Annotated in this window: 102 protein-coding genes and 2 pseudogenes (1 of these 104 cut by a window edge); 48 read left to right on the forward strand and 56 right to left on the reverse strand. The window is 70.9% G+C overall.

Annotated elements, in window-relative coordinates; translation table 11 throughout:
* Positions 1–105 precede the first annotated feature (105 nt).
* Positions 106–993 carry an AraC family transcriptional regulator gene (locus AB5J55_RS36050; RefSeq protein ID WP_369274637.1) on the forward strand — a complete coding sequence of 296 codons (888 nt, stop codon included), beginning with the start codon at positions 106–108 and terminating at the stop codon, positions 991–993.
* A 118-nt stretch (positions 994–1,111) separates the two neighbouring features.
* Here AB5J55_RS36050 and AB5J55_RS36055 read toward each other — a convergent pair whose 3' ends face one another.
* Positions 1,112–2,470 (reverse strand): rhodanese-like domain-containing protein, encoded by a 1,359-nt coding sequence (locus AB5J55_RS36055; protein WP_369274638.1) that lies wholly within the window; start codon positions 2,468–2,470, stop codon positions 1,112–1,114.
* Between the two features lie 235 nt (positions 2,471–2,705).
* Positions 2,706–4,100: a glycoside hydrolase family 16 protein gene (locus tag AB5J55_RS36060; protein WP_369274639.1), complete on the reverse strand. Its 1,395-nt coding sequence runs from the start codon at positions 4,098–4,100 to the stop codon at positions 2,706–2,708.
* Positions 4,101–4,314: 214 nt separating this feature from the next.
* On the opposite strand from AB5J55_RS36060, the gene AB5J55_RS36065 reads away from it, so the two are divergent.
* The 3 genes and pseudogenes from AB5J55_RS36065 to AB5J55_RS36075 form a co-directional block, all read left to right on the forward strand.
* Positions 4,315–4,602: a DUF1905 domain-containing protein gene (locus AB5J55_RS36065; protein ID WP_369274640.1), complete on the forward strand. Its 288-nt coding sequence runs from the start codon at positions 4,315–4,317 to the stop codon at positions 4,600–4,602.
* A gap of 40 nt (positions 4,603–4,642) precedes the next feature.
* On the forward strand, positions 4,643–4,906 hold the full coding sequence (locus AB5J55_RS36070) for a hypothetical protein (protein ID WP_369274641.1): 264 nt from the start codon (positions 4,643–4,645) through the stop codon (positions 4,904–4,906).
* Between the two features lie 28 nt (positions 4,907–4,934).
* A pseudogene (locus tag AB5J55_RS36075) lies at positions 4,935–5,056 on the forward strand (zinc ribbon domain-containing protein); the annotation flags it as partial.
* A gap of 210 nt (positions 5,057–5,266) precedes the next feature.
* On the opposite strand, the gene AB5J55_RS36080 reads toward AB5J55_RS36075, so the two are convergent.
* Both AB5J55_RS36080 and AB5J55_RS36085 read right to left on the reverse strand, forming a co-directional pair.
* The gene (locus tag AB5J55_RS36080) at positions 5,267–6,055 is read right to left on the reverse strand and encodes an IclR family transcriptional regulator (protein ID WP_369274642.1); all 789 of its coding nucleotides are present in this window, start codon (positions 6,053–6,055) and stop codon (positions 5,267–5,269) included.
* Positions 6,056–6,097: 42 nt separating this feature from the next.
* Positions 6,098–6,637, reverse strand: a complete 540-nt coding sequence (locus AB5J55_RS36085; protein ID WP_369274643.1) for a MarR family winged helix-turn-helix transcriptional regulator — start codon at positions 6,635–6,637, stop codon at positions 6,098–6,100.
* Positions 6,638–6,749: 112 nt separating this feature from the next.
* Here AB5J55_RS36085 and AB5J55_RS36090 point away from each other — a divergent pair, with 112 nt between their 5' ends.
* From AB5J55_RS36090 to AB5J55_RS36105, 4 genes are read left to right on the forward strand one after another with little or no spacing between them, the layout of a single operon-like run.
* Positions 6,750–7,667 (forward strand): SDR family NAD(P)-dependent oxidoreductase, encoded by a 918-nt coding sequence (locus tag AB5J55_RS36090; RefSeq protein ID WP_369274644.1) that lies wholly within the window; start codon positions 6,750–6,752, stop codon positions 7,665–7,667.
* Positions 7,668–7,678: 11 nt separating this feature from the next.
* Positions 7,679–8,554 carry an amidohydrolase family protein gene (locus AB5J55_RS36095; protein ID WP_369276384.1) on the forward strand — a complete coding sequence of 292 codons (876 nt, stop codon included), beginning with the start codon at positions 7,679–7,681 and terminating at the stop codon, positions 8,552–8,554.
* A 10-nt stretch (positions 8,555–8,564) separates the two neighbouring features.
* A complete protein-coding gene (locus tag AB5J55_RS36100; protein ID WP_369274645.1) occupies positions 8,565–10,079 on the forward strand; it encodes a long-chain fatty acid--CoA ligase in 1,515 nt (504 codons plus the stop codon).
* Complete coding sequence (locus AB5J55_RS36105; RefSeq protein WP_369274646.1) at positions 10,076–10,531, forward strand: MaoC family dehydratase; 456 nt, start codon at positions 10,076–10,078, stop codon at positions 10,529–10,531. The genes AB5J55_RS36100 and AB5J55_RS36105 overlap by 4 nt, the downstream gene beginning before the upstream one ends.
* 49 nt (positions 10,532–10,580) lie before the next feature.
* On the opposite strand, the gene AB5J55_RS36110 is transcribed toward AB5J55_RS36105, so the two are convergent.
* Positions 10,581–10,865 carry a hypothetical protein gene (locus AB5J55_RS36110; RefSeq protein WP_369274647.1) on the reverse strand — a complete coding sequence of 95 codons (285 nt, stop codon included), beginning with the start codon at positions 10,863–10,865 and terminating at the stop codon, positions 10,581–10,583.
* A 53-nt stretch (positions 10,866–10,918) separates the two neighbouring features.
* Between AB5J55_RS36110 and AB5J55_RS36115 the strand changes: the two genes are divergently transcribed.
* Entirely contained in the window at positions 10,919–11,365 is a 447-nt protein-coding gene (locus tag AB5J55_RS36115) for a tetratricopeptide repeat protein (RefSeq protein ID WP_369274648.1), read from the forward strand.
* A 79-nt stretch (positions 11,366–11,444) separates the two neighbouring features.
* On the opposite strand, the gene AB5J55_RS36120 is transcribed toward AB5J55_RS36115, so the two are convergent.
* From AB5J55_RS36120 to AB5J55_RS36155, 8 genes are all read right to left on the reverse strand, one after another.
* On the reverse strand, positions 11,445–12,281 hold the full coding sequence (locus tag AB5J55_RS36120; protein WP_369274649.1) for a hypothetical protein: 837 nt from the start codon (positions 12,279–12,281) through the stop codon (positions 11,445–11,447).
* 7 nt (positions 12,282–12,288) lie between these two features.
* Positions 12,289–13,956 carry a PHP domain-containing protein gene (locus AB5J55_RS36125; protein WP_369274650.1) on the reverse strand — a complete coding sequence of 556 codons (1,668 nt, stop codon included), beginning with the start codon at positions 13,954–13,956 and terminating at the stop codon, positions 12,289–12,291.
* Positions 13,957–13,974: 18 nt separating this feature from the next.
* Positions 13,975–15,804: a LamG-like jellyroll fold domain-containing protein gene (locus AB5J55_RS36130; protein WP_369274651.1), complete on the reverse strand. Its 1,830-nt coding sequence runs from the start codon at positions 15,802–15,804 to the stop codon at positions 13,975–13,977.
* A 72-nt stretch (positions 15,805–15,876) separates the two neighbouring features.
* A complete protein-coding gene (locus AB5J55_RS36135; RefSeq protein ID WP_369274652.1) occupies positions 15,877–18,825 on the reverse strand; it encodes a glycoside hydrolase family 2 TIM barrel-domain containing protein in 2,949 nt (982 codons plus the stop codon).
* Positions 18,822–19,661 carry a carbohydrate ABC transporter permease gene (locus AB5J55_RS36140; protein ID WP_363032918.1) on the reverse strand — a complete coding sequence of 280 codons (840 nt, stop codon included), beginning with the start codon at positions 19,659–19,661 and terminating at the stop codon, positions 18,822–18,824. Before AB5J55_RS36140 ends, AB5J55_RS36135 begins: the two co-directional genes overlap by 4 nt.
* A 12-nt stretch (positions 19,662–19,673) precedes the next feature.
* Positions 19,674–20,633, reverse strand: coding sequence for a carbohydrate ABC transporter permease (locus AB5J55_RS36145; protein ID WP_369274653.1), 960 nt, complete (start codon positions 20,631–20,633; stop codon positions 19,674–19,676).
* Positions 20,633–21,919, reverse strand: a complete 1,287-nt coding sequence (locus tag AB5J55_RS36150) for an extracellular solute-binding protein (protein ID WP_369274654.1) — start codon at positions 21,917–21,919, stop codon at positions 20,633–20,635. The genes AB5J55_RS36145 and AB5J55_RS36150 overlap by 1 nt, the downstream gene beginning before the upstream one ends.
* A gap of 90 nt (positions 21,920–22,009) precedes the next feature.
* Positions 22,010–23,029 carry a carbohydrate kinase family protein gene (locus AB5J55_RS36155; RefSeq protein ID WP_369276385.1) on the reverse strand — a complete coding sequence of 340 codons (1,020 nt, stop codon included), beginning with the start codon at positions 23,027–23,029 and terminating at the stop codon, positions 22,010–22,012.
* Positions 23,030–23,196: 167 nt separating this feature from the next.
* Between AB5J55_RS36155 and AB5J55_RS36160 the strand changes: the two genes are divergently transcribed.
* The 4 genes from AB5J55_RS36160 to AB5J55_RS36175 all read left to right on the forward strand — a co-directional run bounded on the left by AB5J55_RS36160 (position 23,197) and on the right by AB5J55_RS36175 (position 29,704).
* Positions 23,197–23,961: a DeoR/GlpR family DNA-binding transcription regulator gene (locus tag AB5J55_RS36160; RefSeq protein WP_369274655.1), complete on the forward strand. Its 765-nt coding sequence runs from the start codon at positions 23,197–23,199 to the stop codon at positions 23,959–23,961.
* On the forward strand, positions 23,958–25,298 hold the full coding sequence (locus AB5J55_RS36165; RefSeq protein ID WP_369274656.1) for a 6-phospho-beta-glucosidase: 1,341 nt from the start codon (positions 23,958–23,960) through the stop codon (positions 25,296–25,298). The genes AB5J55_RS36160 and AB5J55_RS36165 overlap by 4 nt, the downstream gene beginning before the upstream one ends.
* Positions 25,299–25,395: 97 nt before the next feature.
* A complete protein-coding gene (locus AB5J55_RS36170; protein ID WP_369274657.1) occupies positions 25,396–28,449 on the forward strand; it encodes an alpha-mannosidase in 3,054 nt (1,017 codons plus the stop codon).
* A 4-nt stretch (positions 28,450–28,453) separates the two neighbouring features.
* Complete coding sequence (locus AB5J55_RS36175) at positions 28,454–29,704, forward strand: alpha-L-fucosidase (protein WP_369274658.1); 1,251 nt, start codon at positions 28,454–28,456, stop codon at positions 29,702–29,704.
* A gap of 333 nt (positions 29,705–30,037) precedes the next feature.
* On the opposite strand, the pseudogene AB5J55_RS36180 reads toward AB5J55_RS36175, so the two are convergent.
* The 4 genes and pseudogenes from AB5J55_RS36180 to AB5J55_RS36195 form a co-directional block, all read right to left on the reverse strand.
* Positions 30,038–30,352 (reverse strand): annotated as a pseudogene (locus tag AB5J55_RS36180) (carbohydrate binding domain-containing protein); the annotation flags it as partial.
* A gap of 131 nt (positions 30,353–30,483) precedes the next feature.
* Positions 30,484–30,915, reverse strand: a complete 432-nt coding sequence (locus AB5J55_RS36185; protein ID WP_369274659.1) for a hypothetical protein — start codon at positions 30,913–30,915, stop codon at positions 30,484–30,486.
* 18 nt (positions 30,916–30,933) lie between these two features.
* Positions 30,934–32,754 carry a hypothetical protein gene (locus AB5J55_RS36190; protein WP_369274660.1) on the reverse strand — a complete coding sequence of 607 codons (1,821 nt, stop codon included), beginning with the start codon at positions 32,752–32,754 and terminating at the stop codon, positions 30,934–30,936.
* Between the two features lie 214 nt (positions 32,755–32,968).
* Positions 32,969–34,105 carry an ATP-grasp domain-containing protein gene (locus AB5J55_RS36195; RefSeq protein WP_369274661.1) on the reverse strand — a complete coding sequence of 379 codons (1,137 nt, stop codon included), beginning with the start codon at positions 34,103–34,105 and terminating at the stop codon, positions 32,969–32,971.
* A gap of 316 nt (positions 34,106–34,421) precedes the next feature.
* Here AB5J55_RS36195 and AB5J55_RS36200 point away from each other — a divergent pair, with 316 nt between their 5' ends.
* A complete protein-coding gene (locus AB5J55_RS36200) occupies positions 34,422–35,282 on the forward strand; it encodes a metallophosphoesterase (RefSeq protein WP_369274662.1) in 861 nt (286 codons plus the stop codon).
* A complete protein-coding gene (locus tag AB5J55_RS36205; RefSeq protein ID WP_369274663.1) occupies positions 35,279–35,959 on the forward strand; it encodes a 4'-phosphopantetheinyl transferase in 681 nt (226 codons plus the stop codon). The genes AB5J55_RS36200 and AB5J55_RS36205 overlap by 4 nt, the downstream gene beginning before the upstream one ends.
* 27 nt (positions 35,960–35,986) lie before the next feature.
* Here AB5J55_RS36205 and AB5J55_RS36210 read toward each other — a convergent pair whose 3' ends face one another.
* From AB5J55_RS36210 to AB5J55_RS36220, 3 genes are all read right to left on the reverse strand, one after another.
* On the reverse strand, positions 35,987–36,217 hold the full coding sequence (locus AB5J55_RS36210; protein WP_369274664.1) for a hypothetical protein: 231 nt from the start codon (positions 36,215–36,217) through the stop codon (positions 35,987–35,989).
* A 127-nt stretch (positions 36,218–36,344) separates the two neighbouring features.
* Positions 36,345–36,869 (reverse strand): toxin-antitoxin system, toxin component, encoded by a 525-nt coding sequence (locus AB5J55_RS36215; protein ID WP_328430364.1) that lies wholly within the window; start codon positions 36,867–36,869, stop codon positions 36,345–36,347.
* Positions 36,870–36,923: 54 nt separating this feature from the next.
* Positions 36,924–37,574, reverse strand: coding sequence for a helix-turn-helix domain-containing protein (locus AB5J55_RS36220; RefSeq protein ID WP_369274665.1), 651 nt, complete (start codon positions 37,572–37,574; stop codon positions 36,924–36,926).
* A gap of 223 nt (positions 37,575–37,797) precedes the next feature.
* On the opposite strand from AB5J55_RS36220, the gene AB5J55_RS36225 reads away from it, so the two are divergent.
* The 13 genes from AB5J55_RS36225 to AB5J55_RS36285 all read left to right on the forward strand — a co-directional run bounded on the left by AB5J55_RS36225 (position 37,798) and on the right by AB5J55_RS36285 (position 52,272).
* Positions 37,798–38,463, forward strand: coding sequence for a hypothetical protein (locus tag AB5J55_RS36225; protein ID WP_369274666.1), 666 nt, complete (start codon positions 37,798–37,800; stop codon positions 38,461–38,463).
* A 110-nt stretch (positions 38,464–38,573) separates the two neighbouring features.
* The gene (locus AB5J55_RS36230; protein WP_369274667.1) at positions 38,574–39,725 is read left to right on the forward strand and encodes an NAD(P)/FAD-dependent oxidoreductase; all 1,152 of its coding nucleotides are present in this window, start codon (positions 38,574–38,576) and stop codon (positions 39,723–39,725) included.
* Complete coding sequence (locus AB5J55_RS36235; RefSeq protein ID WP_369274668.1) at positions 39,722–40,024, forward strand: (2Fe-2S)-binding protein; 303 nt, start codon at positions 39,722–39,724, stop codon at positions 40,022–40,024. The genes AB5J55_RS36230 and AB5J55_RS36235 overlap by 4 nt, the downstream gene beginning before the upstream one ends.
* Positions 40,017–41,396, forward strand: a complete 1,380-nt coding sequence (locus AB5J55_RS36240; RefSeq protein WP_369274669.1) for an NAD(P)/FAD-dependent oxidoreductase — start codon at positions 40,017–40,019, stop codon at positions 41,394–41,396. The genes AB5J55_RS36235 and AB5J55_RS36240 overlap by 8 nt, the downstream gene beginning before the upstream one ends.
* Positions 41,393–42,283 carry a dihydrodipicolinate synthase family protein gene (locus tag AB5J55_RS36245; RefSeq protein WP_369274670.1) on the forward strand — a complete coding sequence of 297 codons (891 nt, stop codon included), beginning with the start codon at positions 41,393–41,395 and terminating at the stop codon, positions 42,281–42,283. The genes AB5J55_RS36240 and AB5J55_RS36245 overlap by 4 nt, the downstream gene beginning before the upstream one ends.
* Positions 42,284–42,304: 21 nt before the next feature.
* Entirely contained in the window at positions 42,305–43,306 is a 1,002-nt protein-coding gene (locus AB5J55_RS36250; RefSeq protein WP_369274671.1) for a proline racemase family protein, read from the forward strand.
* A gap of 53 nt (positions 43,307–43,359) precedes the next feature.
* Positions 43,360–44,058 (forward strand): GntR family transcriptional regulator, encoded by a 699-nt coding sequence (locus tag AB5J55_RS36255; RefSeq protein ID WP_369274672.1) that lies wholly within the window; start codon positions 43,360–43,362, stop codon positions 44,056–44,058.
* A 61-nt stretch (positions 44,059–44,119) separates the two neighbouring features.
* The gene (locus AB5J55_RS36260; RefSeq protein WP_369274673.1) at positions 44,120–45,118 is read left to right on the forward strand and encodes a LacI family DNA-binding transcriptional regulator; all 999 of its coding nucleotides are present in this window, start codon (positions 44,120–44,122) and stop codon (positions 45,116–45,118) included.
* 131 nt (positions 45,119–45,249) lie between these two features.
* The gene (locus AB5J55_RS36265; RefSeq protein WP_369274674.1) at positions 45,250–46,596 is read left to right on the forward strand and encodes an ABC transporter substrate-binding protein; all 1,347 of its coding nucleotides are present in this window, start codon (positions 45,250–45,252) and stop codon (positions 46,594–46,596) included.
* A gap of 6 nt (positions 46,597–46,602) precedes the next feature.
* The gene (locus AB5J55_RS36270) at positions 46,603–47,559 is read left to right on the forward strand and encodes a carbohydrate ABC transporter permease (protein WP_369274675.1); all 957 of its coding nucleotides are present in this window, start codon (positions 46,603–46,605) and stop codon (positions 47,557–47,559) included.
* Positions 47,556–48,416, forward strand: a complete 861-nt coding sequence (locus tag AB5J55_RS36275) for a carbohydrate ABC transporter permease (RefSeq protein ID WP_369274676.1) — start codon at positions 47,556–47,558, stop codon at positions 48,414–48,416. The genes AB5J55_RS36270 and AB5J55_RS36275 overlap by 4 nt, the downstream gene beginning before the upstream one ends.
* 44 nt (positions 48,417–48,460) lie before the next feature.
* Positions 48,461–50,044, forward strand: a complete 1,584-nt coding sequence (locus AB5J55_RS36280) for an alpha-amylase family glycosyl hydrolase (protein ID WP_369274677.1) — start codon at positions 48,461–48,463, stop codon at positions 50,042–50,044.
* 80 nt (positions 50,045–50,124) lie between these two features.
* Positions 50,125–52,272 (forward strand): discoidin domain-containing protein, encoded by a 2,148-nt coding sequence (locus tag AB5J55_RS36285; RefSeq protein ID WP_369274678.1) that lies wholly within the window; start codon positions 50,125–50,127, stop codon positions 52,270–52,272.
* On the opposite strand, the gene AB5J55_RS36290 is transcribed toward AB5J55_RS36285, so the two are convergent.
* From AB5J55_RS36290 to AB5J55_RS36305, 4 genes are read right to left on the reverse strand one after another with little or no spacing between them, the layout of a single operon-like run.
* Positions 52,244–53,074 carry an ABC transporter ATP-binding protein gene (locus AB5J55_RS36290; protein ID WP_369274679.1) on the reverse strand — a complete coding sequence of 277 codons (831 nt, stop codon included), beginning with the start codon at positions 53,072–53,074 and terminating at the stop codon, positions 52,244–52,246. The two genes, AB5J55_RS36285 and AB5J55_RS36290, sit on opposite strands and share 29 nt — an antisense overlap.
* 20 nt (positions 53,075–53,094) lie before the next feature.
* A complete protein-coding gene (locus AB5J55_RS36295) occupies positions 53,095–53,874 on the reverse strand; it encodes an ABC transporter permease (protein ID WP_369274680.1) in 780 nt (259 codons plus the stop codon).
* On the reverse strand, positions 53,871–54,644 hold the full coding sequence (locus AB5J55_RS36300; protein WP_369274681.1) for an ABC transporter permease: 774 nt from the start codon (positions 54,642–54,644) through the stop codon (positions 53,871–53,873). Before AB5J55_RS36300 ends, AB5J55_RS36295 begins: the two co-directional genes overlap by 4 nt.
* Positions 54,641–55,609 carry an ABC transporter substrate-binding protein gene (locus AB5J55_RS36305; RefSeq protein ID WP_369274682.1) on the reverse strand — a complete coding sequence of 323 codons (969 nt, stop codon included), beginning with the start codon at positions 55,607–55,609 and terminating at the stop codon, positions 54,641–54,643. Before AB5J55_RS36305 ends, AB5J55_RS36300 begins: the two co-directional genes overlap by 4 nt.
* Positions 55,610–55,793: 184 nt before the next feature.
* On the opposite strand from AB5J55_RS36305, the gene AB5J55_RS36310 reads away from it, so the two are divergent.
* Complete coding sequence (locus AB5J55_RS36310) at positions 55,794–56,645, forward strand: IclR family transcriptional regulator C-terminal domain-containing protein (RefSeq protein WP_369276386.1); 852 nt, start codon at positions 55,794–55,796, stop codon at positions 56,643–56,645.
* Here the strand turns inward: AB5J55_RS36310 and AB5J55_RS36315 are convergent.
* The 7 genes from AB5J55_RS36315 to AB5J55_RS36345 all read right to left on the reverse strand — a co-directional run bounded on the left by AB5J55_RS36315 (position 56,560) and on the right by AB5J55_RS36345 (position 63,440).
* On the reverse strand, positions 56,560–57,522 hold the full coding sequence (locus tag AB5J55_RS36315) for a 2Fe-2S iron-sulfur cluster-binding protein (RefSeq protein ID WP_369274683.1): 963 nt from the start codon (positions 57,520–57,522) through the stop codon (positions 56,560–56,562). The genes AB5J55_RS36310 and AB5J55_RS36315 overlap by 86 nt on opposite strands.
* Entirely contained in the window at positions 57,519–57,704 is a 186-nt protein-coding gene (locus tag AB5J55_RS36320) for a hypothetical protein (protein ID WP_369274684.1), read from the reverse strand. The genes AB5J55_RS36315 and AB5J55_RS36320 overlap by 4 nt, the downstream gene beginning before the upstream one ends.
* Positions 57,701–58,777: a Rieske 2Fe-2S domain-containing protein gene (locus tag AB5J55_RS36325; RefSeq protein WP_369274685.1), complete on the reverse strand. Its 1,077-nt coding sequence runs from the start codon at positions 58,775–58,777 to the stop codon at positions 57,701–57,703. Before AB5J55_RS36325 ends, AB5J55_RS36320 begins: the two co-directional genes overlap by 4 nt.
* Positions 58,778–58,924: 147 nt before the next feature.
* Positions 58,925–60,661 (reverse strand): ubiquinone-dependent pyruvate dehydrogenase, encoded by a 1,737-nt coding sequence (poxB, locus tag AB5J55_RS36330; protein WP_369274686.1) that lies wholly within the window; start codon positions 60,659–60,661, stop codon positions 58,925–58,927.
* Positions 60,642–61,169, reverse strand: a complete 528-nt coding sequence (locus AB5J55_RS36335; RefSeq protein WP_369274687.1) for a hypothetical protein — start codon at positions 61,167–61,169, stop codon at positions 60,642–60,644. Before AB5J55_RS36335 ends, poxB begins: the two co-directional genes overlap by 20 nt.
* Before the next feature lie 146 nt (positions 61,170–61,315).
* Positions 61,316–62,038 (reverse strand): hotdog fold domain-containing protein, encoded by a 723-nt coding sequence (locus tag AB5J55_RS36340; protein WP_369274688.1) that lies wholly within the window; start codon positions 62,036–62,038, stop codon positions 61,316–61,318.
* 103 nt (positions 62,039–62,141) lie between these two features.
* On the reverse strand, positions 62,142–63,440 hold the full coding sequence (locus AB5J55_RS36345) for an MFS transporter (protein ID WP_369274689.1): 1,299 nt from the start codon (positions 63,438–63,440) through the stop codon (positions 62,142–62,144).
* A gap of 162 nt (positions 63,441–63,602) precedes the next feature.
* Between AB5J55_RS36345 and AB5J55_RS36350 the strand changes: the two genes are divergently transcribed.
* Entirely contained in the window at positions 63,603–65,654 is a 2,052-nt protein-coding gene (locus AB5J55_RS36350; protein WP_369274690.1) for a phosphocholine-specific phospholipase C, read from the forward strand.
* Positions 65,655–65,672: 18 nt separating this feature from the next.
* Here AB5J55_RS36350 and AB5J55_RS36355 read toward each other — a convergent pair whose 3' ends face one another.
* Together AB5J55_RS36355 and AB5J55_RS36360 are read right to left on the reverse strand one after the other, a co-directional pair.
* Positions 65,673–66,677: a DMT family transporter gene (locus AB5J55_RS36355; RefSeq protein WP_369274691.1), complete on the reverse strand. Its 1,005-nt coding sequence runs from the start codon at positions 66,675–66,677 to the stop codon at positions 65,673–65,675.
* Positions 66,674–67,495, reverse strand: a complete 822-nt coding sequence (locus AB5J55_RS36360) for a phosphatase PAP2 family protein (protein ID WP_369274692.1) — start codon at positions 67,493–67,495, stop codon at positions 66,674–66,676. The genes AB5J55_RS36355 and AB5J55_RS36360 overlap by 4 nt, the downstream gene beginning before the upstream one ends.
* A gap of 246 nt (positions 67,496–67,741) precedes the next feature.
* On the opposite strand from AB5J55_RS36360, the gene AB5J55_RS36365 reads away from it, so the two are divergent.
* Positions 67,742–68,356 carry a TetR/AcrR family transcriptional regulator gene (locus tag AB5J55_RS36365; protein ID WP_362381875.1) on the forward strand — a complete coding sequence of 205 codons (615 nt, stop codon included), beginning with the start codon at positions 67,742–67,744 and terminating at the stop codon, positions 68,354–68,356.
* A 166-nt stretch (positions 68,357–68,522) separates the two neighbouring features.
* Here AB5J55_RS36365 and AB5J55_RS36370 read toward each other — a convergent pair whose 3' ends face one another.
* The 3 genes from AB5J55_RS36370 to AB5J55_RS36380 all read right to left on the reverse strand — a co-directional run bounded on the left by AB5J55_RS36370 (position 68,523) and on the right by AB5J55_RS36380 (position 72,096).
* Positions 68,523–69,548, reverse strand: a complete 1,026-nt coding sequence (locus tag AB5J55_RS36370) for a DUF2510 domain-containing protein (protein ID WP_369274693.1) — start codon at positions 69,546–69,548, stop codon at positions 68,523–68,525.
* 75 nt (positions 69,549–69,623) lie between these two features.
* Complete coding sequence (locus AB5J55_RS36375) at positions 69,624–70,778, reverse strand: anhydro-N-acetylmuramic acid kinase (RefSeq protein ID WP_369274694.1); 1,155 nt, start codon at positions 70,776–70,778, stop codon at positions 69,624–69,626.
* Positions 70,779–70,797: 19 nt separating this feature from the next.
* Complete coding sequence (locus AB5J55_RS36380; RefSeq protein WP_369274695.1) at positions 70,798–72,096, reverse strand: MFS transporter; 1,299 nt, start codon at positions 72,094–72,096, stop codon at positions 70,798–70,800.
* A gap of 206 nt (positions 72,097–72,302) precedes the next feature.
* Here AB5J55_RS36380 and AB5J55_RS36385 point away from each other — a divergent pair, with 206 nt between their 5' ends.
* On the forward strand, positions 72,303–74,978 hold the full coding sequence (locus tag AB5J55_RS36385) for an AAA family ATPase (protein ID WP_369274696.1): 2,676 nt from the start codon (positions 72,303–72,305) through the stop codon (positions 74,976–74,978).
* A 4-nt stretch (positions 74,979–74,982) separates the two neighbouring features.
* Here the strand turns inward: AB5J55_RS36385 and AB5J55_RS36390 are convergent, their stop codons facing one another.
* The 8 genes from AB5J55_RS36390 to AB5J55_RS36425 form a co-directional block, all read right to left on the reverse strand.
* Positions 74,983–75,774, reverse strand: coding sequence for an SDR family NAD(P)-dependent oxidoreductase (locus AB5J55_RS36390; protein ID WP_369274697.1), 792 nt, complete (start codon positions 75,772–75,774; stop codon positions 74,983–74,985).
* Positions 75,775–75,849: 75 nt separating this feature from the next.
* Entirely contained in the window at positions 75,850–76,989 is a 1,140-nt protein-coding gene (gene pcaD / locus AB5J55_RS36395; RefSeq protein ID WP_369274698.1) for a 3-oxoadipate enol-lactonase, read from the reverse strand.
* Entirely contained in the window at positions 76,986–78,281 is a 1,296-nt protein-coding gene (gene pcaB, locus AB5J55_RS36400; protein WP_369274699.1) for a 3-carboxy-cis,cis-muconate cycloisomerase, read from the reverse strand. The genes pcaD and pcaB overlap by 4 nt, the downstream gene beginning before the upstream one ends.
* Positions 78,278–78,883: a protocatechuate 3,4-dioxygenase subunit alpha gene (gene pcaG, locus AB5J55_RS36405; RefSeq protein WP_369274700.1), complete on the reverse strand. Its 606-nt coding sequence runs from the start codon at positions 78,881–78,883 to the stop codon at positions 78,278–78,280. Before pcaG ends, pcaB begins: the two co-directional genes overlap by 4 nt.
* Before the next feature lie 6 nt (positions 78,884–78,889).
* Complete coding sequence (gene pcaH / locus AB5J55_RS36410) at positions 78,890–79,663, reverse strand: protocatechuate 3,4-dioxygenase subunit beta (protein WP_369274701.1); 774 nt, start codon at positions 79,661–79,663, stop codon at positions 78,890–78,892.
* A gap of 17 nt (positions 79,664–79,680) precedes the next feature.
* Positions 79,681–80,883 carry an acetyl-CoA C-acyltransferase gene (locus AB5J55_RS36415; protein WP_369274702.1) on the reverse strand — a complete coding sequence of 401 codons (1,203 nt, stop codon included), beginning with the start codon at positions 80,881–80,883 and terminating at the stop codon, positions 79,681–79,683.
* A complete protein-coding gene (locus tag AB5J55_RS36420; protein WP_369274703.1) occupies positions 80,880–81,524 on the reverse strand; it encodes a CoA transferase subunit B in 645 nt (214 codons plus the stop codon). Before AB5J55_RS36420 ends, AB5J55_RS36415 begins: the two co-directional genes overlap by 4 nt.
* A gap of 2 nt (positions 81,525–81,526) precedes the next feature.
* Positions 81,527–82,306, reverse strand: coding sequence for a CoA transferase subunit A (locus AB5J55_RS36425; protein WP_369274704.1), 780 nt, complete (start codon positions 82,304–82,306; stop codon positions 81,527–81,529).
* Between the two features lie 210 nt (positions 82,307–82,516).
* Between AB5J55_RS36425 and AB5J55_RS36430 the strand changes: the two genes are divergently transcribed.
* Complete coding sequence (locus AB5J55_RS36430) at positions 82,517–82,981, forward strand: MarR family winged helix-turn-helix transcriptional regulator (RefSeq protein WP_369274705.1); 465 nt, start codon at positions 82,517–82,519, stop codon at positions 82,979–82,981.
* A 26-nt stretch (positions 82,982–83,007) separates the two neighbouring features.
* On the opposite strand, the gene AB5J55_RS36435 is transcribed toward AB5J55_RS36430, so the two are convergent.
* The gene (locus tag AB5J55_RS36435; RefSeq protein WP_369276387.1) at positions 83,008–83,955 is read right to left on the reverse strand and encodes a DUF3048 domain-containing protein; all 948 of its coding nucleotides are present in this window, start codon (positions 83,953–83,955) and stop codon (positions 83,008–83,010) included.
* A gap of 303 nt (positions 83,956–84,258) precedes the next feature.
* Here AB5J55_RS36435 and AB5J55_RS36440 point away from each other — a divergent pair, with 303 nt between their 5' ends.
* Positions 84,259–85,449: a zinc-dependent alcohol dehydrogenase gene (locus AB5J55_RS36440; RefSeq protein ID WP_369274706.1), complete on the forward strand. Its 1,191-nt coding sequence runs from the start codon at positions 84,259–84,261 to the stop codon at positions 85,447–85,449.
* 19 nt (positions 85,450–85,468) lie between these two features.
* Here AB5J55_RS36440 and AB5J55_RS36445 read toward each other — a convergent pair whose 3' ends face one another.
* Positions 85,469–86,539, reverse strand: a complete 1,071-nt coding sequence (locus AB5J55_RS36445) for an ATP-dependent DNA ligase (protein WP_369274707.1) — start codon at positions 86,537–86,539, stop codon at positions 85,469–85,471.
* A 75-nt stretch (positions 86,540–86,614) separates the two neighbouring features.
* Between AB5J55_RS36445 and ligD the strand changes: the two genes are divergently transcribed.
* Positions 86,615–87,667, forward strand: coding sequence for a non-homologous end-joining DNA ligase (gene ligD, locus AB5J55_RS36450; RefSeq protein ID WP_369274708.1), 1,053 nt, complete (start codon positions 86,615–86,617; stop codon positions 87,665–87,667).
* Between the two features lie 16 nt (positions 87,668–87,683).
* On the opposite strand, the gene AB5J55_RS36455 is transcribed toward ligD, so the two are convergent.
* Positions 87,684–89,906, reverse strand: a complete 2,223-nt coding sequence (locus AB5J55_RS36455) for a family 16 glycoside hydrolase (RefSeq protein ID WP_369274709.1) — start codon at positions 89,904–89,906, stop codon at positions 87,684–87,686.
* Positions 89,906–92,383 carry a ThuA domain-containing protein gene (locus AB5J55_RS36460; RefSeq protein ID WP_369274710.1) on the reverse strand — a complete coding sequence of 826 codons (2,478 nt, stop codon included), beginning with the start codon at positions 92,381–92,383 and terminating at the stop codon, positions 89,906–89,908. The genes AB5J55_RS36455 and AB5J55_RS36460 overlap by 1 nt, the downstream gene beginning before the upstream one ends.
* A 178-nt stretch (positions 92,384–92,561) precedes the next feature.
* Between AB5J55_RS36460 and AB5J55_RS36465 the strand changes: the two genes are divergently transcribed.
* The 3 genes from AB5J55_RS36465 (at position 92,562) to AB5J55_RS36475 (ending at position 95,665) form a co-directional block, all read left to right on the forward strand.
* Complete coding sequence (locus AB5J55_RS36465; protein ID WP_369274711.1) at positions 92,562–93,578, forward strand: multicopper oxidase domain-containing protein; 1,017 nt, start codon at positions 92,562–92,564, stop codon at positions 93,576–93,578.
* Between the two features lie 14 nt (positions 93,579–93,592).
* Positions 93,593–94,516 carry an ornithine cyclodeaminase family protein gene (locus AB5J55_RS36470; RefSeq protein ID WP_369274712.1) on the forward strand — a complete coding sequence of 308 codons (924 nt, stop codon included), beginning with the start codon at positions 93,593–93,595 and terminating at the stop codon, positions 94,514–94,516.
* A gap of 114 nt (positions 94,517–94,630) precedes the next feature.
* Complete coding sequence (locus AB5J55_RS36475) at positions 94,631–95,665, forward strand: LacI family DNA-binding transcriptional regulator (protein WP_369274713.1); 1,035 nt, start codon at positions 94,631–94,633, stop codon at positions 95,663–95,665.
* 235 nt (positions 95,666–95,900) lie between these two features.
* On the opposite strand, the gene AB5J55_RS36480 is transcribed toward AB5J55_RS36475, so the two are convergent.
* Positions 95,901–96,692, reverse strand: coding sequence for a VOC family protein (locus AB5J55_RS36480; RefSeq protein WP_369276388.1), 792 nt, complete (start codon positions 96,690–96,692; stop codon positions 95,901–95,903).
* A gap of 270 nt (positions 96,693–96,962) precedes the next feature.
* Between AB5J55_RS36480 and AB5J55_RS36485 the strand changes: the two genes are divergently transcribed.
* Positions 96,963–97,217 carry a WhiB family transcriptional regulator gene (locus AB5J55_RS36485; RefSeq protein WP_369274714.1) on the forward strand — a complete coding sequence of 85 codons (255 nt, stop codon included), beginning with the start codon at positions 96,963–96,965 and terminating at the stop codon, positions 97,215–97,217.
* Positions 97,218–97,542: 325 nt separating this feature from the next.
* Here the strand turns inward: AB5J55_RS36485 and AB5J55_RS36490 are convergent, their stop codons facing one another.
* From AB5J55_RS36490 to AB5J55_RS36510, 5 genes are all read right to left on the reverse strand, one after another.
* Entirely contained in the window at positions 97,543–98,517 is a 975-nt protein-coding gene (locus AB5J55_RS36490) for an acyl-ACP desaturase (protein WP_369274715.1), read from the reverse strand.
* A 217-nt stretch (positions 98,518–98,734) separates the two neighbouring features.
* Positions 98,735–99,511 carry a dimethylargininase gene (gene ddaH, locus AB5J55_RS36495; protein WP_369274716.1) on the reverse strand — a complete coding sequence of 259 codons (777 nt, stop codon included), beginning with the start codon at positions 99,509–99,511 and terminating at the stop codon, positions 98,735–98,737.
* 100 nt (positions 99,512–99,611) lie between these two features.
* Positions 99,612–101,897, reverse strand: coding sequence for an ATP-binding cassette domain-containing protein (locus AB5J55_RS36500; RefSeq protein ID WP_369276389.1), 2,286 nt, complete (start codon positions 101,895–101,897; stop codon positions 99,612–99,614).
* Between the two features lie 22 nt (positions 101,898–101,919).
* The gene (locus AB5J55_RS36505; protein ID WP_369274717.1) at positions 101,920–103,545 is read right to left on the reverse strand and encodes an ABC-F family ATP-binding cassette domain-containing protein; all 1,626 of its coding nucleotides are present in this window, start codon (positions 103,543–103,545) and stop codon (positions 101,920–101,922) included.
* A gap of 317 nt (positions 103,546–103,862) precedes the next feature.
* A complete protein-coding gene (locus AB5J55_RS36510) occupies positions 103,863–104,279 on the reverse strand; it encodes an SsgA family sporulation/cell division regulator (protein ID WP_369274718.1) in 417 nt (138 codons plus the stop codon).
* A gap of 231 nt (positions 104,280–104,510) precedes the next feature.
* Between AB5J55_RS36510 and AB5J55_RS36515 the strand changes: the two genes are divergently transcribed.
* A complete protein-coding gene (locus tag AB5J55_RS36515; protein ID WP_369274719.1) occupies positions 104,511–105,614 on the forward strand; it encodes a WD40/YVTN/BNR-like repeat-containing protein in 1,104 nt (367 codons plus the stop codon).
* A 49-nt stretch (positions 105,615–105,663) separates the two neighbouring features.
* A complete protein-coding gene (locus AB5J55_RS36520) occupies positions 105,664–105,990 on the forward strand; it encodes a plasmid stabilization protein (RefSeq protein ID WP_369274720.1) in 327 nt (108 codons plus the stop codon).
* A 3-nt stretch (positions 105,991–105,993) separates the two neighbouring features.
* Here the strand turns inward: AB5J55_RS36520 and AB5J55_RS36525 are convergent, their stop codons facing one another.
* The gene (locus AB5J55_RS36525) at positions 105,994–106,290 is read right to left on the reverse strand and encodes a YciI family protein (RefSeq protein WP_369274721.1); all 297 of its coding nucleotides are present in this window, start codon (positions 106,288–106,290) and stop codon (positions 105,994–105,996) included.
* A gap of 62 nt (positions 106,291–106,352) precedes the next feature.
* On the opposite strand from AB5J55_RS36525, the gene AB5J55_RS36530 reads away from it, so the two are divergent.
* Both AB5J55_RS36530 and mmpA read left to right on the forward strand, forming a co-directional pair.
* On the forward strand, positions 106,353–107,051 hold the full coding sequence (locus tag AB5J55_RS36530) for an endonuclease V (protein WP_369274722.1): 699 nt from the start codon (positions 106,353–106,355) through the stop codon (positions 107,049–107,051).
* Between the two features lie 306 nt (positions 107,052–107,357).
* Positions 107,358–107,504 (forward strand): morphogenic membrane protein MmpA, encoded by a 147-nt coding sequence (mmpA, locus tag AB5J55_RS36535; RefSeq protein WP_164905106.1) that lies wholly within the window; start codon positions 107,358–107,360, stop codon positions 107,502–107,504.
* A gap of 27 nt (positions 107,505–107,531) precedes the next feature.
* On the opposite strand, the gene AB5J55_RS36540 is transcribed toward mmpA, so the two are convergent.
* Positions 107,532–108,713, reverse strand: a complete 1,182-nt coding sequence (locus AB5J55_RS36540; RefSeq protein ID WP_369274723.1) for a trans-acting enoyl reductase family protein — start codon at positions 108,711–108,713, stop codon at positions 107,532–107,534.
* A gap of 91 nt (positions 108,714–108,804) precedes the next feature.
* Between AB5J55_RS36540 and AB5J55_RS36545 the strand changes: the two genes are divergently transcribed.
* The 5 genes from AB5J55_RS36545 to AB5J55_RS36565 all read left to right on the forward strand — a co-directional run.
* The gene (locus AB5J55_RS36545) at positions 108,805–109,188 is read left to right on the forward strand and encodes an MmcQ/YjbR family DNA-binding protein (RefSeq protein WP_369274724.1); all 384 of its coding nucleotides are present in this window, start codon (positions 108,805–108,807) and stop codon (positions 109,186–109,188) included.
* A 136-nt stretch (positions 109,189–109,324) separates the two neighbouring features.
* Positions 109,325–110,491 (forward strand): CaiB/BaiF CoA transferase family protein, encoded by a 1,167-nt coding sequence (locus AB5J55_RS36550; protein WP_369274725.1) that lies wholly within the window; start codon positions 109,325–109,327, stop codon positions 110,489–110,491.
* Positions 110,488–111,630 (forward strand): acyl-CoA dehydrogenase family protein, encoded by a 1,143-nt coding sequence (locus tag AB5J55_RS36555; RefSeq protein WP_369274726.1) that lies wholly within the window; start codon positions 110,488–110,490, stop codon positions 111,628–111,630. Before AB5J55_RS36550 ends, AB5J55_RS36555 begins: the two co-directional genes overlap by 4 nt.
* A 45-nt stretch (positions 111,631–111,675) precedes the next feature.
* Positions 111,676–112,890, forward strand: a complete 1,215-nt coding sequence (locus AB5J55_RS36560) for an acetyl-CoA C-acetyltransferase (protein WP_328420945.1) — start codon at positions 111,676–111,678, stop codon at positions 112,888–112,890.
* Positions 112,891–112,924: 34 nt separating this feature from the next.
* Positions 112,925–113,916, forward strand: partial view of a 3-hydroxyacyl-CoA dehydrogenase NAD-binding domain-containing protein gene (locus AB5J55_RS36565; protein ID WP_369274727.1) — the 5' portion only. It continues 1,186 nt past the right edge of the window; only the first 992 of its 2,178 coding nucleotides appear in the window; its start codon is at positions 112,925–112,927; the stop codon falls past the right edge of the window.

Here is a 113,916-nt window from a genome sequence, read left to right on the forward strand (position 1 = left end):
GGGAAGGTCGGGGTGTGTCAGGCTGTGGTGAAAGTGGGACACCGCGACGAGCGCCGCGCACGGCTGAGCGCGCCCCTCGCACGACTGAGACGGCACGAGACGGACATGGCGGACACAAGGGTCCAAGGCGGCCAGGCGATACGGACGTTTCCGTTCCCGGTCGATCTGAGCGTCCTCGGCGTCGGCATGCAGGTAGGCCCGATGGGCGCCGGCCGCACCTGGCACGCCGCAGACGCGCCGCTGGAGCGGGTGCATCGCATCGACTTCCACGTCGTGATGCTCTTCGACGAGGGCCCCGTACGTCACATGATCGACTTCGCCGAGTACGAGGCGCAGGCCGGCGATCTGCTGTGGATCCGCCCCGGGCAGGTCCACCGTTTCTCCGGGACCGGCGACTACCGGGGGACCGTCCTGACCATGCAGCCGGGCTTCCTGCCCCGCGCCACCGTCGAGGCGACCGGCCTCTACCGCTACGACCTCCCGCCCCTGCTCCACCCCGACGACGCGCAGCTCACCGCCCTCCGCTCGTCCCTCGCCCAACTCCGGCGCGAGTACGAGGACACGACGACTCTCCCCCTGAGCCTGCACACGTCAGTCCTGCGGCACTCCCTCACGGCATTCCTCCTGCGCCTGGCCCACCTCGCCGCGAGCTCGGCGGAGGCCGCGCGCCGACAGGCCGACACGACGTTCACGCTGTTCCGGGACGCCGTGGAGCGGGGTTTCGCCACCAACCACAGCGTCAGCGCCTACGCCGACCAGCTCGGCTACTCGCGCCGCACCCTCGTCCGCGCGGTCCGCGCCGCCACCGGGGAGACGCCCAAGGGCTACATCGACAAGCGCGTGATCCTGGAGGCGAAGCGGCTGCTGGCCCATACGGAGATGCCGATCGGGCGGGTCGGTGCGGCGGTCGGCTTTCCGGACGCCGCGAACTTCTCCAAGTTCTTCCATCAGCACACGGAGATGACACCGGCGGCGTTCCGGGCGGAGCTGTGACGCTCCGCTGAGGTCGGCAGGGGGGTGGTGCCGCGTTGGGCTGGCGGGTGTCTGCGGGTGTGTCGTGGCTGGTCGCGCAGTTCCCCGCGCCCCTAGGGGGTGGTGGTGACGGGTGTTGTCATGTGCTGGTCCTCAAGGGGCGGTCTGTGGCCTTCGACCAGTCCGTTGGGTCGCCCTTGAGGACCGCTACGTCCGGGTGGCCCTTGCGTTGGAGGATGCTGGCGGCGGTCATCGCGCGTTCGCCGCGGGTGCAGTGGACCACCGGGCTCGGTGGTGCCTCGTCCGTACGGGTGGTCAGGGCGCCGAGTTCGATGCCGACGGCGTCGGGAATGCGGCCGGCGTCCCGCTCGGACTGCTGGCGGACGTCGAGGACCGGACGGTCGCCCACGCCGTCGGCCGCCACGAACTCCACGCTCTCCCGTTCGCCTCCGTCGGCCGTCCAGGCGTCCATGGTCAGGTGCCCGTACAGCCGGTCGTACCCGATCTTCAGGGCCTGCCAGGTCAGTTCGGCGAGATCCTGGCCGGGCGCGGTGACGAAGACGAGGGGAGCGTCCTCGGGCAGCAGCCAGCCGAGCCAGACGGCGAACTGCTCGCGCAGATGGACGGAGAGGGCGCCGGGGATGTGGCCGGCGGCGAAATCCTCGACCGGACGTACGTCGACGATCTGCGCTCCCAGGCCGAGCAGGTGACGTACGTCTGACGCGGAGAGCCCGGGCAGCGAGGGCGTCGCGGCAAGTACCTCCGGACCCCGCCGGTTGATCTCGGCCAGCCGGTCGAAGTAGGCGGGATAGGACCCGAGGCCGCCGAGCAACTGCCGTACGAAGCTGTCCTCGTCCGGCGCGGCGAGCAGGTCGTTGGACCGCTTCTCGGCGCCGATGGTGCTGGTGCGCTCGGCGCCTTGCGGGGCGGAGCAGAACGAACCGGCGCCGTGCGTGGGCCACACCCCCGTCGCGTCGGGCAGCCGGGCCAGGCGATGCAGGGAGCGGTACTGGGCGCGGGCGAGTTCCTCGGCGCGGTCGGCCCCGAGCAGGTCGGTGCGGGCGACCGAGCCGACGATCAGCGAACCGCCGCTGAAGACCCCCAACTCCCGTGCGCCGTCCAGGAGCAGGAAGGACAGGTGCTCGTCCGTGTGCCCCGGAGTGGCCAGTGCACGCAGGGTCAGCCCGCCCAGGTCCACCTCGTCGCCGTCGGCCAGGCCCCGGTGCCCGAAGGCACGCCGCCCGGCAGTGGACGCCAGCACCGTCGCCCCGTCGTCGGCCGCCAGCTGAAGCGCGCCGGTGAGGAAGTCCGCGTGCAGGTGGGTGTCGGCGGCGAAGGCGATCGCCAGCCCCCGCCGCTCCGCCTCGGCGCGCACGGCCCGCAGGTCCCGGCTCACGTCCACGGCCAGCGCACGCCCGTCGCCCAGGTCGACGAGATAGGCACTGTTGCCGAGCCCGTCGTCGATCAACGGAACCAGATGATCTTCGGCGAATCCCATGGGGCCCTCCATCTGCCACGGTACGCGTCGAGTGCCCCGTACACGCACTCCGACCCGGATCCAGCGAGTTCCCCTCACTGCCGCGGCGTGACCGACCGCCGACGGCGGCACCGTCGTCACGCGACGATGCCCCGCGAGGACCGGCCGGGACCGGCGACTCCGCACGGGGCATCGTCCACACGACTCGGCGCGACGGGTCGACGCACGACTCGGCCGGCCTCGTCAAGGTCGCGCCTCAGCGGCCGAAGTTGAACCAGTTCACGTTCACGAAGTCCGCCGGCTGACCGCTGGTGAAGGTGAGATGGACGTCGTGCGTGCCGGTCACCCCGGCGATGTTCGCCGGGATCGTCCGCCACGACTGCCATCCGCCCGTGTTGCCCACCGCGAAACTCCCGACCGGCGCGTTGCCGCGGCTGTCCAGGCGTACCTCGACCAGACCGCTGACGCCGTTCGCCGCCCCGCTCGCCACCCGGGCGACGAACTGAGTGGCCGTCGTGGAGCCGAAGTTGACGCCGCGGTACAGCGCCCAGTCTCCGTTGGCGAGGGAGCCGATGTTCTGACCGCCGCCCGAGTCGGCGGTGGTCTCGGCGCTGACGCCGCCCTGGCTGTCGTACGACTCGGCCTGGATGGCGCTGTAGGCGTCACGGTTGCCCGTCGGCGGGGGAGTGGTACCGCTCCCACTGGAGAGCACCTGGACGTAGTCGACGACCATGGCGTGGCCGGGCACGGTCGCGCCGTCCGGGCCACCGCCGAACGCGTCGACGAAACCGCCGCCCATCGCCACGTTCAGGATGATGTAGAAGCCGTGGTTGGTGGCGTTGCTCCAGGTCGTCGCATCCACCTGATCGGCCCGTACGGTGTGGTAGTTGATGTCGTCGACGTAGAAGCGGATCTGCTCCGGGCTGGTCGACCGGTCCCATTCCACTGCGTACGTGTGGAAGCCCGCCTGGCAGGTGGTTCCCGGGCAGGCCCGGGAACCGCCGATGCCCGTCGTCTCGTTGCACGGCCCGCCGGGGCTCGTACCGCAGTGCATCGTCGACCACACGGTGTTGAGGCCCTGGACGTTCTCCATGATGTCCAGCTCGCCGACGCTCGGCCAGTTCCAGTGGTTGCCGCGGTAGGGCGCGCCCAGCATCCAGAACGCCGGCCAGTAGCCGCGAGCGGCCGCGCCCGTGACGTTCGGCATCTGGATTCGGGACTGCACGCGCAGCTTGCCGCCCGACGGCGGCTGGAAGTCGGTGCGGTTGGTCTCGATCCGGCCGGACGTCCAGTTGCCGGAGGCGTCGCGGCGCGGGGTGATGCGCAGGTTGCCGCTGCCGTCCAGGGCCACGTTGTTCGTACTGGACGTCATGGTCTCGATCTCGCCGGTCCCCCAGTTGGCGGGGCCGCCCGGGTAGCCGGTGCCGGTCGCGTACTGCCAGTTCGCGGTGTTGACGCCGGTGCCCGCGGAGCCGGTGAAGTCGTCCACGAAGACCTGCGTCCAGCCCGAGGGAGGCGTGGGAGCGGTGGCGTTCGCGGACGGGGTGGCGACCGTTGCGGCGGCCGCCGCCAGGCCCAGGGTGCTCAGGACCGCGACGAGGCGCCGCGGCGGACGCCGTCGTCTGTGTGGTGTGCCGGAGGTTTCACTCATGGGAGGTGCTGCCTCTCGGGTACGGGGTGTGGGGTGCGAGGTGCTCCCGAGAGCGGTCTGAGAGCGCTCTCAAAGTGCCGTCAATGTGCTCCCCGGCACTGCGGTCGTCAAGAGGTGAAGCAGAGAAATCCCTTGCGGCACAGGTAAGTTCACCCTGCGAATGCGTGAATGTGCCGGAGCGCTTCGTCCTGTGGAGAGAAGAGGGGCTGAACGCATGGAACTCGCCTTCACCGGCCCGGTGATCGAATGGCGCGGGCCGGCGCCGTACTACTTCCTCAGGGTGCCGGACGAGGAATCCGCCGACATCCGCGAGGTGGCCGCGATGGCCACGTACGGCTGGGGCGTCATCCCGGTCGAGGCGCGGATCGGAGAGGTCGCCTTCGAGACCTCCCTCTTCCCCAAGGACGGCGGCTATCTGCTGACGCTCAGGAACGCGGTACGCAAGCCGCAGGGGATCGGGGCCGGTGACGAGGTGAGCGTGGAGATGACCGTCCGCCTCTAGGGCCGGTCCGGCCGATCATGCTGCTCGTCAGGGTGCTCGCGTGGCGAAGCCGGGCGTGAGCAACGAGACGGACAGAATGCTCTGCCTGTGGGTGGAGCCGTGGGGAACTGATCACTGGATGCGTCCGGGCGAGGAGTTCACCGCCAGGACGCAGACAGAACCCGAGGAGTCTCCGTTCAACGTTGTCGTTCACAGTCAGGGCATCACGGTGTGGGTGAACTCTGCGAACGATTCCAAGGTCTTCGACAAGGCCGGCAACCCTGCGCCCTGTGGGCACCAGCATCCTGCCGACGCCGGGTTCTGAAGATCCACTCCGGCTCAGGTACGGAGCCTGCGCCGGCTGCGGGCACATCGGCAAGGCGAACCGGGTCTGCGGGCCTGGTTCGCGTGCCGGTCCTGCGGAGTCGTTGATCACGCAGACCGGAACGGCTCTCGCAACATCCGCGCCAGAGCGTGACAGTTGTGGCGACCCGGGGCGCAGTCAACCGCCCAGACCCACCTTCCGAACCGGGGCCGTGGGACAGGAGGCAAACGCAGCACCACGGCCAGTGGCGTCCGTTGTGTAAGCCCGGGACTTCAGCCCCGGGGCGTTGACTGTCGCGAGCGACCTCACGCCTCGTCCTCACCGGCGAGAGGGACATCCGCCGCCTCGCCGCGCGACCCCCTACGCCCCCGTCTCGGGCTGCCAGCCCAACGCCCGCGAGATCCCCCGCGCCGCCAGCCGTACCGCCGGCACCAGTACCGGAACCTGTGCGTCGGCCTGCGGTACGACCACGGACACGGCGGCGGCGATCGGGCCCCCCGGGCTGCGGACCGGTGCGGCGACCGACAGGGCGTCGTCGGTGACCTGGCGGCTGCTCACGGCCACCCCGGTGCGGCGCACGTCGGCCAGCATGCGGCGCAGACGGGCGGGGTCGGTGATGGTGTACGGCGTGAAGGAGGCGAGCGGCGCGGCGAGGTACCGGTCCTGGAACTCCGGGTCGCTGTGCGCGAGCAGTGCGAGGCCGACCCCGGTGGCGTGCAGCGGCCAGCGGGCCCCGACGCGGATGTGGACGCCGACCGCGGAGCGTCCCGACAGCCATTCGATGTAGACGACCTCGGGCCCGTCCTGGACCGCCAACTGCACGTTCTCGTGCGTCGCTTCGTACAGGTCCTCCAGGTACGGCAGCGCGATCTGCCGCAGCGCCGGCCCGCGCGGCGCGAGGGCCGCGAGTTCCCACAGCCGCAGGCCGACGTGGTAGAGGCCGGACCCGTCCCGCTCCAGGGCGCCCCACTCGCTGAGCGCGGTCACGAGCCGGTGCGCGGTGGTCAGGCTCAGCCCGGCCCGCCGGCTGATGTCCGTCAGGCACAGGGCCGGATGCTCGAGGTCGAAGGCCCCGAGCACGGACAGCAGGCGGTCGGGCGCGGAACGAGTCCCTCTGGCCGACGCGGTCGGCTCGGCGTCGGCGGTCATCGGCACCGCACCCCCATCAACCCATCCATCCCGTCAAACCCGTCACCCCAGGCCGGACTCGGTGACCCTCTGCAACAACGCGTGCAGCTGCTCGCGCTCGGCGGGGTCGAGGGGCTGGAGCAACTCATTGGTGACACGCTGCCCGGCCTCGTCGGTGTCGCGCAGGAACGCCCGGCCGCCCTCGGTCAGCACGATGATCCGGCTGCGGCGGTCGTCGGGGGAAGGGCGCCGCTCGGCGAAGCCCAGCTTCTCCAGGTCGTCGACCAGGCCGACGATCGCGCTCGGGTCGTAACCGAGCGACGCGCTCAGCTCGCGCTGGAGCGCCCCCGGCGTGGTGGCGAGGAACCGCAGGACCGCGTAGTGGCGCAGGCGCAGGCCCGACTCCTGGAGGGAGGCGTTGAAGAGCTGGCCGGAGCGCAGGCCGAGGCGGTACAGCAGATAGCCCGTGTCGGCGTGCAGTCCGCGCATCCACGGCTCGTCGGCGTCGATCGGGGCGGGGTTCGTGGTCGGCCGGCTGGCGATGGCGGGCTCCCTGTTCGAGGCCCCGGGGGAGGGGCGTGCGTACGTGCTGCCCCTCAGCATGACGGAAGGACGGGTCACCAACAACTATTGACGTCAACAACTATTGTTCTTACCTTCGATCTCGCACCACCTTCGACATCGAAGTCGCACCCCCACCCGAAGGGACTCACCCGTGCCCAGCATCGATCTCACCGGCAAGGCCGCCGTCGTCACCGGAAGCGGCCGGGGCCTGGGCCTGGCCTACGCCCACGCCCTGGCCGCCCACGGCGCATCCGTGGTCGTCAACGACGTGGACGAGGCCGTTGCCGAGGCGGCCGTGAAGTCCATCACCGAAGCGGGTGGCACCGCCGTCGCCGAGGTCGTCCCGGTCGGCACGACCGAGGCCGCGGACCGGCTGGTCGGCCGCGCGGTCGAGGAGTTCGGGCGACTCGACGTCCTGGTGACCAACGCCGGCATCCTGCGCGACAAGGTCCTGTGGAAGATGACCGACGACGACTTCGACGCGGTGCTCACCACCCACCTCAAGGGCACCTTCACCTGCGCCCGCGCCGCCGCCGTCCGCATGCGCGAGCAGGGCGAGGGCGGCACCCTGATCCTGGTCGGCTCCCCGGCCGGGCAGCGCGGCAACTTCGGGCAGACGAACTACGCCGCCGCCAAGGCCGGCATCGCCGCCATGGCCCGCACCTGGTCGATGGAGCTGGGGCGCGCGCACATCACCGTCAACGCGATCGTGCCGGTCGCCGCGACCGCCATGACCGAGACGATCCCCGCGTTCGCCCCGTATGTGGAGGCGATGAAGAGCGGCGAGCCGCTGCCCGACTTCCTGCGCAAGGGCGAGGGCTTCGGCACCCCCGAGGACTGCGCCGCCCTCGTCCCGTTCCTCGCCTCCGAAGCCGCCCGCGGCATCACGGGGCAGGCCATCGGCATCGGCGGGGACAAGGTGGCACTCTGGTCGCATCCGCAGGAGATCGCGGCGGCGTTCGCGGACGGCGGCTGGACCCCCGACACCCTGGCCGACGTCTGGTCCTCCTCGGTCGGCGCCGAGCTCCAGTCGGTCGGCATTCCGGCGCCCGAGTTCCCGGAGGCGTGATGACCCTCTCCATGAAGCTCGACGAGTTGGTCGCGATCGACGTCCACACCCACGCCGAGGTCTCCTCCAAGGGCCACTCCTCCCTGGACGACGACCTGCACGACGCCTCCTCGGCCTACTTCAAGGTCGAGGGCAAGCGGAAGCCGACTCTTGAGGAGACCGCCGCCTACTACCGCGAGCGGAAGATGGCCGCCGTGATCTTCACGGTCGACGCCGAGTCCGCGACGGGCACGCCACCCGTCCCGAACGAGGAGGTCGCCGAGGCGGCCGCCGCCAACGCCGACGTCCTCATCCCCTTCGCCTCCATCGACCCCTTCCGCGGCCGGGCGGGCGTCAAGCAGGCCCGCCGCCTGGTCGAGGAGTACGGGGTGAAGGGCTTCAAGTTCCACCCCAGCATCCAGGGTTTCTTCCCCAACGACCGCTCGGTGGCGTACGACCTGTACGAGGTGATCGAGGAGACCGGCACGACAGCCCTGTTCCACACGGGCCAGACGGGCATCGGCGCGGGAGTCCCGGGAGGCGGCGGCATCCGTCTCAAATACTCCAACCCCCTCCACGTGGACGACGTGGCGGCCGACTTCCCCCACCTGAAGATCATCCTCGCCCACCCGTCCTTCCCCTGGCAGGACGAGGCCCTGGCCGTCGCCACGCACAAGCCGGGCGTGCACATCGACCTGTCCGGCTGGTCGCCGAAGTACTTCCCGCCGCAGCTGGTGCAGTACGCGAACACGCTGCTCAAGGACAAGGTGCTCTTCGGCTCCGACTTCCCCGTCCTCACCCCCGACCGCTGGCTCGCCGACTTCGCGAAGCTGTCGATCAAGGACGAGGTCAAGCCGAGGATCCTCAAGGAGAACGCCGCCCGGCTGCTCGGGCTGACGAAACCGTAAGGGGCGTGACATGCGCAACGAGGGACTGGGGTCATGGCCCGCACGCCGGGCCCGCAAGACCCCGCACCGCACCGCCCTGATCCACGGCGGGACGTCCACGGACTACCGCACCCTGCACACGCGCACGACCCGCCTCGCCCACGCGCTGCGCGACCGCGGCATCCGCCGCGGCGACCGCATCGCCTACCTCGGCCCGAACCACCCCTCCTACCTGGAGACCCTGTTCGCGGCGGGCACGCTGGGCGCGGTCTTCGTCCCCCTCAACACCCGCCTGGCAGGCCCCGAGATCGCATACCAACTCGCCGACTCCGGCGCCAAGGCCCTGGTCTACGGCCCGTCACACACCCCTCTGGTCGCGGGACTCCCGGGCAGCAGCGACGTCCGCACCTACGTCGAGCTGGGCCCCGAATACGAGGCGGCGCTGGCGTCGGCGTCCGAGGAACCCATCGACGCCCCCGTCACCCCCGACGACACCTGCATCATCATGTACACCTCGGGGACCACAGGCCGCCCCAAGGGGGCGATGCTCACCCACGGCAACATCACCTGGAACGCCCTCAACGTCCTCGTCGACACCGACCTGATTGCCGACGAACGCGCCCTGGTCTGCGCCCCGTTGTTCCACACGGCGGGCCTGAACATGCTGACCCTGCCCGTACTCCTCAAGGGCGGCACCTGCGTCCTGGTCGAGGCCTTCGACCCGGACACCACCTTCGACCTGATCGAACGGCACCGGATCACCTTCATGTTCGGCGTGCCGACCATGTTCGACCGGGTGGCCAGGCACCCCCGCTGGCCGGACGCGGACCTGTCGTCCCTGCGCATCCTGACCTGCGGCGGCTCCCCGGTACCGACGCCGCTCATCGCCGCGTACCAGGAACGCGGCCTGACCTTCCTCCAGGGCTACGGCATGACGGAGGCCGCGCCCGGAACCCTGTTCCTGGACGCCGCACACGCGGTCACCAAGTCCGGTTCGGCGGGCGTGCCGCACTTCTTCAGCGACGTACGCGTCGTACGGCCGGACCTCGCGCCCGTCGACGTCGGCGAAACCGGCGAGGTCGTGGTCCGCGGCCCCCATGTCATGCCCGGCTACTGGGGGTTGCCCGAGGAGACGGCCGCCTCCTTCGCGGACGGCTGGTTCCGCAGCGGGGACGCCGCCCGCGTGGACGAGGACGGCTATGTCTTCATCGTCGACCGCATCAAGGACATGATCATCTCCGGCGGAGAGAACATCTACCCCGCCGAGATCGAGGACCTCCTCCTCACCCACCCCGACATCGTCGAGTGCGCGGTGATCGGGGTGCCGGACGACAAGTGGGGCGAGGTACCGCGTGCGGTCGTCGTACCCCGCGAGGGCGCCACCGTCGACCCCGACGAGGTGCTGGCCTCCCTGTCCGGCCGGCTCGCCAAGTACAAGATCCCGAAGTCGGTGGTCCTCGCCCCCGAACTCCCGCGCACCGCCTCCGGAAAGCTCCTCAAGTCCCGTGTCCGTACCCGGTACGGCAAGAGTGAAGGAACCGCATGACCATCACCGTGAACGGCCTCGACGAACTGAAGAAGCTGGCCGGCACCGACCTCGGCACCAGCGAGTGGATCGAGATCACCCAGGACCGCATCAACACCTTCGCCGACGCCACGGGCGACCATCAGTGGATCCACGTCGACCCGGAGAGGGCGGCGGAGGGGCCCTTCGGCGCGCCCATCGCGCACGGATATCTGACGCTCTCCCTCTTCATCCCTTTGTTCACGGAGCTGTTGGACGTCCAGGGGGTGACGACGAAGGTCAACTATGGGCTGAACAAGGTGCGTTTTCCGTCGCCGGTGAAGGCCGGCTCCCGCATACGGCTGGTCGGGAAGCTGGCTGGGGTCGAGGAGGTACCGGGCGGGGTGCAGATCACCGTCGACGGCACCGTGGAGATCGAGGGTGGCGGGAAGCCCGCGGCCGTTCTGCAGAGCCTGTCGCGGTTCTACGCCTGAACCGGAAGGGGAAGTTCATGCCTTCCCGCACCTTGGACGCTGTCTTGGTCTACGCAGGCAACAGCGGTTCGAGGTCTCGGTCGATGCGCTGCCAGTTCCGTGCTGCCTTCGTCCAGGGGTGGCCGGCCCCGAGCCTGTGGGCGAACTGGGACGCCGCCGCGTCTCGCAGCTGAGTTGCCTCCGGGATGCGGCCGAGCGAGCGTAGCGTGACCGCCGGACCGACGCCGGCGATCAGGCTGTCGGGGTGACTGCTCCCCAGGCAGCCGTGCAGGTCCGCGGCACAGGAGCGTGATACCTCCTCGGCCTTGTCCAACTGATCGAGGTCCCCGGGCACGTTGGCGAGGGTGAGTCGGGCACAGAGGGTGTAGGGGTGAGTGCCGCCGAGGCATGTGCCGAGAGACTGCACCGTCCGGATGGCTGTCGTCAGCGCCTCGTTGGCCTCGCCGGTCGAGCGTAGGCAGACCGCGAGGTTGTGATCGCAGACGGCGGCGTCCGGATGCGCTCGGCGAACGTCACCCCTACACGCGCGCCTGTGCCGTCAACCTTGCCAACGTGCTGGCGGAGCTGAACGAGCTGCGCCAAGCGGAGGACCTGGAGCGGATGGCGGTCGCCGGCTTCCAGCCCACCCTCGGCCACGAGCACCCGGACACCATCGTCTCGCGCGCCAAGCTGGGCGTGACCCTGCGCGCGCTGGGCCGCATCCCCGAGTCCGACCAGCTCCAGGAGAGCACCCACGCCCAGTTCGTACGGCTGCTCGGCGAGAACCATCCGCACACGGTGAGCGTCCGCGAGGGCAAGCGCATCCCCCGCGACCCGGAGCCGACGGCCGTGTGACGGCGTGGTGCGGGACAGGGCCGCAGTGACTCACCACCGGTCGCGCGGTCCCGCCCCCGCTCAACGATCAGCGCGTGCCCTACTTGTACGCGTAGACGGCCGTGGCCACCGCACACACCCCGGGCGGAATCATCTGAGCCCGCAAGGTGCCGCTGTTCACGTCGTAGTCGACCCCCTCCGTCTCGAACGTGCCCGTGCACACGCTGCGCTGCGGCAGTGCGAACAGGCTCTTCACCGTGCCCGTCATCGGCTGGCCGTCCACCTTGCGGGGCAGGTCGACCTGGAGGAGGGGGCGGATCTCCGGGAAGAGGGTGCCGGAGGCGTCGTTGGAGGCGCAGATCAGGCGGGTGTCCGTCACGAAGTCGCAGCCCTGGATGTCGCGTACGGGCTTGTCCAGGCTGATCTGCCAGGCCTCCTTCAGGTCTCCGCCGGTCGGTGGTGTGGCGGGGTTGAGCAGGGGAGCGGGGAAGACCTGGAGTCTTCGCTGGTCGCCCCACTCGCCCGACACCAGCCACTGCCCGTCGGGCGAGACCGTGGCGAAGGAGTTGTTGAGCTTCTCGCCCGGGTTGAGCCGGTGGACGTACTCGTAGCGCTTCCCGGCCGGGGTAGTCACCGCGAACATCTTGGACGTGGCCGTGTCCGGGCCCTGGTAGGCGTCGAAGACGTGGCCCTGGGCGATGTCCGGGTCGCCGACGTGGTTCCAGCCCTTGATCCGCAGGTCCAGCGGGATGTCGGTCATGCCCCGGTAGAGGAGCGAGCCGTCCGCCCGGGCGGCGAGACCCTGCCCGCCGCCCAGCGTGTCGGTGTACGCCGTGCCCGACTCGGCCCATTGCGGTTCACCGGCCGCGGATGCGGTGCCCGTGCCGAGCCCCAGGGCGGCCAATAAGCAGACGGGAGTGAGGAAGTGACGTTTCATCAGATTGTCAGGCTCCTGCCACGTCGACGAATACGGGATTCGAATAGAACCACGTATCCGCCCACGGGTCACCGTCTCCGGGCGCGTGCGGGATCGGGCCGTGCGGGTCGACCGAGGCGCCCAGGTAGCCCGTGCCGTGGCGGTTGCCGTCGCTGCCGCGCAGCCGGACGTAGAAGGACTCGTGTCCGGCGGTGAGCGGGATGCGCAGGGTGTACGTCCCCTTGCGGCCGCTCACGTCCTTCGTCGTCACGACCTTGGTGTCCGGCGCCTTCCAGGCGTCCCGGTCGGCCACCGGGCCGCGCACCGCGCCACGGATGACGTCCACATGCGCCAACTCCGGCAGGATCCCCTGCGGGTTGGGCCGGGAGGCCGTCGTGACCGTGACATGCAGCGTGAGCTTCTCGCCCTTGCGCACCCGCAGCCGGCCGCCCAGTGTGACGCCGCGGCCGTGGTCGCAGTCCCGCTTGAGGCGGACGTCGAGGCCGTCGAGCAGATGCCCGTGGTCGAGCCAGACACGGCCCGCCCGCAGGCCCGCCATCACGGCGCGGTAGCCGTAGCGGGTCACGCCGACGTGGGTGCGGCTGAACTGACCCGGCCAGAAGTCACTGCCCGGCTGTGGCGTGTCGGTGTTCACCGGGTCCGGGAGCTTGCCGGTGTTGTCGAAGTTCCGGCCCGCGGGCCAGTCGCCGTTGCGCCAGGTGTCGAAGACGATGCGGTGGGCGTCGGAGTTCGTGGTGATCGAGAACAGGCGGCCCTCCGCCAGCATCGAGTCCCACAGTCCGCCGACCGTCGCGGTCGCCCAGTCGAAGCCGCCGTAGGTCAGATATGCCTCCGCCGGGTAGCCCGGCCAGGACTGCGCCGAGGGCTTGTTCTCGTACTCGCCGCGCATGGACGTACTTCCGCGCCAGCCGGGGATTGCCGCGCCCTGGGCGCCCGGTGCGCCCTCCATGCCGATCATGATCTCGGGGGCGGCGTCCCGCCAGCCCCGCATCTCGTGCGGGGAGTCGATCCCCAGGCGCAGCGGGTGGTTGGCGAGCACGAGGACGTCGTCGACGTAGCCCTTGCGGCGCTGCTGCGCCAGCCACTCGATGGCCTTGACGGCGTGGGCCTCGTTGCGGGCGGTGTCCGCGTCGGCGGGGCCGCCCTTGTCGTAGCCGAGCAGCTTGCCGTCGTAGGCGCTCTCGAACTGTGTGAGCAGGTCGACCTCGTGCCGGCCGGGCGCCGCGAAGACCGTGCAGTGCTCGGCGGCCGGGATGTACCACTCCAGGCCCTGGAAGATGAGCTGGCGCGGGTTCTCGGCGCGCGCCTTGAGGATCTCCTCGTGCTCCAGCGCGGCCCCGTACTTGGCGTGCCCGAAGTTGGAGTGCTCGGTGAACACCATCCAGTCCAGGCCGTACTTGGCGCCCGCGGCGGCCAGTTGGGAGAACGTGTACTTGGCGTCGTGGCTGTAGACCGTGTGGATGTGGTGGTCGCCGACGAGGTAGGCGAGGCGCGGGTCGTCGCCACCCCACCCCCGTGCGGACGCCGCCGCGGGCACGGCGGCGGAGCCGAGCGCGAACGCGGCGCCGAACAGGCCCGCGCGGCGCAGCAGTCCGCGCCGGGAGACGCCCTGCGGGTCGAGGTCGGCGGGGGCGACGGACGGGTCCGCCCAGGTGGGCAGCTGTTGATCGGTCATGTTCATCCTCGGCGGGCGTCAGTGGTTCATGAAGGACGTGACGGGCAGCGCCCGCGCGACGATACGGACGTCGCCGAGGCGGCCGTACAGGATCTGGTCGATCTTGCCGCCGTACTCGTAGCCGCCGAGCAGCCACGGCAGCCCGACCGAGGTGAGGCCGATCGCGGTGGCGTGCGGGTTGCGGGCCACCGGGCAGCCCTGGACGTACAGCGTGGTGTGCCTGCCGTCGCTGACGACGGCGACGTGCCACCAGGTCTCGCGCGCGGTCTCGTCGCCCCAGTTGGTGGCGATGCCCTGCTGGTTGAGCGGGCGGACCGCCCACTGCGGGCCGGGCCCGTCGGAGAGGGAGAGCGTGGCGAGCGGCTCGTCGGGGTCGCCCTCCGTCTTGCCGGCGGCGCCACCCGTGCCGGTACGGCTGACCAGGCCCGCCCAGGCGTTGTGCGAGGCGTCCCAGTCGGCGGGGAGCCGGTAGAAGGCCTCGACGGTGTAGCCGTTCCTGAAGGTGGCCGAGTTGAGCGGGGCGCCGTCGACCGTGCGGAGATAGGCGCCCCTCAGCGGGGACTTGTAGCCCTGGAACTCCAGGCTGCCGTGGCCGGGCTGGTCGGGGTGGTGGTCGGGCGACCAGCCGAGCTTGCCGCCGCCCACGGAGACCACGGTGAGGTCGTTGCCGTGGCCGGACAAGTCGCGGACGGTGCCGGCGACGGGCGACTCGAAGCGCCAGTACGCGGCCGTGTCCCGGATCAGCATCTTCGACGCGGGGCGCGCCGGGCGGGCGGGCACCGGGGCGAAGCCGGAGAAGCGGTCCTCGAAGTCGATGTCGACGGAGAAGCGGTCGGCGTCGCCGCTGAGTTCGATCTCCTGTCGCTCCAGCTCGTTGAGCCCCTTCGCGGCCCGGCCCAGGATCCACGGGGAGACCGTCTCGACGTCGATGACGTTGCGGTCGAGGTCGAAGCGGTAGAGGCGGATCATCGCCGCGCCGCCGAAGTATCGGTTCTGATAGTTCGTCAGGTGCAGATGGACGTCGTTGCCCGCCGCGTTCCTGCGGGTGACCCGGCCCGCGGGCCAGTAGTGCCCGTTGAGGGTCAGGAAGATCTGGTCGTGGTCCTTGACCAGCTGGTCCCACAGCTGTTGGCCGTACGACGACAACGCGTCGTCCTGGACGACCAGTTCGTGGGTGGTGAGGATGACGGGTGTCTTCGGGTGCCGGGCGAGCACGTCCTTCGCCCAGGCGTAGCCCTTCGCCGACAGCCGCCAGTCCAGGGCGAGCACCATCCACTCCCGGCCGGCCGCCCGGAACAGGTGGTAGGTGTTGTAGCCGTCCGAAGAGGCGCCCCCAAAGGTGGGCTTGCCCGTGAAGCGCCGCGGTCCGAACGTGTCCAGGTACGGCGTCGAGCCGCGCTGGTCGTCCGTGGAGGACTTCACGTCGTGGTTGCCGGCGAGGACGCTGTAGCCGACGCCCCGCCGGTCGAGCAGCTCGAACGCCTCGCCGATCGCGGCGCATTCGTCCTTCGCGCCGTTCTCGGTGAGGTCGCCGAGGTGGGACAGGAAGACGATGTTCTCCTCCCGCCCGTGTTCCAGGAGGTAGCGCAGGGACGCCTCGACGGGCGCCGCGTTGATGCTCGGCCCGTCGAAGAGGTACTGGGTGTCGGGCATCACGGCCAGCGTGAAGCGGCGGCTGTCGGCGTTCGGACGCCAGCCGGCCGTGGCCGGGGACGCCTCGGCCACGGCCGGCAGTGCGACCCCCGCCGTGGCGGCGGCGCCGAGCAGTGCGGTCGCGCGCAGGAAACCGCGTCTTCCGGCACCGGCCTGCTCGGCCTCGCCCTGGGCATGGTCATGCGAAGTACACACGTGTGCTCCGTTGGAAGATCCGTGAGATCCGTGGGATCCATGAGGGGTGACAGCAAAGGGCGTGGGGGGAGTTCAGAGAACGCGCAGGGTCCAGCTCCAGCGATGGACGCCCGGTGCGACGAGATACGACGGTGAGGTGTCGGGCCCGCAGGAGGCGGTGCCCAGGCCCCGGTGCGCGGCGTCGATGTGCACCACGCAGCCCGGCCGCGGGACCAGCTCGTCGTGGTGCCGGGCGGAGGTGAGGTCCTCGGCGCGATAGCGGGTCACCGAGACCTGGCGGGGTTCGTCCAGCGCGACGGAGAGTCCGGTGGCGTCCGGCGCGGACAGCGTGAACCGCCGTACACCGTGCCGGCCGCCGCTCTCCTGCGGACGCAGATAGGGGGTGAACAACTCGTCGACCGGTACGCGGTGATGGCCGACGGGCGCTCCCGCGCTGCGGTCGGGATACGACTCCCACGGGCCCTGCCCGAACCACTCCAGCAGGTCGAGCCCCGCGGCCGTCTCGAAGACCGTGCCGACCCGAGCCACGTCGCTGAACGTCTCCGGCAGCTCGGCCTCCTCGTCGACGCGGACCCCGCCCTCGACGGGCGTGAGCACCTGCCGGTGCCGTACGACACCCATGGTGCCCGCGTACTCGGCCTCCACCGTCAGGCGCGCCGCGTCCTGCCGGACGGACACGACCTTGCGCACCAGCGCGTCCAGCCCCCAGGTGCGCCAGCGCCCGGCCATGCCGCCCAGCTCGTCGTTGTCGGTGGGCGCCCGCCACAGTGAGAGCGTGGGGGCCGCCGTCAGCAGCGGATGGACGAGGAGTCCCTCGCCGTCGACCTCGACCTGCCGGTCCACCGGCACGTCCGGGGCCACGGCGGGCCCGCGCAGCCGGATCTGCGGCACGCACACCTCGCTGCCGCGCGGTGCCCACGGCTGGTCCTCGGCCACCGTCACGCGCAGCGTCAGCCAGGCCTCGCCGCCGTCGTGCGGCACCTCGAAGGGCAGCGGCACGGCAACCGTCTCGCCGGGGCACAGGTTCGGCAGCTCGGCCGGCCCGGTCAGCGTCGTGCCGTCGGCCAGGTCCAGCCGCCACTCGCCGGCCAGCCAGTCCAGGCCCCGGAAGTGCTGGTGGTTGCCGAGCACGATGCCCTCGTGCTTGAAGCACTCGATGCGCACCGGCGCCGCGATCTCCCGGTGCTCGTACATCGCGGGCTTGGGCGTGCGGTCGGGAAACACCACGCCGTCCGCGATGAACGCGCCGTCGTGGAGGGACTCGCCGAAGTCACCGCCGTACGCCCAGCGGTACCCGGGCGCGGCGACACCGTTGTCATAGAGCCCGGCGCCCGCGCGCCCGGCAGGTCTGCCATCGCTCACGCGTTGCAGAATTCCGTGGTCCCAGAACTCCCAGATGAACCCGCCCTGAAGACCTGGGGTGGCCTCGATGGCAGCCCAGTGGTCGGCCAGCGTGCCGTTGCTGTTGCCCATCGCGTGCGAGTACTCGCACTGGATGAGCGGCCGGGTCTGGCGGCCGGACAGGGCGTGGGCGACGCAGTCCTCCAGTGGCGCGTACATGGGGCAGGCGATGTCGGAGGCGTCGTCCGTGGCCGCCCAGTCGAGCTTGGCCGCCCCCTCGTACTGGAGCGGCCGCGCCGGATCGTGCCGGCGCACCCAGCCCGCCGCCGCGTCGTGGTTCGCGCCGTAGTCCGACTCGTTGCCCAGCGACCAGACGATGACCGACGGGTGGTTCTTGTCGCGCAGCACCATGCGCGAGACGCGGTCCACGAAGGCGTTCAGATAGCGCGGGTCGTCGGCGATCTCGTGGGCGTGGTCGTGGGACTCGATGTCCGCCTCGTCGACGACGTAGAAGCCGAGCTCGTCGGCGAGGTCGTACAGCGCCGGGTCGTTCGGGTAGTGGGCGGTGCGGATCGCGTTGAATCCGAACCGCTTGAGCAGGACGAGGTCGGCGCGCATGTCGTCGTACGACACCGTCCGCCCCGTCAGTGGATGGAAGTCGTGGCGGTTCACGCCCCGGATGAACACCCGTTCTCCGTTGACCAGCAGATCCCGGCCGACGATCTCGACGTCGCGGAAGCCGACGCGGTGGTGCGAGGTGTCGGCGACCGTGCCGTCGGCGCGGTGCAGGCGGACGGTCAGGTCGTACAGCTCGGGCGTCTCCGCGTTCCAGGTGCGCACCTCGGGCACGGTGGCCAGCAGCCGTGCCTCGCCGAGGAAGTCGGAGACCCGTTCGTCCTCGGCATTGAGGCGGTCGAACTCGCCGTCCTGCACGAGGAGTTGGCCGTCCAGCTCGCCGGTGAGATGCCATCCCGCGGGCAGCGCGCCGCCCGCGCGCCGCACCTGGCAGTCGACGCGCAACTCGCCGCTGTAGTGCGCCCGCACGGTCACGTCCGCGAGGTACAGCGGGTCCGTCGCGTACAGCAGCACCGAGCGGGTGATCCCGCCGTGCCACCACTGGTCCTGGTCCTCGATGTGCGAGGCGTCGGACCACTTGACGACCGTGAGCCGCACGGTCGCGGGGGAGCCGGGGCGCACCAGACCCGTCAGATCGAACTCGGCCGCCAGATGCGAGTCCTTGGAGATGCCGACGGGCCGCCCGTCCACATGCACCAGCAGCACGCTCTCGGCGGCCCCGACCCGGAGCACGATCCGGCGTCCGGCCCACTCGGCGGGGACGTCCACCTCGCGCTCGTACACGCCGGTCGGGTTGGCGGCCGGTGAGTGGGGCGGGAAGTCGGCGAACGGCATGCGGACGTTGGTGTACTGCGGCAGGTCGTCCGTGCCCTGCAGGGTCCACACGCCGGGGACGGATGACGTCGACCAGGCACCGCCGACCGGCGCGTCCGGAGTCGGCAGCAACTGGAAGCGCCAGTCGCCGTCCAAGGGGAGTCCTCCGGGGCGCCGGTCGACGGCGTTCATGGGCAGTCGCCCCCAGGAGGTCACCTCGGGTGCCTCCCAGGGGCGCAGGGCGATCAGGGGATCGACGGCGCCGGGACCGAGGATCGACGGATCGTTCATCCGCGGACGGCCCCCTTCGCGAGGTCGCCGATGATCTGCCGGGCGCCGATCGCGAAGACGATCAGCAGCGGGATGAGGGCGAGGACCGCGCCGGTCATCACCATGCCGTAGTCGGTGGTGCCGTGGGTGCCGTTGAGCTGGGACAGCGCGACCTGGAGGGTGACGTTGTCCGGGTTGGTCAGGGCGATCAGCGGCCAGGCGTAGTCGTTCCACTGGCCCATGAAGGTGAAGATGCCGAGGAAGGCGAGCCCGGGGCGGACCACCGGGAGCGCGACGTGCCAGTACTGGCGCAGGAAGTTCGCGCCGTCCAGCTTCGAGGCGTCGAGCAGTTCGTCGTGGATGGCGCTCCTCATGTACTGGCGCATCCAGAAGATGCCGAACGCGTTGGCCGCGGCCGGCACGATCAGCGCGGTCATCGAGCCGATCCAGCCGATCTTCGCCATGATCACGAACTGCGGGATCGCCGACATCTGGGCCGGGACCATGAAGATCAGCATCAGCAGCGCGAACAGCACGTTCTTGCCCGGGAAGTCGAACTTGGCGAAGACGAAGGCCGCGAGCGAGTCGAAGAACAGGACCAGGAAGGTCACCACCGTCGCTACCAGCAGCGAGTTCCACATCGACCCGAAGAAGTCGATCGTGTCGAACAGGCTGCGGACGTTCTCCAGGAAGTGCGAACCCGGCAACAGCTTCGGCGGGTACGAGAAGATCTCCGACGAGGTGTGCGTCGACATGATGACGGCCCAGTAGAACGGGAAGGCCGACAGCAGCACACCGATGATCAGGGACGCGTGCAGGGCGATGCCCCGGCGTCCGGAGCCCTTGATGGATGCCATGTCGCGGCCTTCCTACTGTTCGCCCCGGCGCTGCACCAGGCGCCAGTTGATGATCGAGAAGAGGACGACGACCAGGAAGATGCCCCACGCCACGGCGGCGCCGTACCCGAAGTCGTTGTTGTCGAAGGTCTGCTGGAAGAAGTAGAGGACCATCGTCCGGCCGGCGTGGTCCGGGCCGCCCGAGAACGTCGACTCGTTGGCCGTGGTCTGGAGCAGCACCTGCGGTTCGGAGAAGCTCTGCAGTCCGGTGACCGTGGAGACGACGAGCACGAACAGCAGCGTCGGCCGCAGCAGCGGCAGGGTGACCCGGAAGAAGGTCTGCACGGGACCGGCACCGTCGATGCGGGCGGCCTCGTACAGGTCGCTCGGGATGGTCTGGAGCCCGGCGAGGAAGATGATCGCGTTGTAGCCGGTCCACTGCCAGGTCATCAGCGTGGCGATGGCGACCTTGATGCCCCATGGGGTGTTCAGCCAGGCCACCTGGTCGAGACCCACGGCCTGCAGCAGCGCGTTCACCAGACCGAAGTTGGTGGAGAAGATCGACCCGAAGACGATCGCGATCGCCACGACCGAGGTGACGTTCGGCAGGAAGTACGCGAACCGGTAGGCGTTCTTGAAGCGGACCGCCGAGTTGAGCATCACGGCCGTCACCATCGCCAGGAAGATCATGGGGAAGGTGGCCAGCGCCCAGATGACGATCGTGTTCCCGATCGACTGCCAGAAGTCGCTGTCGCTCAGCAGGTACTCGTACTGCGAAAGCCCCGCCCACTCCATCGAGCCGAGGCCGTCCCAGCGGTGGAAGGAGAGGTAGAGCGAGAAGCCGACGGGGATCAGGCCGAAGGCGAGGAAGAGGAGGTAGAACGGGGAGATCGCGGCGTAGAGGTGCCAGTGCTTGCGAAGGCCCTTCTTCGGCGCGGCCGTGGCGGGCTGCGGCCGGTTCACTGCGGGCGGGGTCTGTTCGATGACGGCCATCAGATGCTCACCCCCAGGTGCTGCGCGATACGCCGGCATTTGCTCATGGCGTCCTCCCAGGCCTTCTTCGGGTCCTTGCCGAGGACGCCGACGTTCTTGATCTCGTCCCTGATCGGCTGCCCGAGCGCGATGTCGTACGGGCTGTTGAAGGCGACCGGGATCTTCTCCGCGGCCGGTCCGAAGACGTCCATGGTGATCTGGTCGCCGAAGAACGGGTCCGGCTCGCGCAGCTTCTTCATCTCGTACGACGCCGGGGTCGACGGGAACAGGCCTGCCTCGACGAAGCCCTGGGCCTGGTTGTCCGCGCCGAGCATCCAGGTGACGATCTCGAAGGCCCGCTCGGGCTCCCGGCATGCCTTCGTGATCGCGAGGAAGGAGCCGCCGACGTTCGAGGGGCCGCCCGGACAGCCCGCCACCCGCCAGTTGCCCTTGGTCTTCGGGTAGGCGAGCTTGAGGTCGCCGGCGGCCCAGGAGGCGTTGAGCTGACTGGGCAGCTTCCCCTTCTCGGTGGCCGAGATCGAGTCGGGCGTGCCCGTCACGATGTTCGACACGATCCCGCGCCGCTTGGCTTCCACCGCCCGCTCCCAGCAGGTGCGGACGTTGGCGCCGTCACCGACGAAGTTGCGGTCCTTGTCGACGAACCGGGTGGTGCTCTGGCCGATCGACATCTCGAAGACGCTGCCGACGTCGGTCAGGATGTACGTCCCGGGTATCCGCTTCTTCAGCTGCTCGCCGGCCGCGAAGAACTTCTCCCAGGTGTCCAGTTCCCGGGACACGTCGTCGGGTTCGTGGGCCAGCCCGGCCTTCTCGAAGACGGCGGGCTGGTAGTAGTGCACGACCGGGCCGACGTCGATCGGGAACCCGACGAGGCTGCCGTCCGGGGCCACGCCCTGCTGCCACTTCCAGTCCAGGTACTGGCTCTTGAGCCTGTCGGCGCCGAGCGTCCTGAGGTCCACGAACTGGTCGGAGTTCGGCAGGTAGGACGCCATGTCCTCGCCCTTGAGGCCTGCGATGTCGGGGATGTGGGCGTTGCCCGCCATCGTGGTGATCAGCTTCGACCGGTAGTAGCCGCCGATCTGGATGGCGTCGAGGTCCACGGAGCTGCCGTAACGCGCCTTGGCGTTCTTGACGACCGTGTCGCTCAGGCCGCCGCTCCAATACCACAGGACCATGTTCCGGCCGGTCGAGCCGGTCGGAACGGCACAGCCGGACGCCAGGCCGCCCAGCGCCGTGGCGGCCGTGCCGGCCAGGCCCGCGCGGAGCAGGCCTCTTCGTGAGAGCCGCACAGCTCCCACCGCCTTTCGGATCTTTTCGGGACTTCGCATGAGAGGGGCACGTGGGGGAGAGAGCACGTGGGGGGAGCTCGCTTGGGGAAGTCAGTTCTGCCGTGCGGGAGGTGTCACGGGGGCGTACGCGACGGGCGGTCCCGGATCGTCCGGGAGCCGGTCCGTCAGGAAGCCGTACGCCCGCTTCAGCTCGGGATCGGTCAGGGAGCGCCACCAGCGGTCGACGCCGTACCAGCCGGGGGCGGCCAGCGCCCCACCGGGCCGCCGGACCGACAGACCGGCGGCCAGGACGGCGAACTTCAGCCGTTCCGCCAGCGGCCAGCCGCCCAGCGAGGCCGCGACGAAGCTCGCCCCGAACACGTCGCCCGCGCCCGTCGCGTCGAGGACATCGATGTCCAGGGCGGGCACGTCCGCGTACTCGCCGGTCGTCTGGTCGACGGCGACGGCGCCGTCCCCGCCACGCGTCACCACGGCCACCGGCACCAGCTCGCTGAGGGTGCCCAGGGCCGCGACGGCGGTGTCGGTGCGGGTGTAGGCCATCGCCTCGGTCTCGTTGGGGAGGAAGGCGTGGCACAGGGAGAGCTGGTCGAGGAGGGCGGTGGACCACTGCTGGGTGGGGTCCCAGCCGACGTCGGCGTAGATCCGGGTGCCGTTCGCGGCTGCCTTGGCCAGCCACTCGCGGGGTTCGGCCTCGATGTGCACGAGGGCGGTGCGTGCCTCGGGCGGGTCGCCCATCAGCGCGTCCTGCGAGTACGGGGGTTCCTGGCCGTGGGTGACCAGGGCACGGTCTTGGCCGTAGGCCAGGGAGACGGTGACGGGGGTGGGCCAGCCGTCCGCCGTGCGGGAGAGCGAGAGGTCGATGTCCTCCTGGTCGCACAGGACGTCCCGGCAGTACTCGCCGTAGAGGTCGTCGCCGAACACCGTGGCCAGCGAGGTGCGCAGGCCGAAGCGGGCGGCGGCCACCGCCAGGTTGGCGATGCCGCCGGGGCCGCAGCCCATGCCGCCCGTCCAGATCTCCTCGCCCGGTGTCGGCGGCTTCCCGAGCCCCGTGAGGACGAGGTCGTAGAAGAGCAGCCCGGTCAGCAGCACATCGGGCCGGTCGTCGTCCACGCAGAAGTCCTCTCGCTCGGGCTCTCGTCCGGGGACCCCCGTCGGGGAGAGCTCGTCAAAACTCTTCATTTCAGTGAGCGGAATCGTGCGCCGCTCCGCGGGATTGGTCAATACCCGAGCAGAAATGAGCATGGCGATGATTGAAGATGACGAGTAGTGTTCACGTCGTGCTGGCAGAACGACGACACCAACTCATCCTGCGGGCCCTGCGCTCCGGTGGCCCCGCGGCCGTGACCGATCTCTCCGAGCGGCTGGGTGTGAGCCCCGCCACGATCCGGCGTGACCTGGTCAAACTCGAGGAGGACGGCCTGCTCACGCGGGTGCACGGCGGCGCGGTCGTGGAGGAGGGCGACCAGCCCTTCGCCGAGGTCGCCGAGATGCGCGTGCCCGAGAAGGACGCCATAGCCGCGCACGCCGCCGCGATGATCGAAGATGGTCAGTCGGTGCTGCTCGACATCGGCACCACCGCCTTCCGGCTGGCCCGCCAGCTGCACGGCCGCCGCCTCACCGTGATCACCAGCAACCTGGTGGTCTACGAGGAGCTCGCCGACGACGAGGGCATCGAGCTGGTGCTGCTCGGCGGCATGGTCCGCCGCGAGTACCGCTCCCTGGTCGGTTTCCTCACCGAGGACAACCTGCGCCAGCTGCACGCCGACTGGCTGTTCCTCGGCACCAGCGGGGTGCGGCCCGGCGGGCAGGTCATGGACACCACGGTCGTCGAGGTGCCGGTCAAGCGGGCCATGATCAGGGCCGGCGACAAGGTCGTCCTGCTCGCCGACGCGGCGAAGTTCCCGGGGACGGGCATGGCGAAGGTATGCGGTCCCGAGGACCTGGACATGGTGGTGACGAACGCTCCCGTGAACACGGCGACCCGGTCCGCCCTGGAGGAGGCCGGCGTCAAGGTGCTCGTGGCAGGAAAGGTGCAGGCGTGAAGCTGACGATTCTGGGCGGCGGCGGATTCCGCGTGCCGCTCGTGTACGGGGCGCTCCTGGCGGACCGCGCGGAGGGCCGGGTCACCCGGGTCGTGCTGCACGACCTGGACGCCGGCCGTCTGGACGCCGTGACCCGCGTGCTGGCCGAGCAGGCCGCCGGGGTGCCCGACGCGCCCGAGGTGAGCGCCACCACCGACCTCGACGAGGCCCTGCGTGGCGCCGACTTCGTCTTCTCGGCGATCCGCGTCGGCGGCCTCGAAGGCCGGGCGAACGACGAGCGGGTCGCCCTCGCCGAGGGCGTCCTCGGCCAGGAGACGGTCGGCGCGGGCGGCATCGCCTACGGCCTGCGGACCGTCCCGGTCGCCGTGGACATCGCCCAGCGGGTGGCCCGCCTCGCGCCGGACGCCTGGGTCATCAACTTCACCAACCCCGCCGGACTGGTCACCGAGGCCATGTCCCGCCACCTCGGCGACCGAGTCATCGGCATCTGCGACTCGCCGGTCGGCCTCGGCCGCCGTATCGCCCGCGTGCTCGGCGTGAAGAGCCCGGGCGAGGCGTGGATCGACTACGTCGGCCTCAACCACCTCGGCTGGGTGCGCGGCCTGCGCGTCGCGGGCCGCGACGAACTGCCGCGCCTGCTCGCCGACCCCGACCTGCTCGGCTCCTTCGAGGAGGGCAAGCTCTTCGGCGTCGACTGGCTCCGCTCGCTCGGCGCGATCCCGAACGAATACCTTCACTACTACTACTTCAACCGCGAGGCCGTCCGCGCCTACCAACAGGCCGACAGGACCCGCGGCGCCTTCCTGCGCGACCAGCAGGCCGGTTTCTACGAGCAGATGCGCAACCCGGACGTCTCCGCGCTTCAGGCCTGGGACCGCACCCGCGCCGAGCGCGAGGCCACCTACATGTCCGAGAACCGGGAGACGGCCGGCGCCGGCGAGCGCGACGCCGACGACCTCTCCGGCGGCTACGAGAAGGTGGCGCTCGCGCTGATGCGGGCCATCGCCCGCGACGAGCGCACGACCCTGATCCTCAATGTCCGCAACCGGGACACCCTCTCGGTGCTCGACTCCGACGCCGTCATCGAGGTGCCCTGCCTCGTCGACGCCAACGGCGCCCACCCGGTCGCCGTCGCCCCGCTGCCCGACCATGCCACCGGCCTCGTCTGCTCGGTCAAGGCGGTCGAGCGGGAGGTGCTCGCCGCCGCCGAGTCCGGCTCCCGCTCGACGGCGGTGAAGGCCTTCGCGCTGCACCCACTGGTCGACTCGGTGGGCGTCGCCCGCAGACTGGTCGAGGGCTACGCCGGGGTGCATCCCGGCCTCGCGTACCTTAAGTAGCGCCCGCCTCAGAAAGCGCTTCCCTCCCTCGCCCCGCCGGCCTCCACCCGGTTCCCCTCGCTTCCCACCTCCGTTCTCTCCCTCCCTGGAGACCCTGATGCACGACGAACGCCGCCGGATCGAGGAACGCGTCGAGCGCGTCCACAACCAGCGCATCAAGCCCGCGATCTACTCGGCCACCGTCCCCTTCGAGGTCGAGGCCTGGCAGGCGCCGGGGGAGCCGGTCTCCTTCGAGGAGGCCGCGGCCGCCCGCTACACGCCCTTCGCGATGGACACCCCGTGGGGCCCGCCCTGGGGCACGACCTGGTTCCGGATGCGCGGGCGGGTGCCCGCCGAGTGGGCCGGGCGGCGCGTCGAGGCGGTCATCGACCTCGGCTTCGTGGGGGACTGGCCCGGCAACCAGGCCGAGGCGCTGGTCCACCTGCCCGACGGCAGGCCCCTGAAGGCGGTCAACCCGCTCAACCAGTACGTGCCGATCGGCAACCCCGTCTCGGGCGGCGAGGAGATCGACTACCTGGTCGAGGCCGCCTCCAACCCGGACATCCTCGCCAACGACTTCGCCGCGCCCACCCCGCTCGGTGACGTCCTCACGGCGGGCGACAAGCCCCTCTACACCTTCCAGCGCGCCGACATCGCCGTCCTGGACGAGGAGGTCTGGCACCTGGACCTCGACCTCCAGGTGCTGCGCGAACTCATGGTCCACCTCGGCGAGCACGAGCCCCGCCGCCACGAGATCATGCACGCCCTCGACCGGGCCATGGACGTCCTTGACCTGGACGACATCTCCGGGAGCGCCTCGGCCGTCCGCGAGGTGCTCGCGCCCGTCCTGGCCCGCCCGGCCCACGCCAGCGCGCACACCGTCTCCGGCGTCGGCCACGCGCACATCGACTCCGCGTGGCTGTGGCCCATCCGCGAGACCAAACGCAAGACGTCCCGCACCTTCTCCAACGTCACGTCCCTCGCGGACGAGTACGACGACTTCATCTTCGCCTGCTCGCAGGCCCAGCAGTACGAGTGGGTGCGCGACAACTACCCGCACGTGTGGGCCCGTATCCAGGAGTCCGTGAAGAAGGGCCAGTGGGCGCCGGTCGGCGGCATGTGGGTCGAGGCCGACGGCAACCTGCCCGGCGGCGAGGCGATCGCCCGCCAGCTTGTCCACGGCAAGCGGTTCTTCATCGAGCACTTCGGCGTCGAGACCAAGGGCGTCTGGCTGCCGGACTCCTTCGGCTACACGGCCGCCTACCCGCAGCTCGCCAAGCTCGCCGGCAACGACTGGTTCCTGACCCAGAAGATCTCCTGGAACCAGACCAACAAGTTCCCCCACCACACCTTCTGGTGGGAGGGCATCGACGGCACCCGTATCTTCACGCACTTCCCGCCGGTCGACACCTACAACGCCCGCTTCAGCGGCGAGGAGATGGACCGCGCGGTCCGCAACTACTCGGAGAAGGGCGGCGGTTCGCGCTCCCTCGCGCCCTTCGGCTGGGGCGACGGCGGTGGCGGCCCCACCCGCGAGATCATGGAGCGGGCGCGCCGGCTGGCGGACCTGGAGGGCTCCCCGAAGGTCGTCGTGGAACACCCCGACGAGTTCTTCGCCAAGGCCCGCGAGGAGTACCCGGACGCCCCGGTGTGGGTCGGCGAGCTCTACCTGGAGCTGCACAGGGCGACGTACACCTCCCAGGCCCGTACCAAGCAGGGCAACCGACGCAGTGAACACCGGCTCCGTGAGGCCGAGTTGTGGGCGACGACGGCCGCGCTGCACGCGCCGGGCTATGCATACCCGTACGAGAAGCTGGACCGGCTGTGGAAGACGGTGCTGCTGCACCAGTTCCACGACATCCTGCCGGGGTCGTCGATCGCGTGGGTGCACCGCGAGGCGGAGGCCGAGTACGCGCGCGTGGCCGAGGAGTTGGAGGCGCTGACCGCCGAGGCGGTGGCCGCGCTGGGCGCCGACGGCACGCGGGTGTTCAACACCAGCCCCTTCGACCGGGCCGAGGTCGTCCGCACGCCCGAGGGCGCACCGGCGTACGTCGTGGTGCCCGCGAGCGGCAGCGCGCCGCTTGCCGACGCGGAGCCCGCACAGCCGGTGAAGGTCGAGGGCCGGGTCCTCGACAACGGCCTGGTGCGAGTCGAGGTGGCGCAGGACGGCACGCTCGCCTCCGTGCGGGATCTGCGTGCCGGCCGTGAAGTCCTCGCCGACACGGGCAACCTGCTGCGTCTGCACACCGACCTCCCGAACTACTGGGACGCCTGGGACATCGACAAGCACTACAGGAACCGCTACACGGATCTGCTGGACGCGGACGCGGTCACCGTCGTCGAGGAGGACGCCCTGATCGGGGCGATCCGGGTCACGCGGTCGTTCGGCAAGGGCTCGAAGGTCACCCAGACGATCACCCTGCGCGCCGGCAGCCCCCGTATCGACTTCGAGACCGAGATCGACTGGCACGAGGCCGAGAAGATCCTCAAGGCGGGCTTCCCGGTGGACATCCGCGCCCCGCACTCCTCCGCCGAGATCCAGTTCGGCCACATCCAGCGGCCCACCCACACCAACACCAGCTGGGAGGCGGCCCGCTTCGAGGTCTCCGGCCACCGCTGGGTGCACATCGCCGAGCCCGGCTACGGCGTCGCGGTCATCAACGACTCGACGTACGGCCACGACGTCTCCCGCACGGTCCGCGAGGACGGCGGTACGACGACCAGGGTCAGCCTCAGCCTGGTCCGCGCCCCGCGCGTGCCGGACCCCGAGGCCGACCAGGGCATGCACCGCTTCACCTACTCCCTGCTCCCCGGCGCGAGCATCGAGGACGCCGTCGCCGAGGGTTACGCCCTCAACCTCCCCCTGCGGGTCGCGGATGCGGCGGGCGCGCCCGAGCCCGTCGTCTCGGTGGCCGGGGACGGCGTGACCGTCGAGGCGGTCAAGCTGGCAGACGACCAGTCCGGCGATGTCGTCGTACGCCTCTACGAGTCCCGCGGCGGCCGCGCGAGCGGCGTCCTGCGCACCGGCTTCCCGCTCGCGGGCGCCCAGGTGACCGACTTGCTGGAGCGTCCGCTTCAGGACGCGGACGTCAGCGGCGACGGCGGGGTCGCAGTCGCCCTGCGCCCCTTCCAGGTCCTCACGCTCCGCCTGCAGCGCGCGGAAGGGAGCTGACGGGGTGCCCATGCAACCCTGGTTCACCGACGCCAAGTTGGGGATCTTCATCCACTGGGGCATCTACGCCGTCGACGGTGTGCAGGAGTCCTGGTCGTTCTACGACGACATCGTCCCCTACGACCGGTACATGTCCCAGTTCGACCGCTTCACCGCCTCCCGCTACGACCCGCGCGACTGGGCGAAACTCTTCGCGCGGGCCGGCGCCAAGTACGCCGTCCTGACCAGCCGCCACCACGACGGCGTGGCCCTGTGGGACACGGCCCACGGCGACCTGAACGTGGGCCGTGACCTGATCGGCGGCTACGCGGACGCCCTGCGCGAGCAGGGGCTCAAGGTCGGGCTCTACTACTCGCACTCGGACTGGAGCCATCCCGACTACGCCTCCACCCGCAAGCCCGGCCGCCCGCCGGAGCTGGAGGACAACCGATACTCCGAAGTCGCCGCGGAACTCGAGGACCTGGACGCCTGGGAACGCTTCCTCGCCTACCGGGACGGCCAGATCCGCGAGCTGACCTCCCGCTACAAACCGGACCTGATGTGGTTCGACGGCGAGTGGGACCGCAGCGAGGAGCAGTGGCGCATCCCCGAACTCGCCGCGCTGATCCGCTCCGAGGTGCCGGACGTCGTCTTCAACGCCCGCATGCTCGGCGAGGGCGACTACGCGACCCCGGAACAGGGGGCCCCGGTCATACCGCCGGAGGGCCCGTGGGAGCTGTGCCTGACGATCAACGACTCCTGGGGTCACCAGCACCACGACCACAACCACAAGTCGGTCGACCAGCTGATCCGCTACTTCGCCGAGACGATCGGCGCGGGCGGCAACCTGCTGTTGAGCGTCGGACCCCGCGAGGACGGCACGATCCCGGCGGAGCAGGCCGAGCGGCTGGAGGGGCTCGGCGACTGGATCGCCAAGCACGCGCAGGCGGTGCACGGCACCGGGCGCGGCCTCCCGGCCGGTCACCACTACGGCCCGAGCACCCTGTCCGAGGACCGCCGCACCCTGTACCTGATCCTCTTCGACGCCCCGCGCGCCGAGATCAACGTACGCGGCCTGCTCGGTTCGGTACGCCGGGTCACGGTCGTCGGTACCGGCACGGAACTGGCCCACCGCTTCACCGGCGGTCTCCACGAGACGCCGGGTGTGCTGTGGATCCAACCGCCCGCGGCGGCCGACCTCGACCCGCATGCCACGGTGCTCGCCGTGGAGCTGGACGGGGAGTTGGAGCTGTACCGGGGCTCGGGCCGCTTCTGAGCGACCACCGTGCGGCTCACTTCGGGCCGGTCGGCCGCCGCCCCCGTCGCAGCGGTCGGCCGGCCCGAATCCCCCGTGCTTCCCCCGTGGTGGTGCTTCCCCCGTGGTGGTGCTTCCCCCGTGTTTCCTCGGTCCCCCGTTGTTCCCCCGTTGCCTTTCACTCTTATGAGCACGCCGGTGGCGCCCTGATACACCCGCCCGGAAAAATTCTCCCGGGAGGGTGACAGGGGGTATCAGCCGGTGAACCCGGCGGTGATCGAAGTGAACTGCCAGTTGCTCTGGCTGATCCCGGAGCAGTTGCTCGTCACGCCACCGCCCGGGCACGGCCGGTCACCGCACCCAGCCGCTGAGGCTGTACGTGGTGTTCGGCTGCACCGCGACGGTCTGGCCGCGCTTGGCGATGTCGCTCGAACTGACCTGCCCCGCAAGGGTTTTGGATCCACCGTGCACAGGCGAGGAGACGACCGACCCGGGATGGCCGGTGCAGCTCCACGGGGAGAGCCCGCCCGATTCGAAGCCGGCGTTGGACAGAACGTCGGCCGCTTGGGCCGTACCGGGAAGAGCGACGGCCCCGGCGATCGCGAGAGCGCCGGACCCGACCAGAGCGAGAAGTCGACGTCTCAGACGTCTGAGGCGTTGGTTGCGCACGTGATCTCCCTGGGAAATTTGGGTGTTCGGGAGTGCGCAGGTGCTGAGATGTGCAGAGGTGCGCGAACCAAATTGGTATGAACCAATCCTGGCGTCAAGCTCTGCGCGGGATTGGTCCAAACTAAGAATTCTCAGCCGTCCGATGCTGCCGGCCGTGTCGAGTGGACCGTCAGATCACCGTTCACGACGGCGTTCACGGTGCCGTGGTCGTATGCGCGGTTGTCCTGGCGGATCGGGGCGGCGGAGACGGGCCGGGGCGGGGGCAGCTCGGCGATCGCGGACCGCAGTTCGTCGGCGGCGTCCGGATTCTCCTCCAGCAGGTCCTGGAGGCGCAGCCGCCAGGCACGGCGGGCCTCGGCCAGTTCACCCTCGCTGCCGGGCTCCTCGACGACGCGGCGCAGATCGTCCAGACGCCGGGCCGCCGTCTCGGTACGGTCGGGATCGCCGCGGCCCAGCAGCCGGGCGAAGCGCTCACGAGCGGCCTGCCAGACGTCGGTGGAGGCGGCGTTGACCAGGGCTGCGGAGCCGGCCGCGGCGAGTGTGGTCAGCCAGTCGGGTATCACGTCGGTGCCTTTCCTCGGTCAGGAGTCGGAGCGCCGCGCGGTCCACGGACCGGAGGCGTCGTAGCAGTCGGTCTCGAAGGTGCCGCGCATGGTGTCGCCGTCCACGCTTCCGGTGAACGTGATCTCCTTCGCGCTGTTCACGCTGCCGAAGGTGATGCGGTCGCCGTCGAGCGTGCCGTTGAGAGCCCCGTCCAGGGAGCAGGGCACCCCGTCGACCTTCAGCTTTCCGGTGAGTCGGTTCCCGTCCTGGGACAGGGTGGCCGTGAACCCTCCGGTGCCGAACCCCGTAGACCAGTCCCCTGTCCACGCACCGGTCAGGGTGGCGGTCTCGGCCGGCTTCGACCCGTCGCCGGAGGGCGGCGCGGACGGGGTCACGGTCAGTCCGAAGTCCCAGTAGCGGGCGGAGGCGGGCAACCGGTCGCCGGCCGCCCGTGTGGTGAGGCGGACGAGCCGACCGAGGTCGTCGATGCGTGCCGTGAAGTCGACGGTGGTGTCGTCCGCCCGAGGTGCGGAGGTGGCCGCCGCCAGTGCCACGGTGCCGCTGTTCGACCTGGCGACGGCCGGTCCGGCGGTTCCGGAAGAGCTGCTGGGTTCGGCCGAGGGAGCGAGCGTTCCCGTGAAAGTGCAGCCCTCGCGCCGCGCCCGTGTCACCGATCGCAGTTCCCTCGCCGGTGCAGCGGGGTCGACGGCGTCCATGAAGGCGCCGTCGGCCCGCACCCACCTCGGGTCCACGCCGGACGGCGTGGTCGTGCCGGCGGGGAGCACGACCCTGCCCCGGTCGATCGTGCCGCTCGTGACGGGGCCGCCGGTCAGGCCCTGCCGGAACCAGGCGGTGCGCGCATGCGGGTCCGCCGCCCCGGCGACATGGTGCCGGCCGCGTGTGACGTCGTAGCGGAAGCTCGTCAGTTCCACGCGCCGGGCGGCCTCCGCCAGGACCGCGGGAGCCGAGCGGCCCTCGGCGGCCTTGTCGCAGGACGCCCCGCCCATGACGCGCGGCACGACGGCGGTCACAGTGACGGTCACGACCACCACGACCGTGACCACACTCGCCACCACGGGCACGCTGACGCCGGCAGCCCCGGCGCCGGCGAACGTCAGGGCCTTGGTGACGGCGGCTGCGGCCTTGGCGAGGATGGCCGCACCGCCTTTGGCGGCGGCCGCCGCGCCCGGCGCCGAGACTCCGGCGGCCGACGTGGAACCGGCGGTCTGCGCGGCCGTGCCGGCCGCCTGCGTCGGGTCGGCGAGCGGCGCCCCCGGTGCCGATCCGGTCCCTGCCGCCTTCACGGCTTCCGTGGCGAGATGGTCGGCGACTACGTGGCCGCCGACAGCCGTCGTTGCCGCCGCGCCGGCCGTGATGACGGCCGTCTTGCCGAGGCTCGTCCTCCGGGGCGGCCGTGGAGCCAGGCCGAGTACGACCTCGTAGTAGATGTTGCCGTTCTGCACGGCGTTGACGGTGCCGTGCCCCGTCGCCACCGCGATCTGGGGCGTGGTGCCGTCCGGCGAGGGGAGGAGCGATTGAACGGAATCCGCGAACCGGCGGGCCTCTTCCGCCCGTTCGGGATCATCCGCGACGGCCCTCTCGATCAACTCCCGCCATTCCGGCAGCGACTCCGTCAGGTAGCGGGTCAGCCCCTCACCCTCGCGACGTGCCGCGACGGCCGCCCAGGCGTCGATGCGCTCGTTCACCTGTGGCTCGTCGTCCGGTAAGAGGCCGAGGACCCCTTCCCGGGCCTCGGCCCAAGCCGGTGTCCCGATCGCCGCGGCGAGATGCTCTGCCGCGTCCTCGGCAGGATCCGCGGACCTTCCGAATGCCCCGTCGTCCTGCGTGCCTTCGGCCATGAAGCCGCCTCCCCCGGTTGCTCCACGCTGTGTTGGCGCGAAGCTAGCAGCCACGAAAGGGGGAGCGAGCGGCTTCGAGGGACGCGTGTCCGGCGGCTCGTGGTGAGGGGGCATGCAGGGGGCGCTCCGCTTGGCAACCGCCCCGTCGAGCGACCGGACGCGCCCCGATCGCGCCTGTCGGGCGCCCGATGGCGGATCTTCCAGCGAACCCGAACTAGAGCGGCAGCACCTGCGCCGCCCCGCTCTCGACCGGTTCGGCCGATGCGGGGGCCGGTACCGCCGGCAGCAGGGGTTCTGATTCCTCGGCCGCGCGCTGCTGCGGAATGGACACCGGCCGCAGCGGCCGCGGCCCGGAGACCACCGTGTAGTCCTGCCCGAGGAACGGCGGAACCACCTCGCCCGGATCGTCGCCGAGCGCCAGCTGAACGGCCAGCCACGGCACATTGACCCCGCACAGCGACAGCTGGTGCAGTCCGCCGGCCGGCCGGGTGTTGACGTCCATCAGCACCGGCGTGTCCCCGAACATCCGGAACTGGATGTTGGACAGATAGTGCAGCCCGAACCCCTCCGCGATCAGTCGCGCCGGTTCCAGCCACGGCTCCTGCAGAGTGAACCCGCGACGGCGGCCGTTCTTGACCCGGCCCATCGCCAGCCGCACCCGGTTGTCCGGACCGGTGAGGCAGTCCACCGACACCTCAGGCTGCTCGAGGCGCGGCATCACCAGCCAGTCCACCGGCTCGTCGGTCCGCCGCAACGCGTCCAGCACCAGGTCCAGCTGCACATATGGCGTCGGGAACCCGTTGAGGTGCATGAGCGAGAAGGGGGCGCGGGTGATGGCGCGGAAGCCCACTCCGCCCGCACCGGACGCCGGCTTGAAGCAGGCCTTGTGACCCGCGGCCTCCAACTCCTCGACAGCCGTGAGCAGTTCATCGGCATTGCGCACGCGCCACCACGGCGGCACCGGCACCCCGACCGCCTGCACGGCCTCGTACGCGATCACCTTGTCGTGGAAGACCGCGACGGCCTCCGGCGGCGGTGCCAGCAGCGCCGTACCGACCGCCTCGAAGTCCGTCCGGTGGGCCACGATCGCCGACTGGTGCAGCCGGGGCACGAACACGTCGATGCCGCGGCGCCGGCACTGGGCGAGGGCGTACTCGACGTACCCGGCCGGGGACAGGCCCTCGGGCTCCAGTTCGGCGGTGTCGGCGGCGGCCAGCACGGGGGAGTCGGCGTCCCCGTGCGTCGCATGGATCTCAACGGCCCGGTCGCTGGGATTTCGTCGCAGCTGATCCATGAAGAACACGTTCTCCGCGTACGTGCGGTTGAGCCAGACGCGTACGCGAGAGACCATGCAGGGCCGTCCTTTCGGGTTCGCGGGCAGGGCGAAGCAGGCCCGTGCCCGGGCAGGGTGGTTGGAGGGACACCAAACCGCCCCGTGCGAAGGGACGTTCATGGGCGGTGGTGTTGCGGCGATCATACGGCTTTCAAGGGGTGCCGCGTGCAACGTACGTGTTACGGAATTGCGGATGGTTCCTGACCGTCCCGGTTCCCCCGTCCCCGACCGCCCGCACAGCGCCCTGCCACGCGACGACGTGATCCGGCCTTGTGCCCCGAACGCGGCCTGTGTTCTCGTAAGGTCATTCGTGTGATCGAAAGGGGGGCGAGGGGTGACGTCGACGGCCGGCGGTGCCGGACAACTGCTGGCCATCAGTGACCTGCACATCGGGTACGAGGAGAACCGCGCGCTCGTCGAGCGGATGCGCCCCGGCAGCGACGACGACTGGCTGCTCGTCGCCGGTGACGTGGCGGAGACCGTGGCCGACATCGGCTGGGCACTCAAGACCCTCGCCGGCCGCTTCCGCAAGGTCGTCTGGGCCCCCGGCAACCACGAACTGTGGACCCACCCCAAGGACTCCGTCACCCTGCGCGGCGTCGCCCGCTACGAGCACCTGGTCGAGCTGTGCCGCGAGCTCGGCGTGACGACCCCCGAGGACCCGTATCCCATCTGGGACGGCCCCGGCGGCCCGGTCGCCGTCGCGCCGCTGTTCCTGCTGTACGACTACTCCTTCCTGCCGTCCGGCTGCACGACCAAGGAGGAGGGGCTGGCGTACGCGCACGGGACCGGGGTCGTGTGCAACGACGAGTACCTGCTGCACCCCGACCCCCACCCGTCGCGCGAGGCCTGGTGCGAGGCCAGGGTCGCCGAGACCGAGCGCAGGCTCGCCGCACTTCCCGAGGACCTGCCCACCGTCCTCGTCAACCACTACCCGCTGGACCGGCATCCCATGGACGTGCTGTGGTACCCCGAGTTCGCCATGTGGTGCGGCACCCGGCGGACCGCGGACTGGCACCGCAGATTCCGGGTCGAGACGATGGTCTACGGCCACCTCCACATCCCGCGGACCACCTGGCACGAGGGCGTCCGCTTCGAGGAGGTCTCGGTGGGATACCCCCGCGAGTGGCGCAAGCGACCGGACCCGCCGGGACGGCTGCGCACGATTCTGCCCAAGGAGGACCGGGCCCGTTGATCGAGGAACTGCTGCCGGCCTCGGTGGCCACCGTCGAGGCGTACGGCGACGAGGAGCCCGCGCACACGGCCCTGTATCCCGAGGAGGAGGCGGTCGTGGCGAAGGCGGTCTTCAAGCGCCGCCGGGAGTTCGCCGTCGTACGCTCCTGCGCGCGCATCGCCATGGAGAAGCTCGGCGTGCCCGCCCAGCCGATCCTGCCCGGTGAGCGCGGCGCCCCGGGCTGGCCGGCCGGACTGATCGGCAGCATGACCCACTGCGAGGGCTACGGCGCCGCCGCGCTGGCCCGCGCCACCGAACTGGCCTCCCTCGGCATCGACGCCGAACCCCACCAGCCGCTCCCGGAGGGCGTCCTGCCCTCAGTCGCCCTGCCCGCCGAGACGGACCGGCTGGGCCGCCTGGCCGACGACCGTCCCGGCATCCACTGGGACCGGCTGCTCTTCAGCGCCAAGGAGTCCGTCTACAAGGCGTGGTTCCCGCTCACCGGGAAGTGGCTGGACTTCACCGAGGCCGACCTCGACTTCTTCGCCGACCCCGGTGAACAGCACAGCGGAGGCTTCCGCGCCCGGCTCCTCGTGCCGGGGCCACTCGTGGGCGACCGGACCGTCGACCGGTTCGAGGGCCGTTGGACGGTCCGGCGGGGGCTGGTGGCGACAGCGGTGAGCGTGCCGCACACCTGAGTCCCCGCGGGACCGCTTCGGGATCAGCTACGGCTCCGCCGGGCACCAGCTCTGCAGCAGTCGGAAGAACTCCTCCTCGTTGCCCGTCAGGCCGGCGTCCGCCAGCGCCTGTTCCGCCTCGGCGAGGACGGCGGGCGGGACGACGGGTGGTCGGCGGGAGCCGGGAGGTCCGTCGAACGCGGCTCGTACGGTGTGCAACAGCCGCAGGTAGGCCTGTACGGCGGTGCGCTCGCGGTCGGTCAGTACGGCGGTGTGCATCGGTCGGCTCTCCCCGGATCGGCGTCGTCGCGTCACGCCCGCACATGAGGGCGTACCACCAGCTTGCCGTCCACCACTGACAATCGGGTTCGTCCACCGCCCGGACGTGGGCCCGATGTTCCCTCGATCAGCCCTGCGGGCCGAGATAACCCAGTGACGCCTCGATCCGCCCCGCCAGATGGTCCCGCTGCCCGCGCACCGAGGAAACGGCCAGCCACGTACGGCACTTGCTGGCCAGCAGCAGCCCGAAGGTCTCGGCCTCCTTCTCCTCGGCCTGGTCGAAGTGGCTGCGGGCGGCGACCTTTAAGATCGTCGAGTGCAGATCGGCGTCGTCGTCGAGAAGGCGGGCGGCCACGCTGGCGCCCTCGATGCTGTGGCTGCAGTGCCCGGCCTTCATGTGCCACAGCTCGTGGCCGAGGATCACCAGCTGATGGTCGGGCGCGGTGCGTTCCTCGATCACGACGAGGTCCTGGTCGGCCATGTCGAGCCACAGTCCGCTGGCGGTGCCGGGCGGGAAGGCGGCCGTACGGAAGTGGACGGGCCGGCCGCGGCGTCTGCTCATCGCGCCGCACAGGGCGCTGTACAGCTTTTCGGGCGGCGAGGGTGCGGGGAGCGTCAGCTCCGCGACCAACTCGCCGCACAGGCGGCGCATTTCCCTACCGATGCCCACAGTTCTCCCGTTCTCCCCCCGGTATTCCCCTCCGGATCACGACTCGGGCCGCTTGACGCTTTCCAAGAGCATGTCCAGCCACTCCGCGACCTTGTCGCGATGCTGGTCGGTGGGCAGTTGCGCGGCCCGCCAGGCGATGCCGCGTACCCCGTGGTCCTGGAGCAGCCTCTCCAACGGGTCCTCGGCGGCCTGGGCAGCCTCGCGCTGTGCGAGCTTTTGCAGCAGGTCCTGCTCGGTGCGCTGGAGTGCGCCCGCGAGTGCCTCGGGGTCCTCGGCCGTGAGAAATCCGGCGTGGACGCGGAAGAAGCGCTGGATGGCGTCGCAGTGCTCCATGGTGGGGCGGCGGTCGCCGTTGATGAGGGCGCCGGCCTGCTGCCGTGACATGCCCGCGCCGTCGGCGATCTCCTGCTGGGTGTACCGGCGGCCGTTCGGCTTGACGCGGGTGCGGCGCAGGAGGTCGAGTCGCTGCAGGAACCGGGCCTGAACGTCGGGCTCTCCCGCCGGGCGACCGCTCAGCAGCGCCTTGACCACGGGCTCCGGGACGCCGCAGGCCACGCACAGACGGCCGGTGTCGAAGACCTCCGCGTGCGGTACGCCGAGCCGGTCGGCGAGTGCGGTGACGCGAGCGACGACGGCCGGCAGCTCAGTCGTCGGTATGACGCCCGGACCCTCGATGCCATCCGTCACCGACAGATCTCCTAAAGCTCTCACAGGCTTCTCACAAGCGGTCGCGGTGAACTGGACGGAGATTACCGGGTAGTTCGAACTCACATCCAGAGCTCGCCACAACTGTGGCCAATTTCAGCCGTCAACAGGCACGAAATGCCACGATAGTTGACACCGCTCCGGCCCGGGCAGCAGGATCAAGGCGCCGCGTGAAGGCCGCATAGGCAAGAGGGGTGACCTCCCGATGGCATATCAGGCAGGTGGGCAGCGGTCCGTACCGCGGCCCGTCCCCGAGAGGCCCGAGGCCGAGGCGTATCTGCGGGACTACGCCACCCTCGTCGAAGCCGTGCCCTTCCCGTCCGTCATCGTCGACCAGCGCTGGGACGTCGTTCTGGCGAACACCGCTTTCGCGTCACTTTTCCGCGGCGTGGGCCCGCATCCGACGGCCATGCCCGACGACAACTTCCTCAGGTTCGTGCTCTTCCACCCGGACGCGGGCACCGTCCTCGGTGAGCACGAGTCCAGCTGGTGCCTGCCGATGCTGGCCCGCTTCGCGGCCGCCGTGGAGCGGCACGGCCACGACCACGGCGTGCAGGCCATCCGCCGGGAGATCGCCCAGGACCCGATCATGGAGGCCGCCTACCGGCAGGGCCTGCCGCACTGGATCCGCGCGGTCGGCGAGCGGGCGGCCGAACTGGACGGCGCCGTACGGCCGCTGCTGCATCCCGACCCGCGCTGGGGCGCCACCGTCTGCCGGGTCGTCGACGAGACGCCCCGGACCCTTCAGGAGCTGGGGTACACCCGGCTGACGCTGGTCCTGCGCGAGGTGCGCCGCGACCGGCCGAGGGTTCGCGGGGCCCGAGCCGCCGCGGCGGCCCACCTGCGCGTGGTGCCTGCCCCCGAGGACTGAACGGGGCACCGTCGGCGTTCAGGTCGTCGGCGGCGCCCCGTCAGCACGATTTCGCACGGAGCGTCGTCGGCCGTGTTCCGTCGCAGGGTGGTGTGTGACATAGTACTGGCGTGAGCGAGCGACTGACCTGCGACGTCGTGGTCGTCGGAGCCGGGATGGTGGGCGCGGCCTGCGCACTGTACGCGGCCCGGGCGGGCCTCGCCGTGACCCTCGTCGACCGCGGCCCGGTGGCCGGCGGCACCACCGGCGCCGGCGAGGGCAACCTCCTTGTCTCCGACAAGGAACCCGGCCCCGAGCTCGATCTCGCGCTGCTGTCCGGCCGTCTGTGGGGCGAGCTGGCGCAGGAGTTCGGGCCGGCCGTCGAGTACGAGGCGAAGGGCGGCGTCGTCGTGGCCTCGTCCCCGGCCGGAGTCGCGGCGCTGGAGCGGTTCGCCGACGGGCAGCGGGCCGCCGGAGTCATCGCCGAGCCGGTCGCGGGCGACCGCCTGTACGACCTCGAACCCCACCTGGCCCCCGGCCTGCCGGGCGCCGTCCACTACCCCCAGGACTGCCAGGTCATGCCCGCCCTGGCCGCCGCCCACCTCGTCCGTGCCTCGGGCGCCCGCCTGCTCACCGGCCGGACCGTGACGGACGTCCTGCGTGCGCCGGACGGTGCCGTACGTGGAGTCCGCACGGACAAGGGCGACATCCATGCCCCGGCCGTCGTCAACGCGGCCGGTACCTGGGGCGGCGAGCTCGCCGCACTGGCGGGCGCCCACCTCCCCGTCCTCCCGAGACGCGGCTTCGTCCTCGTCACCGAACCGCTGCCGCGCCTTGTCCACCACAAGGTGTACGCCGCCGACTACGTGGCCGACGTCGCCAGCGACTCGGCCGCGCTGCAGACCTCACCGGTCGTCGAGGGCACGGCGGCGGGCCCGATCCTGATCGGCGCGAGCCGGGAACGCGTCGGCTTCGACCGGACCTTCTCCCTGCCCGTCGTACGGGCGCTGGCAGCGGGCGCGACGCGACTGTTCCCGTTCCTCGCCGATGTCCACGCCATGCGCGCCTACCTGGGTTTCCGCCCGTACATGCCCGACCACCTGCCCGCCGTCGGCCCCGACCCCCGGGTCCCCGGCCTGCACCACGCCTGCGGCCACGAGGGCGCCGGCATCGGACTCGCCACCGGCACCGGCCACTTGATCGCGCAGGCCCTGACCGCGAAGACCCCCGACCTGGACCTGACGCCGTTTTGCCCCGACCGCTTCGCCGAGGAGGCCGTATGAGAACCCCTCCGAAGCTCGCCGACGCACAGCCGGGCCCGCCCTTCACGGTCACCCTGGACGGCCGCGAGATCGAGGCACTGCCCGGGCAGACGGTCGCCGCCGCACTCTGGTCGGCCGGGATCACCTCCTGGCGGACCACCCGGGGCGAGGGCCGCCCGCGTGGCGTCTTCTGTGGCATCGGCGTCTGCTTCGACTGCCTGGTCATCGTCAACGACCGCCCGAACCAGCGGGCCTGTCTGGTGCCGCTGCACCCGGGCGACACGATCCGGACGCAGGAGGGGACGGGCCACGATGACTGAACTCGCGGTGATCGGCGCGGGCCCGGCAGGCCTCGCCGCGGCCCTGGCGGCCGCCGCACAGGGCGTACGGGTCGCGCTCGTCGACTCGGCGGCGGAGGCGGGCGGGCAGTTCTACCGGCAGCCCGCGCCCGCACTCCGCGCCCGCCGCGCGCAGGCCCTGCACCATCAGTGGCGCACCTGGGAGCGGCTGCGGGACGGTCTGGCCCGCAGCGACGTCCGATTCCTGACAGAGCATCATGTCTGGGGCGTGGAACGGGACTCCGAAGGCTTCACCGTGCACGCCCTGCTCGGCCCCGAGCAACGGGAGCCGGCCGCAGTGCACGCCCGCGCCGTCCTCCTCGCCACCGGCGGCTACGAGCGGGTGCTTCCCTTCCCCGGCTGGACCCTGCCCGGTGTCGTCACCGCCGGTGGTGCGCAGGCGATGCTCAAGGGCGGGCTCGTGGTGCCGGGGCGCACGGCGGTCGTCGCCGGGACCGGGCCACTGCTGATGCCCGTGGCGACCGGGCTCGCCGCGGCGGGCGTCGAGATCGCGGCGCTCGTGGAGGCGGCCGCCCCCAAGTCCCTCGTACGGCACGGTCGGGCGCTGGCCGCCAAGCTGCCCGAGGGCGCCGGATACGCGGCCCGCCTCCTGCGCCACCGCGTCCGACTCCTCGCCCGGCACACGGTCGTCCGCGCCCACGGCGACGACCGGCTCACCGGGGTCACCGTCGCCGCCCTCGACGCCGACGGGCGCGTCCGGCCCGGAACCGAGCGGCACCTGCCCTGCGACACCCTCGCCGTCGGACACGGCATGCTCCCGCACACCGACCTCGCCGAGACCCTCGACTGCCGCCTGGACGGGCCGGCGGTCGCCGTGGACGACGAGCAGCGCACGGATGTGCCCGGGGTGTGGGCGGCGGGGGAGTCCACCGGCATCGGCGGTTCGGCCCTTGCCCTCGCCGAGGGCCACATCGCCGGACTCTCCGCCGCCGCACGCCTGAAGGGCACCGAACCCGATCCCGCGCGGTGGGCGGCGGCCGCCAAGTCCCGTACCGGACTGCGCAAGCTCGCCGCCGCACTCGACGCCGCCTACCCGCCGCCCGCGCACTGGAGCGACCAGGTCACCGACGACACCCTCGTCTGCCGCTGCGAGGAGGTCACCGCCGGTGCCGTGCGCGAGGCCGTGGCGGAACTCGGGGCGGGCGACGTCCGCACCGTGAAACTGCTGACCCGGGCCGGAATGGGCTGGTGCCAGGGGCGCGTGTGCGGTCCAGCGGTCGCCGGGCTCGCCGGATGCGAACTCGCCCCGTCCCGGAGGTCGTTCGCACGTCCCGTGCCGCTCGGCGTACTCGCCCGGCAACACGACAACGCCACTCGGAGAGGAACCTCATGACCGACCACCGTCCCTGGCGCGGAGTCCTCGTCGCCACCGCCCTCCCGCTCGACGACGACCTCCGCGTCGACCACGGCAAGTACGCCGAGCACTGCGCCTGGCTGGTCGAGAACGGCTGTGACGGCGTCGTACCGAACGGCTCCCTCGGGGAGTACCAGGTCCTCACGCCCGAGGAGCGGGCGAAGGTCGTGGAGACGGCGGTTGCCGCGATCGGTGGCTCGCGAGTGATGCCGGGTGTGGCCGCCTACGGCTCGGCCGAGTCCCGCCGCTGGGCCGAACAGGCCCGTGACGCGGGCTGCGAGTCCGTGATGCTGCTGCCGCCCAACGCCTACCGTGCCGACGAGCGGTCGGTGCTGTTGCACTACGCGGAGGTCGCCAAGGCCGGTATCCCGGTCGTGGCGTACAACAACCCCATCGACACCAAGGTCGACCTCGTACCCGAATTGCTCGCGAAGCTGCACGGTGAGGGGTACATCCAGGCGGTCAAGGAGTTCTCCGGCGACGTCCGCCGTGCCTACCAACTCGCCGAACTCGCCCCGGAGCTGGACCTGTTGATCGGCGCCGACGACGTCCTGCTGGAGCTCGCGATCGCCGGCGCAAAGGGGTGGGTCGCCGGCTACCCGAACGCGCTGCCGAGGTCCACGGTGGAGCTGTACCGCGCGGCCGCGGGCGGCGACCTCGCCACCGCCAAGCAGCTCTACGCGCAGTTGCACCCGCTGCTGCGCTGGGACTCCAAGGTGGAGTTCGTGCAGGCGATCAAGCTGTCCATGGACGTCGTGGGCCGCCACGGGGGACGCTGCCGTCCACCGCGGGTGCCGCTGCTGCCGGAGCAGGAGGCCACGATCCGCGCCGCAACCGAGAAGGCCGTCGCGGCAGGGCTCGCGTAACACGCCGGAGGAGACCCGATCATGCGCAGCAAACTCGTCCTGCACGCCGTCGACTCGCACACGGAGGGCATGCCCACCCGTGTGATCACCGGCGGCATCGGCACGATCCCGGGCGCGACCATGAACGAGCGGCGCCTGTACTTCCGTGAGCACCGCGACGAGATCAAGCAGCTGCTGATGAACGAGCCGCGCGGCCACTCGGCGATGAGCGGAGCGATCCTCCAGCCGTCCACCCGCTCCGACTGCGACTGGGGCGTCATCTACATCGAGGTCTCCGGTTATCTGCCGATGTGCGGGCACGGCACGATCGGGGTGGCGACCGTGCTGGTCGAGACCGGCATGGTCGAGGTCGTCGAGCCGGTCACCACGATCCGGCTCGACACCCCGGCGGGACCGGTCGTCGCCGAGGTGGCCGTGGAGGACGGCACCGCGAAGGCGGTCACCCTCCAGAACGTGCCGTCCTTCTCCGTCGCCCTCGACCGCAAGATCACCCTGTCCGACGGGCGCACGGTCACATACGACATGGCATACGGCGGCAACTTCTACGCCATCCTGCCGCTGGAGCAGTTCGGGCTGCCCTACGATCGGTCCCGCAAGGACGACATCCTGCAAGCCGGTCTCTCCCTCATGGCGGCGATCAACGCCGAGGAGGAGCCCGTCCACCCCGAGAATGCCTCCATCCGCGGCTGCCACCACGTCCACCTGATCGCCCCCGGTGCGACCGCCCGCCACTCCCGGCACGCGATGGCCATCCACCCGGGCTGGTTCGACCGCTCACCCTGCGGCACGGGCACCAGCGCGCGTATGGCCCAGCTGCACGCGCGTGGTGAACTCCCGCTGCGCACCGAGTTCGTGAACGAGTCGTTCATCGGCACCCACTTCTCGGGCCGCCTCCTCGGCACCACCGAGGTCGCGGGCCGGCCGGCCGTCCTGCCGAGCTTCACGGGCCGGGCGTGGATCACGGGCACGGCGCAGTATCTGCTCGATCCGTCGGACCCGTTCCCGGCCGGGTTCGTGCTCTGAGCGTCGACGATAATGTGCCGCGTAACGCGTGACATTGCACAGCTAGGAGAGTCATGGCCGCCCAGCGCACCAGCGCCCCGCCCGCCGCAGCCGGCCCGGCGCTGCCCTCCCTGGGCGGCAAGAAGAGCAGCTACCGGGAGCGCGTCGCCGACGCCCTGCGGGCCGCGCTGATCGCCGGAGAGCTCCGCCCGGGCGAGGTGTACTCGGCGCCCGCGCTCGCCGCCCGCTTCGGCGTCTCGGCGACCCCGGTGCGCGAGGCCATGCTGGACCTGGCCAAGGAGGGCCTGGTCGACACCGTCCCCAACAAGGGCTTCCGGGTCACCGCGGTCTCCGAGCAGCAGCTCGACGAGTACACCCACATCCGCGCGCTCATCGAGATCCCCACGGTGGTCGAGCTGGCCCGGACCGCCGACAAGGTCTCCCTGGAGGCGCTGCGCCCGGCGGCCAGGGAGATCGTCCAGGCCGCGGTCTCCGGTGATCTCATCGCCTACGTCGAGGCCGACACCCGCTTCCACCTCGGCCTGCTCGCCCTCGCCGGCAACGCCCACCTGGTGGAGGTCGTCGGCGACCTCCGCAAGCGCTCCCGTCTCTACGGCCTGACCGCGCTCGTCAAGGCCGGCCGGCTGCTGGCCTCCGCCGAGGAGCACCTCGAACTCCTCGACGCGCTGATCGCCCGCGACGAGGAGGCCGTGCGAGAGGTCATGACCCGCCACCTCGGACACGTGCGCGGACTCTGGGCAGCGAAGAAATAGACGCAGCCGACTCGGACCATTCACGCAAGCCACTTGCATCACTTGCGCTATTCTTGCGTTCATGACGCGACGACTTGCGGAAGTGGCGAAGAAGGTCGGGGTCAGCGAGGCCACGGTCAGCCGGGTGCTCAACGACAAGCCCGGCGTCTCCGAGGCGACCCGGCAGGCGGTGCTCTCGGCTCTGGACGTCCTCGGCTACGAGCGGCCCACGCAACTGCGCGGGGAACGCGCCCGGCTCGTCGGCCTGGTCCTCCCCGAGCTGCAGAACCCGATCTTCCCGGCGTTCGCCGAAGTGATCGGCGGGGCGCTCGCCCAGCTCGGACTGACGCCGGTGCTGTGCACGCAGACCAAGGGCGGGGTGTCCGAGGCCGACTATGTCGCGCTGCTGCTGCAACAGCAGGTCTCCGGCGTCGTCTTCGCCGGCGGGCTGTACGCCCAGGCCGACGCGCCGCACGACCACTACAAGGAGCTCGCCGACCGCAACATCCCGGTCGTGCTGGTCAACGCGGCCATCGAGCACCTGGGCTTCCCGGCCGTGTCCTGCGACGACGCCGTGGCCGTCGAGCAGGCCTGGCGGCATCTGGCCTCGCTGGGCCACGAGCGCATCGGGCTGGTGCTCGGGCCCGGCGACCATGTGCCCTCGGCGCGCAAACTGGCCGCCGCGCGGGGTGTGGCAGGGGAGCTGCCCGAGGAGCACGTGGCGCGAGCCATCTTCTCGATCGAGGGCGGTCACGCCGCCGCCTCCCGGCTGATCGACCGAGGCGTCACCGGCATCATCTGCGCCAGCGACCCGCTCGCACTCGGGGCGATCAGGGCCGCCCGCCGCAAGGGACTTGACGTACCGTCACAGATCTCCGTGGTCGGGTACGACGACTCGGCTTTCATGAACTGCACGGAGCCTCCACTCACCACCGTCCGCCAGCCCATCGAGGCCATGGGGCGGGCGGCGGTGGAACTGCTGAACGCGCAGATCGCGGGCACCGCCGTACCGGCGGAGGAGCTGCTCTTCGAGCCGGAACTGGTGGTCCGGGGGTCGACTGCGCAGGCGCCTCGCACCTGACATCCGCTCCGCAGTTCCGGGCATCCATCCTGCTGTTAAAAAATTTCAAATCTCGCGCGACATCTTGCGGACCGATGTCGCCGGTGCTTGAGTGTGCGGCGCCCACCGCTCCTGCCCAGAGGGGTCCACCGATGAGAAGCACCGGGTTCCGCCGTACCTTTGCCGCGCTGAGCGTCTGCTCCCTCGCCCTGGCCGTCTCCGCCTGCGGGTCGAGCGACGACTCGGCGAGCGGAAAGACCCGCATCACGGTCAACTGCATGCCGCCCAAGAGCGCCAAGGTCGACCGCCAGTTCTTCGAGCAGGACATCGCGTCCTTCGAGAAGCAGAACCCGGACATCGACGTCGTGGCCCATGACGCGTTCCCCTGCCAGGACCCGAAGACCTTCGACGCCAAGCTCGCCGGCGGGCAGATGGAGGACGTCTTCTACACGTACTTCACGGATGCCAGGCACGTCGTCGACATCAACCAGGCGGCCGATCTCACCCCGTATCTCAAGGAGTTGAAGAGCTACGAGACCATCCAGCAGCAGCTGCGTGACATCTACACCGTCGACGGCAAGGTCTACGGCATCCCGCGCACCGGCTACTCGATGGGCCTGATCTACAACAAGAAGCTCTTCACCGAGGCCGGTCTCGACGCCGAAAAGCCCCCCACGACCTGGGAGGAACTGCGCGCCGCGGCCAAGAAGATAGCCGGCCTCGGCAACGGCACCGTCGGATACGCCGACTACAGCGCCCAGAACCAAGGGGGCTGGCACTTCACCGCCGAGCTCTACTCCCAGGGCGGTGACGTGGTGAGCGCCGACGGCAAGAAGGCCACGATCGACACCCCCGAGGGCCGCGCCGTGCTGCAGAACCTGCACGACATGCGCTGGACCGACGACTCGATGGGCAGCAAGCAGCTCCTCGTCATCAACGACGTCCAGCAGATGATGGGCTCCGGCAAGCTCGGCATGTACCTCTCGGCCCCGGACAACATCCCGATCCTGGTCAAGGAGAAGGGCGGCGACTACGAGGACCTCGCCCTCGCTCCCATGCCCGGCGGCAAGGGCACGCTCATCGGCGGCGACGGCTACATGTTCAACAAGAAGGCGAGCCCCGAGCAGATCCGCGCCGGACTGAAGTGGCTGGACCACATGTTCCTCATCCCCGGAGACGGATTCCTCGGCGACTACGCCCGCGCCAAGAAGAACGACGCCCCCGTCGGACTGCCCGAACCGCGCCTGTTCTCCGGTGCCGCCGACGCCAAGGACCAGCAGGTCAAGGAGGCCAACGCGAACGTACCGGTAGAGAACTACCAGGCGTTCCTCGACGGCAACCAGAGCCTCGACATGAAGATCGAACCGCCCAGCGCCCAGCAGATCTACTCCGTCCTCGACGGCGTCGTCTCCGCCGTCCTCACCAAGAGGGACGCCGACATCGACCAGCTCCTGAAGGACGCCTCAGGCAAGATCGACGGCATCCTGGCGCGAGGCTGACGGGCCATGACCAGGACGGCTCAGCGCCGGACCGTCGAGAAGGTCGCGGTCCGCCCGATGCAGGCGCCGCCCCCGGCAGGGGACCGGAGGCGGCGCCGCCGCACCGACCAGGTGCGCGCCTACGGCTTCCTCCTCGGCGGCCTCGTCTGCTTCGCCCTCTTCTCCTGGTACCCGGCAATCCGCGCCGTCGTGATCGCCTTCCAGAAGTACACGCCCGGCAGCGACCCCGAATGGGTCGGCACCGCAAACTTCACCCGCGTCTTCGCCGACCCGGAGTTCGCCGCCGCCTGGCGCAACACCCTCACCTTCACGCTGCTCGCCCTGCTGATCGGCTTCGCGATCCCCTTCGTACTCGCCCTGGTCCTCAACGAGTTGCGGCACGCCAAGGCGTTCTTCCGGGTCGTGGTCTATCTGCCGGTGATGATCCCGCCGGTGGTCAGCGCCCTGCTGTGGAAGTGGTTCTACGACCCCGGCACCGGCCTCGCCAACGAGACGCTGCGCTTCCTGCATCTGCCCACCTCGAACTGGTCCAACGGCGCCGACACCGCGCTCATCTCCCTGGTGATCGTGGCCACTTGGGCCAACATGGGCGGAACGGTCCTGATCTACCTGGCGGCGCTCCAGTCCATCCCGGGGGAGCTGTACGAGGCGGCCGAGCTGGACGGCGCGAGCCTGCTGCAACGCATCCGCCACGTCACGATCCCGCAGACCCGATTCGTCATCCTGATGCTGATGCTCCTTCAGATCATCGCCACGATGCAGGTCTTCACCGAGCCGTTCGTGATCACGGGCGGCGGCCCCGAGAACGCCACGGTGACCGTCCTCTACCTGATCTACAAGTACGCCTTCCTCTACAACGACTTCGGCGGCGCCTGCGCGCTGAGCGTCATGCTCCTCGTGCTCCTCGGCGCCTTCTCCGCCGTATACCTGCGCCTGACGCGCACCGAAGGGGAGGGCGCATGACCACCCGGACCCTCGTCTCCCCGGCGACCCTGGCCCGCCCGCGCGGCAAGGCCGTCTACTGGTCCGTCTTCACCGGCACCGTGCTGTCGTTCGCGCTGGCCTTCCTCTTCCCCGTCTACTGGATGGCGACGGGCGCGATGAAGTCACCGGACGAGGTGACGCGTACGCCGCCCACCGTCGTCCCCGAGCAGTGGCACCTCAGCGGCTACACGGACGCCTGGGACCTCATGCAACTGCCGACCCATCTGTGGAACACGGTGGTCCAGGCCGCCGGTGCCTGGGTGTTCCAGCTGGTGTTCTGCACGGCCGCGGCCTACGCGCTGTCCAAGCTGCGGCCGGTCTTCGGCAAGGTGGTCCTCGGCGGCATCCTCGCCACACTGATGGTCCCGGCCCAGGCCCTGGTCGTGCCGAAATACCTGACGGTGGCGGACCTCGGCCTGCTCAACGACCCCCTGGCCATCTGGCTGCCGGCCGTCGCCAACGCCTTCAACCTCTATCTGCTGAAGCGCTTCTTCGACCAGCTCCCGCGCGATGTCCTGGAGGCCGCCGAGATCGACGGCGCCGGGAAGCTGCGCACCCTGTGGTCCATCGTGCTGCCGATGTCCCGGCCGGTCCTGGGGGTCGTCTCGATCTTCGCGCTGGTGGCCGTCTGGCAGGACTTCCTCTGGCCGCTGATGGTCTTCTCCGACACCGACAAGCAGCCGATCAGCGTCGCACTCGTCCAGCTGTCGCAGAACATCCCGCTGACCGTGCTCATCGCCTCCATGGTGATCGCCAGCATCCCCATGGTCGCCATGTTCCTGGTCTTCCAGCGGCACATCATCGCCGGGATCGGCGCGGGCAGCAGCAAGGGCTGATGTCCCCAGGACGTCCTCCTCCTTCCGACAGAAAGGGCCGCACCGTGGCACAGCCCCGTCACGCCTCCGCACAGTGGTGGCGCTCCGCCGTCATCTACCAGGTCTACGTCCGCAGCTTCGCGGACGGCGACGGCGACGGCACCGGCGACCTCGCGGGCGTCCGCGCCCGGCTGCCGTACCTCGCCGAACTCGGTGTGGACGCGCTGTGGTTCACGCCCTGGTACGTCTCCCCGATGAAGGACGGCGGCTACGACGTCGCCGACTACCGCGCCGTCGACCCGGCATTCGGCACCCTCGCCGAGGCGGAGAAGCTCATCGCCGAGGCCCGTGAGCTGGGCATCCGCACCATCGTCGACATCGTGCCCAACCATGTCTCCGACCAGCACCCGTGGTTCCGCGCGGCCCTCGCCGGCGGCCCGGAGCGCGCCCTGTTCCACTTCCGCCCGGGACGCGGCCCGCACGGCGAACTCCCGCCCAACGACTGGCGGTCCGAGTTCGGCGGCCCCGCCTGGAGCCGGCTGCCCGACGGCGACTGGTACCTGCACCTCTTCGCTCCCGAGCAGCCCGACCTCGACTGGTCCCACCCGGCCGTGCGCCAGGAACACGAGGACATCCTGCGCTTCTGGTTCGAGCGCGGCGTCGCCGGCGTCCGCATCGACTCGGCCGCCCTCCTGGTCAAGGACCCGGACCTGCCGGACTTCGTCGAGGGCGAGGCCCCGCACCCGTACGTCGACCGCGACGAACTCCACGACGTCTACCGCTCCTGGCGCGCGATCGCCGACGAGTACGGCGGCATCTTCGTCGGCGAGGTCTGGCTCCCCGACACCGAACGCTTCGCCCGCTACCTGCGCCCCGACGAACTCCACACCGCCTTCAACTTCTCGTTCATGACCTGCCCCTGGGACGCCGGACGGCTGCGCGGGGCCATCGACGAGACGCTCGCCGAGCACGCCCCCGTCGGCGCCCCCGCGACCTGGGTGCTGTGCAACCACGACGTGACCCGCACGGTCACCCGTTACGGCCGCGCCGACACCGGCTTCGACTTCGCCACCAAGACCTTCGGGACCCCGACGGACCTCGCCCTCGGCACCCGCCGGGCCAGGGCGGCCGCGCTGCTGTCGCTCGCCCTGCCCGGAGCCGTCTACGTCTACCAGGGCGAGGAACTCGGCCTGCCCGAGGCCGACATCCCCCGCGACCGCGTCCAGGACCCCATGCACACCCGCTCCGGCGGCATCGACCCGGGCCGGGACGGCTGCCGGGTGCCGTTGCCGTGGGCGGCCGAGGCGCCGTACGCGGGATTCGGCTCACGCGAGGAGCCGTGGCTGCCCCAGCCCGCCGACTGGGCCGCGTACGCCGCCGACCGACAGGCGGCGGATCCCGGTTCGATGCTCGCCCTCTACCGCCGGGCGATCGAGCTCCGGCCGGCGTTCGGCGACGGCCCGCTGACCTGGTTGCCCGCGCCGGACGGCGTGCTCGCCTTCACCCGAGTGCGGGGCGCGACCTGCGTGGTGAACCTCGCTGACGCGCCCGCCGACCTGCCCGCCCACACCGAACTCCTGCTGGGCAGCGACCCTTTGGACACCGAGGGGCGGCTGCCGAAGGACACCGCGGTCTGGCTGCGCGCCTGACCCCGCGGCCCGCTCATCCCCGTACCCCACCACGAAGGGATCAGCACATGCAGCAGCACACGAACAGATCTGTCAGGCCCATGACAGCAGCGTCGGCCGCCATGGTCGTCGCCCTCGCCGGCGGTCTGCTCACCGCGATGGCCCCCGCCGCCCAGGCCGCGTCCGGCGCGACACTCCCCTTCACCTCCGTCGAGGCCGAGTCGGCCACCACGACCGGCGCGAAGATCGGCCCCGACTACACGCAGGGCACCCTCGCCTCCGAGGCGTCCGGACGCCAGGCCGTACGCCTCACCGCCGGACAGCGTGTCGAGTTCACGGTCCCGCGGGCCGCCAACGCCGTGAACGTCGCCTACAGCGTCCCCGACGGCCAGTCCGGCACCCTGGACGTGTACGTCAACGGCCAGAAGAACGCGAAGACCCTCGCGGTCACCGCCAAGTACTCCTACGTCGACACCGGCTGGATCCCGGGCGCCAGGACGCACCACTTCTACGACAACGCCCGTCTGCTGCTCGGCCAGAACGTGCAGGCGGGCGACAAGGTGGCCTTCCAGGCGACGGGCACCCAAGTGACCGTCGACGTCGCCGACTTCGAGCAGGCCGCGGCGCCGACGGGGCAGCCCGCCGGATCGGTGTCCGTCACCTCCAAGGGCGCCGACCCCAGTGGCCAGGGCGACTCGACCCAGGCCTTCCGCGAGGCCATCGCCGCCGCGCAGGGCGGGGTGGTGTGGATCCCGCCGGGCGAGTACCGGCTGACCTCCTCCCTGAACGGTGTGCAGAACGTGACCCTCCAGGGCGCCGGGCACTGGCACTCGATCGTGCGCAGCTCCCGCTTCATCGACCAGTCCAGCTCCTCCGGGAAGGTCCGCATCAAGGACTTCGCGGTGATCGGCGAGGTCACCGAGCGGGTCGACTCCAACCCCGACAACTTCGTCAACGGCTCGCTGGGCCCGGGGAGTTCCGTCTCCGGCATGTGGCTCCAGCACCTCAAGGTCGGCCTCTGGCTGATGGGCAACAACGACAACCTCGTCGTCGAGAACAATCGCTTCCTCGACATGACCGCCGACGGACTCAACCTCAACGGCAACGCCCGCGGCGTCCGCGTCCGGCACAACTTCCTGCGCAACCAGGGCGACGACGCGCTCGCCATGTGGTCGCTGTACGCGCCGGACACCGACAGCAGCTTCGAGAACAACACGATCACCCAGCCGAACCTCGCCAACGGCATCGCGATCTACGGCGGCACCGACATCACCGTCAAGGACAACCTGATCTCCGACACCAACGCCCTGGGCAGCGGTATCGCGATCTCCAACCAGAAGTTCCTGGACCCCTTCCACCCGCTGGCCGGCACGATCACCGTCGACGGCAACACGCTGGTCCGCACGGGCGCGATGAACCCCAACTGGAACCACCCCATGGGCGCCCTGCGCGTCGACTCCTACGACAGCGCCATCGAGGCGAACGTCCGGATCACCGACACGACCATCACCGACAGCCCGTACAGCGCCTTCGAGTTCGTCTCGGGCAGCGGGCGTGGCTTCGCGGCCAAGAACATCACCGTCGAGGGCGCGACCGTGCGCAACACGGGCACGGTCGTCGTCCAGGCCGAGACCCCGGGAGCCGCCGCCTTCCGCAACGTCACGGCCTCCGGCGTGGGCGCCGCGGGCATCTACAACTGCCCCTACCCGTCCGGCTCCGGCACCTTCACCCTCACCGACGGCGGCGGCAACTCCGGCTGGAGCAGCACCTGGTCCGACTGCTCGACCTGGCCGCAGCCCGGCCAGGGCAACCCCGACCCCGACCCGGCCCGCAACCTCGCCAAGGGCCGCCCGGCCTCGGCCACCGGGTCGCAGGATGTCTACACGCCCGGCAGGGCGGCCGACGGTGACGCGAACAGCTACTGGGAGTCCGCCAACAACGCCTTCCCGCAGTCCTGGACGGTCGACCTCGGCGCCACGGAGGCCGTCCGCCGGCTGGTGCTGAAGCTGCCGCCGCAGTCGGCCTGGCAGGCCCGAACCCAGACGCTGTCGGTGCAGGGCAGCGCGGACGGCTCGACGTACTCGACCGTGGTCGCGGCGAAGGACTACCGCTTCGACCCGGCGACCGGCAACACGGTCACCGTCTCCCTGCCGGGCGGCACGAACCTGCGCCACCTGCGGCTGCACGTCACCGCCAACACGGGGTGGCCCGCCGCCCAGTTCAGCGAGGTGGAGGCGTATCTGTCCTGACCGCGTCATGCGCCACGTCCTGAGGTGTCCCGCGCTTCGCCGCCTGGATCTGCTCGTACACATGCGTACGCAGCTCGGCGAAGCGCGGATCCACCCGTGTGTGCAACTGGTCGCGCTCGGCGGGCAGATCGACTTTCAGCTGCTCCTGGACGACGGTGGGGGACGCGGACAGGACGAGGACCCGCTCGCCCAGGTACACGGCCTCGTCGATGTCATGGGTGACGAACAGGATCGTGATGCCGCGCTCCCGCCACAGCCCCCGGACCAGGTCCTCCAGATCGGCCCGCGTCTGCGCGTCCACCGCCGCGAACGGCTCGTCCATCAGCAGCACACGGGGCTCGTGGGCCAGCGCCCGGGCGATGGCGACCCGCTGCTGCATACCGCCGGACAGCTGCCACGGATAGGCCTGGACGGCATCCGCCAGCCCGACCGACTCCAGCGCGTCCCGCACCAGCTCCCGCCGTCGCGGCTTGCTCAAGTCCTTCTGTTTCAAGGGTAGTTCGACGTTCTCGCCGACCCGCATCCAAGGGAAGAGGCTGCGCCCGTACTCCTGGAACACGAACGCCATCCCGGGCGGCGGCCCGGTCACCTTCCGCTGCTCCAGGAGCACCTCACCGGCCGTCGGCGTGAGCAGCCCGCCGATGCACTTCAGCAGCGTCGTCTTGCCGCAGCCCGACGGGCCGACCAGACACACCAGTTCGCCGGCGTCGACGGTGAAGGTGAGGTCGCGGACCGCCTCCACCCGCCGCCCCGACCCCTCGTAGACCTTGCGCAGGCCGGATACGGCAAGAAGCGCGTGCATGGACCGCCCTTTCACGAGGTTCACGGCGACCGCCGGGCCGAGGCGCGCAGACCGTGGTACCAGCCGAGCACCCGCCGCTCGACCAACTGGAAGGCGACCGACAGCACAAAGCCGAGCAGGCCGAGCACGAGGATGCCGGTCCACATGTCCGGGATCGCGAAACCGCGCTGGAACTGGACGATGGTGAAGCCGAGCCCGTTGCTGGCGGCGAACATCTCACTGATCACCATGAGGATGATGCCGATGGACAGGGCCTGGCGCAGGCCCGCGAAGATCTGCGGGCTGGCCGAGCGCAGGACCACCTTCCGCAGCCGCGCCACGCCCGTGATGCCGTACGACCGTGCCGTCTCCGCCAGCACCGGGTCCACCGCCCGCACACCCTCGACCGTGTTGAGCAGGACCGGCCACACGCAGCCGCTCGCGATCACCGTGACCTTCATGGTGTCGCCGATGCCCGCGAACAGCATGATGACCGGCACCAGCACCGGCGGCGGCACCGCCCGCAGGAACTCCAAAACCGGCTCGCACACCGCCCGCACCCGCCGGTAGGAGCCGATGACGGTACCGAGGGCGACGCCCACGAAGGCCGCCAACGCGTAACCGCCCGTCAGCCGCAGCACGCTGGGCAGGATGTCCTCGCGCAGCCGCTCCGCCGTCCACACGTCCGGGAAGGCCTCCAGGATCGTCCGCAGGGGAGGCCAGTACACGTCCTTGCTGCCGGCCGACGCCACCCACCAGACCGTGACCAGCACGGCCGGCAGCGCGCACACGAACACCAGCCGCAGCAGCACGCGCGTCACACCGCCACCTCCCCGCGCACCGACTGATGCCAGGCCAGCGCCCGCCGCTCCACCGTCCGCGCGCCCACGTTGATCAGCAGCCCGAGCAGCCCGGTCACCACGATCAGCGCGTACATCTCGGGCACGGCCTGCGAAGCCTGTGCCACCCCGATGAGCTTGCCCAACCCCGGTGCGCCGATGACGAGTTCGGCGGTGATGGCAAGGATCAGCGCGACGGCCGCCGCCAGCCGCACGCCGGTCATGACGTAGGGCAGCGCGGTCGGCCACAGCACATGCCGGATCCGCGCCCAGGTCCCGAGGCCGTACGACCGCGCCGTCTCGTCGGCGACGGGGTCGACGTCCTGGACGCCGTACAGGACCTGGATCAGCACCTGCCAGAACGAGGCGTAGACGACGAGCAGGAGCACCGAGCGCAGTTCGGTGCCGTACAGCAGCACCGCGAGCGGGATCAGGGCCACCGACGGGATCGGGCGCAGGAACTCGATCGTGGAGGCCGTCACCTCGCGCAGGTACGGCACGACCGAGACGACCACGCCCACCACGATGCCCGCGCAGGACGCGATCGCCAGGCCCAGCGCCCAGCCGGTGAGCGTGTCGCCGAGGGCACTCCAGAAGGCCGAGTCGGTGACCTCGTCCGCGAGCGCCGCCGCGATGCGGCTGGTCGGCGGGAAGTAGGCCTCCTTGACCAGACCGAGCCGCGGCACCGCCTCGCCCAGGGCGAGGAAGGCCGCGAGGCCGGCCGCACCGAGTGCGACGTTCACGCCCTTCACGGCAGGAGAGCGTCCAGGTCGGGCGTCTTCTTGAACAGGCCGTCCTCCTCGCCGAGCTTCATGAGGGCCTCGATGGAGGGGCGGTTCGGCTCGGCCGGCCACTTCGGCAGGATCACCTGGTCCAGCACCGACGCCGGAATCTTCGTGTATGTCGTGACGATCTGCCGCGCCTCGTCCGGGTGGGCCTCCGCGTAGGCGAGGGACTCGGCGGTGGCGTCCTGGAACCTCTTGACCACGTCCGGGTTCTGCTGCGCGTACTGCGTGGAGGTGAAGTACATCGCGACGGTGAGCTCCGGCGCGACGTCGATCAGGGGCGAGGCGATCTCACGGCCGCCCTGGCTCCTGATGGTGGCGGTCGCCGGCTCGACCACGCAAGCGGCGTCGATCTGGCCCTGGTCGAGAGCGGCGGGCATCTGGTCGAAGGGCATCTCGACGAGGTTCACCTTGTCCGGGTCGCCGCCCGCCTCGCGCACCGCCTGCCGCACCGCGGTCTCGTTGATGTTCTTCAGGGTGTTGATGGCGACCTTCTTGCCCTCCAACTCCTTCGCCGAGTTGACGGGGCTGTCCTTCTTGACCATGAGGCCGTTGAAGTCCTTGCCCCGCACACCGGTCGACGCGATGCCGTTGGCGACGGCCTTCACGGGGACGCCGTTGGTCTGGGCGACCATCAGGGACGTCACGTTGCTGAACCCGAACTGGAACTGCCCGCTGGCCACGCCGGGGACGATCGCCGCGCCGCCCTGCGCGGTGGTGAACTCCAGCTTGAGGCCGTGTTTTTCGAACAGCCCCTTCTGCTGGCCGAGATACAGCGGCGCGACATCGACGATCGGGATGACTCCGAGCTTGACGGTGGTGACGCCGCCGGACGACGCGCCCGCGTCCGACGAACCGTCGTCGGACGAGCCACAGGCCGTCGCGACGAGCAACAGGGCGCCGGCGGTGAGACCGGCCGACAGACGACGCATGGCTCCTCCTGTACAGACAACGGTGCAGCGGTGTTCCGACAGGTTGTGCGCAAGGCGCACAGTAGTGCGCGGGAACGCCCTGCGGGAAGGTAGAAGTCTCAACGGAGACAAGGCAATTGACGGGGCGGGGCAGGTCGGCACGGGAGCGTCGCCGACAACATTGTTGACACTATTGGAGGTGGCGATGCTTCCGGCCGACCGCGCACCACACTTCGTGAAGTCCTTCGAGCGCGGCCTCGCCGTCATCCGCTGCTTCGACGCCGACCACCCCGCCCGCACGCTCAGCGAGGTCGCCCACACCTGCGATCTGACCCGCGCCGCCGCCCGCCGGCTGCTGCTGACCCTCGCCGACCTCGGTTACGTCCACCAGGACGGCAGGCTCTTCCGCCTCACCCCGCGCGTGCTGGAACTCGGCTACTCCTACCTCTCCAGCTACACGCTGCCCCAGATCGCCGAGCCGCATCTCGAGCAACTCGTGGCACGGGTACGGGAGTCGTCATCGCTGTGCGTCCTGGACGGCGACGACATCGTGTACGTGGCGCGGGTGCCGACCCGTCGCATCATGACGGCGTCGATCACGGTCGGGACCCGCTTCCCTGCGTACGTGACGTCCGTGGGCCGGGTGATCCTCGCCCATCTGCCGGACGAGGAGGTCGAACTCCGTCTGGAGCAAGCCGAGTTGAAGCCCCTGACCGCGCGCACGATCACCTCGCCGGACGCCCTGCGCGCGGAACTGGGCCGCGTGCGCCGGCAGGGCTACGCCGTAGTCGACCAGGAGCTGGAGGAGGGGCTCAGGTCGCTCGCCGCCCCGGTGCGGGACCGGGACGGCGAGGTGGTCGCGGCCGTCAACATCGCCGTGCACGCCGGGCGCAACTCGATCGACTCCGTGCGCAGCGACCTGCTGCCGCATCTGCTGGCGACCGTCGCCGGGATCGAGGCCGACCTCAGCATCACAGATCCAGGACGAGCCGCTTCCCCCGGCAGCGGGACACACAGATCATCATCGTCTCGCCGCTCTCCTGCTCCTCCCGCGTGAGCACGGAGTCCCGGTGGTCGGGAGTGCCGTCGAGGACGTCGGTCTCACAGGTACCGCAGGTGCCCTCGGTGCAGGAGAAGAGCACCTCGACACCGGCGGCACGTACGGTGTCGAGCACGGACACGCCCGGCGCGACGGTGAGCGTCAGGCCGCTCTGCGCCAGCTCGACGTCGAACTCCCCGTCCTCGCCGACCGGTTGCTCCTTCGCCTGGAACCGCTCGACACGCAGCACCCCGGAGGGGCACCGCGCCTCCACGGCGTCCAGCAGGGGACCGGGGCCGCAGCAGTAGACGAGGGTGCCGGTCGCGACGGCGTCGAGCACCGCGAGGTCCAGGAGCCCGCACTCGTCCTGCGGAGCGACGGTCACCCGTTCGCCGTAGGGCCGCAACTCCTCGGCGAACGCCATGGATCGACGGGTGCGCCCGCCGTACAACAACGTCCACTCGGCCCCCGCCGCCTCGGCCGCGGCCAGCATCGGCAGGATCGGGGTGATGCCGATGCCGCCGGCGATGAAGAGGTAGCGGGGAGCGGGCTCCAGCCGGAAGTGATTGCGCGGCCCGCGCACCCGTACCTTGTCCCCCTGCCCCACCTGCTCGTGCACATGGGCGGATCCTCCCCCAGCCTTCGGCCGGGGGGACCCCCGTCGCGCGTCCGGCTCGCGCAGCACGGCGATCCGCCAGGCCGTGCGATCGGCCGGATCGCTGCAGAGTGAGTACTGGCGTTCCAGCTCCGGCCCCAGCACGACGTCGATGTGCGCGCCCGGCTCCCAGGCGGGGAGCTGCTCGCCCAGCGGGTGGCGCAGGGTGAGGGCGAGGACGCCTTCGGCCGCGAACTCCCGGCGGTCGACGACGAGTTCGGCTTCGTACACGTCAGTCATGAACTGGTTCCTCGCGGCTCGTGTCCCTGGAGCTGGTGTCCCTGGGGGTGGGCGAGCATCCACTCCCACATCTCCACCGGATCCTGCGCGGTGTGCTCGCGTCCGCAGTGACAGGTGCCGTGCAGGACGTCGGTGCCCGGCAGCCAGTCGATGCGGTAGATCTCGCCGGTGGGACCGCTCACCGGACCTTCTCCGTCTCCATCGGCTTCACGCCCTCCTCGACCAGCCGGGCGAGGATACGGCGGGCCGCCAGGCCACCGGTGTCGATGTTGATGCTCAGCTCCTGGTAGCCGTGGCGCTCGGTGCCGAGGGTCTGCTGGAGCAGGTTGAGGGCGGTGACGTCCTGCATGACGACGGTGTGGTTGTTGCCGCGCAGGAACTCGGTGACCCCGGCGTCGTCCGTCGCCCAGTCCCGCGAGACCGCCCAGAAGTCGTACACCTTGCCGTCGCCGGACGGCGTGATGGCGTACGTGATCTCGGTGTGGAAGCCGTCAGGGTCGCTGCCGTCCGCCTCGGGCAGTACGCCGACCGGGGCGATGCGGCTGTGCAGCAGATACAGGCAGGGGGCGTGGTACTCGATGTCCTGCCAGCGCGTGATCCGGCCCGCTATACCGGTCGACCTGGCGTAGAACGGCGGGCACTCGGCGTCGTCCATGTGCCGGCTCACCCGGACGATCCCGGCGCCCTCGTCGACCTCCGTGGTGATCGGCGTCTCGGCGACCTCGGGGGTGCCGATGTAGCCGCCGTGGAGATAGGTCTCGTGGGAGAGGTCGAGGAGGTTGTCGACCAACAGGCCGTAGTCGCAGTCGATCGGCTCCATGCCGCGCACGGTGACCCAGCCGGGGGAGTCGAGGTGCCTGGCCCGCGGGATGCTCTGCGGGTCGGCGAGCGCCGGGTCACCGATCCACACCCAGATCAGCGAGTCCTGCTCGACCACCGGGTACGAGGCGACACGCGCCGTGCGCGGAACGCGTTTCTGTCCCGGCACATACACACACGTCCCGGTGGTGTCGTACGTGAACCCGTGGTACCCGCACACGATCCGGTCACCGTCGAGCCGGGTCGGCGCCTCGGACAGCGGGTAGCGGCGATGCACACACCGGTCGTGCAGGACGACCGGGGTCCCCTCCTCCCGCGTGCGGTAGAGCACGAGGGTTTCTCCGAGGATGGTCCGACCGAGGAGCTCGCGTCCGACCTCGTGGCTGTAGGCGGCGACGTACCACTGGTTCCTGGCGAAGGCGGTGGTGTGAGGCATGGGGTTCCCGTCCCTGTCGGCGAGGCGCCGTCGCCCCGCGTGCCGTGGTTGGCATCAGGGTCGTGACGGCTGCGACCGCCGCGCAAGGCGACTTCTGTCAGACGGAAGGGCAGGGACGGAGGGCGGGGACGACCGTCCCCGCAACCCCTACTCAAGGCTGAGCTGGCGCAGATTGGTCCTGGTGAGCTCAAGGACCTCGTCACCGCGCCCGGACAGCACGGTGCGGGTGGCGAACAGCGTGAAGCCCTTGATCTGCTCAAGTGTGAGTTTGGGAGGCAGCGAGAGTTCCTGACGCTCCGTGTGGACGTCCACCAGTGCGGGGCCGTCGTGTGCGAAGGCCTCCCGCAACGCCTCCTCCAACTCGTCCGCGCGCTGGACGCGGGACGCGTGCAGGCCGGCTGCGCGGGCCAGGGCGCTGAAGTCAGGATTCTCCAGACCGGTGCCGTAGGTGACGACGCCTGCGGCCTTCATCTCCAACTCGACGAAACCCAGCGCCGAGTTGTTGAAGAGGACGACCTTCACCGGGAGGTCCAGCTGCCGCAGTGTGCTCAGCTCGCCCAGCAGCATCGCCAGGCCGCCGTCGCCCGAGAGCGCGATCACCTGGCGGCCCGGCTGGCTGGCCTGAATCCCGATCGCGTGGGGCAGAGCATTGGCCATCGAGCCGTGGTTGAAGGAGCCGATGAGCCGCCGCGCCCCGTTCATACGCAGGTAGCGCGCCGCCCATACGGTGGGTGTGCCGACGTCGGCCGTGAAGGCCGCGTCGCGGGCCGCCAGCCGGTCGACGGTGGCGGCGACGTACTGCGGATGCAGCGGGGAGTCGGTGGGCTTGGCCTCGGCCAGCCGGTCCAGGCGGGAGCGCACCCGCTGGTAGTGGCCGGTCATCGTCTTCAGGAAGCTGTCGTCACCTCGGCGTTCGAGCAGCGGAAGCAGCGCCTGGGCGGTGTCCTTGACGGTTCCGACCAGAGGTACCTCCACCGGCGTACGGCGGCCGATGTGCTCACCCCGCACGTCGACCTGCACGACGGACGCCTTGCGCGGATAGAACGAGCGGTAGGGGAAGTCGGTGCCCAGCATCAGCAGCGCATCGCAGTGCTCCATCGCCCGGTAGCCCGAGCTGTAGCCGATCAACCCGGTCAGTCCGACGTCGTAGGGGTTGTCGTACTCCAGGAACTCCTTGCCCCGCAGCGAGTGCACCATGGGCGCCTGCAGCGCCTCGGCCAGTGCCACGGCCTCGTCGTGCGCCCCTTCGCAGCCGGCTCCGGCGAGGATCGTCACGCGGTCGGCCGCGTTGAGGACCTGCGCCGCTCGGGCCAGTGCGGCGTCGTCCGGACGGACGTGGGACGACGTCTTGAGCACCGGGTGCTGAGCGGGCTTGTCGGGCGCCGCCGCCAGGAACAGTTCGCCGGGGACGACCAGCACCGCCACTCCGCTGCGTTCGAGGGCGGCGCGCACAGCCATCCCCAGGAGCCAGGGCACCTGTTCCGGCATGCTCGCCAGTTCGCAGTACACACTGCACTCACGGAACAGCAGCTGCGGATGTGTCTCCTGGAAGTACTCGCTGCCGATCTGCTCCTGGGGAATCTGCGCGGCCACTGCGAGCACCGGCACCCGGCTGCGCTGCGCGTCGAACAGCCCGTTGATCAGGTGCAGGTTGCCCGGCCCGCAACTGCCCGCCGCGACCGCCAGGCGCCCCGTCACGCCTGCCTCGGCAGCGGCGGCGAAGGCGGCGGCCTCTTCGTGCCGGACATGTCCCCACGCGATGGTGCCGTCACGGCGCAGAGCGTCGGTGAAGCCGTTGAGGGAGTCGCCGGGCAGGCCGTAGACCCGTCGCACGCCGGACGCCTTGAGCATGGAAACGATGAGGTCAGCAACCGTGTCGGCCATGATGTGACGTCCTCCTGCCCCGGGCTGCGGTCGGCGGTCGGCCGAGTAGCCGGTTGAACACGCTCACCGTCACCACCGCGTAGGCGAGGTGGGGAACGATGTCGGCAGCCCAGTCGGTCGCGGCCCAGGTCCGCGGATCGGTCACCCCCAGTACGGTCATGGGCCCGTTGGTGGCCACCAACGCCCCCACCACGGCCACCGCGTACTGGGTAGGTCGGGCCGGACGCCAACCGGCCGCATGCCCCAGTCCCAGCACCACGCCCATACCGGTCCCGGCAGCCAGGCCGGTCAGCGCGCCGAGAGCCGTGGTGCGGTTCTCCTGGGCCTCACCCTCGCCCGGGATGCGCAGATGAAGCTTCTGCGCCAGCTTGCGTACGGTCGTCTCGGGTGTCGAACTGGCCGGCCGGCCCCGCAGGACCATGTCGCCGTAGGAGACCACGTTGAGCGCCGTCGTCCCCGCGGCCCCGGCGGCGGCCCCGTAGAGCAGTGGGCCTGTGACACGCACCATGGCAGTCCTCCTCCCGCCTGTCCGGGAGCCGGGCGCGCCGGACCGCCCCGCAGCCCGCGGAACGCAGGGGGGACCCGCTCCCTACCTCCACCATGCGCCACCTCCGCCTCGCACGCCACGGGACGACGAGCTCGCGCGGCGGCGGTTCAAGGGGCGGGCTTCGGGTCGATCCACAACGCCTCGGAGACGGCGCACAGTTCTCCCCCGGCCGTCGCGAGTGCCACGCCCATGGTGTGCTTGCGTCCGGACTCCGACCGCAGCCACGCGTACGAGATGTACGGCTCCCCGACGGCGACCGGCCGCAGAACCGTGCCCGTGAGCGCCGCGGTGACCGCTCCTGGGCGCAGGGTGCCGAGGAAGCGGCCCGCCCAGTGTCCCGGGCAGTCCAGGGCGCCCCAGACCAGCGGGGCCGGGAGCCGGCCGTCCGGGTCGGCGAAGGCGGGGGACGGGGTCCAGGCGGAGGCCACCAGGCCGAGGTCCGGCACCGGTGTGCCGTGCACCCGCAGACCGCGCTCGGCGGTACGCAGGCCGCAGCCGAAGCAGTCGACCACACCCGACGGCGGCGCCGCCCGGAACCTCTCGGCCGCGGCGGCCGCCTCGTCCCACGCGGGCGCGGCCGGCGCGTCGACCGGCAGCTCGGCGGGGCGTGCCGCGGCGAGGGGCCGGTCGGCCTCGCCCAACTCCACGCCACCGTCGGCCGTTTCGGCGATCCGCACGGGCATCTCGACCGGCACCGGCCCACGGAAGTCCACCCGTACCGTCCGCGCCCCGGACCGCTCCGCCAGCACACCGGCGACGTAGCCGCCGAAGGCCACCTCGGGGTAGCCGACGTACAGCCCGGGCACCACGATCGCGTCACTCGTCGTCATGATCCCCACCTCACCACAGCCAGGGACCCGGGTCACACCGACGGGCTGCGCGTACGCCGCGTCCTTCGCGGCGGCGTGGAACACTCGGGTGCATGCCGGGGGCTCAGCGCTCCAGAGGCTTGTGAGCCGTCTCCGGAAGGCGCAGGTACACGAGCGACGAGCCGAGGCACAGGGCGGCGACGTACCAGGGGAACAGGTCCGCGTGCCCCAGCTCCTTGAACAGCGTGCCGACGTACGGCGCCGTACCGCCGAACATCGCGACCGTCAGTGAGTACGGGAACCCGATGCCCGCCGCCCGCACCCGGGGCGGAAACACCTCGGCGTTCACGGCCGCGCTGATCGACGTGAACCCGGTCAGCAGCACCATGCCCGCGCACTGCACGAGCAGCAGCACCGCGAACGAGTCGCGCAGGGCGTGCAGCAGCGGGACCGTGAGGAGGGCGAAGCCCAGGCCGAAGAAGAGGAGCAGGGGACGGCGGCCGAAGCGGTCGGAGAGGAGGCCGCCGAGGGGCTGGAGCAGGGCGAAGAAGGCGAGCGAGATCGTGCCCGCCAGCAGCGCGTCGGACTTCTCGATGCCCGCGTTGAGTTCGGCGTACGTCGGCAGGTACGAGGTCCATGTGTAGTACGCGATCGTGCCGCCCGCGGTGATCCCGCAGATCAGCAGGGACTGGCGGGGGTGGCGGCGCAGCGCCTCGAACAGGGCGGGGCGCGGGGCCTGTTGCTGCTCGGCGCTCCTCGTCTCCTGGGCGCCCTGCCGGATCCAGAATCCGACCAGGCTCAGCACGGCACCGAGGACGAACGGCACCCGCCAGCCCCAGCCGTTCATCTGCCCGTCGCTCAGGGTGTCCACCAGCAGCGTCGCGATGCCCGAGGCCACGAGTTGCCCGGCCGTCGTCGACACGTACTGGAAGCTGGAGAACAGCCCGCGGCGGCCCGGTCCCGCCGACTCCACCAGGAAGGTCGTCGACGCCGCGAACTCGCCGCCCACGGACAGGCCCTGGAGGAGGCGGGCGAGGACCAGGATCACCGGAGCGAGGACGCCTGCCGTCTCGTAGGTCGGGGTCAGGCCGACCAGCAGGCTGCTGCCGCCCATCAGGAGGATGGTGACCGTCAGCGCGGCGCGCCGCCCGCGGCGGTCGGCGATCGCACCCATCACCAGCCCGCCCACCGGCCGCATGAAGAAGCCCACCGCGAAGACCGCGAACGTCGACAGCAGCGGCACCAGGGAGCTGTCCGCGCTCTTGGGGAAGACCTCGGCCGCGATGTAGGTGGCGAGGAACGTGTAGGCGTACCAGTCGTACCACTCCACGGCGTTGCCGACGGAGGCGGCGAGGAGCTGGCGTACGGGCCGTTTCGTCGGCGGGGATACCGTGCGCGTCGTCTCTGTCATGATCGCGACCATCCCCGCGTCCCGGTCCCGGCACACCTCACGTACCCGCGACTTTCACACGAGCGCCACCGGACCCTTCCCTGACGTTTGGTGCTCCTGGAACACTCCTTCCGCGCGCATTCCGTCACATGCCGTCCGGTCAAATCACCCCCTATGGGAAGAGGTCCCTCACCCATGCCCGAAGTCAATCGCCGCAGATTCCTTCAACTCGCGGGCGCGACCACGGCGTTCACGGCTCTCTCGAGCAGCATCCAGCGGGCCGCCGCGATCCCGGCGAACCACCGCACCGGGTCGATCGAGGATGTCGAGCACATCGTCGTCCTGATGCAGGAGAACCGTTCCTTCGACCACTACTTCGGCGCGCTGCGCGGTGTGCGCGGCTTCGGCGACCCGCGTCCGGTGGCCCACGACAACGGCAAGTCGATCTGGCACCAGTCGAACGGCACCAAGGACATCCTGCCGTTCCACCCGGACGCCGACGACCTCGGCATGCAGTTCCTGGAAGGCCTCCCGCACGGCTGGACCGACGGCCAGCAGGCCTACAACGGCGGCAAGTACGACAAGTGGATCCCCGCCAAGGGCACCACGACGATGGCGTACCTGACCCGTGAGGACATCCCCTTCCACTACGCCCTCGCCGACTCCTTCACGGTCTGCGACGCCTACCACTGCTCGTTCATCGGCTCGACCGACCCGAACCGCTACTACATGTGGACGGGCTACACGGGCAACGACGGCACCGGCGGCGGCCCGGTCCTCGGCAACGACGAGCTCGGCTACGGGTGGACCACCTACCCCGAGCGCCTGGAGCAGGCCGGTATCTCCTGGAAGATCTACCAGGACATCGGCGACGGCCTGGACGCGGCCGGCTCCTGGGGCTGGATCGAGGACGCCTACCGCGGCAACTACGGCGACAACTCCCTGCTGTACTTCAACAAGTACCGGGGCGCCCAGCCCGGCGACCCCTGGTACGACAAGGCCCGCACCGGCACCGACGTCAAGAACGGCGACGGCTACTTCGACCGGCTCAAGGCCGACGTCAAGGCCGGCAAGCTGCCGAAGATCTCCTGGATCGCGGCGCCCGAGGCCTTCTCCGAGCACTCCAACTGGCCCTCGAACTACGGCGCCTGGTACATCGCCCAGGTCCTGGACGCCCTCACCTCCAACCCGGAGGTCTGGTCGAAGACGGCCCTGTTCATCACCTTCGACGAGAACGACGGCTTCTTCGACCACGTCGTGCCGCCGCTGCCGCCGAAGGACGCCTCCCAGGGCAAGTCCACGGTCGACGTCTCGCTCGACCTCTACAAGGGCGACAGCAAGCGTCCGGCAGGTCCCTACGGCCTCGGCCCGCGGGTGCCGATGCTGGTCGTCTCGCCGTGGAGCAAGGGCGGCTACGTCTGCTCCGAGACCCTCGACCACACCTCGATCCTGCAGTTCATGGAGCGCCGCTTCGGCGTCAAGGAGACCAACATCTCCCCCTGGCGCCGGGCCATCTGCGGCGACCTGACCTCGGCCTTCGACTTCTCCTGCAAGGACAGCCGCCCCGCCGCGCTGCCGGAGACGGACGAGTACGAGCCGCCGGACCGCGAGCGTCACCCGGACTACAAGCCGACGCCGCCGGCCGACCCGGACATGCCGAAGCAGGAGCGCGGTCTGCGTCGGGCCCGCCCGCTCAAGTACGCCCCGCACGTGGACGGTTCCGTCGACGCGGCGGCCGGCACGTTCACACTGTCCTTCGCCTCCGGAGCCAAGGCCGGTGCCGCCTTCCACATCACTTCCGGCAACCGCACCGACGGCCCCTGGATGTACACCACCGAGGCCGGCAAGAGCATCGCGGACACCTGGAACTCGGCGTACTCGAACGGCTCGTACGACCTGACCGTGCACGGCCCCAACGGTTTCGTGCGCTACTTCAAGGGCTCGAACAAGACGGCCGGTCCCGAGGTCACCGCCCGGCACAAGGGCGACGACATCGAGCTGACCTTCAGCAACAAGGCAACGACGAGCGTTCGCCTGAAGATCGCCAACGGGTACGGCGGCCGCCCCGCGACGGTGACGGTACGGCCCGGCGACACCGCGCGCCGCACGGTCGACCTGCAGGGCAGCCGGCGCTGGTACGACCTGACCGTCACCACCGACGCCGACCCGAAGTTCCTGCGGCGCTTCGCCGGGCACGTCGAGAACGGGCGGCCGGGCGTGAGCGACCCGGCGATCATCACGGACTAGTCCGGATCGCAGTCCCGCTCAGTGTGCTGCGAGGTGCCCCGGTTCCGGTTGCCGGGGCACCAACGCCGGTTCCGGGGCAGGCGACTCGGGCGCCGGCGCCGGTGCCTGTGCCGCCGACCTCTCGGCCTCCAGGGCCAGCACGGCGGCGACGGGGTGGTCGTCGTCGGCAGCGGGGTCGGGCGTGGCGGGCGCCGGGGAAGCGGGGTGGGGCGTCGCCCGGCTCAGCAGCACCACACCGCAGGACGCCAGTCCCGCTCCGGCCAGCGCGAGCAGGATGCCCGCCGCGCCGCCCTGCAGGCGCTCGCCGAGCAGGACCAGCCCGATGACCGCGGCCGCCATCGGATTGGCCAGCGTCACCACCGCGAGCGGGGCGCCGAGGCCGCCCCGGTAGGCGGTCTGCGACAACAGCAGCCCGCTTGCCGCAAGGGCCGCGACCAGCAACGCCACCCCGACCACCTGAAGGCTGAGCAGCGGGGCCGAGTGGTCCGTCGCGGCCACCGTCACCGTCTGCGTGAGCGCCGAGGCCACCCCGGAGGCGAAGCCGGACGCGGTCGCGTGCCGCAGCCCCGGCCGGGCGCCCGGGCGCGACAGCATGCCGATCAGCGCCACGGTCACCGCAGCGACCGCCAGTGCCTCGGACGTGCTCAGTACGTCGTCGGGCGCGGGCCCGGACGCTGTGACGAGGATCGCGCCCAGGCCTGCGAGCGTCAGCGCAGTACCGCGCCACTCGACCGCGCTGACCCGCCGCCCGGCGAGGCGCGCGCCCAGCGGCACCGCGGCCACGAGGGTGAGCGCACCCAGCGGCTGCACCAGGGTGAGCGGACCGTACTTGAGGGCCACGACGTGCAGCAGCGCGCCGGAGCCGTTGAGCAGGACCGACCCCCACCAGGCGCCGGAGCCCAGCAGCCGCAGCAGACCCGACCCCGCCGCGCGGGAGGCCAGCCGCTCCTGGGCCACGGCCGCTGCGGCGTAGGCGACGGCGGAGAACAGCGACAGGACGACGGCGAGGACGGTGGCGTTCATCGGCCCGCCCCCACGAGTACGGCGTCGTCGTCGGCGGCTTCCTCGGTGCGGGGCGCCGGCACGAGCATGCCTGCGCCGCGCCCGGCCGTCGTCGCCGCGCGCTGCGGCAGCTGTGTCACCGCGAGCGCGATGCCGAGCATGGCGGTCGCCACGACCGCGTCGAGCCAGTAGTGGTTGGCCGTGCCCACGATGACCAACAGGGTCACCAGCGGGTGCAGCAGCCACAGCCACCGCCACCGCGACCGGGTCGCCACGATCAGGCCGATCGCCACCATCAGCGCCCAGCCGAAGTGCAGCGACGGCATCGCCGCGAACTGGTTGGAGAGGTGGTCGGTCTCGGGCGAGCCGTACACGGAGGGGCCGTACACCTGCCCGGTGTCGAGCAGGCCGGTCGCGGCCACCATGCGCGGCGGGGCGAGCGGGAACGTCAGATGCACCACCAGGGCGGCGGCGGTGACGACGGCGAGAACGCGGCGGGACCGGACGTAGTGTGCGGGGCGCCGCAGGTAGAGCCAGATCAGGAAGGCCGCCGTGGCCGGGAAGTGGACGGTCGCGTAGTAGGTGTTCGCGAGGTGTATGAGCGTGTCGCCGTGCAGCAGCAGGTTCTGCACCGAGCCCTCGCCGGGCAGGTGGACGGTTCGTTCCAGGTCCCACACGCGGTCCGCGTTGTGGAAGGCCTCGCCGGTGTGGCCCGTGGCGAGCTGCCGGCCGAACTTGTAGACGAGGAAGAGCCCTGCGACAAGCAGGAGCTCCCGGACGAGCGGAGGCCGCGCTATCGCGTCGGTCTCCGCCCGGGCAGGCTCGGTGCGGGCATTCATTCCCCCGGCCCTTTCGCTGACGGTGGGTGGTGCTTGGTGGTGCTGGGCTGAGCTGTCGAGTCATGACTCCTGGGGCTCGGCGAGCTCATCGGTACGCGGACGTACCGAAACGCCACTGTACCGATACGCCACTGTACCGATACGGGTGCGTTCCGGTACAGTGGCGTATCGATAGACGTGCGACACACTGGAAACGCGGCCTCCGCCACCCCGCGAGGCCGCCCCACCCGAGCGAGGAGAAGAGCCATGACGTCGCAGGCCGCGGACGGACCGGAGACGGTCGCCGCCTCGCGCCGCTCCAAGATCACGCCCGAGCGTGAGCGGGAGTTCTTCGACGCCGTGCTCGAACAGATCCGCGCCTGCGGCTACGACGCCGTCACCATGGAGGGCGTCGCCGCCAGCACGCGGTGCAGCAAGTCCACGCTCTACCGGCAGTGGGGGACCAAGCCCCAGTTCGTGGCGGCGGCCCTGCGCTCCAGCCGGCTCACGCGCTTCGACGGCATCGACACCGGCACGCTCGCCGACGACCTGCGCGAGGCCGCGCGGGCCGCGGGGGCGTGGTCGGCCAAGGACACGCGACTCTTCCAGGCGCTCGGGCACGCCGTGATGGAGGACCCGGAACTCAAATGCGCCCTGCGTGAGGCACTCATCGACCCCGAGATCGAGGCGCTGAGGCAGATCCTGAGGCGCGGGGTCCAGCGCGGGGAGGTCGCCGCCGACCATCCGGCGCTGGAGTACGTTCCCGCGCAGATCTTCGGCGTGCTGCGGGCGCGTCCCGTGCTGGAGGGCGAGGACGCCGACCCCGACTACCTCGTCCGTTTCGTGGAGGCCGCCGTGCTGCCGGCACTGGGCCTCACCTGATACTCAGGCCGCCGTCCACGGGATGACTGGACGGTGACCTGTTCGCGCCGCACCGTGGGGACGGGGGCGGCGCGCACCCCCCGGCCGGGTGGGGTTCCCCTTGAGCGGAGGGGCGCCCCACCCGGCCGCATCATGTGCGGGGCACGGGGGGCGCCGTCGGGGTGCGTCAGACGTCCTGGCCGTTGCCGCCGCCGGTGGACACCTTGATGCCCTTGGTGATCTCGTCGATCAGCGACTGCTTCTCACCGACGTCGACGCCGAAGCGGACCACGACCATCTGCTGCGCCCTCGCGGGCGAGGGGAAGGCGAGCGACTCGACGTAGCCGTCGGCGCCCTTGCTCGTGATCGCCTTCCAGCGGACCAGATAGCCCTTCTGCCCGGCCACGGTCACCGCCTTGGAAGCCAGCACCTCGTGCGAGGTGATCTCCCCGTAGCCCTTGCCGTAGGACTCCTTGGCGTTCTCCTCGATGTCCGCCTTGGCGACCTCCTCGGCCGTGTCGCCCTTGGTGCCGAGCGCGAGCGCGGGAGCGGAGTACGCGCCGCCCTTCTGGCAGCTCTGGGAGGTGTCGGCGGGGCACTTGTACGTCTCGTCCGAGGCCACGTGCGCGCCCCAGCCGATCTCCTGCCCGTACCAGCCGTCCGGGATGGGGATGCTGATCCCGCTCACGGCGTCGGTCACCGAACCGCTGTCCACCTTCGGCGCCTCGGACTCGTCGGGCGCCGGCGACTCCCCGCCGGAACCGCCGTTGCCGCCCCCTGAACCGCCGCTGCCGCCGTTGCCGCCGCCGGAGTCGCCGAAGGGGCCGCCCTGACCGCCACCCGGCCCGCCCTGCCCGCCGGACCCCTGCTGCGGGGAGTTGGCGCTGCTGCCACCCGAGCCGTCGTCGGCGGTCAGCGCGTACACGCCGACACCGATGCTCGCGAGGACCACGGCGGCCACTCCCACGGCTATGCCGGTACGCAGACGGCGCCGACCGCCCGACTGCAACTGGCCGGGATAGCCGGGATGTACCGGATACGCCGGATGAGCGCCCTCGGCCGACAACTGCTCCGGAGGACCCCATACGTCGGCCGACCCCGCGGGCCGGACCTGGTCCGTCCATGCCTTGCCGTCCCACCAGCGCTCGGTGGGCGGACCGTCACTTTTTTGGCCGGGATCGGGGTACCAGCCGGGAGGAGTCACCTGCGTCATGAACCCACCGTATGAGGTGTCGGTGAAAGCCGGATGAGAGGATCCGGCCCCGGAGTGCTCGGATTTCGGCCCGAATCACTCCAGGACCAGCCGTACCGGTCGCTCCTTCGCGGGTGGCGGAAGCCGCAGTCCGTCGCGGCCCGGGGTGATCGACCCGAGCACGCGCGCGTGCCGGGCGCCGGTGGCGGACGGCACGGTGCCGGGGAGTCCGTGCGCGGTGAGGAACCCCAGCACCGCGAAGGCGTACGCCTCCTTCGCGGCCGACGGCAGCCCCAACTCGTCGGACGTGCGCAGCGCCACCCCGGGCAGGCGCTGCCCGAGCATCCTCATCAGTACGGGGTTGCGCGTCCCGCCGCCCGAGGCGATCACCTCCGTCGCGCCCGTCGCACGCACGGCGTCGGCGACCGTCCGTGCCGTGAGCATGGTCAGCGTGGCGACGACGTCCTCGGCGGGCAGCGTCCCGAACCCGGCCAGCGCGTCCCGCAGATGCCCGAGGTGGAAGAGCTCCTTGCCGGTCGTCTTGGGTGCGGGCAGCGCGTAGTACGGCTCCTCCAGCAGTCGCACCAGCAGCGGTTCATGGACGCTGCCGCGACCGGCCAGCGCCCCGTCCAGGTCGTACGCCAGCCGTCCCCCGCTGAACCCCCGCGCCGCGGCGTCGATCAGCGCGCAGCCCGGCCCGGTGTCGAAGGCGGTGCCGTCGGGTGCGGTGAGGTTGGCGATCCCGCCGACATTGAGGGCGACGGGCGTGCCCGGCCGGCCTCGCAGCCACAGCAGGTCGACCAGGCTGACCAGCGGTGCGCCCTGTCCTCCCGCCGCGATGTCGCGTGGCCGGAAGTCGGCGACCACGGGCAGCCCGGTGGCCTCGGCGATCCACGCGGGCTGCCCGAGCTGCAGCGTGCCGTGCACCTGTCCGTCCTCGGCCCAGTGGTACACGGTCTGCCCGTGCGAGGCGATCAACTCGGCCCGCCCACCGCACAGTTCACGATCAGCCCGCATCGCCGCCCCGGCGAAGGACTGCCCGATCCGCGTATCCAGCCGACACACCTCCGCCATCGAAACCACCCCTGGAGGCAGCGCGTCCGCGATCACCTCCCGCAAAGCCTCGTCGTAGGCCTCGCTCACCAGCCCCAGCGCCTTGAGGACCAGGCTGTCGCCGACGAGGTTCAGGTCGGCGGCCGCGGCGTCGATGGCGTCGTGGGACGTGCCCGACATCAGGCCGATCACTCGCATTCGCTCAGCTCGCCTTTCCTCACGGTTCCCCGACCGGGGCTCCCGGCTTCCGGGCCCGGGTCTTCGGCGTCGCAGTCAGCGCGAGGACACTCACCGCGCAGGTCGCGGCAGCGTAGTACGCCGGGATGTCCACGTTGCCGGTTCGTTCGATCGTCTCCGTGATGATGAGTCCGGCGCAGCCCGAGAACACCGCATTGGACAGGGCGTAGGCGAGTCCCAGCCCCGTGTAGCGCACGTTGGTCGGGAACAGCTCCGCGAGCATCGCCGGGCCCGGCCCCGCCATCAGTCCCACCACGGCACCCGCGCCGCACACCGCCGCACCCTTCACGGTGAGGGAAACGCCCGGGTCCTGGAGAAGGTTGAGCAGCGGCACCGCGAGGACCACCACGAGCACCGCCCCCGTCAGCATCACCGGCCGCCGCCCGTACCGGTCGCTGAGCCAACCCGCCGGCACGATCGTCACCGCGAAACCGAGGTTGGCCAGCACCGTGGCGATCAGCGCCTGCTGGAAGGTCGCGTCCAGAGTGGACTGCAGGTACGACGGCAGCACGACCAGGAAGGTGTACCCGGCCGCCGCCCACCCCATGATCCGCCCGGCACCCAGCGCGATCGCCCCCGCCACCTCGCGCGCCGGTGGCCGCCCGGCCTCCCGCTCCTCCCGGAACGCAGGCGTCTCGTCCAGCCTCAGCCGCAGCCACAGGGCACCCAGCCCCAGCGGCAACGTCATCAGGAACGGCAACCGCCAGCCCCAGTCACTCAATTGGCCCTCGGTCAGCACGGTGGCCAGCAGCGCCGCCGCCCCCGCGCCGCCCAGCAGCCCCAGCGCCACCGTGAACGACTGCCACGACCCGTACAGACCACGCCGCCCGGGTGGCGCGAACTCGGTCATCACCGACACCGCGCCCCCGAACTCCCCGCCCGCGGACAGCCCTTGCAGCACCCTCAGAAACGTCAGCAGCCACGGGGCGAGGGCGCCGACCGTGTCGTACGTGGGCAGCGTGCCGATCAGCGTCGTCGCCCCGGTCATCAGCGTGATCACCAGGATCAGCACCGGTCGACGCCCGATCCGGTCCCCGAGCCGCCCGAACAGGGCCGCGCCGACCGGCCTGAAGAAGAACGCCAGCGCGAACGACGCGTACGTCCGCACCAGCGCCTCGACCTCACTGCCGCCCTCCGGAGTGAAGAAGCGCGCCGCGATGATCGTGGCGAAGTAGCCGTAGACCCCGAACTCGTACCACTCGATGAAGTTGCCCACCGAACCCGCGACCAGGGCACGGCGGGATCGGACCGTGCCGCGGTCGGAGGAAGTCAGCGTCATGTCCGCCCCTTCGAACGCCGTTGGGATGGCGCATTTTTGACTGTCGGTCACTTTTGCCGGGGCAGGTCGCGGGCCCCTCGCGTCGCCCGCGCGCACCACCTGTCACCCTTCACGGCAACAGCTGCCCGGACCCGCCTCCACTTAGGCAATCCGACGGCTACGCTCGAGGTCTGTACGTCGTTCGGGCGACTTGGGGAGGGAGCGGGATGACGGAGGTACGGCCCACACAGGTCGCCTCGGCCTCCCTGTGGGAGCGCGACGAGGAACTTGCCGCCGTCGAGGGGGCGCTCGACAGTCTGTGCATGGAGAAGTCCTCCTCGGGCAGCCTCCTGGTGCTCCGGGGCGAGGCGGGACTCGGCAAGACCGCGCTGCTGGCCGAAACCCGCCGTATCGCCGAGACCCGCGGCTGCACGGTGTGGTCCGCCCGCGGCAGCGAGACCCTGAGCTCGGTCCCCTTCAACGTCGTCCGGCAGCTGATGCAGCCCGCCCTGCTGTCGCTGATGCCGGAGGAGGCGCGCGAGTACCTCGGCGACTGGTACGACATCGCCGGACCCGCCCTCGGCATCACCGACCCCGGCGAGCGGCAGGCCGACCCGCAGGGCGTGTGCGACGGCCTGGTCGCCGCCGTACGCCGGCTGGCCCGGCGTGACTGGCCACTGGTGCTGCTGATCGACGACGCCCACTGGGCCGACCAGGAGACCCTGCGCTGGCTCGCCGCCTTCGCCGAACGCCTCGGCGAACAGAACGTCCTGGTCGTGGTGGCCCGCCGCCCCGGCGAGGTCAGCGGCGACAGCGCCCGGCACCTCGACGCGGTCGCCGCCGCGGGCAGCTCCGTCGCCACCCTGAGCGCGCTCACCCCGGACGCGACCGCCGGCCTCACCCGCGCCACCCTCGGCCCGCACGCCGACGCCCCGTTCTGCCGCGAGGTCTGGGCGGTCACCGGTGGCAACCCGTACGAGACCGTCGAACTCCTCGCCAAGGTGCAGGACAGCGAGTTCGAGCCGACCGAGTCCGCGGCCGCCGAGCTGCGCGCCCTGAACCGCTCGGCACGCGGCGGCGGCCTCGTCGCCCGCCTGGAGACACTCGGCATCGAGGCCACGCGTTTCGCCTGGGCGGCCGCCATCCTCGGCACCGGCATCTCCGTCGACCTGGTGGCCGAGCTCGCCACCATGAGCCTCGACGACGCGGTGCGCTGCGCCGACCTCCTGCGCACCGCCCGCATCCTCACCGAGCCCGACCCGGCGGGCGCCCAACCGGGCGACGGCGAGCTGGAGTTCGTCCACCCCCTCATCGCCACCGCGGTCTACAACTCCATCCCCGACGCCCTGCGCACCGCGATGCACGGCATCGCCGCCCGCGTCGTCACGGACAACGGACGCGGCGCCGCGGTCGCCGCCCGTCACCTCCTCGAAGTCCACCCGGACAGCGACGAGGAACTCGTCGAGCAGCTGCGCGAGGCCGCCCGCGAACACCTCGCCGTGGGCGCCCCCGACGCGGCCCGCCGTTGCCTGGAGCGGGCCCTGCTGGAACCGCCCCTGCCCGAGGTCCACGCGCGCGTGCTCCACGAACTGGGCGGCGCGACCCTCCTCACCGCGCCCGCCACCACCATCGACCACCTCCAGACCGCCCTGGCCATGCCCGGCCTCGACGGCGACGAACGCGTCGACGCCGTGTACCGCCTCTCCCAGGCACTGCTCCACAACGACCAGCTGGAGGAGGCCGTCCGCACCGTCGAGGCGGAAGCCGCCCGGCACCGGGCCGGCCCCGCCAGGCTGCGGCTGCAGGCGGTGCAGTTCATGTGGGAGGGCATCCACGCGGGCGAGGAGACCTACCCGGGGCGCTCCACGCGCCTCGCCGAACTCGCCGGTACCTGCACCGGCCGCGACAACTCCGAGCGCGCTCTGCTCATCCTGCGCGGCTTCGACGCCATGGCCCGCGGCGAGAACGCGGAGGAGGTCGCCGAACTGTGCGACCGCGCCCTCGTCAACGGCCGCCTCGCCCCCGGACTCGGCTGGACCGACCCGGAGTGGGGCATCGAACTGCTGATGATGCTGGCCAACTCCTACGCCTTCACCGACCGCCTCGACCGGGCGGACTCCCTCTACAACGAGGCCCTGCGCGCATACGAGTCCGCCGGCTGGAGCGGCGGCCACCTCGCCCTGGCCCACGCCTACGTCGGCGTCGGACACCGCAGGCGCGGCCGGCTCCGCGAGGCCGAGGCGTCCCTGCGCAAGTCGCTGGCGCTCGCCGAGCGTGTCGGCCGTCGACTGCCCCTGCACTGGTCGGCGACCTGCAACCTCGTCGACACGCTGCTCGCCCGCGGCCATGTGCAGGAGGCCTGGGAGCTCGCCGAGCAGCACGGCTTCGCCCCGCCGTACCCGACCACCATCGTGCTGCCGGACCCGCGCTCGGTCCGCGGCCGTCTGCTGCTCGCTGTCGGCCGCACCAAGGAAGGCATCAACGAACTGGAGGCCGCGGAGAAGGCGGCTGCCGTACGCGGCCACAACAACCCGGTCCTGGTCCCCTGGGCCGTCGACCTGGCCCGTGCCCTCGCCAACGAGGACCCGGAGCGCGCCGCCCGGCTGGCCACCGACGTCCGTCGGCACGCCGAGCGCCTCGGCACCGACACCGCCATCGGCGAGGCCCTGCGCTGCGCCGCCGCCCTGGAGACCGGCCAGCGTGCGGTACGCCTCGCCGAACAGGCCGTCACCTATCTGGAGGCCTCGCCCTGCCAGTACGAACACGCCGCCGCCCGGGTCGAGTTCGGCATCGTCGCGCGCTCGTCGGCGGAGCTGCGGCGCGGGCTGACGCTGGCGCGGTCGTGCGGCGCGGACGGACTGGTGCTGCAGGCGGAGGCGGCGCTGGCCGCAGGAGTGGTGTGACGGCTCAGAGGTTCAGCAGCTGATCGGTGACGGCCGCCAGCCGCTTGCGGACGTCGGGGTCGTACGTCCGCTCGTGCGCCCGCGCCCGGGACGTCCCGTCGAAGTAGCCGCCCGTGCCCAGCTCCCGGGTGGCGAGGGCCAGGACGCCCGGGGCACCGTCGGCGACCGTGTGCCGGGGCGTGAAGCCGCCGTCGCGGACCATCGCCGTGTCCATGTAGGTCGCCGGGTGCAGCACGTTGACCGAGACGCCCGTGCCGGCGAGTTCCTCGGCGAGGGTGAAGGTGTGGGCCGCGAGGGCGAACTTGCTGCGGCAGTACGCCGAGAGTCCGTCGTAGCCGCGGGTCAGCTCGGGGTCGTCGAAGTCGACGGGTTCCTGACCGGCCGAGCCGACGTTCACGATCCGCGCGGGCGCGTTGGCGAGCAGCACGGGGAGCAGGGCGCGGGTCAGTGCGACCGGCGCCAAGTAGTTGACCGCGAGGCGCAGTTCGTGCCCGTCCGCGCCGATCTCCCGTTCGGGCCTGCGCGGCCCGGCGCCCACCGCCGCGTTGTTGATCAGTACGTCGAGCTCGGGATGGGCCCCGGCGACATGGGCCGCCAGCTCCCGCACCTGCCCCAGCGAGGCCAGATCCGCGACGAACCCCTCAGCCTCGCCGTCGGCCCGCAGCTCCTCGACAAGCCGGTGCGTACGGTCCGTGTCCCGCCCGTGCGCGAGGACACGGTGCCCGGAGCGGACCAGTTCGGCGGCGACGTAGCGGCCGAGACCCGAGGTGGCGCCCGTGATCAGAATCGTGGACATGTCTCCACCGTAGGCACGGGGTGCGGGCATGTGCGAGCTGCCGCTGGAGGTACGACCGCCAGGGTCACCCTGCTCTCACCGCGCTGTACCCGCGTCCGGCTCCGCCTCCTCGGCCAGCACCCGCTGGGCCGCCACGAACGCCGAGTTCGCCGCCGGAACCCCGCAGTACACAGCCGTCTGCAGCAGTACGGCCCCGATCTCGTCCGGCGTCAGCCCGTTGCGCCGGGCGGCCCGGACGTGCATGGCCAGCTCGTCGTAGTGGCCGTGCGCGACCAGCGCCGTGAGGGTGATCATGCTGCGCTCGCGGCGGCTGAGCGTCGGGTCGGTCCAGATCTCGCCCCAGGCGTAGCGCGAGATGAAGTCCTGGAAGCGGGCGGTGAACGGCGTCTGCCGGGCCTGCGCACGGTCGACGTGCGCGTCGCCGAGCACCTCGCGCCGTACCTCCATGCCCCGCTTGGCACCGCCGCCCAAGTGCGCGCGCAGCGCTGTCAGCACCGCCTCGGGGCACTGCGCGGGTGCCAGATGCGAGGCCCCCGGCAGCTCCACGAGCGCGGCACCGGGCACGGCGTCCGCGATCTCCCGCAGATGGGCCGGCGGGGTCGCGGGGTCCTCGCGGCCGGCGATCAGCAGCGTGGGGGAGGAGATCTGGGGCAGCCGGTCGCGCAGGTCGAAGGCGGCGAGCGCATCACAGCAGGCGGCGTACGCACCCGGGTCGGCGTCCCGGTGGTCCTGCACCAGCTCCGGCACGGTGAACCCGGGCGTGAACCAGCGGTCGTTCGCGCCCTCGGCGAGCCCCGCCAGCCCTTCGCGCCGCACCAGCGCGGCCCGCTCCTCCCACGGCTTGGAGCCGTTGAAGTGTGCCGACGAACAGATCACCGCCAGTGCGGAGACCCGTTCGGGATGGTGCACGGCCAGATGCAGCCCCACCGCACCGCCCAGGGACACCCCCGCGTACGCGAACCGTTCCATGCCGAGCGAGTCGGCGAGCGCGAGCACCAGGCCGGCGAGGTCACCGACGGTCGCGCCCGCGCCGATGAGGCCGGCCGCCGAACCCCCGTGCCCCGGCAGATCCCAGCGGACCACTCGATGGCCGATCGACAGCTCGGGCGCGACCTTGTCCCACAGGGCGTACGAGGTACCGAGCGAGGGTCCCAGCAGCAGCGGGGGAGCGGACATGGGCCCTTCGGCACGGTGGTTGAGGAGTTTCTCGGTCAACGTCGCTCCAGAGCGCGGTCGGTGAGGGATCCGGCGGAGCCGGTGTAGTGGGTGGGATCGAGGTCGACGTCCGCCAGCTCCGGCGCCTCCCCGAGCGGGCGGCCCTCGGACGCCAGCCGGGAGAGCAGCTCCTTTGCAGGGGCCCGCCCCAGGACGGGAGCCAGCTCGGCGGACAGCCGCTCCGAGACGATCAACCCGCGGGTGAGATCCAGGTGTTCGCGCATGACGTCGGCCGCGACCCGCAGCCCCTCGGTCAGCTCGACGGCATCCCGGGCGGCCCCGCCGACCAGTCTCAGCAGGTCCCTGAGCGGCTCCCACTCGGCGTGCCAGGCCCCGGCGGGCCGCTCGTCCTCGGCCGTCATCGAGCCGTAGAGCGTGGCCGCGAGCTGAGGCGCCCGCCGCGCGGCGGAGGCGATCAGGGTGGACCGTACGGGATTGGACTTGTGCGGCATGGCGGACGAGCCCCCGCCGCTGCCCTCCGCGACCTCGGCGATCTCGGTGCGGGAGAGCGTGAGGACGTCCGCGGCGAGCTTGCCGAGCGCACCCGCCGTGAAGGCGAGGCACCCGGCGAGATCGGCGATGGGTGTGCGCAGGGTGTGCCAGGGCAGGTCGGGCGCCCGCAGGCCGAGTTCGCGGGCGTACGCCGCCGGCAGCGCCGTCGGATCGCTCGCGCCGTACGCCCCGAAGGCCGCCAACGTTCCGGCGGCGCCGCCGAGTTGGGCGGGCAGCGAGTCCCGTACGGCAGTCACCCGGTCCCGTGCGTCCAGCACCAGCGACCGCCATCCGGCCGCCTTGAGCCCGAACGTCGTCGGTACGGCGTGCTGGGTGAGGGTCCGCCCGGGCATCGCGGTGTCGCGGTGCTCGGCAGCCAGCCCGGCGAGGGCCCGCTGGGTGCGGTCGAGGTCGGCCGGCACCAGGTCCAGCGTGCGTGCCGCTACCAGCATCGTCGCCGTGTCCAGGATGTCCTGGCTGGTGGCACCCCGGTGGACGTACGGGCCGTACTCCCCGCCGACCGCCTTGGTCAGGTCGGCGACCAGCGGGATGACCGGGTTGCCGCCCCTGCGGGCACGCTCGGCGAGGGACCGTACGTCGAAGCGGGCCGCCTCGGCCGCCTCCGTGACCGCTCGTGCCGCCTCGGCGGGGGCCGACCCCAGTGCGGCCTGTGCCCGCGTCAGCGCGGCCTCGGCGTCCAACAGCGCCTGGAGATAGGCGCTGTCATCGGTCGCGGAGGCGGCGGGGGAGCCTGTCCACCCGGGCGCGAGCAGACCGGTGTCGGGATCGGGAGAAGTCACTGGTACTCCAGGAAGACCGTCTCGCCTTCGCCCTGAAGGCGGATGTCGAAACGGTATGTCCCATCACGCTGCTCCCGTGCGATCAGCGTGTCGCGCCGCTCCTCCGGCACCCGGGAGAGCAACGGGTCGGCGGCGAGGGCCGCCTCGTCGCCCGGCAGATAGATGCGGGTGTACAGGTGCACCAGCAGGCCGCGCGCGAAGACGCACACGCTGAGATAAGGAGCGCTTTGCCCGCGCGGGCCGGGCCGTAGCGTCCGCGCGGTCCAGTGCCCGTTGGCGTCGGTCTGGATGCGGCCCCAACCGGTGAACTCCACGCCGTTGCGGCCCAGATAGCCGCCGCTCGCCGGGTCGCGCCGGATCGAGCCGTCGACCTGCGGGACGTTGCCGTCCGGGTCGGCGCCCCACAGTTCCACGAACGCGTCCGGCAGCGGATTGCCCTCGCCGTCGCTGATGCAGCCCTGGAGGGCGATCGAGTCTGGGTGGCCGATCGGGGCGATGTCGCCGCCGCCGGGGAAGGGCAGGGCGTGTCCGTAGAAGGGGCCGACGGTGTGCGACGGGGTCGGGAGCACGGTCTCCGGGCGGCTCGTGTCGATCTTCGTCATGGCAGGTCAGCGTCCCTCTTCGATCCAGGTGGCGTTCGGTCCGTCGAGGACGATGTCCCAGTGGTAGCCCATCGAGAACTCCGGCACCGACAGACCGTGGTCGTAGGTGGCGATCAGCCGTTGCCGGGCCGCGTCGTCCGTCACCGACTGGATGATCGGGTCGTACGGGAACAGCGGGTCGCTCGGGAAGTACATCTGCGTCACCAGCCGCTGCGTGAACGCCGTGCCGAACAGCGAGAAGTGGATGTGGGCCGGCCGCCAGGCGTTGACATGCTGGCGCCACGGGTACGGGCCCGGCTGGACGGTGGTGAAGCGGTAGAAGCCGCTGTCGTCGGTCAGGGTGCGGCCGACGCCCGTGAAGTTCGGGTCCAGCGGGGCGTCGTGCTGCTCGCGCTGGTGGGCGTAGCGGCCGGCCGAGTTGGCCTGCCAGATCTCGATGAGCTGGCCGCGGACGGGGCGGCCATCGCGGTCGAGGAGCCGGCCCTCGACGGTGATGCGCTCGCCGATCGGCTCACCCGTGTGCTGCCGGGTCAGGTCGTTGTCGATCTCGGTGATGTCCCGCTCGCCGAAGGCGGGGGAGTGCAGCTCCACCAGCTCCGGGTCCTTGCTGACGTCGATCGTGACCGGCGGCTGCTTCGGGTGACGCAGGACGGAGGAGCGGTAGGGGGTGTAGTCGCGGCGCGGGTGGTGCTCGACGGGGGCTCCGTCGGCGATCCGCTTCTCGTACGCGGCGTGCTCGGCCGCGATCTCCCGGTCGATGTCGTGCTGGGTGAGAGTCATGGGGATCCTGCGTTTCGTCAACGTTCGAGGACTAGGGCGAGGCCTTGGCCCACGCCGATGCAGAGGGTGGCGACGCCGACTCCGCCGCCCTTGCGGGCGAGCTGGTGGGCGACGGTGCCGGCGAGGCGGGCGCCGGACGCGCCGAGCGGGTGGCCGAGGGCGATGGCGCCGCCCTGCGGGTTGAGGATCGCCGGGTCGAACTCGGGCCACTCGGCGACGCAGCCCAGCACCTGGGCGGCGAAGGCCTCGTTCAGCTCCAGCACGGACAGGTCGCCGAATCCCTTGCCCGCCTTGGCGAGGGCCCGGTTGACGGCCTCGACGGGGGCGAGCCCGAAGTAGTCCGGGTCCAGGGCGTTGACGCCGGTCGCGGAGATCCGCGCGAGCGGCTCACGGCCGGTGGCCCTCAGACCGTCCTCGTCGACGAGGAGCAGAGCGGCGCCGCCGTCGTTCAGCGGGGAGGCGTTGCCCGCGGTGACGGTCCCGTCGGAGGTGCGGAACGACGGCTTGAGCCTGGCCATCGCCGCCAGGGACGCATCCGGCCGTACGCACTCGTCGGCGCCGATGACGACCGGGTCGCCCTTGCGCTGCGGGATGCTCACCGGCGCGAGCTCGGCGTCGAAGAGGCCCTCGGACTGCGCCCGGGCAGCCTTCTGATGGCTGTGCAGGGCGAACTCGTCCTGCTGCTCCCGGCTGATCTTGTGCTTCTCGGCGATCAGCTCGGCCGACTCGCCCAGCGGGATCGTCCACTGCGGTGCCATCCGCGGGTTGACCATGCGCCAGCCCAGAGTGGTGGAGAACAGCTCGGTGTGGGCGGCCGGGAAGGGCTTGTCGGACTTGGGCAGCACGTACGGTGCCCGGGTCATCGACTCCACACCACCGGCCACGACGATCGAGGCGTCCCCGGCGGCGATGGCGCGGGCCGCCTGGATGACCGCTTCGAGGCCCGACGCGCACAGCCGGTTGACCGTCACGCCGGGAACGGAGGTGGGCAGGCCGGCCAGGAGCGCGGCCATGCGGCCGACGTTTCGGTTCTCCTCTCCGGCGCCGTTGGCGTTGCCGAAGTACACGTCCTCGATCAGGGACGGGTCCAAGTCGGGGGTACGGACCATGAGTTCACGGATGGCGTGGGCGGCCAGGTCGTCCGGGCGGACGGATGAGAGGGCGCCGTTGTAGCGGCCGATCGGGGTGCGGACCGCGTCGACCAGGTAGACGGTGTTCACAGCAGACTCTCCGCGACGGTGAGTTTTGCGTCGGTGCCGGCGATGATCTCGTCGACGGTCACACCCGGCGCGGTCTCGACGAGCAGCAGACCGTCCGCTGTCACGTCGAGCACGCCGAGGTCGGTGATGATCCGGTTCACACAGCCCTTGCCCGTGAGCGGCAGCGCGCACTCGGCGAGGATCTTGGGGCTGCCGTCCTTGGCGGTGTGGGTCATCACCACGATGACGGAGCGGGCCCCGTGCACGAGGTCCATCGCACCGCCGATTCCGGTGATCATCTTGCCGGGGATCGCCCAGTTCGCCAGGTCACCGCCGGCGGAGACCTGCATGGCGCCGAGCACGGCGACATCTATGTGCCCGCCGCGGATCATCGAGAACGACAGCGCCGAGTCGAAGAAGGAGGCGCCCGGCAGGACCGTGACGGTCTCCTTGCCGGCGTTGATCAGGTCCGGGTCGACCTGCTCCTCGGTCGGGTAGGGGCCGGTGCCCAGGATGCCGTTCTCGGACTCGAGGATCACCTCGACGCCGGGCGGCAGATAGTTCGGGATCAGGGTCGGCAGTCCGATGCCGAGGTTCACGTACTGGCCGTCCTGGAGCTCGCGAGCGGCCCGGGCGGCCATCTCTTCCCGCGTCCACGCCATGGCTAGCTCACCGTCCCGTCTGCCAGGGGCGCGGAAACCGTGCGCCGTTCGATCTGCTTGTCGGCCGCCTGCTCCGGCGTGAGCGCCACGACCCGCTGCACGAAGATGCCCGGCAGATGGACCGCGTCCGGATCGATCTCGCCCGGCTCCGCGAGTTCCTCCACCTCGGCGATCGTCACCCGCCCGGCCATCGCGGCCAGCGGGTTGAAGTTCCGGGAGGACTTGTTGAACACCAGGTTCCCGTGCCGGTCGCCCTTCCACGCCCGCACCAGGGCGAAGTCGGTACGGATTCCGCGCTCCAGCACGTACTCGGTGCCGTCGAACTCCCGCACCTCCTTCGGCGGCGAGGCGAGCGCGACCCCGCCGGAGCCGTCGTAGCGCCACGGCAGCCCGCCGTCGGCGACCTGTGTGCCCACACCGGCCGGGGTGTAGAACGCGGGGATCCCGGCCCCGCCGGCCCGCAGCCGCTCGGCCAGCGTGCCCTGCGGGATCATCTCGACCTCCAGCTCACCGCCCAGGTACTGGCGGGCGAACTCCTTGTTCGCGCCGATGTACGAGCCGGTCACCCGGGCGATCCGGCCCGCGGACAGCAGCACCGCAAGACCCGACTCCATCGCCCCGCAGTTGTTGGAGACCACCGACAGCCCGCCCACCCCGCGCTCGTACAGCGCCTGGATCAGCACGTTCGGCACACCGCTCAGCCCGAAGCCACCCACCGCGAGCGACGCCCCGTCACCCACATCGGCCACCGCCCCCAGGGCCGTGGCGACCACCTTGTCCATCCGAGAAGCCCCATCTCTTCCGAGCGCTCAGCACCCGAGTTAGTCAGCGCACTGAGTATTTCTGCGAGGTTGCCTCTCACGCTGCCACCGGAGCGGGAAGCCGTCAAGAGCTCGGCAAATGCGAACGTCATGGGGTTGCTGGCCCGAGGACAGTCGAGTGGAGCTCCGGTATTGTTCAGTGCACCGACGATTTCGACCAGAGGAGCGCGCATGGCCGCCGTGGACCTCACCACCCACCCCGGGCATCTGGCCCGGCGGCTCCAGCAGGCGCACTACCTGCTCTGGAACACCATGGTCTCGGAAGAGATCACCTCGCCCCAGTTCGCCGTCCTCAACACGCTCGTCGCCGAGCCGGGCCTGGATCAGCGGACGGTGGGGGAGCGGGTCGGGCTCGACCGGTCCACGATCGCCGAGGTGATCAGCCGGCTCGGCCGCCGCGGGCTGCTCGACAAGGTTCGCGACCCACAGGACGGCCGGCGCTTCCTGCTGCGCCTCACGGACGAGGGGCTGCGCACGCACAAGAAGCTGACCGTGCGCACGGCCCGGATGAACACGGTCTTCCTGGCCCCGCTCTCCGCCGACGAGCAGGCACTCTTCTTCGACCTGATCCGGCGCGTCGCGGACGCGGCCGAGGGGCTCCGCAACCCGGCGGAACCCCTCGTCGCTCACCCCTGATCCCGCGCTCCTGCGCTCTGGGACGCTCAGGGCGCCTTCGTGAACACCACCCACACCTGGCCGTCCCGGAAGGTCATCGGCTTGCCGGCGCCGGTCGTGAACGTCGTGCCGTCCGTGGCCTTGGGGCGCTTCCAGGTGACGTCGTAGGCGCGCCCGTCGCGCAGCACCCGCGCCTTCCCGGAGCCGACCGTCTCGGTGTACGGCGTGTAGTGGCCCAGCGTGTCGTGGAAGTCGGACTTGCGCACCTTCACGTACTGCAGGACGACCGTCGGGGCCCCGAGCCGCTTGCCGTCCGACGCCACGGCGGCCTTGCCGTCCATGGCGACCAGCCAGCGGTTCTGGCTCCCGGACCAGGTGAACGTGTACCGGGCCAGCGTGTAGCGCACCGTCTGCGAGGCCGTGGCCTTGCCGCCCGCGGGGGCGGCGCCGAAGCGGAAGCCGGTCGTCAGGGCGTCTCTGCCCGGCGCGGCGGGCATCAGCCGCTGGGGCCGAAGGAAGAGGTTGTGCGGCGCGGGCCGGTCCTTGCCGCGGAAGTACGCGCCGACCGCCTTCTCGGGTGGCTCCGCCTGTACGGGGGCCTTGTCGATCAGCGGCATGAGCTTGCCCTGCGCCCCGGAGAAGGCGAGCGTCGGCTTGTTGAACTGGGCCAGCAGCTCCAGGTCGGACTCGCGTGCGCTGCGCACCGGCCCGACGGCCTTCGGCAGCTTCGTCGCGTACACCGCCATGAGGCGGCTCAGTCCGCCCTCGACCGGCTCGACGTACACGATGTCCGCGGCGTCCAGGCCCGTGTGGGGCCGGGCCGCGCGGGCGTTGTCGATCTTCACGGCGAGTACCGAAGGGCCCTTCGCCCGGCTCTCGCCCTCGCTCGGCGTCGACGTGTGCGGCCGACCGCGGCCGTCGTCGTTCGGTCCGCCGGACGTCGTGCACCCCGCCGCCAGGGATGCTCCCAGCGCGGCGGCCAGCAGTCCCGCCATGGTCGTGGCGCGTCTGGAGCGCGCCCCTCGTTGTCTGCCCACCGTTGCCACCCGCACCCAACCCACCCAGCCCGTGTCATCAATAGTGCGCTTATCAGTTCATAGGCGATATACCCGATCGGCTGGGACTGGCCGCGGCAATCCGCCGATCGGCCCTGCTGCGGACAGCCGGTCGGCGTACACCGCACGCCCGGTTCGCGGACGGATCGCCGGCCCGCCCGCACGGTTCGGCGCGGGAGCCCAGGGGTACCCGGCGGTCACCGTACGAGCGAACGCGCACATGTTCCGGAGGGAGCGCGGGCGATGAGGGCAGTGACCTGGCAGGGCAAGCGGGACGTACGCGTGGAGAACGTGCCCGATCCGACCATCCAGGAGCCGACGGACGCGGTCATCCGCATCACGTCCACCGGGCTGTGCGGCTCCGACCTGCACCTGTACGAGGTGCTCACGCCGTTCATGACACCGGGGGACATCCTCGGCCACGAACCGATGGGCATCGTCGAGGAGGTCGGCGCCGGGGTGCCGGACCTGCAGGCGGGGGACCGCGTCGTGGTGCCGTTCCAGATCGCCTGCGGCGACTGCTGGATGTGCCTGACCGGTCTGCCGACCCAGTGCGAGACCACCCAGGTCACCGGCGAGGGCATGGGCGCCGCCCTGTTCGGCTACACCCGCCTGTACGGCGCGGTGCCGGGCGCCCAGGCCGAGTATCTGCGCGTCCCACAGGCACAGTTCGGTCCGATCAAGATCCCGGAGGGGCCGCCCGACGACCGGTTCGTCTACCTCTCCGACGTGCTGCCGACCGCATGGCAGGCGGTCCGCTACGCCGAGGTCCCGAAGGGCGGCAGCGTCGCCGTGCTCGGCCTCGGCCCCATCGGCGACATGGCCTGCCGGGTCGCCCAGGTCCAGGGCGCCGGGCGGGTGTTCGGCGTGGACCTGGTGCCCGAGCGGCTGCGCAGGGTACGCGAGCGCGGGGTCGAGACGTTCGACCTCAGGAGCTTCCACGACGAGAAGGAACTCGTCGCCGCCATCCGCGACGAGACCGACGGCCGCGGCCCCGATGCCGTCATCGACGCCGTCGGCACCGAGGCGCACGGCAGCGCCGCCGCCCGGCTGGCCCAGCAGGCCTCCGCGATGCTGCCCCGCAAGCTGAGCGGCCCGCTCGCCGAACGCTTCAGCGTCGACCGGCTCGCCGCCCTCTACACGGCCATCGACCTGGTGCGGCGCGGCGGGACCATCTCCCTGTCCGGCGTGTATGGCGGCACCGCGGACCCGATACCGCTGCTCACCCTGTTCGACAAGCAGATCCAGATCCGGATGGGCCAGGCGAACGTGCGCCGCTGGAGCGACGACATCCTGCCGTACCTGACGGACGAGGACCCGCTCGGCGTCGACGACTTCGCCACCCACCGCGTACCGCTGAGCGAGGCCCCGCACGCGTACGAGATGTTCCAGCGCAAGCAGGACGGCGCGGTCAAGGTGCTCATGCAGCCGTGATCCAGCCTCGCGCCGCTCGTCAGGCCTGCGGCGCGAAGATCTCCGCCAGGTCGTAGCGGACCGGCTCCTCCAACTGCGCGTAGGTGCAGCTCTCGGGCGTGCGGTCCGGGCGCCAGCGGCGGAAGCGGGCCGTGTGCCGGAAGCGGGCCCCGTTCTCCATGTGGTCGTACGCCACCTCGGCCACCCACTCCGGCCTGAGCGGCACCCAGGACAGATCCTTCTTGCCCGACCAGCGGCTCGGCGCGCCCGGCAGCCGCGCCGACTCGTGGGCCGCCTCGTCGGCCCAGGCCGCCCAGGGATGCCCCGCGGCATCCGCCATGCGCAGCGGCTCCAGCTCCTCGACCAGCTCGGCACGCCGCTTCACGGAGAACGCGGCCGACACGCCCACGTGCTGGAGGGCGCCCCGGTCGTCGTGGAGGCCGAGCAGCAGGGAACCCACGACCGGCCCGCTCTTGTGGAGGCGGTAGCCCGCCACGACGACGTCCGCCGTCCGCTCGTGCTTGATCTTGAACATGGCCCGTTCGTTCTGGAGATAGCGCAGCGTGAGGGGCTTCGCGATGACCCCGTCCAGGCCCGCCCCCTCGTACTGCTCGAACCACCCCTGAGCCGTGTCGACGTCGGTCGTTGCCGGTGCCACATGCACGGGCGCCGTCACCCCGGACAACGCCATGGTGAGCATCGCCCGCCGGTCCGCGAGCGGCACCTCGAGGAGCGACTGGTCCGCCAGCGCCAGCAGGTCGAAGGCCACGAACGACGCCGGCGTCCGCTCGGCCAGCGTCCGCACCCGGGAGTCGGCCGGGTGGATGCGCTCGGTGAGCGCGTCGAAGTCCAGCCGCCCCTCGCGCGCGATGACGATCTCCCCGTCCAGCACGCACCGCTCCGGCAACCGCTCCTTCAGCGCCGCCACCAACTCGGGAAAGTACCTGGTCAGCGGCTTTCCCGTACGGCTGCCCAGCTCGACCTCGTCCCGGTCGCGGAACACGATCGCCCGGAACCCGTCCCACTTCGCCTCGTACTGCATGCCAGGCGGGATCTTCGCCACCGACTTGGCGAGCATCGGCTTCACGGGCGGCATCACCGGCAGGTCCATGCTGACGATTCTGCTCGCATCCGGCTGCCGTCGCCCGGTGTGCGCGGCATGCGCGGTGCGCCTACCGTGTCTCGCATGGGCGAAGCGGTGGAACTGGAAGCGGGCGGCCGGACCGTGCGCCTGTCCAACCCGGGCAAGATCTTCTTCCCCGAACGCGGCTTCACCAAGCTGGACCTCGCCCGCTACTACATCGCCGTCGGTCCCGGCATCCTGCGCGCCCTGCGCAACCGGCCCACCACCCTGGAGCGCTACCCGGACGGGGTGACCGGCGAGTGGTTCTACCAGAAGCGGGCGCCCAAGAGCATGCCCGACTGGATCCCCACCGCCCACATCACCTTCCCCAGCGGGCGCAGCGCCGACGAGATGTGCCCCACCGAGGAGGCCGCGGTCCTGTGGGCCGCCCAGTACGGCACGCTCACCTTCCACCCCTGGCCGGTCCGCCGCGACGACGTCGACAGCCCCGACGAACTGCGCATCGACCTCGACCCGCAGCCCGGCACCGACTTCGACGACGCCGCCCGCGCCGCCCATGAACTGCGTGCCGTACTCGACGAGTTCGGCGGCCTGCGCGGCTGGCCCAAGACCTCCGGCGGGCGGGGCCTGCACGTCTTCGTGCCCATCGAGCCGCGCTGGACCTTCACCCAGGTCCGGCGCGCCGCCATCGCGGTCGGGCGGGAGATGGAGCGCCGGATGCCGGAGCACGTGACGATCAAATGGTGGAAGGAGGAGCGGGGCGAGCGCATCTTCATCGACTACAACCAGACGGCCCGCGACCGCACGATCGCCTCCGCCTACTCCGTACGGCCCCGCCCGCACGCCCCCGTCTCGGCGCCCCTGCGCTGGGAGGAGGTCGGCGAGGTGCACCCCCAGGACTTCGACCTGGTGACCATGCCCGCGCGCTTCTCCGAACTCGGCGATGTGCACGCGGACATGGACGACCACCGCTTCTCGCTGGACGCGCTGCTGGAGCTGGCCAACAAGGACGAACACGACCACGGACTCGGCGATCTGCCGTACCCGCCCGAGTATCCGAAGATGCCGGGCGAGCCGAAGAGGGTGCAGCCGAGCCGCGCGAAAAAGGAGGCGCCCCCGGCGGAGGCGCCTCCCTCAAAACCCACAGCTCCTTGATCTACTGCTTGTCGATCTACAACTCCTTGATCCGGATGTCCCGGTACGAGACCACGTCCGTGGTGCCGTGCACCTGGAGCCCGACGTAGCCGGAGGCGAACCTGCGCCCGTCCGTGCCCGGGTCGTCCGAGCGCGGCGGGACGAAGTCCTGACCGCCGGTGTTGTCGAACTCGTTGATCAGCACGCCGTTGCGGTAGACCGAGTAGTGCTGGTCGACCACGCGGATCTCGTAGTCGTTCCACGTGCCCTTCTGGGTGACGCCGGCACCGGCGAGCCCCACCCGGTCGAAGCCGTACACCGAGCCCGTCTTGTACATGTCGCCGTCGGGACGGTCGAGCACCTGCACCTCGTGCCCGTACTTGATGGCGACCCACTCCGGCCGCGACTCCTCGGAGTGGTCGTGGACCCACGGGAAGCGGACGAACACGCCGGAGTTGGCGTTGCCGGTGCCCGGAGCGTCGTCGCGCCACTGCAGCTTGAGCGAGAAGTCGCCGTACTTGCGCTCGGGGAACCACAGCATGCCCAGGCCCGCCTTGCTGGTGCCGCTGGTGATCGAGCCGTCGGCGTTCTGCGCGAACGAACCACCGCCCACCTGCTGCCACTTGGCGAAGGACTCCGCGCTGCCGTCGAGGATCGTGCGATAGCCCTCGGTCTGGCCGGGCTTGCCGATCCCGGACTGCCGGGCCGCCTTGCGTACGGCGTTGTACTCGCGCTGGTCGACGACACCTTCCTTGAGGAGCTTGTCCAGGACCGTCGTCACGTGCTTGATGAACAGCGCGTGGGACGTCCACTCCTTCTCGTCCTCGATCAACTCGTTGATCCGGCAGCGGCTGTTCGTGAGCCGGTTCGGGACACCCGAGTCGACCGTACCGACGATCACCGTCAACCGCTCGTCGAACTCCGGGCAGTTGGGGGCGGGGACCTGGCCGGCCACCACGGTGAAGGTCACCGTGCGGGCGGTGGAGGTGTTCCCCGCCTTGTCCGTCGCCCGGTAGCCGAGGGTGTGGGTGCCGGCGCGGTCGACGACCACCGGGGCGCCGTATGCGAGATACGGCCCGCCGTCGATCGAGTACTCGATCCGGTCGACACCCGAGCCGTGGTGCTCGTCGGTCGCCGTGACGGTCACCTTGGCATTGCCGATGTACGCCCCGTCGGAGTTCCTCGTGCCCTCGACGGTCACGCCCGTCACCGGCGCCGTCGTGTCCGGCTGGGGCGCCGCCACGACCGTGAACTGCACATTCTTCTCGGCGGCGACGTTCCCCGCCTTGTCGGTGGCCCGGTAACGCACCGTATGAGCGCCGACCTCGTGCACCATCACGGGCGCGGTGTACGGCTGCCAGGCGCCGCCGCCGATCGCGTACTCGATGGTGTTGACGCCGGAACCGGTGTCGGAGGCGGAGACGGTGACGGTCGCCATGTCGATGTACGTGCCGTCGGGGTTCTGCTCGCCGCTGACGGTCGCCGAGGTCTCCGGCGCCGTCGTGTCGTCGGTGGGCGGCGGGACGACCGTGAACTGGGCGCTCTTCTCCGCCGAGACGTTCCCCGCCTTGTCGAAGGCCCGGTAGCGGATCTTGTGGTCGCCGACCTGGTCGACGACGACGGGCGCGGTGTACGGCTGCCAGGCGCCCGCGTCGCCGACCGCGTACTCGGTGCGGTCGAGCCCGGAGCCGCCCTCCTCGTCGGTGGCGTGGACCGCCACGCTCGCCGAACCGACGTACTGGCCCTGCGCGTTCTGCGTCCCGCTGACGTGGGCCGACGCCTGCGGTGCCGTCGTGTCCTCGCCGCTGCCCTCGGTCACCACGAGGATGCCCTGCATCTGCCCGTGACCGGGGATCGTGCAGTAGTAGCGGTAGCGGCCGGGAGTGAGCGTGACCTCGGCGGTGTGCTTGCCGCCCTGGTCGTCGTTCGGATTGGCGAGGATGTTGAGCTGGACGTCGTTGTTGAACTCGGGGTCGGAGGTGTCGAACGTCAACGTGTGCGGCATCCCGGTGGTGTTGCCGGTCGCCGTGCTGTTCTCGAAGACGATCGTCGTCGTGCCGGCGACCGCCGTCACGGGCGCCGACGCGTACTTCGTGATGTCGTCACCGGCCGTCCAGGTGAGTGTCTGGGCGGCGGCAGCGTTCACGGACGGGGACTCCGGCCGCCCGACGGCCGGGACGGACTGCAGCCCCAGCATCACCAGCAGCACGGCCAACAGGGCCGCCCAGACTCTTCGCCGAGGTGGACTGCTTCGCATCATCACTGGGCTCCCCTCGCCAGCTGGTCGGCGGCCGGAGTCGGAGCGCCGCCCTTGTAAGTGACCCGCCACAGCGCCGACTTGGTGTCCGACGTGAAGAAGCCGCGGCCGTAGTCGAGCACGTACAGCACGCCGTCCGGGCCGAACTTCCAGTCCATGAGGTTCTTGATGCCGTCGTTGCCGACCGGCACGATCTTCTTCAGCGACTCCGAGTGAATCGGCAGACCGCCGTCACCCTGTGTCTTCGGGTCGGTGATCACCGCGTTGCGCGGCTGGTCGGCGTCGTAGAAGTCGCCGACGAACCACTTGCCGTCCCAGTAGGCCGGCCACTTGCTGTCACCGGCGCTCGCCGCGTCGTACCGGTAGACCGGCCCGTTCATCGCGGCCTGGCCACCGCCCTTGAGCCACGGCAGCGCGTAGGTGGCCTCCTCCTGCTTGTACGACGGGACGCCGTTCGCGTCCCGCGGGAAGTCCGGCGCGCCGCCCTGGGGCGAGTACCAGATGTTGTTGCCGGTGACCGGCGGGAGGTTGACGAGGCCGTCGTTGTTCGGCGACTCGTTCTTCGGGTGGTCGCAGTCGTACCAGCCCAGCGGCTTCGTCGGGTCGGGCAGGTTGCGGTCACGGTAGGGCTGCTTGTTGCCCATGCAGTACGGCCAGCCGCGGTTGCTCGCCTTGGTGATGACGGCGAAGGTGTCGTACTTGGCCGGACCCCAGGTCGTCGAGGGCGCGCCCGCGTCGGGGCCGACCCAGCCCGCGTACAGGACGTCCGTCTGCTTGTCGACGGAGATGCGGGCGGGGTTCCTGACCCCCATCACGTAGATCTCGCCGCGTGTCTTGCCGCCGCCCTCGTCGGTCTCCCGGCCCGTGAAGAGGTTGCCCTCCGGCAGTGTGTACGTGCCGTCCGGCTCCGGGTGGATGCGCAGGATCTTGCCGTTGAGGTTGTTGGTGTTGCCGGCGGTGCGGCGCGCGTCGGCGAAGGAGACGCCCTTGTAGTTGGGCTCGGGGTTGTTGCCCGAGTAACCGTCGCTGAAGCGGCTGGAGTTGTTGTCGCCGGTCGCGATGTACAGGTTGCCCTTGGAGTCCCAGGCCATCCCGCCACCCGAGTGGCAGCAACTGTGCACCTGCACAGGCCACTTGAGCAGCACCTTCTCACTGCTCAGATCCAGCTTGTCGGTGGCCAGGTCGAGCGTGAAGCGGGAGACGCGCCGCTCGGCCATCCGCGTGTCGCGGTTGAGCTGGGAGTGCGGGGTGTAGTGCAGATACACCCAGCCGTTGGCCTCGAAGCGTGGATCGAGCTCGATGCCGAGGAGCCCCTCCTCGACCTTGATCAGCTCGTCGCCGCCGCCCTTGTTGCCGAAGACCGTGAGCGCCCCGGCCAGGGTGACCTTCTTGGTCTTCGGGTCGTAGACGTGGATCTCGCCCTTGCCCTTGCCGATCTCCGGGTTGTTCCAGTCGGTGACCACCGGCTGGGAGGAGTCGGCGCCGCCCCGGCCGATGTAGAGCACGCGGCCGTCGGGAGCGGTGACCAGGCCGTGCGGCTCGCCGATCTGGTCGTTCTGGCCGGGCCGGTTGGGCTGGGTGAGCCGCTCGGCCTTGTAGTTGCCGGTGATCGTGGCCTTGCAGTCGGCCTGGACCAGCCGCGTCGTCCACAGCAGGGCCCCGCGCAGATGGGTACGGAAGTCGGTCTCGTCGTAGGACGACGTCGTGCCTCCCATACCCGTGTAGAAGGAGCGGCCGCCGTCGTAGTCGCGGCACCAACTCACCGGGTGATCCCAGCCGTTGGCGCCCGTGCCCGGCTGGTACGACGACTCCCGGACCCGGGCGACCGTGTGCACCTCGCCCGACGGGTTCTTCGCCCAGTTCAGCCACTTGTCCGGCCGTTTCCACTGCACCGGCAGCTCCTTGGAGGCCGGGTGCCGCCGGTCACCGACCTCAACCACGGCCCGCTGCACGTTCGTCGGGCCGCCGGCGGCCGGGCGGGCGCCGACCAGGCCGGTGAACCAGTCCGAGTACGGCTCGGCGCGGGCCGCGTCATGGATGCCGACGAAACCGCCGCCCGCCTCCATGTAGGCCTCCAGGCCCGCCTCCTGCTCGGGGTCGAGGACGTCACCGCCGCCGGTGAGGAACACGATCGTGTTGAAGCGGCCCAGCTTCGTCTCATTGGTGAAGACCGAGGCGTCGTTCGTGGCCTCGGTCTTGAAGCGCTGGTCGGCCGGGCCGGACAGGCCGATCTTCTCGATCGCCCCGATGCCGGCGTTCACCACGGGCGACTCCTCGCCGCCGGCCGCGGACCCATAGAAGATGAGCACTCGTACATTCGCGCCGCCTGGTGGCGACTTGATGGACATCGTTGTCAGGGGTGGCTCCGGGGCCGGGCGCGCGTCGGCTGCCGGGGCGGACATCAGCCCGGCGGCGACGATCCCGGCGGTCACAGTGGCCACCCAGGTCTGTCTTGTCGTGCTCAACCCTCGCAAGTGCATGGGCACCTCCACGGTCACAGCAACAGCGACAAGGAAGCTAGACCCCTTTGAACGACTCGCCAATACCTACGGCCGTACTGGGGCCAACTTTGTCCTGAGTGTGGATAAACGAGGGATCGGCCGGTACCGTCTCAGCGGTTCACCCCCGTAATTTCCGTAACGCCGTGGGGAGTTCGGCATGAGCGAAGGCAGCTTCACCAGACGCGGCTTCGACAGGCGCACCTTCAACAGACGCGTCCTGCTCGGTGGCGCGACCGTCGCGACATCGTTGTCGCTCGGGCAGGTGCCCGAGGCCGCGAGCGCCGACGCGCCGGCGAAGACCGCCCCGGCCGGCGGCGAGGTCAGGCACCTCAAGCTGTACGCCGAGAAACTCGCCGACGGGCAGATGGGCTACGGCTTCGAGAAGGGCAAGGCGACCATCCCCGGCCCGCTGATCGAGCTCAACGAGGGCGACACCGCGCACATCGAGTTCGAGAACACGATGGACGTGCCGGTGAGCCTGCATGTCCACGGCCTCGACTACGAGATCACCAGCGACGGCACGAAGCTCAACAAGAGCGACGTGGAGCCCGGCGGCACCCGTACCTACACCTGGCGCACCCACGCCCCCGGCCGCCGCAAGGACGGCACCTGGCGGGCGGGCAGCGCCGGTTACTGGCACTACCACGACCACGTCGTCGGCACGGAGCACGGCACCGGCGGCATCCGCAAGGGCCTGTACGGGCCGGTGATCGTCCGGCGCAAGGGGGACGTCCTGCCCGACGCGACCCACACGATCGTCTTCAACGACATGCTGATCAACAACAAGCCCGCGCACAGCGGCCCCAACTTCGAGGCCACGGTGGGCGATCGCGTCGAGTTCGTGATGATCACGCACGGCGAGTACTACCACACCTTCCACATGCACGGTCACCGCTGGGCGGACAACCGCACGGGCATGCTCACCGGCCCGGACGACCCCAGCCAGGTCATCGACAACAAGATCGTGGGCCCGGCGGACTCCTTCGGCTTCCAGGTGATCGCGGGGGAGGGGGTCGGCGCGGGCGCGTGGATGTACCACTGCCATGTGCAGAGCCATTCGGACATGGGGATGGTGGGACTGTTCCTGGTGAAGAAGACGGACGGGACGATCCCGGGGTACGACCCGCACGATCACGGTCATGAGCCGGCCTCCGGGTCCGCGCACGAGCACTGACGCATCATGTACGGGTGACACTTGTACTGACGCGTGGTGACCTGGAGTCCGTACTGGAGCCGCAGGCTTGTCTGGCCGCCCTGCGGGAGGGGTTCCGGACCGCGGACGCCGTGCCCGTCGCCGGGCAGCGAGTGCGGACCGACCTGCCGTTCCCCGGCACGGCCACCGCGCTGATCCCCGGCCTGCTGCCGGGCATCGAGGCATACACGGTGAAGGTCAACGCCAAGTTCCCCGGCGCGCAACCGGCGTTGCGCGGAGTGATCTGCCTGCACAGCGGGCAGGACGGCGAATTGCTGGCGCTGCTGGACTCGGCCACGGTGACGGCGTGGCGTACGGGACTGGCGGCGGCGCTGGGGACGGACCTCCTCGCCGGTCCGGGTGAGGCGGTGGGGGTGATCGGGGCGGGGGCCCAGGCCGAGTTGGTGGTACGCGGGCTCGCGGCGCTACGGCCTGGCAGCGCCCTGGTCGTCCACGACACGTCCGCCGACCGCGCCGCGGCGTTCGCGGGGCGGCACGGCGGGCGTGTGCTGTCCTCCGCGGCGGAGGTCGCCGCCGCTGCCGACGTCGTCCTGTCGGCCACTTGGTCGAGGGAGCCGCTGCTGCGACTGGCGGACGCCAGAAGGGGCCAGCACTTCACGAGCCTGGGAGCCGACGAGCCGGGCAAGGTGGAGCTGGCAGTCGACCTGCTGGCGGCCGCGACGGTCGTGGTCGACGACCGTGAACTGGCGACGACCATGGGCGCCTTGGCCCATGGCGGTACCGCCGACGCGACCTTGGGCGAGGTGGTGCGGGGTGAACATCCGGGACGCGCGAGCGCCGAGAGCCTTACCGTCTACGCCCCGGTCGGGCTGCCCTGGCAGGACCTGGCGTTGAGCTGGTTGGCGTATCGGGCGGCACACCGGGAGGGCATCGGGCGGCGGGTGGATCTCCTGGCGTGAGGACCTCGTGCTTGCCAGAGGAGTCCACGAGCGCTTTGGATCATCCGAGAGCGCTCTCACCTCCGCCTCCACCACGGCTATCCTGATCCGCAACCGCCGACGAGGAGCCCCGCAGTGACCGAAACCGCCCCACGTCCCACCCTGGAGGCCGTGGCCGCCCGGGCCGGGGTCTCACGGGCCACCGTGTCCCGGGTCGTCAACGGCGGGGACGGGGTCCGGGAGCCGCTCGTCGAGCGGGTCCGCGCGGCGGTGGAGGAACTCGGGTACGTGCCCAACCAGGCCGCCCGCAGTCTCGTGACCCGGCGCCATGACGCCATCGCCGTCGTCGTCGCCGAACCCGAGACGCGTGTCTTCGCCGACCCCTTCTTCGCGCTGCAACTGCGCGGCATCAGCAAGGAGCTGACGGCCCACGACAACCAGTTGGTGCTGCTCCTCACGGAGGGCCGCGACGACCACGCCCGCGTCGGCCGCTACCTCGCCGGCGGCCATGTCGACGGGGCACTCGTCTTCTCGCTGCACCTCGACGACCCGCTGCCCGTACTGATCCAGCGCGCCGGGGTCCCCACCGTGTTCGGCGGACGGCCCGGGTGGCGCGGCGACCAGCGTGGCGTGGTGTACGTCGACACCGACAACCGTGGCGGCGCCCGTGACGCCGTACGGCATCTCGTCGGCCTCGGCCGCACCCGCGTCGCGCACATCACCGGCGCCCTCGACCAGACGTCGGCGGTGGACCGGCTCGACGGATACCGGGATGTCATGGTCGACGCCGATCCACGGCTGATCGTCGAGGGCGACTTCACACCGGCCGGCGGGGAACGGGCGATGCGCGAACTGCTCGCACGCTGCCCCGACCTGGACGCCGTGTTCGCCGCGAACGACCTCACCGCTGCGGGTGCGCTGCGGGTGCTGCGGGAGTCGGGGCGGCGGGTGCCGGACGATGTCGCCGTGGTCGGGTTCGACGACATGCTGCCGATGGCGGACCAGACCGACCCGCCGCTCACGACGGTCCGTCAGGACATCGAGGAGATGGGCCGACTGATGGCCCGGCTGCTGCTGCGCAGCCTCGACCGCCGCACCGGTGAGCAGGTGGGAGGCGCGCCGTCCAGCGTCGTCCTGCCGACGACGCTGGTTCGGCGCGCATCCGCCTAGGCCCTGTCGTTTGGATCAGCTCGGCTGTGAGGATCGGTTCCTCTTGGCGGACCCTAGCGGGGTGTGGTGCGTGCAGCTGCAAGGCGGAGGAAGGAGTCGACGCGATGGGGGTACCCCCGCTCGAGCGATGTCGGGAGTGGGGGAGTCGGCGACCGACGACAACGCGGCAGATGTGCGTGCCGGGGCCCGCGACGCCGAGATCATCCAAACGACAGGGTCCAGCGGTCGGGCGTACTCAGCTCGGCACCGGTGCGCTCTTGATCACCGCGAAACGGGCGCCGTAGGGGTCGGTGAGCTTGGCGACACGGCCGACGTCCGGGAGGTCCGTGGCGGGCATGCGGACCCCGCCGCCCAGCTCCTGCGCCCTGGCGACCGTGGCGTCCGTGTCGGTGACCTCGAAGTACGGCAGCCAGTACGCCGGTCCGTCCGCCTCCGCCGGGTCGTCGGCCTTGTCGACGACCCCGCCGAACATGGCGTCCTCGCCTTGGCCCGCAGGGCTGAACGTCGTGTAGGTGCCGCCGTAGAAGTCGAGGGCGAAGGTCTCCATGCCGAGCGTGGTGTTGTAGAAGCCCGCGGCGGCCGGTACGTCCGTGGTGTACAGCTCCAGCCAGCACAGCGTCCCGGGCTCGTTCATGACGTCGAGGCCCTTGTTGGTGCCCGGCTGCCAGAGGCCGAAGCCCACGCCCGCCTTGTCGGCGAGGATGGCCATGCGGCCCATGTCCAGCACGTCCATGGGCTGCACCAGCACCGCGCCGTGCGCCTGCTCGGCCGCCTTGGCCGTGGCGTCCGCGTCCGGTGTCTGGAAGTACACCGTCCAGGACGGCGGGCCCTGCTCCTCGGTGGTCTGCATGCCGCCGGCCGTCGTCCTGCCGTCGAGCTGGAAGAGGCCGTAGCCGCCGGTCTCGGGCCCGCCCGGCTGGAATCGCCAGCCGAACAGGCCGCCGTAGAAGGAACTGGCGCCCTCGATGTCGGGGGTGCCGACATCGATCCAGTTCGGCGCGCCGGTGACATAACGGGTGGTGAGCATCATCGCCCTCCTCGGAAGGGTCCCGTTGTCTGCTCTGCCGAGTCTTGCACCGCCCACTGACAATCGCTGCCGGAGTACCGCCGTCGTTTCGAGCGACCACTGCGGCTACCGCGGGTGACCGGTACGGGTCTGCTGGTTTTCACCCGTTTCCGCGCGCCGCCGTGCGTCGCCGCGTGCGGAGGGAGACCATCGAGTCGGCCGGGGGCCTCGCGGCGCGGCGTTGATCCCGCGTTGATCGAACGTTTTTCGCCGCCCGGCACGATCCTGCGCATGCTCATCGACACGATCACAACGATCACCTCGCCCGACCTGGACTGGCAGCAGGAGGCGTTGTGCGCGCAGACCGGGGCGGACTTCTTCTTCCCCGAGCCGGGCAGCTCCGTACGCGAGGCGAAGCGGATCTGCGGCATGTGCCCGATCCGCTCCGCCTGCCTGGATTGGGCCCTCGACAACGACGAACGCTTCGGCGTCTGGGGCGGTCTGTCGGAGAAGGAACGCCTTGAGCTCAGGCGTACGGCACGCTGAACCGGACGGCCGCCTCGAAAGGGTGGCTTGCGGCGCGTCCTGGCCGTCCTGCCGGTTGGAGGCGCTGAGCGCGCACATCCCAGCCGGGGGTGTCGCCGACGTGGCAGCGGGCCGGTGTGCACGGTCACGCCGGCCCATGCGGCCCGAGGCCTGCGCTCTGCGGGCCCCGTCCGCAGCCGTCGGCTCGCCGACGCGGTCGCGGGGCCCTGGGAGCTCACCGGCCCTCACCGCGGCTCACAGGCCCGCTCAGGTGCCGTGCTGTCAGCGGGCCGCGCGGCGGCCGTCGCCGCACGCGGTTCAGCCAGGTGGCCTCAGCCGGCTTCCGTCAGGCCCCGGCGCGAGCCGCCATGCGGGTCTTGCGGGCCGCCAGCTTCTCGTCGAACTTCAGGGCCTCCGCGTCCAGGCCGCCCATGTAGAGGCCCAGCTCCTCCTGGGCCTTCTGGCCCTCGGGGCCGAGGCCGTCGATCTCCATGATCTTCAAGAAGCGGAGGACGGGCTGCAGGACGTCGTCGTGGTGGATGCGCAGGTTGTAGACCTCGCCGATGGCCATCTGGGCGGCGGCACGCTCGAAGCCGGGGATGCCGTGGCCGGGCATGCGGAAGTTCACGACCACGTCCCGCACCGCCTGCATGGTCAGGTCCGGCGCGAGCTCGAAGGCCGCCTTCAGCAGGTTCCGGTAGAAGATCATGTGCAGGTTCTCGTCGGTCGCGATGCGCGCCAGCATGCGGTCGCAGATCGGGTCACCCGACTGGTGGCCGGTGTTGCGGTGCGAGATGCGGGTCGCGAGCTCCTGGAAGGCGACGTAGGCGACCGAGTGCAGCATCGAGTGCCGGTTGTCCGACTCGAAGCCCTCGCTCATGTGCGACATCCGGAACTGCTCCAGCTTGTCCGGGTCAACCGCGCGCGAGGTGAGCAGGTAGTCGCGCATCACGATGCCGTGGCGGCCCTCCTCGGCGGTCCAGCGGTGCACCCAGGTCCCCCAGGCGCCGTCGCGGCCGAAGAGGGAGGCGATCTCGTGGTGGTAGCTGGGGAGGTTGTCCTCGGTCAGGAGGTTCACGACCAGGGCGATGCGACCGATCTCGGTGACCTGGGACTGCTCCTTCTCCCAGGCTTCGCCGTCCTCGAAGAAGCCGGGGAAGTTGCGGCCGTCGGTCCACGGCACGTACTCGTGCGGCATCCAGTCCTTGGCGACCTTCAGATGCCGGTTGAGTTCGGTCTCGACAACTTCCTCCAACGCGTACAGCAGGCGGGCGTCGGTCCAGACGGCGGGGCTGCCAAGGTGAGGGGAAGTAATCGTCACGGGAACTCCAGGGGGACGCACAACACAGGAAAGATGCCCGGCGAGCGGTTGCCGGAACCTACGGAATCGTAGGCTACGAAACCGTAGGTTACGTAGCCGTAGGTTAAGGGCGGCGTAAAGACCGCTGATCAGCCCCGTTCCGTCGAGAGTTCACGGGTGTGCGAAAAGCCCCGGGACCCGCAGGTCCCGGGGCTGAACGAGTGCAGCACTCAGTCGGTCACGCGTACAGATCCCGCATCCGTACCGAGAGACATGTCACACAGCCTTCGAGCTTCTCGAACTCGCCGATATCGACCAGAACGGGCTCGTGGCCGAGGTCGGCGAGCAGTTCCGCCGTCTTCGGCGCGCTGGCGGCCATCAGCAGCTTCTCGCCGCCGAGCAGCACCACATGCGCCCCGGACTCCTCGGGCACCGGCAGGAAGCGGGGGAAGAGGGACGGTGCGTCCAGTTGGGGGATGCGGCCCAGAATCGTTCCGTCGGGCAGCGCCGTGATCGCCGACTTCAGATGCAGCACCTTGCTCACCGGTACGGCGACGACCCGCGCTCCCAGCGGCTCGAACGCGGCCCGCAGCTGCTGGACGCCGGCCGCGTTGGTACGGCCGCCCCGGCCGACGTAGATCGTGTCGCCGACCTTCAGCACGTCGCCGCCGTCCAGCGTGCCCGGCTCCCAGATCCAGTTCACGGAGCAGCCCAGCGAGGCCACGGCCTCCTCGACACCCAGGGTCTCGTCGCGCCGGGACTCGGCGCCGGGCCGGGTGATCAGCGCGACGTTCCTGTACATGACGACGGTGTCCTCGACGAACACCGAGTCGGGGCAGTCGTCGGCCGGGTCCACCTCGACCGTCTCCCAGCCGTGCGTGCGCAGGGCCTCGACGTACGCCTCCCACTGCTCGACCGCGAGATCGAAGTCGACCTTCTCGCGCTCGATATGCGTGACCAGCCCTTCGGCGAGGCGTGGGCTCGGGTGGCGGACGAGGGCCTTCTTGCTGGGCACGACGGGATCTCCGGATCGATGGCAGGTTCGGCGCCCCTGATGCATGGGGCACCGATCCGCCATGATGCAGGCCCCGTGTGCCCGCACAAAACCCCTGCGGTCAGGCTGTGGCCCTCCTGAGATGCTCCGCGGTGAAGGACCCGTGGGTTTTGCGGAGCTGCTGCGGGGTTCCCTCGAAGATCACCCGGCCCCCGTCCCGGCCGCCGTCCGGACCCAGGTCGATGATCCAGTCGGCGTGCGCCACGACGTCCAGGTTGTGCTCCACGACCACCACCGTGTTGCCCGTGTCGACCAGCCGGTCCAGCAGGCCGAGCAACCCGTCGACGTCCGACATGTGCAGCCCGGTCGTCGGCTCGTCGAGGACGTAAACCGCTCCGGTGCCGTTCTTGTTGCGGCGCCCGTCCGGCTCCTTGTGCAGCCGCGTCGCCAGCTTGATGCGCTGCCGCTCGCCGCCGGAGAGGGTGGACAGCGGCTGGCCCAGCGTGAGGTACGTCAGCCCCACGTCCCGCAGGGCGCGCAGCCTGCGCCGTACGCCCGCGTCCTGGAAGAACTCCAGTGCCTGGTCGGCCGTCATCCCCAGGACGTCCGCGATGGAGTTGCCGTCGACGGTCAGCCGCAGCACCTCGTCCTTGAAGCGCCGCCCCTCGCAGTCGTGGCACGTCGTAGTCACCGGGTCCATGAAGGCGAGGTCGGTGCAGATGATCCCGCGGCCCTCACAGGTGCCGCACGCGCCGGTCGAGTTGAAGCTGAAGAACCCCGGCTCCGCGCCCGTCTCGCGGGCGAAGATCTTCCGTACCGTGTCCATGATTCCGAGATACGTCGCCGGCGTCGACCGCCCGGAGATCCCGATCGACGACTGGTCCACGACCACGGCGTCGGCGTGCGTGTCGGTGAACACCGCGACCAGCGTGCTCTTTCCGGACCCGGCGACCCCGGTCACCACGGTGAGCACCCCGCTCGGGAACTCCACCGTCACGTCCCGCAGGTTGTGCCGGTCGGCACCTTTCACCCAGAGCCCACCGTCCGCCGTTCGTACGTCCTTCTTGATCGAGGTGCGGCGGCCCAGGCACCGCCCGGTCACCGTGCCCGCTCCGGCCAGTTCGCCCGGCGTCCCCTCGAACACGACCTCTCCGCCGCCCGCGCCGGCGGCCGGCCCCATGTCGACGACGTGATCGGCGAGCGCGATGACGTCCCGGTCGTGCTCGACGACCAGCACGGTGTTGCCCTTGTCGCGCAGCCGCAGCAGCAGATCGCCCAGGCGGCCGACATCGCGTGGATGCAGGCCGACGCTGGGCTCGTCGAAGATGTAGGTCATGCCGGTGAGGCTGGAGCCCAGGTGGCGCACGGTCTTCAGGCGCTGACCCTCGCCGCCGGAGAGCGTGGACGTCTCGCGGTCCAGGCTGAGGTAGCCGAGGCCGATGGCGTCGATGCGTTCGAGGGCGCTGACGGCGGCCCGGGCGATCGGTCCGGCGACCGGGTCGGCGATGTCCTTCAGCGCGGGGATCAGATCGCTGACCTGCATACGCGCGCACTCGGCGATGTTCATGCCGTTGATCCGGGTCGCGAGCGCCGCGGCGTTCAGGCGGGCCCCGTCGCAGACCGGGCAGGTGCCCTCGGCCAGGAACTCCCGCACCAGATCGCGGGTCTTCTGGCTCATCGCCGACAGGTCCCGCTTCAGGTACAGCCGCTCGAAGCGGGTGGCCAGCCCCTCGTACTCGGTGGTCCAGGTGCCGCCTGTGCCGTTGACGGTGACCTTGCTGCCGGGGCGGCCGTGCATCAGGAACTTCCGCTCGGCGGCGGTGAAGCGCCTGACGGGCTTGTACGGGTCGAGTTCGGCGCTGTTGGTGTACGCCTGCCCTTGCCAGGTGCCCGCCGCGAACGGCGGGAAGCGGACCGCCCCGTCGGCCAGCGAGCGGTTCGGATCGAGGATGCGGTCCCAGTCCGGCCGCACGGTCCGGCCCAGGCCGTCGCACTCGGGGCACATGCCGGAGGGGTCGTTGAACGAGTACGCGGTCGCCGGCCCGGCGCTCGGGGTACCGTGCCGGGAGAACAGCACCCGGATCACCGAGTAGATGTCGGTCATCGTGCCGACCGTGGACCGGGAGTGGCCCCCGATCGGCCGTTGGTCGACGACGATCGCGGGCGAGAGGTCCTCCAGTGCCTCGGCGTGCGGCCGCTCGTACTTGGGCAGCCGGTTGCGCACGAACCACGTGAAGGTCTCGTTCAGCTGGCGCTGCGACTCGACCGCGATCGTGTCGAAGACGATCGACGACTTCCCCGATCCCGAAACGCCGGTGAACACGGTCAGCCGGCCTTTCGGGATGCGGAGAGCGACGTCCTTGAGGTTGTTCTCCCTTGCTCCGGTGATGGTGATGAAATCGGGCATGAAGTCGGCCATGCAGTCGAAGCTAGGCGGGATACCCGACAGCTTCTGGCGTGATTTCCTTCAGTTCTCCGTCCTCCACCATCAGCCAGCGTGTGATGCCGATCGACTCCAGGAACGGCAGGTCGTGACTGGCCACGATCAGCGCCCCCTCGTACGACTCCAGGGCCGAGGTGAGCTGCCGAACGCTCGCCATGTCCAGGTTGTTCGTCGGCTCGTCCAGCATCAGCAGCTGGGGTGCGGGCTCGGCGAGCATCAGCGCGGCCAGCGTCGCCCGGAAGCGTTCGCCGCCGGACAGCGTCGCCGCCTTCTGGTCGGCGCGGGCGCCCCGGAACAGGAAGCGGGCCAGCCGCGCCCGGACCCGGTTGTTGGTGGCGGCCGGCGCGAACCGGGCCACGTTCTCGGCGACGCTCAGCTCCCCGTCCAGCACATCGAGCCGCTGCGGCAGGAACCGCAGGGGCACATGGGCCTTCGTCTCGCCGGCAACCGGCTCCAGCTCCCCGGCGATCGTCCGCAGCAGCGTCGTCTTGCCCGCGCCGTTGCGCCCGATCAGCGCGATCCGCTCCGGTCCGCGCAGATCGAAGCCACCGGCGACGCGCGCGCCGTACGCGAGCTCCAGGTCCATCAGCGTGAGCACGGTACGGCCCGGCGGTACGGCCGTGTACGGCAGGTCGACGCGGATCTCGTCGTCGTCCCGTACGGCGTCCACCGCGTCGTCGAGCCGCTCCTTGGCCTCCGCGAGCCTCTCCTCGTGCATGATGCGGTGCTTGCCGGCGGACTCCTGCGCCGCCCGCTTGCGCGCCCCCATGACGATCTTCGGTTCGCGCTTCTGGTCCCACATCTTCTGCCCGTACCGCCTGCGCCGGGCCAGCTTGACCTGAGCGTCCACGAGTTCGCGCTTCTGCTTCTTCAGATCGGCCTCGGCGACCCGCACCATGCGCTCGGCCGCCTCCTGTTCGGTGGCGAGCGCCTCCTCGTACGCCGAGTAGTTGCCGCCGAACCAGGTGACCTCGCCGGAGCGCAGATCGGCGATCTGGTCGACGAGTTCCAGCAGTTCGCGGTCGTGACTGACGACCACCATCACCCCCGGCCAGGACGCGACGGCCGCGTACAGCCGCCTGCGCGCGTACAGGTCGAGGTTGTTGGTGGGCTCGTCCAGCAGCAGGACGTCCGGGCGGCGCAGCAGCAGCGCGGCCAGCCGCAGCAGCACCGACTCGCCGCCCGACACCTCACCGATCGTGCGGTCCAACTCGACGTGTCCGAGCCCGAGTTCGCCCAGGGTGGCGAGGGCGCGCTCCTCGACGTCCCAGTCGTCGCCGACGGTCTCGAAGTGCTTCTCGGCCACGTCGCCCGCCTCGATGGCGTGCAGTGCGGCCCGCCGGTCCGCGATGCCGAGGGCCTTGTCGACCTTCAGGCCGGTGTCGAGGGTGACGTTCTGCGGGAGATAGCCGACCTCGCCGGCGACGCGTACGGCGCCGTCGGCCGGGGTGAGCTCACCGGCGATCAGCTTCAACAGGGTTGACTTCCCTGACCCGTTGATGCCGACGAGCCCGGTCCGGCCGGGGCCGAACGCGACGTCGAGGCCCTCGAAGACGGGGCTGCCGTCGGGCCAGGTGAACGAGAGGGACGTACAGGTGATGGAAGTAGACATGCGGGCCTCCGCGGATGCTCGAAGCGATCAAGGGCAAACGCGTTTCGAGACACCGGCGACCGGCGGGGAGGCCTCAGGAGGGTATGAGAAAAGCCCTGTTTCCGGAGGACGGCTCGAATGCCGAGGTCGCACGCTGCGCACACACCTCAGGTGTGTGACGCGGTGTCTCAGGACCTCAGACGAGCAACGTCCTTCTCCAATCGACGGCAACAGGACCGCTGTAAACGCTAAGAGGGGACAGGGAGGGTGTCAACGCAATTAACGCGCCGCAGGCCGGGCGGCGCGTTCGGAGTGGAACGCCCAGTGGTGCGTACGCCTCAGCAGGCGTCCCGCATCAGCTCCGCCAGGTCGTGGTCCAGGTCCAGCTGGAGGTGCTCCAGGCCGAGCGGCACCAGTTCGCTCGTGGACTGCAGGAAGCGGCGTATCTCGCCGGAGCGGATGTGCACGACGGCGGTGCCCTCGGGGGCGTGGAACTCCAGGACCGTACGGTCGTAGCCGTACGGCCGCACGCGGACGTCGCCATGGCCCTCGGGTGCCTCCAGGCCGGCCAGGAGCAGCTCGCGGCTGAAGGTCCAGCAGACCTCCACACCCTCCAGGGTGGCCGGGGCCGGGAAGGTCATGCGTACGGCGAACGGGTCGCGGCGGTCGTAGTGAAGGGTGGCCGGAATGCTCGGCATCCGCGGCGCGGCGGCGACGAGACGGGCCTCGACGGGCTGCTCGATTACGGTGGACAACGCCTTGCTCCCTTGTGACGGCTGGACGAACTTCCGGGCGGACGAGATGGGCACTGGTAGAGACGACGGAATCAGCCAATCCGTGCACACGAATGTCGAGTGACCTCTGTCACCGCCTTCATGCGCGGGAGTGGTGCGTTCGCCCTGCAGTGCCGGGAAAGTCACATGTGGTCTCTGTGGTGGACGTGGCCATCTGGACGGCGCCGTGGCGGTCGGCTAGCTTCGCCCGCCATGAGGCGTTCGGGGAGCACGCGACGGGTTGGGCGTACATTTCGGACAGTGGCCGCGGGGGCGGCCTGCGGGGCGGCGCTCGTCGCGCTGACGGCCGTACCGGCACAGGCGCACGGGCCGCAGAACCGGGCGCCGCACTGGGAGGTCAAGGACAGCGGCGCGCCCGAGGTGCGTTTCAGGGGACTGTCCGCCGTCAGCCGCAACACCGCGTGGCTGGCCGGAACCGCGGGCACCGTCCTGCGTACCACCGACGGCGGCGCGAGCTGGCGGAACGTCTCGCCGCCGGGCGCGGCCGAGCTGCAGTTCCGGGACATCGAGGCGTTCGACGCGCGCCGCGCGGTGGTGCTGGCCATCGGGGAGGGCGAGGCGTCCCGCGTGTACCGCACGGACGACGGCGGCGCGACCTGGACCGAGTCCTTCCGCAACACCGACGCGCGGGCCTTCTACGACTGCATGACGTTCTTCGACCGCCGCCACGGCCTGGCGATGAGTGACCCGGTGGAGGGCAGGTTCCGCATCCTGTCGACCAGCGACGGCGGCCGCTCCTGGAAGGTGCTGCCCAGTGCCGGCATGCCCGCGGCGCAGGAGGGCGAGGCCGGCTTCGCGGCGAGCGGGCAGTGCCTGGTGAGCTCCGGGCCGAAGGACGTCTGGCTCGCCACCGGCGGGGCCGCACGCGCGCGTGTGCTGCACTCCCGCGACCGGGGGCTGACCTGGACGGCCGCCGACTCGCCGATCCCGGCGGGCGATCCGGCCCGCGGCGTCTTCGCCCTCGCCTTCCGCGACCGCGCGCACGGCCTCGCGGTCGGCGGCGACTACCGCCCCGACCAGACCTCCCCACGCGCCGCCGCCCGGACCGGTGACGGGGGCGCCGGCTGGCAGCCCGCCGCGCTGCCGGTGCAGGCCTACCGCTCCGGCGTGGCCTGGCTCCCGCACAGCCGCACCACCGCCCTCGCCGTCGGCCCCACCGGCACCGACCTGACGACCGACGGCGGGCGCACCTGGCGGACCGTGGACACCGGGTCGTACGACACCGTGGACTGCACGCCGGATCCGGGGTGCTGGGCGGCGGGGGAGAAGGGCCGGGTCGCGCGGCTGGAGAGCTGACGGCGAATTGTGGGTACTCGGTCGCGGACTGCGAGAGGAGTGACCCGACATGCCACGCGGTTCCAGCCCCAAGCGGGAGCGCCAGTACGAGCACATCAAGCAGAGCGCCCAGGACCGGGGCGAGAGCACCGGGCGAGCCGAGGAGATCGCGGCACGGACGGTGAACAAGGAGCGCGCCCGGTCCGGCGAGTCGAAGACCGCCAGCCGCACCTCCACCCAGGACATGTCCTCCGGCAAACGGGGCGGCCAACGGTCGGGCAAGGGCTCCCAGGGGCCCACCTACGACCAGCTCTACGCGGAGGCCAAGCAGCGCAACATCCGGGGCCGTTCGGACATGAACAAGACCCAGCTCAAGCAGGCGCTGGGCAACAAGTGAGGCTCAGTCCGGCGTCTCGCGGTACCGCTCGAGTTCCGGCGCCGTCTTGGTCGCGTAGAACTCGGTGATGCGGTAGCCGCAGACCCCGGCGGCCACGAACGGGTCGGTCGCGGCGATCTCCTCGATCAGGGCCCGGTTCCCCGCGACGGCGAGGATCACCCCGCCGTCGCGGGGGTTCTTGCGCCCGGACGCCAGGAAATGCCCCCTCTCGTACTGCTCGTCGAGCCACGCCACATGTGCCTCCAGCACGGCGTCGACGGCCTCGATCGGTGCGGTGTACGTCAGCTCCAGCACGAACATGATCGCGAGCCTACCCCTGGGCCCACGGCGGCCGGCCCCCTCGCCGTACGCTCGTACCCACCATGACGACCGTAAGCATCCCCGCGGGCTGGCCCGCGACCGAGGAAGAGGCCCGCGCCGTCCAGGACGAGTTGCGGGAAAGGGTGGTGCTCGACGAGCCGGGGCCACCGCCCGGATCCGGGCATGTGACCGGCGTCGACGTGGCCTACGACGACGAACGGGACGTGGTGGTGGCAGCGGCGGTCGTGCTGGACGCCGCGACTCTGGAGGTCGTCGCCGAGTCCACGGCGGTCGGCCGGATCTCCTTCCCGTACGTCCCCGGCCTGCTCGCCTTCCGCGAGATCCCGACGGTGCTGGCCGCCCTCGACGCCCTGCCCTGCCCGCCCGGCCTGGTCGTCTGCGACGGCTACGGCCTCGCCCACCCCCGCCGCTTCGGCCTCGCCAGCCACCTCGGCGTCCTCACCGGCCTGCCCACGATCGGCGTCGCCAAGAACCCGTTCACCTTCACCTACGACGCCCCCGCCCCCACGCGCGGATCGTCCGCACCCCTCCTGGCAGGCGACGAGGAGGTCGGCCGAGCCCTCCGCACCCGGGACACCGTCAAGCCGGTCTTCATCTCGGTGGGCCACCGCGTCACCCTCCCCAACGCCTGCGCCCACACCCTCGCACTGACCCCCGAGTACCGCCTGCCGGAGACGACGCGCAGGGCGGACGGGTTGTGCCGACGGGCGTTGAAGGAGGCGACCGGTACGGGGGCTTAGGCCAAGGGGGAGGTCAGGCCGGGGCAGCTGGTGCCCCGGCTGGTCCCTGCCTCCACCCGCCGCAGGGCCGAAGCGTCTCAACGCCGGCCCGTGCATCTCAGCCCGTCCGGCGTTCGGGGACGAGGCCGTTCACGCCGACAGCGGGGGTCTGGGGGCGGCAGCCCCCAGGTACGGGACGGGTAGGGGCGGCGGGGGCGAAACACCTCCCGGCCCGCACCTGACGACGACCGAGCACGCGGGCTGAGTACGTCGTCTGAGTACCCGTACGGATGTCAGCCCCTCGGGGTGGTCGGCAGGCTGAGCCGCATGACGACGCACCGCTCCCCCAAGCCCCTCGCCGACCCCGACCGCCCCGTCGAGCGTGCCGTGACGGCCGCGCTGGTACTCGCCACGTTGGCCGGCCTCGGCTGGATCGTCGGGATGATCTACACGATCGCGGGGTGGCCGCTCTAGGGGTGGGGGGACGGTCGCAGGATCGGTTCAGCGCGTGGCGGCCACCCGGAAGGTGATCCCCGCCGACCGCAGCCGCTCGATCAGGGCGTCTCCCATCGCCACGGCTGTCGTGACCTGCCCGGCCGTCGGCGGCAGATCGTCGAAGGCGAGGGACAGGGCCCCCTCGGCGAACATCTTCGCCGTCTCCCCGTACCCGGGGTCCCCGCCCGACACTTCGGTGAAGACCCGCCGGCCGCCGCCCTCACCCACGAAGCGGACGGAGAACCAGCTCTTCGCACGCTTCTCCGGGCCGGGCCCCTCGCCCGGCTTGAGCCGGTCGGACAACCAGCGCCGGGCGGGCGGCAGTTGGGCGGCCGTGAAGAGCCCGCCCATCGCCGCGACACCGCCGAGCGCGATCGGCAGATGCCGTACGGCGGCGTAGTGGCGGTACCGGAAGTCAGGGCCGTAGCGATCGAGGGCCCGCGCGGACCGCTTGACCACCTGCGGGTCGATCGTCGGCAGCGGCACCGCCCACGCGCCGACCTCCTTGGCGAACCGGGGCGCGCCCGTCGGAGCCTGGGCCCGACGCCCCATCAGCCGCGGCTCGTGCCGGGCACGATCACGCGCGGCGGCCAGCATCTGACGCCCGCGCGCGAACTGGTTGAGCGCGGAGGCGAACGTGCCGCCCGAGAAGGTGGCATCGACGGTCACGAACCCGTCCACCGTCAGCGGCACGCCCTCCGGCAGCTGCTGGACGGTGAAGTACGCGCCCAGATCGTGCGGAACGGAGTCGAAACCGCAGGCGTGCACCAGCCGCGCACCCGTCTCACGCGCGCGTGCGTCGTGCCGGACGTACGTCCGGTCCACGAACTCCGGCTCACCGGACAGATCGAGATAGTCGGCGCCGGTGTCCGCGCACGCCGCCACGAGGTCCTCGCCGTACGTCACATAGGGGCCCACCGTCGTGGCCACCACGCGCGCGTGCTCGGCAAGACGGCGCATCGAGGCCGGATCGGAGACGTCCGCCTCCAGCAGCCCGACCCCCTTGCCGCCGTCCGGCAGCCGGTCGCGCAGCCGCTCCAGCTTCTCCTTGCTGCGACCGGCGATCGCCCAGCGCAACCCCTCGGGCGCATGCGCGGCCAGGTACTCCGCGGTGAGAACCCCGACGAATCCCGTCGCTCCGAAGAGCACGATGTCGTACGGGCGATCCGTCCTGTCCAGCCTGGTCATGACACCCCTCGGTCTCGCAGCACGCGCCGTTGTCGGTGGCCGAGGCTAGCGTGAGGGGTGCGGAGCCCGACGACGAGCCCGGAGGTTAGCGGTGGCCGTGCCCAGGACTGCCCTGAAGAAGTGGGAAAAAGTACGCGAGTTCGCCCTCGGGATGCCGGGCGCCGTCGAGGACTTCCCGTGGGGCGAGACGGTCGCGAAGGTCAACAAGAAGGTGTTCGTCTTCCTCGGCGTCGCCGACGGCAGCTATCCGATGGGCGTCACCGTGAAGCTCAAGGACGAGTCGGCCCACGCCCACGCCCTGACCTGCCCGGGTGCCGAACCCGCCGGCTACGGCCTGGGCAAGGCGGGCTGGGTGAGCATCCCGCTGGAGCAGAAGGGCGCTCCGGCGGCGGAGCTGCTGTGCGACTGGGTGGAGGAGAGCTACCGGGTGATCGCGCCGAAACGGCTGATAGCCGAGCTGGACGGGCGCGACTGACTCGACAGGACCGTGACCGGCCGGGTGACCGGTCGGTAAATTGGCTAAGCGCTTGCTCGTCAGGTCTTGTGTCCGCTGGAACACGTTCTTAGCATCACTGGTGTTACATCAGTTGTGTCACGCCAATGGGGGCAGGATGACAACGGCACCGACGCCCGGGCACGGCCCGCTCACCGGCGTGCGTGTGGTCGAGCTGGCCGGAATCGGACCCGGCCCCTTCGCCGCCATGCTCCTGGCCGACCTGGGCGCCGACGTCGTCCGCGTGGACCGGCCCGGCGGCACGGGACTCGCCATCAACACCGAGTACGACATCACCAACCGCAACAAGCGCTCCGTGATCGTCGACCTGAAGTCCCCCGACGGCGCGGCCCGCGTCCTCGACCTCGCCGCCCGCGCCGACATCCTCATCGAGGGCAACCGCCCCGGCGTCGCCGAGCGCCTCGGCGTCGGCCCGGAGGCCTGCCACGCCCGCAACCCCCGCCTCGTCTACGGCCGTATGACCGGCTGGGGCCAGGAGGGGCCGCTCGCCCAGCGCGCCGGACACGACATCGCGTACATCGCGCTCACCGGCACCCTCGGCATGATCGGCAACCCCGACGAACCCCCGGCGGTCCCCGCCAACCTGGTCGGCGACTACGCCGGCGGCTCCCTCTACCTCGTCGTCGGCGTCCTCGCCGCCCTCCACCACGCGCGCGCGACCGGCACCGGCCAGGTCGTCGACGCCGCCATCGTCGACGGCACCTCCCACCTCGCGGCGATGATCCACGGCATGCTCGCCGCCGGCGGCTGGCAGGACCGGCGCGGCGCGAACCTCCTGGACGGCGGCTGCCCGTACTACGGCACCTACGAGACCGCCGACGGGCGGTACATGGCCGTGGGTGCTCTGGAGCCACAGTTCTACGACGAGTTCGTGACCCTTCTGGAGATCCCCGAACACGCCGGCGCGCGCAAGGACTGGGCCCGCTGGGGCGAGCTGCGCGAGGCCGTCGCGGCCCGCTTCAAGGCCCGTACCCGGGACGAGTGGACGGCCGTCTTCGAAGGGTCCGACGCGTGCGTGGCGCCCGTACTGTCCCTGCACGAGGCCCCGCGCCACCCGCACCTGGCGGCCCGCGGCACCTTCACCGACCACGGCGGCATCACCCAGCCCGCCCCCGCGCCCCGCTTCTCCGCGACCCCCACCGCCGTACGCACCGGACCCGCCCAGCCGGGTGCCGACACCGTGGGCGTGGCCCGCGACTGGGACGTACCCGACCTGATGAAGGGCCTCGATGTGGAGGACGCCGGCATGAAGGGCCTCGAATGAAACGGCAGATCTTCGCCCCCGAGCACGACGCGTTCCGCGCGACCGTGCGCAGCTTCCTGGCCAGGGAGGTGCTGCCGTACTACGAGCAGTGGGAGAAGGACGGCATCGTCTCCCGCGACGCCTGGCGCGCGGCCGGAAAGCAGGGCCTGCTCGGCTTCGCCGTGCCCGAGGAGTACGGAGGCGGCGGCACCCCCGACTTCCGCTACAGCGCCGTCCTCGCCGAGGAGTTCACGCGCGCGGGCGCCCCGGGCCTCGCGCTCGGCCTGCACAACGACATCATCGGCCCCTACCTCACCTCGCTCGCCACCGACGAGCAGAAGCGGCGCTGGCTGCCGGGCTTCTGCGACGGCACGCTGATCACGGCCATCGCCATGACCGAACCCGGCGCCGGCTCCGACCTCCAGGGCATCCGCACCCACGCCGAGGACCGCGGCGACCACTGGGTCCTCAACGGCTCCAAGACGTTCATCTCCAACGGCATCCTCGCCGACCTGGTGATCGTCGTCGCGAAGACGACCCCCGAGGGCGGCGCGCACGGGCTGTCGCTGCTCGTCGTGGAGCGCGGCACGGAGGGCTTCGAGCGCGGCCGCAACCTCGACAAGATCGGCCAGAAGGCGCAGGACACGGCCGAGCTGTTCTTCCACGACGTCCGCGTGCCCAAGGAGAACCTCCTCGGCGCCCTCAACGGCGCCTTCGTCCATCTGATGACGAACCTCGCGCAGGAGCGGCTGAGCATCGCGGTCTCCGCGATCGCAGCCGCCGAGCACCTGCTGGAGATCACCACCGAGTACGTCAAGGAACGCGAGGCCTTCGGCCGGCCGCTGGCCACCAAGCAGCACGTCCGGTTCGAGATCGCCGAGATGGCCACCGAGTGTGCCGTCACCCGCACCTTCCTCGACCGCTGCATAGCGGACCACGACAACGGTGAGCTCGACGCCGTGCACGCCTCCATGGCCAAGTGGTGGGCGACCGAGCTGCAAAAGCGCGTCGCCGACCGCTGCCTGCAACTGCATGGCGGCTACGGCTACATGAGCGAATTCCCGGTCGCGCGGGCCTTCACCGACGGCCGTATCCAGACCATCTACGGCGGGACGACCGAGATCATGAAGGAGATCATCGGCCGTTCCCTGCTGGGCTAAGGCTCCTTTTTGCTCGGCTGACCCTCATCCCCGAAAGGCTTCCCAGTGAGCACCGAAGCGTACGTGTACGACGCGATCCGCACCCCGCGCGGCCGCGGCAAGGCGAGCGGCGCCCTGCACGGCACCAAGCCGATCGACCTGGTCGTCGGCCTCATCCACGAGCTCCGCGACCGCTTCCCGACCCTGGACCCGGCCGCGATCGACGACATCGTGCTCGGCGTCGTCGGCCCGGTCGGCGACCAGGGCTCCGACATCGCCCGCATCGCCGCGATCGCCGCCGGACTGCCGGACACGGTCGCGGGCGTGCAGGAGAACCGCTTCTGTGCGTCGGGTCTGGAGGCCGTGAACATGGCAGCCGCCAAGGTCCGTTCGGGCTTCGAGGACCTCGTCCTCGCGGGCGGCGTCGAGTCCATGTCCCGGGTGCCGATGGCCTCGGACGGCGGCGCCTGGTTCAACGACCCGATGACCAACCTCGCCGTCAACTTCGTGCCGCAGGGCATCGGCGCCGACCTGATCGCCACCATCGAGGGCTTCTCACGCCGCGACGTCGACGAATACGCGGCGCTCTCCCAGGAGCGGGCGGCGACGGCCTGGAAGGAGGGCCGCTTCGACCGCTCCGTCGTCCCGGTGAAGGACCGCAGCGGCCTCGTCGTCCTCGACCACGACGAGCACATGCGCCCGGGCACCACCGCCGACTCCCTCGCCAAGCTGAAGGCGTCCTTCGCGGACATCGGCGACCTGGGCGGCTTCGACGCCGTCGCCCTGCAGAAGTACCACTGGGTCGAGAAGATCGACCACGTCCACCACGCGGGCAACTCCTCCGGCATCGTCGACGGCGCCTCGCTCGTCGCGATCGGCAACAAGGAGGTCGGCGAGCGCTACGGCCTCACCCCGCGCGCCCGCATCATCTCCGCCGCCGTTTCCGGCTCCGAGCCCACCATCATGCTGACCGGCCCCGCGCCCGCGACCCGCAAGGCGCTCGCCAAGGCCGGGCTGACCATCGACGACATCGACCTCGTCGAGATCAACGAGGCCTTCGCGGCCGTCGTCCTGCGCTTCGTGAAGGACATGGGCCTGTCCCTGGACAAGGTCAACGTCAACGGCGGTGCCATCGCCCTCGGCCACCCGCTCGGCGCGACCGGCGCGATGATCCTCGGCTCGCTCGTCGACGAACTGGAGCGCCAGGACAAGCGGTACGGCCTCGCCACGCTGTGCGTGGGCGGCGGCATGGGCATCGCCACGATCGTCGAGCGCATCTGACCCCCTCCCGACGGATCACACGGAGCACCTCCACATGAGCACTGAGTCCACCACCATCCGCTGGGAACAGGACCGCGCCGGCGTCGTCACGCTCGTCCTCGACGACCCGAACCAGTCCGCGAACACCATGAACCAGGCGTTCCGCGACTCCCTCGCCGTCATCACCGACCGGCTGGAGGCCGAGAAGGACACCATCCGCGGTGTCATCATCACCTCCGCCAAGAAGACCTTCTTCGCCGGCGGCGACCTGCGCGACCTGATCCGCGTCACGCCGGACACCGCGCAGGACCTCTTCGAGGGCGGCATGGCGATCAAGCGCCAGCTGCGGCGCATCGAGACCCTCGGCAAGCCGGTCGTCGCCGCGATGAACGGCGCGGCCCTGGGCGGCGGTTACGAGATCGCGCTCGCCTGCCACCACCGCATCGCCCTGGACGCGCCCGGCTCCAAGATCGGCTGCCCCGAGGTCACCCTCGGCCTCCTCCCGGGCGGCGGCGGCGTCGTGCGCACCGTCCGCCTGCTCGGCATCGCCGACGCCCTGCTGAAGGTCCTCCTCCAGGGCACCCAGTACAACCCGCAGCGCGCCCTGCAGAACGGCCTGATCGACGACGTGGCCGCCACTCAGGAGGAACTGCTCGCCAAGGCCCGCGCCTTCATCGAGGCCCACCCCGAGTCGCAGCAGCCCTGGGACAAGCCGGGCTACCGGATCCCGGGCGGCACGCCCGCCAACCCCAAGTTCGCGGCGAACCTGCCCGCCTTCCCGGCCAACCTGCGCAAGCAGACCAACGGCGCCCCCTACCCGGCCCCGCGCAACATCCTCGCGGCCGCCGTGGAGGGCTCCCAGGTCGACTTCGAGACCGCGCAGGTCATCGAGGCGCGCTACTTCGTGGAGCTGGCGGCGGGTCAGACGTCCAAGAACATGATCCAGGCGTTCTTCTTCGACCTCCAGGCCGTCAACTCCGGCGCCAACCGGCCGGCGGGCATCGAGCCCCGCAAGGTCCGCAAGGTCGCCGTCCTAGGCGCCGGGAT

The organism is Streptomyces sp. R11 (assembly GCF_041051905.1).
Taxonomy (GTDB): domain Bacteria; phylum Actinomycetota; class Actinomycetes; order Streptomycetales; family Streptomycetaceae; genus Streptomyces.

Coding starts and splice junctions, on each gene's coding strand:
- AB5J55_RS36050 (WP_369274637.1), top strand. CDS start 106: ATGGCGGACACAAGGGTCCAAGGCGGCCAGGCGATACGGACGTTTCCG.
- AB5J55_RS36055 (WP_369274638.1), bottom strand. CDS start 2,470: ATGGGATTCGCCGAAGATCATCTGGTTCCGTTGATCGACGACGGGCTC.
- AB5J55_RS36060 (WP_369274639.1), bottom strand. CDS start 4,100: ATGAGTGAAACCTCCGGCACACCACACAGACGACGGCGTCCGCCGCGG.
- AB5J55_RS36065 (WP_369274640.1), top strand. CDS start 4,315: ATGGAACTCGCCTTCACCGGCCCGGTGATCGAATGGCGCGGGCCGGCG.
- AB5J55_RS36080 (WP_369274642.1), bottom strand. CDS start 6,055: ATGACCGCCGACGCCGAGCCGACCGCGTCGGCCAGAGGGACTCGTTCC.
- AB5J55_RS36085 (WP_369274643.1), bottom strand. CDS start 6,637: ATGCTGAGGGGCAGCACGTACGCACGCCCCTCCCCCGGGGCCTCGAAC.
- AB5J55_RS36095 (WP_369276384.1), top strand. CDS start 7,679: ATGAAGCTCGACGAGTTGGTCGCGATCGACGTCCACACCCACGCCGAG.
- AB5J55_RS36100 (WP_369274645.1), top strand. CDS start 8,565: ATGCGCAACGAGGGACTGGGGTCATGGCCCGCACGCCGGGCCCGCAAG.
- AB5J55_RS36105 (WP_369274646.1), top strand. CDS start 10,076: ATGACCATCACCGTGAACGGCCTCGACGAACTGAAGAAGCTGGCCGGC.
- AB5J55_RS36115 (WP_369274648.1), top strand. CDS start 10,919: ATGTGCCGAGAGACTGCACCGTCCGGATGGCTGTCGTCAGCGCCTCGT.
- AB5J55_RS36120 (WP_369274649.1), bottom strand. CDS start 12,281: ATGAAACGTCACTTCCTCACTCCCGTCTGCTTATTGGCCGCCCTGGGG.
- AB5J55_RS36125 (WP_369274650.1), bottom strand. CDS start 13,956: ATGACCGATCAACAGCTGCCCACCTGGGCGGACCCGTCCGTCGCCCCC.
- AB5J55_RS36135 (WP_369274652.1), bottom strand. CDS start 18,825: ATGAACGATCCGTCGATCCTCGGTCCCGGCGCCGTCGATCCCCTGATC.
- AB5J55_RS36140 (WP_363032918.1), bottom strand. CDS start 19,661: ATGGCATCCATCAAGGGCTCCGGACGCCGGGGCATCGCCCTGCACGCG.
- AB5J55_RS36145 (WP_369274653.1), bottom strand. CDS start 20,633: ATGGCCGTCATCGAACAGACCCCGCCCGCAGTGAACCGGCCGCAGCCC.
- AB5J55_RS36170 (WP_369274657.1), top strand. CDS start 25,396: ATGCACGACGAACGCCGCCGGATCGAGGAACGCGTCGAGCGCGTCCAC.
- AB5J55_RS36190 (WP_369274660.1), bottom strand. CDS start 32,754: ATGGCCGAAGGCACGCAGGACGACGGGGCATTCGGAAGGTCCGCGGAT.
- AB5J55_RS36195 (WP_369274661.1), bottom strand. CDS start 34,105: ATGGTCTCTCGCGTACGCGTCTGGCTCAACCGCACGTACGCGGAGAAC.
- AB5J55_RS36210 (WP_369274664.1), bottom strand. CDS start 36,217: ATGCACACCGCCGTACTGACCGACCGCGAGCGCACCGCCGTACAGGCC.
- AB5J55_RS36215 (WP_328430364.1), bottom strand. CDS start 36,869: ATGCGCCGCCTGTGCGGCGAGTTGGTCGCGGAGCTGACGCTCCCCGCA.
- AB5J55_RS36225 (WP_369274666.1), top strand. CDS start 37,798: ATGGCATATCAGGCAGGTGGGCAGCGGTCCGTACCGCGGCCCGTCCCC.
- AB5J55_RS36235 (WP_369274668.1), top strand. CDS start 39,722: ATGAGAACCCCTCCGAAGCTCGCCGACGCACAGCCGGGCCCGCCCTTC.
- AB5J55_RS36240 (WP_369274669.1), top strand. CDS start 40,017: ATGACTGAACTCGCGGTGATCGGCGCGGGCCCGGCAGGCCTCGCCGCG.
- AB5J55_RS36245 (WP_369274670.1), top strand. CDS start 41,393: ATGACCGACCACCGTCCCTGGCGCGGAGTCCTCGTCGCCACCGCCCTC.
- AB5J55_RS36250 (WP_369274671.1), top strand. CDS start 42,305: ATGCGCAGCAAACTCGTCCTGCACGCCGTCGACTCGCACACGGAGGGC.
- AB5J55_RS36255 (WP_369274672.1), top strand. CDS start 43,360: ATGGCCGCCCAGCGCACCAGCGCCCCGCCCGCCGCAGCCGGCCCGGCG.
- AB5J55_RS36260 (WP_369274673.1), top strand. CDS start 44,120: ATGACGCGACGACTTGCGGAAGTGGCGAAGAAGGTCGGGGTCAGCGAG.
- AB5J55_RS36265 (WP_369274674.1), top strand. CDS start 45,250: ATGAGAAGCACCGGGTTCCGCCGTACCTTTGCCGCGCTGAGCGTCTGC.
- AB5J55_RS36270 (WP_369274675.1), top strand. CDS start 46,603: ATGACCAGGACGGCTCAGCGCCGGACCGTCGAGAAGGTCGCGGTCCGC.
- AB5J55_RS36275 (WP_369274676.1), top strand. CDS start 47,556: ATGACCACCCGGACCCTCGTCTCCCCGGCGACCCTGGCCCGCCCGCGC.
- AB5J55_RS36285 (WP_369274678.1), top strand. CDS start 50,125: ATGACAGCAGCGTCGGCCGCCATGGTCGTCGCCCTCGCCGGCGGTCTG.
- AB5J55_RS36290 (WP_369274679.1), bottom strand. CDS start 53,074: ATGCACGCGCTTCTTGCCGTATCCGGCCTGCGCAAGGTCTACGAGGGG.
- AB5J55_RS36305 (WP_369274682.1), bottom strand. CDS start 55,609: ATGCGTCGTCTGTCGGCCGGTCTCACCGCCGGCGCCCTGTTGCTCGTC.
- AB5J55_RS36310 (WP_369276386.1), top strand. CDS start 55,794: ATGCTTCCGGCCGACCGCGCACCACACTTCGTGAAGTCCTTCGAGCGC.
- AB5J55_RS36315 (WP_369274683.1), bottom strand. CDS start 57,522: ATGACTGACGTGTACGAAGCCGAACTCGTCGTCGACCGCCGGGAGTTC.
- AB5J55_RS36325 (WP_369274685.1), bottom strand. CDS start 58,777: ATGCCTCACACCACCGCCTTCGCCAGGAACCAGTGGTACGTCGCCGCC.
- poxB (WP_369274686.1), bottom strand. CDS start 60,661: ATGGCCGACACGGTTGCTGACCTCATCGTTTCCATGCTCAAGGCGTCC.
- AB5J55_RS36335 (WP_369274687.1), bottom strand. CDS start 61,169: ATGGTGCGTGTCACAGGCCCACTGCTCTACGGGGCCGCCGCCGGGGCC.
- AB5J55_RS36340 (WP_369274688.1), bottom strand. CDS start 62,038: ATGACGACGAGTGACGCGATCGTGGTGCCCGGGCTGTACGTCGGCTAC.
- AB5J55_RS36345 (WP_369274689.1), bottom strand. CDS start 63,440: ATGGTCGCGATCATGACAGAGACGACGCGCACGGTATCCCCGCCGACG.
- AB5J55_RS36350 (WP_369274690.1), top strand. CDS start 63,603: ATGCCCGAAGTCAATCGCCGCAGATTCCTTCAACTCGCGGGCGCGACC.
- AB5J55_RS36355 (WP_369274691.1), bottom strand. CDS start 66,677: ATGAACGCCACCGTCCTCGCCGTCGTCCTGTCGCTGTTCTCCGCCGTC.
- AB5J55_RS36360 (WP_369274692.1), bottom strand. CDS start 67,495: ATGAATGCCCGCACCGAGCCTGCCCGGGCGGAGACCGACGCGATAGCG.
- AB5J55_RS36365 (WP_362381875.1), top strand. CDS start 67,742: ATGACGTCGCAGGCCGCGGACGGACCGGAGACGGTCGCCGCCTCGCGC.
- AB5J55_RS36370 (WP_369274693.1), bottom strand. CDS start 69,548: ATGACGCAGGTGACTCCTCCCGGCTGGTACCCCGATCCCGGCCAAAAA.
- AB5J55_RS36375 (WP_369274694.1), bottom strand. CDS start 70,778: ATGCGAGTGATCGGCCTGATGTCGGGCACGTCCCACGACGCCATCGAC.
- AB5J55_RS36380 (WP_369274695.1), bottom strand. CDS start 72,096: ATGACGCTGACTTCCTCCGACCGCGGCACGGTCCGATCCCGCCGTGCC.
- AB5J55_RS36385 (WP_369274696.1), top strand. CDS start 72,303: ATGACGGAGGTACGGCCCACACAGGTCGCCTCGGCCTCCCTGTGGGAG.
- AB5J55_RS36390 (WP_369274697.1), bottom strand. CDS start 75,774: ATGTCCACGATTCTGATCACGGGCGCCACCTCGGGTCTCGGCCGCTAC.
- pcaG (WP_369274700.1), bottom strand. CDS start 78,883: ATGACGAAGATCGACACGAGCCGCCCGGAGACCGTGCTCCCGACCCCG.
- pcaH (WP_369274701.1), bottom strand. CDS start 79,663: ATGACTCTCACCCAGCACGACATCGACCGGGAGATCGCGGCCGAGCAC.
- AB5J55_RS36420 (WP_369274703.1), bottom strand. CDS start 81,524: ATGGCGTGGACGCGGGAAGAGATGGCCGCCCGGGCCGCTCGCGAGCTC.
- AB5J55_RS36425 (WP_369274704.1), bottom strand. CDS start 82,306: ATGGACAAGGTGGTCGCCACGGCCCTGGGGGCGGTGGCCGATGTGGGT.
- AB5J55_RS36430 (WP_369274705.1), top strand. CDS start 82,517: ATGGCCGCCGTGGACCTCACCACCCACCCCGGGCATCTGGCCCGGCGG.
- AB5J55_RS36435 (WP_369276387.1), bottom strand. CDS start 83,955: ATGGCGGGACTGCTGGCCGCCGCGCTGGGAGCATCCCTGGCGGCGGGG.
- AB5J55_RS36440 (WP_369274706.1), top strand. CDS start 84,259: ATGAGGGCAGTGACCTGGCAGGGCAAGCGGGACGTACGCGTGGAGAAC.
- AB5J55_RS36445 (WP_369274707.1), bottom strand. CDS start 86,539: ATGGACCTGCCGGTGATGCCGCCCGTGAAGCCGATGCTCGCCAAGTCG.
- ligD (WP_369274708.1), top strand. CDS start 86,615: ATGGGCGAAGCGGTGGAACTGGAAGCGGGCGGCCGGACCGTGCGCCTG.
- AB5J55_RS36455 (WP_369274709.1), bottom strand. CDS start 89,906: ATGATGCGAAGCAGTCCACCTCGGCGAAGAGTCTGGGCGGCCCTGTTG.
- AB5J55_RS36460 (WP_369274710.1), bottom strand. CDS start 92,383: ATGCACTTGCGAGGGTTGAGCACGACAAGACAGACCTGGGTGGCCACT.
- AB5J55_RS36465 (WP_369274711.1), top strand. CDS start 92,562: ATGAGCGAAGGCAGCTTCACCAGACGCGGCTTCGACAGGCGCACCTTC.
- AB5J55_RS36480 (WP_369276388.1), bottom strand. CDS start 96,692: ATGCTCACCACCCGTTATGTCACCGGCGCGCCGAACTGGATCGATGTC.
- AB5J55_RS36485 (WP_369274714.1), top strand. CDS start 96,963: ATGCTCATCGACACGATCACAACGATCACCTCGCCCGACCTGGACTGG.
- AB5J55_RS36500 (WP_369276389.1), bottom strand. CDS start 101,897: ATGCCCGATTTCATCACCATCACCGGAGCAAGGGAGAACAACCTCAAG.
- AB5J55_RS36505 (WP_369274717.1), bottom strand. CDS start 103,545: ATGTCTACTTCCATCACCTGTACGTCCCTCTCGTTCACCTGGCCCGAC.
- AB5J55_RS36515 (WP_369274719.1), top strand. CDS start 104,511: ATGAGGCGTTCGGGGAGCACGCGACGGGTTGGGCGTACATTTCGGACA.
- AB5J55_RS36520 (WP_369274720.1), top strand. CDS start 105,664: ATGCCACGCGGTTCCAGCCCCAAGCGGGAGCGCCAGTACGAGCACATC.
- AB5J55_RS36525 (WP_369274721.1), bottom strand. CDS start 106,290: ATGTTCGTGCTGGAGCTGACGTACACCGCACCGATCGAGGCCGTCGAC.
- AB5J55_RS36530 (WP_369274722.1), top strand. CDS start 106,353: ATGACGACCGTAAGCATCCCCGCGGGCTGGCCCGCGACCGAGGAAGAG.
- mmpA (WP_164905106.1), top strand. CDS start 107,358: ATGACGACGCACCGCTCCCCCAAGCCCCTCGCCGACCCCGACCGCCCC.
- AB5J55_RS36540 (WP_369274723.1), bottom strand. CDS start 108,713: ATGACCAGGCTGGACAGGACGGATCGCCCGTACGACATCGTGCTCTTC.
- AB5J55_RS36550 (WP_369274725.1), top strand. CDS start 109,325: ATGACAACGGCACCGACGCCCGGGCACGGCCCGCTCACCGGCGTGCGT.
- AB5J55_RS36555 (WP_369274726.1), top strand. CDS start 110,488: ATGAAACGGCAGATCTTCGCCCCCGAGCACGACGCGTTCCGCGCGACC.